100 protein-coding genes and 2 tRNA genes (2 of these 102 only partly in view) are annotated in these 112,276 nt (G+C 66.7%); 58 read left to right on the plus strand and 44 right to left on the minus strand.

Translation table 11 applies throughout. The features are described from left to right. From V3596_RS15865 to clsB, 8 genes are all read left to right on the plus strand, one after another. Nucleotides 1-632, plus strand: the final stretch of a protein-coding gene (locus V3596_RS15865; protein WP_334278760.1) for a high affinity choline transporter 1. Its footprint begins 844 nt before the window's first position; 632 of the gene's 1,476 nt are visible here — the last part of the coding sequence; the start codon falls outside the window, past its left edge; its stop codon occupies nt 630-632. 71 nt (nt 633-703) lie between these two features. Further along, the gene (locus tag V3596_RS15870) at nt 704-1,012 is read left to right on the plus strand and encodes an FmdB family zinc ribbon protein (RefSeq protein WP_334278761.1); all 309 of its coding nucleotides are present in this window, start codon (nt 704-706) and stop codon (nt 1,010-1,012) included. Nucleotides 1,013-1,028: 16 nt separating this feature from the next. After that, on the plus strand, nt 1,029-1,700 hold the full coding sequence (locus tag V3596_RS15875) for a DUF502 domain-containing protein (RefSeq protein WP_334278762.1): 672 nt from the start codon (nt 1,029-1,031) through the stop codon (nt 1,698-1,700). Nucleotides 1,701-1,828: 128 nt separating this feature from the next. Next, nucleotides 1,829-3,622: an aspartate--tRNA ligase gene (gene aspS, locus V3596_RS15880; RefSeq protein ID WP_334278763.1), complete on the plus strand. Its 1,794-nt coding sequence runs from the start codon at nt 1,829-1,831 to the stop codon at nt 3,620-3,622. 127 nt (nt 3,623-3,749) lie between these two features. Then, entirely contained in the window at nt 3,750-4,946 is a 1,197-nt protein-coding gene (locus tag V3596_RS15885; RefSeq protein ID WP_334278764.1) for a hypothetical protein, read from the plus strand. 31 nt (nt 4,947-4,977) lie between these two features. Next, nucleotides 4,978-5,442: a dihydroneopterin triphosphate diphosphatase gene (gene nudB / locus V3596_RS15890; protein ID WP_395386571.1), complete on the plus strand. Its 465-nt coding sequence runs from the start codon at nt 4,978-4,980 to the stop codon at nt 5,440-5,442. Between the two features lie 5 nt (nt 5,443-5,447). Continuing rightward, entirely contained in the window at nt 5,448-6,263 is an 816-nt protein-coding gene (locus V3596_RS15895; protein WP_334278766.1) for an endonuclease/exonuclease/phosphatase family protein, read from the plus strand. Continuing rightward, nucleotides 6,260-7,552 carry a cardiolipin synthase ClsB gene (gene clsB / locus V3596_RS15900; protein ID WP_334278767.1) on the plus strand — a complete coding sequence of 431 codons (1,293 nt, stop codon included), beginning with the start codon at nt 6,260-6,262 and terminating at the stop codon, nt 7,550-7,552. Before V3596_RS15895 ends, clsB begins: the two co-directional genes overlap by 4 nt. Before the next feature lie 35 nt (nt 7,553-7,587). Here the strand turns inward: clsB and V3596_RS15905 are convergent, their stop codons facing one another. The 4 genes from V3596_RS15905 to hutU form a co-directional block, all read right to left on the minus strand. Next, nucleotides 7,588-8,796 (minus strand): alpha/beta hydrolase, encoded by a 1,209-nt coding sequence (locus V3596_RS15905; RefSeq protein ID WP_334278768.1) that lies wholly within the window; start codon nt 8,794-8,796, stop codon nt 7,588-7,590. Nucleotides 8,797-8,859: 63 nt separating this feature from the next. Then, nucleotides 8,860-9,948: an ABC transporter substrate-binding protein gene (locus V3596_RS15910; RefSeq protein ID WP_334278769.1), complete on the minus strand. Its 1,089-nt coding sequence runs from the start codon at nt 9,946-9,948 to the stop codon at nt 8,860-8,862. Between the two features lie 86 nt (nt 9,949-10,034). Next, complete coding sequence (hutH, locus tag V3596_RS15915; protein ID WP_334278770.1) at nt 10,035-11,594, minus strand: histidine ammonia-lyase; 1,560 nt, start codon at nt 11,592-11,594, stop codon at nt 10,035-10,037. Nucleotides 11,595-11,608: 14 nt separating this feature from the next. Then, nucleotides 11,609-13,300 carry a urocanate hydratase gene (hutU, locus tag V3596_RS15920; RefSeq protein WP_334278771.1) on the minus strand — a complete coding sequence of 564 codons (1,692 nt, stop codon included), beginning with the start codon at nt 13,298-13,300 and terminating at the stop codon, nt 11,609-11,611. A gap of 76 nt (nt 13,301-13,376) precedes the next feature. Between hutU and hutC the strand changes: the two genes are divergently transcribed. The 7 genes from hutC (at nt 13,377) to V3596_RS15955 (ending at nt 20,668) form a co-directional block, all read left to right on the plus strand. Further along, complete coding sequence (hutC, locus tag V3596_RS15925) at nt 13,377-14,099, plus strand: histidine utilization repressor (protein ID WP_334278772.1); 723 nt, start codon at nt 13,377-13,379, stop codon at nt 14,097-14,099. 124 nt (nt 14,100-14,223) lie between these two features. Next, nucleotides 14,224-14,769 carry a HutD/Ves family protein gene (locus tag V3596_RS15930; RefSeq protein WP_334278773.1) on the plus strand — a complete coding sequence of 182 codons (546 nt, stop codon included), beginning with the start codon at nt 14,224-14,226 and terminating at the stop codon, nt 14,767-14,769. Then, nucleotides 14,766-15,974, plus strand: coding sequence for an imidazolonepropionase (gene hutI, locus V3596_RS15935; RefSeq protein ID WP_334278774.1), 1,209 nt, complete (start codon nt 14,766-14,768; stop codon nt 15,972-15,974). Before V3596_RS15930 ends, hutI begins: the two co-directional genes overlap by 4 nt. Continuing rightward, a complete protein-coding gene (hutG, locus tag V3596_RS15940; protein WP_334278775.1) occupies nt 15,971-16,777 on the plus strand; it encodes an N-formylglutamate deformylase in 807 nt (268 codons plus the stop codon). The genes hutI and hutG overlap by 4 nt, the downstream gene beginning before the upstream one ends. Continuing rightward, nucleotides 16,774-18,162 carry a formimidoylglutamate deiminase gene (locus V3596_RS15945; protein ID WP_334278776.1) on the plus strand — a complete coding sequence of 463 codons (1,389 nt, stop codon included), beginning with the start codon at nt 16,774-16,776 and terminating at the stop codon, nt 18,160-18,162. Before hutG ends, V3596_RS15945 begins: the two co-directional genes overlap by 4 nt. A gap of 81 nt (nt 18,163-18,243) precedes the next feature. Continuing rightward, entirely contained in the window at nt 18,244-19,800 is a 1,557-nt protein-coding gene (locus V3596_RS15950) for a methyl-accepting chemotaxis protein (protein WP_334278777.1), read from the plus strand. A gap of 37 nt (nt 19,801-19,837) precedes the next feature. Next, the gene (locus V3596_RS15955; RefSeq protein ID WP_334278778.1) at nt 19,838-20,668 is read left to right on the plus strand and encodes a DUF429 domain-containing protein; all 831 of its coding nucleotides are present in this window, start codon (nt 19,838-19,840) and stop codon (nt 20,666-20,668) included. On the opposite strand, the gene V3596_RS15960 is transcribed toward V3596_RS15955, so the two are convergent. The 6 genes from V3596_RS15960 to V3596_RS15985 all read right to left on the minus strand — a co-directional run bounded on the left by V3596_RS15960 (nt 20,669) and on the right by V3596_RS15985 (nt 27,388). Further along, nucleotides 20,669-21,775 carry an EAL domain-containing protein gene (locus tag V3596_RS15960; RefSeq protein ID WP_334278779.1) on the minus strand — a complete coding sequence of 369 codons (1,107 nt, stop codon included), beginning with the start codon at nt 21,773-21,775 and terminating at the stop codon, nt 20,669-20,671. 81 nt (nt 21,776-21,856) lie between these two features. Continuing rightward, entirely contained in the window at nt 21,857-22,777 is a 921-nt protein-coding gene (rocF, locus tag V3596_RS15965) for an arginase (RefSeq protein WP_334278780.1), read from the minus strand. Between the two features lie 10 nt (nt 22,778-22,787). Beyond that, nucleotides 22,788-23,678: an LOG family protein gene (locus V3596_RS15970; protein WP_334278781.1), complete on the minus strand. Its 891-nt coding sequence runs from the start codon at nt 23,676-23,678 to the stop codon at nt 22,788-22,790. Between the two features lie 109 nt (nt 23,679-23,787). Continuing rightward, nucleotides 23,788-24,534: a HesA/MoeB/ThiF family protein gene (locus V3596_RS15975; protein ID WP_334278782.1), complete on the minus strand. Its 747-nt coding sequence runs from the start codon at nt 24,532-24,534 to the stop codon at nt 23,788-23,790. Nucleotides 24,535-24,651: 117 nt separating this feature from the next. Continuing rightward, nucleotides 24,652-26,085: a S41 family peptidase gene (locus tag V3596_RS15980; RefSeq protein WP_334278784.1), complete on the minus strand. Its 1,434-nt coding sequence runs from the start codon at nt 26,083-26,085 to the stop codon at nt 24,652-24,654. 211 nt (nt 26,086-26,296) lie between these two features. Further along, on the minus strand, nt 26,297-27,388 hold the full coding sequence (locus V3596_RS15985) for an ABC transporter ATP-binding protein (RefSeq protein WP_334278785.1): 1,092 nt from the start codon (nt 27,386-27,388) through the stop codon (nt 26,297-26,299). 93 nt (nt 27,389-27,481) lie between these two features. Between V3596_RS15985 and V3596_RS15990 the strand changes: the two genes are divergently transcribed. From V3596_RS15990 to V3596_RS16000, 3 genes are all read left to right on the plus strand, one after another. Further along, nucleotides 27,482-29,125, plus strand: coding sequence for an ABC transporter permease (locus V3596_RS15990; RefSeq protein ID WP_334278786.1), 1,644 nt, complete (start codon nt 27,482-27,484; stop codon nt 29,123-29,125). A 32-nt stretch (nt 29,126-29,157) separates the two neighbouring features. Next, a tRNA-Arg gene (locus V3596_RS15995) sits at nt 29,158-29,232 on the plus strand. 169 nt (nt 29,233-29,401) lie between these two features. Continuing rightward, the gene (locus V3596_RS16000) at nt 29,402-29,575 is read left to right on the plus strand and encodes a hypothetical protein (protein ID WP_334278787.1); all 174 of its coding nucleotides are present in this window, start codon (nt 29,402-29,404) and stop codon (nt 29,573-29,575) included. Nucleotides 29,576-29,892: 317 nt separating this feature from the next. Here the strand turns inward: V3596_RS16000 and V3596_RS16005 are convergent, their stop codons facing one another. The 7 genes from V3596_RS16005 to V3596_RS16035 form a co-directional block, all read right to left on the minus strand. Further along, the gene (locus V3596_RS16005; RefSeq protein ID WP_334278788.1) at nt 29,893-30,036 is read right to left on the minus strand and encodes a lmo0937 family membrane protein; all 144 of its coding nucleotides are present in this window, start codon (nt 30,034-30,036) and stop codon (nt 29,893-29,895) included. A 55-nt stretch (nt 30,037-30,091) separates the two neighbouring features. After that, nucleotides 30,092-30,274 carry a CsbD family protein gene (locus tag V3596_RS16010; protein ID WP_334278789.1) on the minus strand — a complete coding sequence of 61 codons (183 nt, stop codon included), beginning with the start codon at nt 30,272-30,274 and terminating at the stop codon, nt 30,092-30,094. 56 nt (nt 30,275-30,330) lie between these two features. Next, entirely contained in the window at nt 30,331-30,741 is a 411-nt protein-coding gene (locus V3596_RS16015; RefSeq protein ID WP_334278790.1) for a PRC-barrel domain-containing protein, read from the minus strand. Nucleotides 30,742-31,430: 689 nt separating this feature from the next. Continuing rightward, nucleotides 31,431-32,003, minus strand: coding sequence for a PEP-CTERM sorting domain-containing protein (locus V3596_RS16020; protein WP_334278791.1), 573 nt, complete (start codon nt 32,001-32,003; stop codon nt 31,431-31,433). 201 nt (nt 32,004-32,204) lie between these two features. After that, entirely contained in the window at nt 32,205-36,218 is a 4,014-nt protein-coding gene (locus tag V3596_RS16025; protein WP_334278792.1) for a translocation/assembly module TamB domain-containing protein, read from the minus strand. Beyond that, complete coding sequence (locus V3596_RS16030; RefSeq protein ID WP_334278793.1) at nt 36,215-38,026, minus strand: autotransporter assembly complex protein TamA; 1,812 nt, start codon at nt 38,024-38,026, stop codon at nt 36,215-36,217. The genes V3596_RS16025 and V3596_RS16030 overlap by 4 nt, the downstream gene beginning before the upstream one ends. Further along, a complete protein-coding gene (locus tag V3596_RS16035; protein WP_334278794.1) occupies nt 38,023-39,207 on the minus strand; it encodes a vWA domain-containing protein in 1,185 nt (394 codons plus the stop codon). The genes V3596_RS16030 and V3596_RS16035 overlap by 4 nt, the downstream gene beginning before the upstream one ends. 247 nt (nt 39,208-39,454) lie before the next feature. On the opposite strand from V3596_RS16035, the gene V3596_RS16040 reads away from it, so the two are divergent. Then, nucleotides 39,455-41,890: a putative bifunctional diguanylate cyclase/phosphodiesterase gene (locus V3596_RS16040; protein WP_334278795.1), complete on the plus strand. Its 2,436-nt coding sequence runs from the start codon at nt 39,455-39,457 to the stop codon at nt 41,888-41,890. Nucleotides 41,891-41,902: 12 nt separating this feature from the next. Here V3596_RS16040 and V3596_RS16045 read toward each other — a convergent pair whose 3' ends face one another. Genes V3596_RS16045 through V3596_RS16055 form a run of 3 tightly spaced genes read right to left on the minus strand, consistent with a single transcriptional unit; the run spans nt 41,903 to nt 45,401 of the window. Further along, on the minus strand, nt 41,903-43,942 hold the full coding sequence (locus V3596_RS16045) for a S9 family peptidase (RefSeq protein ID WP_334278796.1): 2,040 nt from the start codon (nt 43,940-43,942) through the stop codon (nt 41,903-41,905). Between the two features lie 2 nt (nt 43,943-43,944). Further along, nucleotides 43,945-44,544 carry a GNAT family N-acetyltransferase gene (locus V3596_RS16050; protein WP_334278797.1) on the minus strand — a complete coding sequence of 200 codons (600 nt, stop codon included), beginning with the start codon at nt 44,542-44,544 and terminating at the stop codon, nt 43,945-43,947. Further along, nucleotides 44,544-45,401 (minus strand): AAA family ATPase, encoded by an 858-nt coding sequence (locus tag V3596_RS16055; protein WP_334278798.1) that lies wholly within the window; start codon nt 45,399-45,401, stop codon nt 44,544-44,546. The genes V3596_RS16050 and V3596_RS16055 overlap by 1 nt, the downstream gene beginning before the upstream one ends. Before the next feature lie 89 nt (nt 45,402-45,490). Between V3596_RS16055 and V3596_RS16060 the strand changes: the two genes are divergently transcribed. From V3596_RS16060 to V3596_RS16070, 3 genes are all read left to right on the plus strand, one after another. Further along, a complete protein-coding gene (locus tag V3596_RS16060; RefSeq protein ID WP_334278799.1) occupies nt 45,491-46,138 on the plus strand; it encodes a c-type cytochrome in 648 nt (215 codons plus the stop codon). A gap of 132 nt (nt 46,139-46,270) precedes the next feature. Continuing rightward, nucleotides 46,271-47,503 carry an HD-GYP domain-containing protein gene (locus V3596_RS16065; RefSeq protein WP_334278800.1) on the plus strand — a complete coding sequence of 411 codons (1,233 nt, stop codon included), beginning with the start codon at nt 46,271-46,273 and terminating at the stop codon, nt 47,501-47,503. A gap of 143 nt (nt 47,504-47,646) precedes the next feature. Further along, a complete protein-coding gene (locus V3596_RS16070) occupies nt 47,647-49,572 on the plus strand; it encodes an Ig-like domain-containing protein (protein ID WP_334278801.1) in 1,926 nt (641 codons plus the stop codon). 9 nt (nt 49,573-49,581) lie between these two features. Here the strand turns inward: V3596_RS16070 and V3596_RS16075 are convergent. After that, nucleotides 49,582-49,671 (minus strand) — tRNA-Ser (locus tag V3596_RS16075). A 16-nt stretch (nt 49,672-49,687) separates the two neighbouring features. Further along, nucleotides 49,688-50,518, minus strand: a complete 831-nt coding sequence (locus V3596_RS16080) for a symmetrical bis(5'-nucleosyl)-tetraphosphatase (protein WP_334278802.1) — start codon at nt 50,516-50,518, stop codon at nt 49,688-49,690. 98 nt (nt 50,519-50,616) lie between these two features. On the opposite strand from V3596_RS16080, the gene V3596_RS16085 reads away from it, so the two are divergent. From V3596_RS16085 to V3596_RS16110, 6 genes are all read left to right on the plus strand, one after another. Then, entirely contained in the window at nt 50,617-51,918 is a 1,302-nt protein-coding gene (locus V3596_RS16085; RefSeq protein ID WP_334278804.1) for a hemolysin family protein, read from the plus strand. Beyond that, nucleotides 51,915-52,667, plus strand: a complete 753-nt coding sequence (locus V3596_RS16090; RefSeq protein WP_334278805.1) for a SapC family protein — start codon at nt 51,915-51,917, stop codon at nt 52,665-52,667. The genes V3596_RS16085 and V3596_RS16090 overlap by 4 nt, the downstream gene beginning before the upstream one ends. Before the next feature lie 142 nt (nt 52,668-52,809). After that, nucleotides 52,810-54,183 carry a lyase family protein gene (locus V3596_RS16095; protein ID WP_334278806.1) on the plus strand — a complete coding sequence of 458 codons (1,374 nt, stop codon included), beginning with the start codon at nt 52,810-52,812 and terminating at the stop codon, nt 54,181-54,183. Between the two features lie 6 nt (nt 54,184-54,189). After that, on the plus strand, nt 54,190-55,419 hold the full coding sequence (pcaCD, locus tag V3596_RS16100; protein ID WP_334278807.1) for a bifunctional 4-carboxymuconolactone decarboxylase/3-oxoadipate enol-lactonase PcaCD: 1,230 nt from the start codon (nt 54,190-54,192) through the stop codon (nt 55,417-55,419). Between the two features lie 30 nt (nt 55,420-55,449). Then, nucleotides 55,450-57,000: an amidase gene (locus V3596_RS16105; RefSeq protein WP_334278808.1), complete on the plus strand. Its 1,551-nt coding sequence runs from the start codon at nt 55,450-55,452 to the stop codon at nt 56,998-57,000. Nucleotides 57,001-57,250: 250 nt separating this feature from the next. Next, nucleotides 57,251-57,916, plus strand: coding sequence for an N-acyl amino acid synthase FeeM domain-containing protein (locus V3596_RS16110; protein WP_334278810.1), 666 nt, complete (start codon nt 57,251-57,253; stop codon nt 57,914-57,916). A gap of 93 nt (nt 57,917-58,009) precedes the next feature. Here the strand turns inward: V3596_RS16110 and V3596_RS16115 are convergent, their stop codons facing one another. Continuing rightward, nucleotides 58,010-58,798, minus strand: a complete 789-nt coding sequence (locus V3596_RS16115; protein ID WP_334278811.1) for an IclR family transcriptional regulator — start codon at nt 58,796-58,798, stop codon at nt 58,010-58,012. A 117-nt stretch (nt 58,799-58,915) separates the two neighbouring features. Between V3596_RS16115 and V3596_RS16120 the strand changes: the two genes are divergently transcribed. Genes V3596_RS16120 through fahA form a run of 5 tightly spaced genes read left to right on the plus strand, consistent with a single transcriptional unit; the run spans nt 58,916 to nt 63,668 of the window. Further along, nucleotides 58,916-59,881 carry an MBL fold metallo-hydrolase gene (locus V3596_RS16120; protein ID WP_334278812.1) on the plus strand — a complete coding sequence of 322 codons (966 nt, stop codon included), beginning with the start codon at nt 58,916-58,918 and terminating at the stop codon, nt 59,879-59,881. A gap of 14 nt (nt 59,882-59,895) precedes the next feature. Beyond that, nucleotides 59,896-60,441, plus strand: a complete 546-nt coding sequence (locus V3596_RS16125; protein ID WP_334278936.1) for a VOC family protein — start codon at nt 59,896-59,898, stop codon at nt 60,439-60,441. Nucleotides 60,442-60,453: 12 nt separating this feature from the next. Further along, nucleotides 60,454-62,130, plus strand: coding sequence for an FAD-dependent oxidoreductase (locus V3596_RS16130; RefSeq protein WP_334278813.1), 1,677 nt, complete (start codon nt 60,454-60,456; stop codon nt 62,128-62,130). Between the two features lie 3 nt (nt 62,131-62,133). After that, complete coding sequence (locus V3596_RS16135; protein ID WP_334278814.1) at nt 62,134-62,352, plus strand: DUF2783 domain-containing protein; 219 nt, start codon at nt 62,134-62,136, stop codon at nt 62,350-62,352. Further along, nucleotides 62,349-63,668: a fumarylacetoacetase gene (fahA, locus tag V3596_RS16140; protein WP_334278815.1), complete on the plus strand. Its 1,320-nt coding sequence runs from the start codon at nt 62,349-62,351 to the stop codon at nt 63,666-63,668. The genes V3596_RS16135 and fahA overlap by 4 nt, the downstream gene beginning before the upstream one ends. 442 nt (nt 63,669-64,110) lie before the next feature. On the opposite strand, the gene V3596_RS16145 is transcribed toward fahA, so the two are convergent. Next, nucleotides 64,111-64,995 carry a hypothetical protein gene (locus V3596_RS16145; protein ID WP_334278816.1) on the minus strand — a complete coding sequence of 295 codons (885 nt, stop codon included), beginning with the start codon at nt 64,993-64,995 and terminating at the stop codon, nt 64,111-64,113. 104 nt (nt 64,996-65,099) lie between these two features. Next, entirely contained in the window at nt 65,100-65,993 is an 894-nt protein-coding gene (locus V3596_RS16150) for a hypothetical protein (RefSeq protein ID WP_334278817.1), read from the minus strand. Between the two features lie 206 nt (nt 65,994-66,199). On the opposite strand from V3596_RS16150, the gene V3596_RS16155 reads away from it, so the two are divergent. From V3596_RS16155 to V3596_RS16165, 3 genes are read left to right on the plus strand one after another with little or no spacing between them, the layout of a single operon-like run. Continuing rightward, the gene (locus V3596_RS16155; RefSeq protein WP_334278818.1) at nt 66,200-67,228 is read left to right on the plus strand and encodes a TRAP transporter substrate-binding protein; all 1,029 of its coding nucleotides are present in this window, start codon (nt 66,200-66,202) and stop codon (nt 67,226-67,228) included. Nucleotides 67,229-67,234: 6 nt separating this feature from the next. After that, a complete protein-coding gene (locus tag V3596_RS16160) occupies nt 67,235-67,699 on the plus strand; it encodes a TRAP transporter small permease (RefSeq protein WP_334278819.1) in 465 nt (154 codons plus the stop codon). A gap of 35 nt (nt 67,700-67,734) precedes the next feature. Next, the gene (locus tag V3596_RS16165; RefSeq protein WP_416383989.1) at nt 67,735-69,015 is read left to right on the plus strand and encodes a TRAP transporter large permease; all 1,281 of its coding nucleotides are present in this window, start codon (nt 67,735-67,737) and stop codon (nt 69,013-69,015) included. Here V3596_RS16165 and V3596_RS16170 read toward each other — a convergent pair. Genes V3596_RS16170 through V3596_RS16180 form a run of 3 tightly spaced genes read right to left on the minus strand, consistent with a single transcriptional unit; the run spans nt 69,002 to nt 71,194 of the window. Next, complete coding sequence (locus V3596_RS16170) at nt 69,002-69,349, minus strand: VanZ family protein (protein ID WP_334278821.1); 348 nt, start codon at nt 69,347-69,349, stop codon at nt 69,002-69,004. The two genes, V3596_RS16165 and V3596_RS16170, sit on opposite strands and share 14 nt — an antisense overlap. Further along, nucleotides 69,346-70,008 carry a trimeric intracellular cation channel family protein gene (locus V3596_RS16175; protein WP_334278822.1) on the minus strand — a complete coding sequence of 221 codons (663 nt, stop codon included), beginning with the start codon at nt 70,006-70,008 and terminating at the stop codon, nt 69,346-69,348. The genes V3596_RS16170 and V3596_RS16175 overlap by 4 nt, the downstream gene beginning before the upstream one ends. A gap of 22 nt (nt 70,009-70,030) precedes the next feature. Beyond that, a complete protein-coding gene (locus tag V3596_RS16180; RefSeq protein ID WP_334278823.1) occupies nt 70,031-71,194 on the minus strand; it encodes a GGDEF domain-containing protein in 1,164 nt (387 codons plus the stop codon). 151 nt (nt 71,195-71,345) lie between these two features. On the opposite strand from V3596_RS16180, the gene V3596_RS16185 reads away from it, so the two are divergent. Beyond that, entirely contained in the window at nt 71,346-72,281 is a 936-nt protein-coding gene (locus V3596_RS16185) for a sugar kinase (RefSeq protein WP_334278824.1), read from the plus strand. A gap of 120 nt (nt 72,282-72,401) precedes the next feature. Here V3596_RS16185 and V3596_RS16190 read toward each other — a convergent pair whose 3' ends face one another. The 3 genes from V3596_RS16190 to V3596_RS16200 all read right to left on the minus strand — a co-directional run bounded on the left by V3596_RS16190 (nt 72,402) and on the right by V3596_RS16200 (nt 77,205). Continuing rightward, nucleotides 72,402-73,280, minus strand: a complete 879-nt coding sequence (locus tag V3596_RS16190) for an acyltransferase (RefSeq protein WP_334278825.1) — start codon at nt 73,278-73,280, stop codon at nt 72,402-72,404. A gap of 69 nt (nt 73,281-73,349) precedes the next feature. Then, the gene (locus tag V3596_RS16195; protein WP_334278826.1) at nt 73,350-74,456 is read right to left on the minus strand and encodes a serine hydrolase domain-containing protein; all 1,107 of its coding nucleotides are present in this window, start codon (nt 74,454-74,456) and stop codon (nt 73,350-73,352) included. Further along, entirely contained in the window at nt 74,413-77,205 is a 2,793-nt protein-coding gene (locus V3596_RS16200) for a TonB-dependent receptor (protein ID WP_334278828.1), read from the minus strand. The genes V3596_RS16195 and V3596_RS16200 overlap by 44 nt, the downstream gene beginning before the upstream one ends. Before the next feature lie 331 nt (nt 77,206-77,536). Between V3596_RS16200 and V3596_RS16205 the strand changes: the two genes are divergently transcribed. Genes V3596_RS16205 through V3596_RS16220 form a run of 4 tightly spaced genes read left to right on the plus strand, consistent with a single transcriptional unit; the run spans nt 77,537 to nt 81,718 of the window. Continuing rightward, entirely contained in the window at nt 77,537-78,949 is a 1,413-nt protein-coding gene (locus V3596_RS16205) for a cyanophycinase (protein WP_334278829.1), read from the plus strand. Between the two features lie 18 nt (nt 78,950-78,967). Continuing rightward, a complete protein-coding gene (locus tag V3596_RS16210; protein ID WP_334278830.1) occupies nt 78,968-79,981 on the plus strand; it encodes a GlxA family transcriptional regulator in 1,014 nt (337 codons plus the stop codon). Then, complete coding sequence (locus V3596_RS16215) at nt 79,974-81,038, plus strand: arginine N-succinyltransferase (protein WP_334278831.1); 1,065 nt, start codon at nt 79,974-79,976, stop codon at nt 81,036-81,038. The genes V3596_RS16210 and V3596_RS16215 overlap by 8 nt, the downstream gene beginning before the upstream one ends. Then, a complete protein-coding gene (locus V3596_RS16220; RefSeq protein WP_334278832.1) occupies nt 81,035-81,718 on the plus strand; it encodes an arginine N-succinyltransferase in 684 nt (227 codons plus the stop codon). Before V3596_RS16215 ends, V3596_RS16220 begins: the two co-directional genes overlap by 4 nt. Nucleotides 81,719-81,760: 42 nt before the next feature. Here V3596_RS16220 and V3596_RS16225 read toward each other — a convergent pair whose 3' ends face one another. From V3596_RS16225 to V3596_RS16235, 3 genes are all read right to left on the minus strand, one after another. Then, the gene (locus V3596_RS16225; protein ID WP_334278833.1) at nt 81,761-82,537 is read right to left on the minus strand and encodes a rhamnogalacturonan acetylesterase; all 777 of its coding nucleotides are present in this window, start codon (nt 82,535-82,537) and stop codon (nt 81,761-81,763) included. A 79-nt stretch (nt 82,538-82,616) separates the two neighbouring features. Beyond that, entirely contained in the window at nt 82,617-85,577 is a 2,961-nt protein-coding gene (locus V3596_RS16230) for a TonB-dependent receptor (RefSeq protein WP_334278834.1), read from the minus strand. A 176-nt stretch (nt 85,578-85,753) separates the two neighbouring features. Beyond that, complete coding sequence (locus V3596_RS16235; RefSeq protein WP_334278835.1) at nt 85,754-86,086, minus strand: cupin domain-containing protein; 333 nt, start codon at nt 86,084-86,086, stop codon at nt 85,754-85,756. A gap of 274 nt (nt 86,087-86,360) precedes the next feature. Here V3596_RS16235 and kduD point away from each other — a divergent pair, with 274 nt between their 5' ends. From kduD to V3596_RS16280, 9 genes are all read left to right on the plus strand, one after another. Beyond that, nucleotides 86,361-87,122, plus strand: a complete 762-nt coding sequence (kduD, locus tag V3596_RS16240) for a 2-dehydro-3-deoxy-D-gluconate 5-dehydrogenase KduD (protein ID WP_334278836.1) — start codon at nt 86,361-86,363, stop codon at nt 87,120-87,122. Nucleotides 87,123-87,270: 148 nt separating this feature from the next. Continuing rightward, a complete protein-coding gene (locus V3596_RS16245; RefSeq protein ID WP_334278837.1) occupies nt 87,271-88,155 on the plus strand; it encodes a carbohydrate ABC transporter permease in 885 nt (294 codons plus the stop codon). Continuing rightward, nucleotides 88,155-89,012 (plus strand): carbohydrate ABC transporter permease, encoded by an 858-nt coding sequence (locus tag V3596_RS16250; protein WP_334278838.1) that lies wholly within the window; start codon nt 88,155-88,157, stop codon nt 89,010-89,012. The genes V3596_RS16245 and V3596_RS16250 overlap by 1 nt, the downstream gene beginning before the upstream one ends. A 100-nt stretch (nt 89,013-89,112) precedes the next feature. Next, a complete protein-coding gene (locus tag V3596_RS16255) occupies nt 89,113-90,252 on the plus strand; it encodes an ABC transporter ATP-binding protein (RefSeq protein WP_334278839.1) in 1,140 nt (379 codons plus the stop codon). Between the two features lie 3 nt (nt 90,253-90,255). Continuing rightward, on the plus strand, nt 90,256-91,554 hold the full coding sequence (locus V3596_RS16260) for an ABC transporter substrate-binding protein (RefSeq protein WP_334278840.1): 1,299 nt from the start codon (nt 90,256-90,258) through the stop codon (nt 91,552-91,554). Between the two features lie 8 nt (nt 91,555-91,562). Next, on the plus strand, nt 91,563-92,738 hold the full coding sequence (locus tag V3596_RS16265; RefSeq protein ID WP_334278841.1) for an oligogalacturonate lyase family protein: 1,176 nt from the start codon (nt 91,563-91,565) through the stop codon (nt 92,736-92,738). After that, nucleotides 92,735-95,071, plus strand: a complete 2,337-nt coding sequence (locus tag V3596_RS16270; protein WP_334278842.1) for a pectinesterase family protein — start codon at nt 92,735-92,737, stop codon at nt 95,069-95,071. Before V3596_RS16265 ends, V3596_RS16270 begins: the two co-directional genes overlap by 4 nt. 62 nt (nt 95,072-95,133) lie before the next feature. Continuing rightward, a complete protein-coding gene (gene kdgR, locus V3596_RS16275; protein ID WP_334278843.1) occupies nt 95,134-95,946 on the plus strand; it encodes a DNA-binding transcriptional regulator KdgR in 813 nt (270 codons plus the stop codon). Further along, a complete protein-coding gene (locus tag V3596_RS16280) occupies nt 95,933-96,679 on the plus strand; it encodes a sulfite exporter TauE/SafE family protein (protein WP_334278844.1) in 747 nt (248 codons plus the stop codon). Before kdgR ends, V3596_RS16280 begins: the two co-directional genes overlap by 14 nt. A 7-nt stretch (nt 96,680-96,686) precedes the next feature. Here the strand turns inward: V3596_RS16280 and V3596_RS16285 are convergent, their stop codons facing one another. The 3 genes from V3596_RS16285 to V3596_RS16295 are packed head-to-tail and all read right to left on the minus strand — an operon-like array spanning nt 96,687 to nt 100,095. Next, nucleotides 96,687-97,943, minus strand: coding sequence for a cyclopropane-fatty-acyl-phospholipid synthase family protein (locus V3596_RS16285; protein WP_334278845.1), 1,257 nt, complete (start codon nt 97,941-97,943; stop codon nt 96,687-96,689). Further along, entirely contained in the window at nt 97,940-98,728 is a 789-nt protein-coding gene (locus tag V3596_RS16290) for a DUF1365 domain-containing protein (protein WP_334278846.1), read from the minus strand. The genes V3596_RS16285 and V3596_RS16290 overlap by 4 nt, the downstream gene beginning before the upstream one ends. Further along, nucleotides 98,725-100,095, minus strand: a complete 1,371-nt coding sequence (locus V3596_RS16295) for an NAD(P)/FAD-dependent oxidoreductase (RefSeq protein ID WP_334278847.1) — start codon at nt 100,093-100,095, stop codon at nt 98,725-98,727. Before V3596_RS16295 ends, V3596_RS16290 begins: the two co-directional genes overlap by 4 nt. Before the next feature lie 162 nt (nt 100,096-100,257). Between V3596_RS16295 and V3596_RS16300 the strand changes: the two genes are divergently transcribed. Together V3596_RS16300 and V3596_RS16305 are read left to right on the plus strand one after the other, a co-directional pair. Then, nucleotides 100,258-100,842: a sigma-70 family RNA polymerase sigma factor gene (locus tag V3596_RS16300; RefSeq protein WP_334278937.1), complete on the plus strand. Its 585-nt coding sequence runs from the start codon at nt 100,258-100,260 to the stop codon at nt 100,840-100,842. Next, nucleotides 100,839-101,492 (plus strand): ChrR family anti-sigma-E factor, encoded by a 654-nt coding sequence (locus V3596_RS16305; RefSeq protein WP_334278848.1) that lies wholly within the window; start codon nt 100,839-100,841, stop codon nt 101,490-101,492. The genes V3596_RS16300 and V3596_RS16305 overlap by 4 nt, the downstream gene beginning before the upstream one ends. Here V3596_RS16305 and V3596_RS16310 read toward each other — a convergent pair. From V3596_RS16310 to V3596_RS16325, 4 genes are read right to left on the minus strand one after another with little or no spacing between them, the layout of a single operon-like run. After that, on the minus strand, nt 101,475-101,897 hold the full coding sequence (locus V3596_RS16310) for a DUF2177 family protein (RefSeq protein WP_334278849.1): 423 nt from the start codon (nt 101,895-101,897) through the stop codon (nt 101,475-101,477). The two genes, V3596_RS16305 and V3596_RS16310, sit on opposite strands and share 18 nt — an antisense overlap. A gap of 4 nt (nt 101,898-101,901) precedes the next feature. Then, entirely contained in the window at nt 101,902-102,546 is a 645-nt protein-coding gene (locus V3596_RS16315) for a DUF6134 family protein (RefSeq protein ID WP_334278850.1), read from the minus strand. Further along, nucleotides 102,543-103,313, minus strand: coding sequence for a DUF1295 domain-containing protein (locus V3596_RS16320; protein WP_334278851.1), 771 nt, complete (start codon nt 103,311-103,313; stop codon nt 102,543-102,545). Before V3596_RS16320 ends, V3596_RS16315 begins: the two co-directional genes overlap by 4 nt. Next, nucleotides 103,310-104,353 (minus strand): SAM-dependent methyltransferase, encoded by a 1,044-nt coding sequence (locus V3596_RS16325; protein ID WP_334278852.1) that lies wholly within the window; start codon nt 104,351-104,353, stop codon nt 103,310-103,312. The genes V3596_RS16320 and V3596_RS16325 overlap by 4 nt, the downstream gene beginning before the upstream one ends. Nucleotides 104,354-104,570: 217 nt before the next feature. Here V3596_RS16325 and V3596_RS16330 point away from each other — a divergent pair, with 217 nt between their 5' ends. The 6 genes from V3596_RS16330 (at nt 104,571) to V3596_RS16355 (ending at nt 110,788) form a co-directional block, all read left to right on the plus strand. Continuing rightward, a complete protein-coding gene (locus V3596_RS16330; protein ID WP_334278853.1) occupies nt 104,571-104,996 on the plus strand; it encodes a c-type cytochrome in 426 nt (141 codons plus the stop codon). Nucleotides 104,997-105,001: 5 nt separating this feature from the next. After that, complete coding sequence (locus V3596_RS16335) at nt 105,002-106,423, plus strand: cbb3-type cytochrome c oxidase subunit I (protein WP_334278854.1); 1,422 nt, start codon at nt 105,002-105,004, stop codon at nt 106,421-106,423. An 11-nt stretch (nt 106,424-106,434) separates the two neighbouring features. Then, nucleotides 106,435-107,241, plus strand: coding sequence for a CbbQ/NirQ/NorQ/GpvN family protein (locus tag V3596_RS16340; RefSeq protein WP_334278855.1), 807 nt, complete (start codon nt 106,435-106,437; stop codon nt 107,239-107,241). Nucleotide 107,242: 1 nt separating this feature from the next. Further along, nucleotides 107,243-108,184 (plus strand): 4Fe-4S binding protein, encoded by a 942-nt coding sequence (locus V3596_RS16345; RefSeq protein ID WP_334278856.1) that lies wholly within the window; start codon nt 107,243-107,245, stop codon nt 108,182-108,184. Between the two features lie 3 nt (nt 108,185-108,187). Then, entirely contained in the window at nt 108,188-110,005 is a 1,818-nt protein-coding gene (locus V3596_RS16350) for a nitric oxide reductase activation protein NorD (RefSeq protein ID WP_334278857.1), read from the plus strand. Nucleotides 110,006-110,083: 78 nt separating this feature from the next. Continuing rightward, the gene (locus tag V3596_RS16355) at nt 110,084-110,788 is read left to right on the plus strand and encodes a Crp/Fnr family transcriptional regulator (protein ID WP_334278858.1); all 705 of its coding nucleotides are present in this window, start codon (nt 110,084-110,086) and stop codon (nt 110,786-110,788) included. Nucleotides 110,789-110,792: 4 nt separating this feature from the next. On the opposite strand, the gene V3596_RS16360 is transcribed toward V3596_RS16355, so the two are convergent. The 3 genes in view from V3596_RS16360 to V3596_RS16370 are tightly spaced (at most 16 nt apart) and all read right to left on the minus strand, a layout consistent with a single transcriptional unit that may run on beyond the window. Continuing rightward, nucleotides 110,793-111,419, minus strand: a complete 627-nt coding sequence (locus tag V3596_RS16360) for a hypothetical protein (RefSeq protein ID WP_334278859.1) — start codon at nt 111,417-111,419, stop codon at nt 110,793-110,795. Beyond that, nucleotides 111,416-111,724: a c-type cytochrome gene (locus V3596_RS16365; protein WP_334278860.1), complete on the minus strand. Its 309-nt coding sequence runs from the start codon at nt 111,722-111,724 to the stop codon at nt 111,416-111,418. Before V3596_RS16365 ends, V3596_RS16360 begins: the two co-directional genes overlap by 4 nt. Before the next feature lie 16 nt (nt 111,725-111,740). Next, nucleotides 111,741-112,276, minus strand: the 3' portion of a protein-coding gene (locus V3596_RS16370; RefSeq protein ID WP_334278861.1) for a cytochrome D1 domain-containing protein. It continues 1,192 nt past the right edge of the window; the window shows 536 of its 1,728 coding nt (coding positions 1,193-1,728); the start codon falls outside the window, past its right edge; it ends in the stop codon at nt 111,741-111,743.

Consider the following 112,276-nt stretch of genomic DNA (forward strand, 5'->3'; position numbering starts at 1 on the left):
TCATCGTCGCCAGCGCCGTGGTCGTCATGGGCCAGCAGGCCCTGGACATCGCCAAGGACGACTATCAGAAGCTGCTGCCCACCTTCGTCCTCACGAAGATGCCGCTGGTGATGCAGATCCTGTTCTTCGGTGCGCTGCTCTCGGCCATCAAGAGCACCTCCTCGGCCACGCTGCTGGCGCCCTCGACCAGCTTCGTCGAGAACATCCTGAAGAACCTGCGCCCGGGCATGAAGGACAAGCAGCAGCTGCTGGCCATGCGCCTGACCATCGTCATCTTTGCCGCCCTGGTGCTGGGCTATGCGATCAAGATGCGCGGCACCTCGATCTACGACCTGGTCTCGTCGGCCTACCAGATCACCCTGGTCGGCGCCTTCGTGCCCCTGGTGTTCGGCCTGTACTGGAAGCGCGCGACGACACAGGGCGCGATCTTCTCGCTGGTGGCGGGCATTGGCGTCTGGGGGCTCTTCATGGTCGAGGCCGAGACGCTGGGCCAGGCCTTTCCGGGCCAGTTGGCCGGGCTGCTGGCTGGCATGGTGGCCATGGTCCTGGGTTCGCTGATGCCGCAGTGGCTGAAGAACCGCCACGAGCACAAGGCGCACGTCGAAGGTTTGGCCGACGAAGCCTCCAAGTAGGCCTCTGCGAGGGTGCCAAGGCGCGTCGCCCCTATAATTTCTGGTTTTGTATCAGGCTTCAGAGCAAGATCATGCCTATCTACGCATACCGCTGCAGCGCCTGCGGCCACGCCAAGGACGTGCTGCAGAAGCTGTCCGACGCGCCGCTCGTCACCTGTCCGGCTTGCGGAGCCGAAAGCTTCAGCAAGCAGGTGACCGCCGCCGGCTTCCAGCTCAAGGGCTCGGGCTGGTACGCCACCGACTTCAAGGGTGGCGCCAGCGCGGCTGCCGCCACGGCGCCGGCCGCTGCCGCTGCCGCTCCGGCGGCTGAGGCCAGCGCCCCGGCCCCGGCTGCGGCCTCGCCGTCCACACCCTGTGGCGGCTCCTGCGCCTGCCATTAGTCAAACCGGGAAGCCCGTGCGCAAATACCTGATCACCGGCCTGCTGGCCTGGCTGCCGCTCGCCATCACCGTCTGGGTGCTGCTGTGGGCGCTGAGCATCGTCAATGGCGTGTTCGCCTGGATGCTCAAGGCCTCCAAGGCCGTGCTGCCGGACACGCTGGCGTCGCATGTCGACCAGCTCGGCACCATCCCTGGCGTCGGCCCGCTGATCCTGGTGCTCCTGATGACGCTCACCGGCGTGCTGGTGGCCAACATCTTCGGCCAGTGGCTGCTGGGCCAGTGGGACCGCCTGCTGTCCAACATTCCCATCGTCAAGTCGATCTACAGCTCGGTGAAGCAGGTGTCCGACACCCTGTTCTCGAGCAGCGGCAATGCCTTCCGCGAGGCGGTGCTGGTGCCTTATCCGCACCAGGGTGCCTGGACCATCGGCTTCGTCACCGGCGCACCGTCCAGGGCGGCGGCCGAGCATTTCAATGAAGAGCATGTCAGCCTCTATGTGCCGACCACGCCCAACCCGACCTCGGGCTTCTTCCTGATGATGCCCAAGAGCAGCCTGCGGCCGCTGGGCATGAGCGTGGACGAGGCCTTGAAGCACATCATCTCGATGGGTGTGGTGGCGCCGGCCAGCGAGACGGCCGGCGCGCAAGTGCCGCCTGGCTCGAATTGCGAGCCCAATCCCAAGGGTTGAGCGCCCCGGCCCGCGCTCAATCCTGAAGGCTTTGGAAGCAGCCTGCCAGCGCCTCACAGACACGACCCCACACGAATTTCCGGACCGCGCCACGAGCGAGGTCCTCACCGAATCTGGAGTGAACAATCATGCGTACCTGCTATGCCGGCCAAGTCAGCGAGAAGCTGCTCGACCAAACCGTGACCCTGATGGGCTGGGCCCATCGCCGCCGTGACCATGGCGGCGTGATCTTCATCGACCTGCGCGACCGCGAAGGCATCGTCCAGATCGTGTGCGACCCGGACCGCGCCGCGATGTTCCAGATCGCTTCCGACGTTCGCAACGAGTTCTGCCTGAAGATCGTCGGCAAGGTGCGTGCGCGCCCCTCCGGCACCGAGAACGCCAACCTCGTCAGCGGCAAGGTCGAGGTGCTGTGCCATGAGCTGGAAGTGCTGAACCCCTCGGTGACGCCCCCGTTCCAGCTGGACGACGAAAACCTGTCGGAGACGACGCGCCTGACGCACCGTGTGCTGGACCTGCGCCGCCCCTACATGCAGAACAACATGATGCTGCGCTACCGCGTGGCCATGGAAGTTCGCAAGTTCCTGGACGAGCAGGGCTTTGTCGACATCGAGACCCCGATGCTGACCAAGAGCACGCCGGAGGGCGCGCGCGACTACCTGGTGCCCAGCCGCGTGCATGACGGCATGTTCTTCGCGCTGCCCCAGTCGCCCCAGCTGTTCAAGCAGCTCTTGATGGTGGCCGGCTTTGACCGCTACTACCAGATCACCAAGTGCTTCCGCGACGAAGACCTGCGTGCTGACCGCCAGCCCGAGTTCACCCAGATCGATATCGAGACCTCCTTCCTGACCGAAGAGGAAATCCGCTCGATGTTCGAAGGCATGATCCGCCACGTCTTCCAGAAGGCGTTGAACGTGGACCTGGGCGAGTACCCGGTGATGAAGTACTCGGAAGCCATGCACCGCTTCGGTTCGGACAAGCCCGACCTGCGTGTCAAGCTCGAGTTCACCGAACTGACCGACGTGATGGCGGACGTGGACTTCAAGGTCTTCTCGACACCGGCCACGACGCCTGGCGGCCGCGTGGTCGCGCTTCGCGTGCCTGGCGGCGCCGGCATGAGCCGCGGCGAGATCGATGCCTACACCGAGTTCGTCAAGATCTACGGTGCGAAGGGCCTGGCCTGGATCAAGGTGAACGAGCTGGCCAAGGGCCGCGAAGGCCTGCAGTCGCCCATCGTCAAGAACCTGCATGACGCCGCCGTCAACGAGATCCTGAAGCGCACCGGCGCACAGGACGGCGACCTGCTGTTCTTCGGCGCCGACAAGGCCAAGGTGGTGAATGACGCCATCGGCGGCCTGCGCCTGAAGGTGGGCCACAGCGAGTTCGGCAAGGCCAATGGCCTGTTCAACGACGTCTGGGCACCGCTGTGGGTGGTCGACTTCCCGATGTTCGAGCACGACGAGGAGAACAACCGCTGGGCGGCCGTTCACCATCCGTTCACGGCACCGAAGGACGGCCACGAAGACCTCATGACCAGCGACCCGGGCAAGTGCATCGCCAAGGCCTACGACATGGTCCTGAACGGCTGGGAACTGGGTGGCGGTTCGGTGCGTATCCACAAGGCCGACGTGCAGGCCAAGGTCTTCGAGGCGCTCAACATCAGCCCCGAAGAGCAGCGCATCAAGTTCGGCTTCCTGCTGGACGCGCTGCAGTACGGCGCGCCGCCGCACGGTGGCCTGGCCTTCGGCCTGGACCGTATCGTCACGATGATGACCAAGGCCGATTCGATCCGCGACGTGATCGCCTTCCCGAAGACGCAACGCGCCCAGTGCCTGTTGACCGGCGCGCCGTCGAACGTGGACGAAAAGCAGTTGCGCGAGTTGCACATCCGCCTGCGCAACTCGGCTGCTGCCGCGCAGTAAGCCTGGCAGCTTCCTGACCGAAGGGCGCCCTCGTGGCGCCCTTTTTGCTGGCTGCTTCATGTAGGCGAGCGCCGCTTCGCTATGCTTGCGGCCAACCACTCCCACAGCTGGCAGGACCGAGGGCACGATGAGCAGCAGCAAGACCAAGATGCGCAACCAGGCGGACAAGGCCCGCTGGGAGCGCGTGCTGATGCGCCGCCCAGCCTGGGCGCTGCCGCGCCTGCGTGGCCTGATCCACGCGGCCGACCCGCTGGTGGGCCGCGCCGCAGTGCAGGGGGCCTTCTTCGTGCTTGAGCGCTGGGGCCGGGCCGCCGAGATGCAGGGTGAGTTGCAGCAGGCCCTGAATGACGCCAAGAGCCAGCGCGCCTTGGCCGAGGCGGCCGAGCTGAGCGAGGCCGTGGGCCGCCTGCACTACCAGCGCGGCGACTACGTGCAGGCCTGTCAGGCCTGGGCCCAGACCCTGGAATGGGCGGCCGACGACAGCCGTGCCGCCTGCCTGGCGCGCATCGGCCTGACCCATCTCTGCTATGCGCTGGGCGACTGGGCGCGCGGTGGCCGTGTGCTGGACCAGGCCGAGGCGCACTACCGACGCTTCGCCGCCGACCCCTATCTGCATGCCAAGTTCGCGCTCAATCGCGCGGTATCGCTGCGCGCCACGCAGGGGCCGCAAGCCGCCTTGCCGGCGCTGGACGAAGCGCTGGCCGCTGCGCGTGCCGCGGGTCACCACGACTACGAGGCCGAGGCGATCTGGCATCGGGCCCGCTGTGCCCGCGACAGCGGCGACGTGGCCGAGGCCCTGAATCTGGCGCGCCAAGCGCAGGCCCTGGCGCAGCGCTGCGGCTATCGCTGGTTGCAGGCGCAAGCCTCGCTCCTGCAAGCCGAGCTGCAGGAGGGCGATGTGGCCCTGGCTGCTGCCGGCGCGGCGCTGAGCCTGGCCGAGGTCTTGCAGTCGCGCTCCCTGCAGGCCAGCGCCCATGGTCGGCTGGCCGAGCTGATGCAGGCTCAGGGCGAGTTTGGTCCCAGCTGGTATCACGCCCAGCAGCGCCAGCAACTGGACGCCACGCTGGGCCAGCCCGAGCTGCCGGGCCTCCTGGAAGCACTGATCCGTTTCGATGGCGAGCTGCCTGAAGCGGCCGCGCCGGCCAGTGAGCTGGCGGGGCTCTTGCGGCGAGCCTTGGGCGAACTGTCGGGCCTGTCTCAGCATGTGCGCGGACTGCCGGCCGGCGAGATCGTGCCGGCCACGCAAGCCGAGCTCTTGCGCACCGCCAGCCGGGTCGAACATCTGCTTCAGCAAGGGCTGCGGCAGATGGCCCCCGAGGCCTGATCGGAGGCGGCGGCTGGGCTATGCTGCTCGCATGACAGTGGCTGAGCTTCCCCGATACAAGGTACCGGAGTCGGTGCTGGTGGTGATCCACACGCCCGACCTGCGGGTGCTGATGCTGGAGCGTGCCGACCGGCCTGGATTCTGGCAAAGCGTCACCGGCTCACTCGACACGCCGGACGAGCCCCTGATCGATACCGCAAGGCGCGAGGTCTTCGAGGAGACCGGCATTGCTGGCGGCGAGCTGCTGGACTGGCAGCTTGTCAACATCTACGAGATCTACCCGGTCTGGCGGCACCGGTATGCGCCAGGCGTGACCCAGAACACGGAGCATGTGTTCGGCCTCACCGTGCCCAGCGAAACGGCCGTGACGCTCGCGCCGCGCGAGCATCTTCAGTACCGTTGGCTGCCCTGGCGCGAAGCTGCAGACCTGTGCTTCTCGCCATCGAATGCCGAGGCGGTGCTGCAACTGCCCCGCTTCATCAACAGCAGGACCTAGCAATCATGGTGCGGCCCCACTTCAGACCTTCGCAGCTGGCCGCACCGACCAGCATCCTGACGCCGCACCTGCGCGTGGCCACCTACAACATCCACAAGGGTGTGCGTGGCATCGGTCGGGCCAAGCGGCTGGAAATCCACAACCTGGGCCTGGGCGTCGAGGCGCTGGATGCCGACCTGGTCTTCCTGCAGGAAGTCCGCCACTTCAATCATCACGAGGCCAAGCAGTTCCAGCGCACCTCCTTCGGCTGGCCGGAGCAGAGCCAGGCCGAGTTCCTGGCGCCCGAGGGCTATGAGGTGGCCTACCGCACGAACGCCGTCACCAAGCATGGCGAGCATGGCAATGCGCTGCTGTCGCGCTGGCCCATCGGCGATATCGGCCATCACGATGTGTCGGACCATCGCTTCGAACAGCGCGGCCTGCTGCACGTGCCGTTGATCTGGAACGGCCTGGAGGTGCACACCATCGTCGCGCACCTGGGCCTGATTCATGCGAGCCGCGTCCGCCAGGTCGAACGGCTGGCCGAATACATTGCCACCGCCGTGCCACCGCATGTGCCGCTGGTGGTGGCGGGTGACTTCAATGACTGGGGCAGCAAGCTGGACGGGCCCATGCGCCGTACCGGCCTGCATCGGGCGCTGCCGCCGAACGGCAAGGCGCCGCCGGCCACCTTCCCGTCGCTGGTGCCGGTGTTCTCGCTCGACCGCATCTATATGCGCGGCATGCACTGCGTGGGCATGAAGGTGCCACGTGGCGGTGCCTGGGTGCGCATGTCCGACCACCTGCCGCTGGTCGCCGAGCTGGAACTCGGCGAGCCGTGAGCAACTGGCTTGGCATCGAACCTGACGCCGAGCCGCTGATCCATCGGCACGCCGCCAGCCTGCCCGAGTTCCTCGGCGGCAACGAGGTGCGCCTGCTGCGCGGTGGCGACGAGCTCTTTCCTGCCCAGGCCGCGGCCATTGCGACCGCGCGCCATGAAGTCTGGCTGGCCACCTACATCTTTCATCACGATGCGGCCGGCGCTGTGCTGGTCGAGCAACTGCGCGCCGCTGCCGCGCGCGGTGTGCGCGTGCGCGTGGTGGTGGACGGTTTCGGTTCCAAGGCCAGCCTCGATTGGCTGCGCGAGCAGCTGGAGGGGTCGCAGGTCGCGCTGGCGGTGTTCCGCCCCATCGACCGCTGGTGGCGCTGGCTGCAGCCCGGGCAGTTGCGTCGCCTGCATCAGAAGCTTTGCGTGGTGGATGGCGTGGAGGCCTTTGTCGGCGGCATCAACATCATCGATGACCGCGTCGACCTCAATCACGGGCCCACCGACACGCCGCGGCTGGACTTCGCCGTGGCCCTGCGCGGCCCGGTGGTGCAGCCGGTGGAGCAGTCGGCCCGCGCGGTCTGGACGCGCGCCTGGCTGGGCCGCGACTTTGGCGAGGAGCTGCTCGCCCTGGTGCGCAGCCGCGAGCCGATGTCGCGCTTGCGCGGCCTGCTGCGCCGCGTACGCTTGCCGCGGGGCAAGCGCCGCGACCAGCAGTGGCAAGACCTGCCCCCGGTCTGCGCGGCCTTTGTCCTGCGAGACAACCTGCGCCAGCGCCGCATGATCGAACGCGCCTACATCGATGCGATTCGCACTGCGCGTGAGCGAATCGACCTGATCACGCCGTATTTCTATCCCGGCCATGCCTTCCGGCGCGCACTGCGCGATGCCGCGCGGCGCGGTGTGCGCGTGCGCCTGCTGCTGCAAGGCAAGGTGGACTACCGCATAGCAGCCATGGCCGCCCATGCGCTGTATGCCGAGCTGCTGGGCCATGGTGTGCAGGTGTTCGAGTACCTGCCGGCCTATCTCCATGCCAAGGTCTGCGTGGTTGACGGCGCCTGGGCAACGGTGGGCAGCAGCAATATCGACCCGCTCTCCTTGCTGCTCAACCTCGAGGCAAACGTGATCGTGCGCGACGCTGACTTCGCCCGTTCTCTGGCCGACGAGTTCGAGGCCGCGCTGCTGGTGTCGCAGCCGGCCGGCGTCAGCAGCGAAACCGGCCTGCGCGGCTTTCTCAAGCGGGCGCTGGTGGCCTGGATGGCCTACGTCTATCTGCGGGTGGCGGGGGCGACCGGTCGTTACTGAGCGTCAATGAGCGCCATCGAGCCCGGCGGGCCACCCTATCGGCCATAGAGAAAACGCAGTATCGCCTCCACCCGGGAAGCCCAGGCCGCTTCATCGTGGCCGGCGTCGGGCTGCTCCATATAGCCCAGTGTCCTGTCGGCGAGCCAGCCGCGGGCCAGCAGCGCATCGCGCAACTGGCGCGACACCTGCAGGATGCCGCCGCCTTCCTGGCCGCCCATGTCGAGCCAGACGCGCGGCCGCGCCGGGCCCGCCCAGGCAGTGCTGCGCACATCACGCATCAGGAACATGTCGTCCCACCAGATCGACGGCGACACCACCAGGCCGGCGCCGAAGGTGTCGGCATGGTGCAGCACCAGCCACATCGAGATCAGGCCGCCGAGCGAAGAGCCGCCCACCGACGTGCTGGAGGGCTCCGGCCGGGTGCGGTAGTGCTGATCGATCCAGGGCTTCAGGTCTTCGATCAGGTAGCGCGCATAGCGCGGCCCACCGCCGCCCCGGCGTTCATCGCGGCCCGTGCCGCTGCGTGCGGCGGGTGTCAGCATCTCCGTGGGCGTGTAGTCGGCAAAGCGGTCGGGGCCGTTATCGACGGCCACGATGATCACCGGCTCGATGGCAGCGGCCAGCACCAGGCGCTGGGCGGTTTCGTCGACCTGCCATTCGGCGCCAGCGGCCTCGGCATCGAACACGTTCTGGCCGTCATGCAGGTACAGCACCGGGTAGCGACGCTGAGGTTCCTTCTCGTAGCCCGGCGGCAGCCAGACCTGCAGGCCGCGCGCACTCACATGCGCCGATTTCAGCGGCGGCAGGCGCTCGATATGGCCGGTGCGTTGCGGCGGCAGCGGGACCGCCGGCGCATTGAACAGGCGTGACACCGACTGGAGCTCGCTCGGGAACGCCAGCGGATGGTTGCGGCCCTGTTCCCAGCCGTCGTCGGGTGCGGCGCCAGGGCGATCGATCTTGAATTTGTACTGCAGGGCCTGGCCGCCGAAGGGCACGCGCTCGAAGACCACGCTTACTCGGTAGAGGCCGGGCGCGGCCTGCTTGGCGAGCAGCGTGCGACCCCACGAGAGCGGCAGCGCGCTGCCACGCAGGCCCACCTGGTCTCGCGTCGGGTCGAAGCGTCCGGCGGCCTGCTCGGCACGCAGGTCGATCTCGAAGTCGACACGGTGGGCGGCCCGGGCCAGGCCGGGCAAGGCGAAGAGCAGGGCGGCAATGCAGGGGAAGAGGGCGCGCAGCAGTGTCATGATGCGTGGTGCCCGGGGCCGGGCTCAAGGTGGATGCATCGCAACCATACCCGCTTGCTGAATTTATGGGCGCGCCTTCAGCAGTTCGGCAAGGTCGAATCGGTAGCGCTTCAGCTTTGGATTGAAGGTCTTGCTGTAAGGCCGGAAATCGAGCTCGCCCAGACCTTCGCCGAATCGAGCCAGGAAGCGCTGCGCCTCGGCTCGGTCGAAGAGCATGAACATCGGGCGCTCCAGTGCCAAGCCCTCGGCAGCGAAATCGTGGCCGTGGTGGTAGTCGTAGACCATCACCAGCGACCAGGCGCCGGCCAGGAAGTGGCCACCGGCCAGTGCCTTGAGCCGACCGTCGATGACGGCCTTCATGGCCTCATTCGAGGTGTTGATGCTGGAGATGTGCCAGTCTCGCGCCACCTGCTGGCCCGCCGCTTCAATCGCATCCATGGCGCCGAAGGCCATCAGGTCGCTGCCGGTCCAGAGCCGGCGTGCCTGGCGATGGCGTGCCAGCATGCCTGCCATGGTTTCGGCGGCAAGGTCCCGACGCCAGTCGGCAAAGGACTGCTGCACCAGCTCCACCTGGGGATGCTCGGCCAGTGCGCGGCGCAGGCCCTCGTTGCGCTGGATGGAGACAGGCGTCGAGCGGTCGCCGCCAATGGCCAGCAGCTGTGGCCTGTCGCCATTGGGAGCGTCGGCCAGGGCCTGGCGTATCAGCGCCTTCGCGGTCAGGTAGCCGGCGTCTTCGGCGCGTGGCTCAAGGCTGCCGAGCAGCTGTGGCAGGCCCTTGCGCGGCGCCCAGCGCGCACGCTCCTGCGGCAGCAGGCCGCTGAAAGCGGCGAAGGTCTTGATGCCTGCCGCGCCCAGCACACGGGCGTTCTCGACCAGCGTGCCCTTCTCGTTGACGAGGATCACATAGTCGGGGCGCTGCGCCCGCGCTGCGATCTCGCGGCCGAGCTGCAGGGCCCGCGCCGGGTCGCGTTCGGCGTACTGAATCTCCAGCTTGACGCCGAGGCTGCGGGCGGCCGCCTGCATGGCTTCGCTGACGCCCAGCCAGTAGGGTTCGTTGGCACGGCCGGGATTGATGAACCCCACGGTCTGTGACCAGGCGGGCGGCATCCAGCAAAGCAGGGCAAGGGCAAGTGACAGCAGGCGGAACTTCATCGAGTGCAGGGCAGGGAGTCTGGCGCCCATTGTCGGTGCATCCGCCGACTGGGGCCTCGCCGTGCCTGCGAGGCCATGGGCGCCTTTCAGTCTTCGCCAAACACCCGCATGCCGCCTTCCTCGCGCAGCAGCTGCGCCAGCCGGCCGCTGCCGACCAGGGCGAAGGCATGCTCGATGTCGGGCGCCAGGTAGTGGTCGTCCGGCATCGGAGGGCAGGTCTCGCGCAGCAATGCGTACACGTGCTCCAAGGGTGCCGAGCTCTGCAGCGGGCGCAGGAACTCGAAGCCTTGCGCTGCGGCCAGCAGCTCGATGGCGATGATGTGCCCGGTGTTGTCCAGCATCGCGCCCAGCCGACGGGCCGCGAAGGTGGCCATGCTCACATGGTCTTCCTGGTTGGCGCTGGTGGGCAGGCTGTCGACGCTGGCCGGATGGGCCAGCGATTTGTTCTCGCTGGCCAGGGCCGCGGCCGTGACGTGAGCAATCATGAAGCCCGAGTTCAGGCCGGCATTGGCCGTCAGGAAGGGCGGCAGGCGCGAGACGCCGGTGTCGATCAGCATGGCGATGCGGCGCTCGGCGATGGCGCCCACCTCGGCAATCGCGCAGGCCAGCGCATCAGCGGCCAGGGCCACCGGCTCGGCGTGGAAGTTGCCGCCGCTGACCATGTAGCTCGTGCCATCGTCCTGGGCAAACACGAGCGGGTTGTCGGTCACGGCGTTGGCTTCGCGCAGCAGCACCTCACGCACATACCGGGCCTGGTCCAGGCATGCGCCCATCACCTGGGGCTGGCAGCGAAGGCAGTAGGGGTCCTGCACGCGGTCGTCGCCCGACCGGTGGGACTGGCGGATCGCGCTCCCAGTCAAGAGCTGGCGGTAGGCCGCTGCCGCCTCGATCTGGCCGGGCTGTCCGCGCACGGCGTGGATGCCCGGATCGAAGGGACCGTCGCTGCCGCGTGCAGCATCCAGCGTCAGGGCGCCCGAGACGATGGCCGTTGCGTAGACGACCTCGAAACGGATCAGGCCTTCCAGCGCCAGCGCGGTGGAGGTCTGCGTGCCGTTGATCAGGGCCAGTCCTTCCTTGGCCTGCAGCTGCAAGGGCTTCAGTCCCGCCTTTTCCAGCTCGGCGAGGGCCGGCTTGCGCCGGCCGTTCACCAGCATCTCGCCTTCGCCCATCAGCGCGAGGCTCATGTGCGAGAGCGGCGCCAGGTCGCCCGAGGCGCCCACCGAGCCTTGCGCCGGCACGTAGGGAATCAGGCCGGCGTTGAAGACGTCGAGGATGGCCTGCACCACTTCCTCGCGCACGCCGGAATGGCCGCGAGCCAGCGAGGCCGCCTTGGTGGCCATCATCAGGCGAACGACTTCAGGCGCCAGCGGTGCGCCGACGCCGACACAGTGCGAGCGGATCAGGTTGCGCTGCAGGGCTGCCAGGTCGTCCTTGCTGATGCGCGTGCTGGCCAGCTTGCCGAATCCGGTGTTGACGCCATAGACGGCCGCGTCGCCAGCGGCGGCTGCCTGCACCACGGCGGCACTGCGGCGGATGGTGGCGGCGGCGCTCTCATGCAGTGCGAGCTTCACGCCACCGTGGCGGATGCTGCGGAGCTGGTCCAGCGTCAGCCGTCCGGGGGTGATTTCGAGGGTCGTGATCGTCATTCTTGTTCTCGGCCTTATTCAGTGATCATGGGCAGATTCAGGCCCTTGTCGTGCGCGCACTTCTCGGCGATTTCGTAGCCGGCATCTGCATGGCGCATCACGCCGGTGGCCGGGTCGTTCCAGAGCACGCGCTCGATGCGCTTGGCCGCTGCGTCGGTGCCGTCGCAGACGATCACCACACCGCTGTGCTGCGAGTAGCCCATGCCCACGCCGCCGCCATGGTGCAGCGAGACCCAGGTTGCGCCACCGGCGGTGTTCAAGAGCGCGTTCAGGAGCGGCCAGTCGGAGACGGCGTCGGAACCATCACGCATGCTCTCGGTTTCGCGGTTAGGGCTCGCGACCGAGCCGCTGTCCAGGTGGTCCCGGCCGATCACGATGGGCGCCTTCAGTTCGCCACGCTTGACCATCTCGTTGAACGCAAGGCCGGCGATGTGGCGCTGGCCCAGGCCCAGCCAGCAGATGCGCGCCGGCAGGCCCTGGAAGGCGATGCGCTCGCCCGCCATGTCCAGCCAGCGGTGCACGCGGGCTTCGTCAGGAAACAGCTCCTTGATCTTGGCGTCGGTCTTGCGGATGTCTTCCGGGTCGCCCGAGAGCGCCACCCAGCGGAACGGACCACGGCCCTCGCAGAACTGCGGTCGCACGTAGGCGGGCACGAAGCCGGGGAAGTCGAAGGCGTTCTTGACGCCCTGGTCCAGCGCGACCTGGCGAATGTTGTTGCCATAGTCCACGGTCGGGATGCCCATGGCCTGGAAGTCGAGCATGGCCTGCACATGGACGGCACAGCCGCGTGCGGCGGCGGCCTTCAGGTCGGCATGCTGGCTGGCATCGGCCGCTGCGGCCTTCCATTGCTCCACGGTCCAGCCAGCTGGCAGGTAGCCGTTGATCAGGTCATGGGCCGAGGTCTGGTCTGTCACCAGGTCGGGCTTGATGGCCGAGCCGGCCTTCACGCGCTTCACCAGCTCCGGCAGGATCTCGGCGGCATTGCCCAGCAGGGCGATGGAGATGGCCTTGCCCTCGGCCGTGTACCTGGCGATGCGGGCCAGGGCGTCGTCCAGGTCGGTGGCCTGCTCATCCACATAGCGGGTCTTCAGGCGGAAGTCGATGCGCGACTGCTGGCATTCGATGTTCAGCGAGACTGCACCCGAGAAGGTCGCGGCCAGCGGTTGCGCGCCGCCCATGCCGCCGAGGCCGGCGGTCAGGATCCACTTGCCGACCATGCTGCCGCCGTAGTGCTGGCGGCCAGCTTCGGCGAAGGTTTCATAGGTGCCCTGAACAATGCCCTGCGTGCCGATGTAGATCCAGCTGCCGGCTGTCATCTGGCCATACATCATCAAGCCCTTGCGGTCGAGCTCGTTGAAATGCTCCCAGGTCGACCAGGCAGGCACCAGGTTCGAGTTGGCCAGCAGCACGCGTGGCGCATCGGCATGCGTGCGGAACACGCCGACCGGCTTGCCCGACTGGATCAGGAGGGTCTCGTCGTCGTTCAAGTCCTTGAGCGAGCGCAGGATCTGCTCGAAGCAGTCCCAGTTGCGGGCCGCCTTGCCGATGCCGCCGTACACCACCAGCTCGTCGGGGTTCTCGGCCACCACCGGATCCAGGTTGTTCTGGATCATGCGGAAAGCGGCCTCGGTCAGCCAGCTCTTGCAGCTGAGGGTGGTGCCGGTGGGCGCGCGGACGACGCGGGATTGGGCGGTTGTCTGAGACATGGGGCTCCTCGGCTGGCCAAATTCGATGGTGCGAACTCTAGTTGTCTATACAAGTACAGTCAAGTACGATCTGACCATGGCAAGAAAAGCTCCGGGCGGTCCCGAACCGCAGTACCTGAAGGTCAAGAATCATCTGCGCGAAGGCATTGCCTCCAGCCGCTGGGTGGCCGGCGACCTGCTGCCTTCTGAGGCCGAGCTGGTAGGGCAGTTCGAGGTCAGCCGCATGACGGTGAACCGCGCGCTGCGCGAGCTCCTGCAGGAAGGCATGATCGAACGGGTGCAGGGCGTGGGTACCTTCGTGGCGCAGCTGCACAAGATCTCGTCCACCTTGACGGTGCGCGATGTGCACGACGAGATTGCCGAGCGCGGTCACCGCCACGAGTCACGCGTTCACCTGCTTGAGAAGGTCCGCGCCAGCAGCGAGCAGGCAGCCGAGTTCGGCCTGCGCAGCGGCGCCACGCTGTTCCACAGCGTCATCGTGCACCTGGAGAACGGTGTGGCCATCCAGTGCGAAGACCGACTCGTCAACCCGGCCTGCGCACCTGGCTATCTGGGCCTGGATTTCACCCAGACCACACCCACCCAGCACCTGCTGGAGGTTGCGCCGCTCTCCGAGGCGCGCTACACCATCGAGGCAACCGTGCCGGATGAGATGGAGGCCAAGCTGCTGGGCATCACCCGGCGCGACCCTTGCCTGGTGGTGAAGCGCAGGACCTTCAGCCGGGGCCTGACCGTCACGACCGTGAGGCTGACGCATCCCGGATCCCGGTATCTGCTCGAGGGGAGCTTTCAAGCATGACGACACGGGCCACCCCCGAAGGCGCTTCGCGCCACCCCCTCAAGGGGGCGCGACCGACGGCCCGGCAAAGCCGGATCCGCGCTCGCCGCTTGATCAATGCCGTGTTGCTCGACGGAGGTCACGCATGAGTTGGAGCTCAATATCTGCCAGGGATGTTGCGCCGCAGCGCTGGAAGAACAACGGCGGCTGGACCCGCGAGCTGCTGGCCTGGCCGCACAGCAATGACTGGACGCTGCGCATCAGCGTGGCCGACATCGAGGCCGATGGCCCGTTCTCCGCCTTCGAAGGCGTGCAGCGCTGGTTTGGCGTGCTGTCGGGCGAGGGCGTGCGCCTGGCCGGCATGGATCGCCGTGGCGGCGATGGCCTCCTGAGCTTTGATGGTGCGCAAGCGCCTGACTGCCAACTGATCAATGGCCCGACGCGCGACTTCAATTTGATGCACCGGCGCGGCCGCGGCCGGATGCAGGTGTTCCGAGCCGAACAGGCCTGGCCGGCCCATGGCCAGCTCGTGGCGCTGTTCACTGCGGAAGGTGGAACGCTGACCCATGGCGGGCGGCCCATGCCGCTGGCGCCGCTGAGCCTGGCCTGGTGTGAGTCGCCGGTCGCGCAGGCGTTGCAGTTCGAAGGCGAAGGCGAGGCCTGGTGGATGGTCTGGAGTGAATCGGCATGAGGCGTGTGCTCTGGAAGAACGCCCGCCTGGCAACGCTGGCCGGTCGTGAGCCCTGGGGCTGGGTCGAGCAGGGCGCCTTGCTGACGGAAGGCCTGACCATCGCCTGGGTCGGCCCCCAGGCCGGGCTGCCGGCTGGACTGCAGTTCGATGAAGAACATGATCTCGAGGGCGCTGTCGTCACGCCGGGGCTGATCGATTGCCACACGCACCTGGTCTACGGCGGCCAGCGGGCGCGCGAGTTCGAGCTGCGCCTGCAGGGCGCCAGCTACGAGGAGATCGCGCGCGCCGGTGGAGGTATCCGCTCCTCGGTGGCGGCCACGCGAGAGACCGATGAGGAGCTGCTGTTCCAGCTCGCGGCCGCGCGGCTGCAAAGCCTCAAGGCCGAGGGGCTGACGACCGTCGAGATCAAGTCCGGCTACGGGCTTTCGCTGGAGGCCGAAGCCAAGTCGCTGCGCGTGGCGCGGCGGCTGGGGCGTGAGGCCGGTGTCGATGTGCTGGCCAGCTATCTCGGCGCCCACGCCGTGCCCCCGGAGTTCCAGGGCCGGCAGGACGAATATGTCGAGGCGGTTTGCGCCTGGATGCCGCAGCTGCAGGCGCAAGGCCTCGTCGATGCGGTCGACGCGTTCTGCGAGGGCATCGGCTTCACGCCTGAGCAGACGCGGCGCGTCTTTGAAACAGCGCGCCGCCTCGGCCTGCCGGTCAAGCTGCATGCCGAGCAACTGAGCGACCAGGGCGGCACGCAGCTGGCTTGCGAATTCAAGGCGCTGTCCTGCGACCACCTGGAGCACCTGAGTCCGGCCGGCGTGCTGGCGATGGCGCAGAGCGGCGCGGTGGCGGTGCTGCTGCCCGGCGCCTACTATTTCCTGCGCGATACGCACCTGCCGCCCATCCAGGCGCTGCGTGAAGCCGGCGTGCCCATGGCGGTGAGCACCGACCACAACCCCGGTACCTCGCCTACGCTGTCCATCCTGCTGATGCTGAACATGGCCTGCACGCTGTTCCGCCTGACGCCCGAAGAGGCGCTGCGAGGCCTGACCGTCAACGCGGCCAAGGCCCTGGGCCTGGCTGATCGAGGCCAACTGGCGCTGGGCCAGCGCGCCGATTTCTGCGTCTGGGATGTCTCCCACCCCAACGAGCTGTCCTACTACTTCGGCCGCAATCCGCTGCTTTTGCGCGTGCGCGGCGGCATCGAGTCAAGACCATGAGCCAAACCGCCCAACCCGTCTTCACGCTGCGGCAAGGCCGCAGCCCGCTGCTGATCAGCATGCCGCACATCGGCACCGCCATCCCCGAGGATCAACACCATCGCTATCAGCCGCGTGCGCTGCAGAGCGAGGACACCGACTGGCACCTCGGCCAGCTCTATGGCGAACTGGCCGAGGAGCTCGGCGCCAGCCTGATCCAGCCGCATTGCTCGCGCTTTCTGATCGACCTGAACCGCCCGCCTGAGGACACGCCCATGTACCCGGGCGCCTCGAACACCGAGCTGTGCCCGACGCGCTTCTTCACCGGCGAGCCGCTGTACCTCGAAGGGCAGGCGCCAGACGACGCGGAAAAGCTGCGCCGCCGGCAGACGTATTGGCTGCCGTATCACCGTGCCCTCAACGCTGAGCTGCAACGGCTCAAGACCCTGCACGGCCACGTCGTGCTGTTTGATGCCCACAGTATTCGCTCCGAGCTGCCCTGGCTGTTTGAAGGCCGGCTGCCCGACCTGAATCTCGGCACCGTCGATGGCAAGTCCTGCGACGCCTCCATCACGGCGGCGCTGGGCGACTTGCTGGCCAGTCAGTCGGACTACACGCAGGTGGTGAACGGCCGCTTCAAGGGCGGCTTCATCACCCGCCACTATGGCCAGCCCGCGCAGGGCCAGCATGCGGTGCAGCTGGAGATGTGCCAGTGCTGCTACATGAACGAGCCGGCGCCGTTTGAATACCGGCCCGACCTGGCAGCCCGGGTGCAGCCGCTCTTGAAGCAGATGCTCCTGACCCTGCAGGCCTGGAAGCCATGAGCGGCACCAGGACTTTCTGGGCGGCCGAGGCCTGGATCGAGGGGCGCTGGCAGCGCGATGTGCTGCTGGAAGCCGGCAGCGATGGCCATTGGCTTCGCATCAGTGCCGGTGTTCCCTTGCCTGCAGGCGCAGAGCAACTTCAAGGCCCGGTGATGCCCAGCCTGGTCGATGCCCACAGCCACGCGTTCCAGCGTGCCTTCGTCGGCCTCGCGGAGCGGCGCGACAGCGGGTCGGACGATTTCTGGTCCTGGCGTGACCGCATGTACGGCGTGGCATTGCGCATCACGCCCGAGCAACTCCAGGCGATTGCGGCCCAGCTGTACCTGGAGCTGCTGCGTGGTGGCTATACCCAGGTCTGCGAATTCCACTACCTGCAGCACCGCGAGGATGGCAGCGCCTTTGATGACGAACTGGCGATGAGCTGGGCCCTGGCCGATGCGGCGCAGGCGGTCGGCATCGGCCTCACGATGCTGCCGGTGCTGTATGCCCATGCCGGCTTCCAGCAGGCTGAGCTTCGGCCCGACCAGCGCCGCTTCGCCACCGACGCCGACTGGATCTGGCAGGCCAGCCAACGCATCAATGCGGCAGGGCGTTCGCTGCTCAATGCCGGCGTGGCCCTGCATTCGCTGCGCGCGGCCCATGCAGCGGATATCCGCCGTTTGCAGTCCCTGGTCGGCGATGCGGACCTGCCCATCCACATCCACATCAGCGAGCAGCAGCAGGAGGTGCACGACTGCCTGGCCGCCACCGGCCAGCGGCCCATGCAGTGGCTCGCCCATGAGTTCAAGCCCGATGCGCGCTGGCAGCTCGTGCATGCAACGCACAGCACGCCCGAGGAGATCGAGCAGGTCCGTGCCAGCGGCGCCGGTGTGGTGATCTGCCCTGGCACCGAAGCCAATCTGGGTGACGGTCTCTGCGATCTGCCTGGTTGGCTCGCCGCAGGCGTGCCCCTGAGCCTGGGCTCGGACAGCCACGTGACCCGCGATTGGGTCGAAGAGTTGCGCTGGCTGGAATACGGTCAGCGGCTTGGCATGCAGCGCCGCAATGTGGCGGCTGCGCCGGGCTTGCAAGCTTCTTCCGGCGAGCGACTGTTCGAGGCGATGCTGGCCGGCAGTGCCGCGCCAGCGGGCTTCAAGGCCTGGGGCTTCAAGCCCGGCGCACGGGCGGACTTCCTGGTGCTGGATCCGCAGGCCTCGGGCCTGCTCGGCCTGCCCTCGTCCGCCAGGCTGGATGGGTTGATATTTGGCAGCCAGGGTCAGGTCTTGAGTCAGGTCTATGTGGCCGGCGAGTGCCGTTTGCACCAGGGTGGGCACCCGCAGCGGCCGGCGATTGGTGCAGCCTTCGGGAAAGCCATGCATTCCCTGTGGTCTGCAGCGGACGAATAGGCCTTGCAGGTGCGGCCTGCGCACTGGTAGTCTTCACGGCGGTGAATCGAGTGAATCTGCCTGTCGTTGGGAGCTCCCGCCATGTTGTCACTGAGCAATTTCACGATCCGCGCGCGCTTGTTTGCACTCGCCGCGCTGGCCATCCTCACGATGGTACTCATCGGGGTACAGGGGCTCTACAGCCTCGGCCAGGCCCGCGACAAGTTCATCCACTACAACAGCAACGACGTGCAGTCGCTGACCGAGATGGCCAGCGTGCGCGCCGAGGTGGGCAATCTGCGGCGCTACGAGAAAGACCTCTTGATCAACGCCAATGATCCGAAGGCGGTCGAGAAGTACCGCAAGGAATGGCTTGAGGCCTACCGCAAGTCCACCGAGGGTCTCAAGCGCATCGGCAAGCTGGATGTCGCGCCGGATGTCCAGAAGATGCCCGAGACCATGTTCAAGCAACTGGAGGAATACCGCGGGGGCTTGCTGGCCGTGGCAGACCGGGTCGAGAAGGGTGAGTTCTCCGACACCGCCAGCGCCAACAAGGCGACCGAGCCCATCAAGGGTCCCGTGCGTGCACTGGAAAAGGCCCTGGGCGAAATGACCACGTTGATCGACAAGCACGGCGAGGAAGAGACGGCACGGCTGGGCGAGCATGAGCGATCGGTGCGGCGTTCGCTGATGCTGGTGATTGCCGCTGGCGTGCTCTGCGTCGGCACCTACACCTTCTTCAATATCCGCTCGATCCTGCAGCCGCTCGCGGACGCCGTGGGCAGTGCCGAACGGATCGCTCATCACGACCTCAGCCACGATGTGCAGGCCCGCGGCGTCGACGAGACCTCGGCGGTCATGCGCGGGGTGCAGGCCATGCAGGCCTCCCTGAAAAGCGTGGTCACCGGCGTCAGAAGCGCCACCGACAGCATTGCCACCGCTTCACGCGAGGTGGCTGTGGGCAGCAACGACCTGAGTCAGCGCACCGAGCAGGCCGCATCCAACCTGGAAGAAACCGCCTCGGCCATGGAACAGCTGACCGCCAGCGTGACCCACAACGCCGACTCGGCCCGCCAGGCAAACCAGCTCGCCAAGGAAGCCGCGCAGGTGGCTCATCGTGGCGGCACGGTGGTGGGCGAGGTGGTGGGCACCATGGGCAAGATCAGCGCCTCCAGCAGCAAGATCAGCGACATCATCTCGGTGATCGACGGCATCGCCTTCCAGACCAACATCCTGGCCCTGAATGCGGCTGTGGAGGCCGCGCGCGCCGGCGAGCAAGGGCGCGGCTTCGCGGTCGTGGCCGGCGAGGTGCGCACCCTGGCCCAGCGCAGCGCCGAAGCGGCCAAGGAGATCAAGGCCTTGATCACGGCCAGCACAGAGAGCGTGGAGAGTGGCGCGCTGCTGGTGCAGCGCGCCGGCCAGACCATGCAGGAGATCGTGGCCTCGATCGAGCGCGTGGGCGGCATCGTGGCCGAGATCAGCAATGCAACCGCCGAGCAGAGCTCGGGCATCAACCAGATCGGCCAGGCCATTGCCAACCTCGACCAGATGACGCAACAGAATGCCGCGCTCGTCGAAGAGTCGGCCGCGGCCGCGCATAGCCTGCAGCAGCAGGCCGAGGACCTGGCCAAGTCGGTGGCGGTGTTCAAGCTGGCCTGAAGCAATAGGACGGGCCGGCACCGCTACAGTGCCGGCCATGTCTTCGTTCCCGAACTCGCCCCCGACGCCGCTGCTGGGCATCGACTTCAGCAGCGCGCCCAGCCGCCGCAAGCCCATCTGGATGGCACAGGGCGAGCGCCATGGCGCCGTGCTGCGCCTGCAGAGTCTGCAGTCCTTCGAAACGCTCGAGAGCTTTGGCGCCTGGCTCGCGCAGCCGCAGGCCTGGCTGGGTGTTTTCGACATGCCCTTCGGTCTGCCGCGTGAGCTGGTACAGACGCTCGGCTGGCCGCTGGAATGGCTGCCCTTGATGAAGCACTACGCCAGTTTGACCCGGGCCGAGATCCGCGATCAGTTTGCAGCCTTCTGCAACGCGCGGCCCGTGGGTTCGAAGTTCGCGCACCGTGCTTGCGATGGCCCCGCCGGCTCATCGCCCAGCATGAAATGGGTCAATCCGCCGGTGGCCTACATGCTGCACGCGGGTGTGCCGTTGCTGCTGGAGGCGGGTGCGAGCTTGCCCGGCCTGCATGAAGGCAACCCGCAACGTCTGGCCCTGGAGGGTTACCCCGGCCTCACCGCTCGCGAACTGATAGGCCGGCGCAGCTACAAGAGCGATACGAAGGCCATGCAGACGCCCGAGCGGCTGATCGCCCGCAAGGATGTGGTCGAGGCGCTGGAGCAGGGCCGCAGCCGGCTGGGGCTGCGCCTCAAGGTCAGCCACGCCCAGCGCGATGAGCTGGTGGCGGATGGCTCGGGCGACAAGCTCGATGCGGTGCTGTGCCTGACGCAGGCGGCCTGGGCCGTGCAGCAGCCGCGCTATGGGTGGCCCGTGGACGCCGATGCACTGGAGGGCTGGATCACCAGCGCCTGATCACACCAACTCGAACGGCCGCGGCTTGCCGGTCAGATAGCCCTGGATCAGCTGAAAGCCCAGCTCGCGGCAGGCCTGTGCCTCGGCCTCTTCCTCGACGCCTTCGGCCAGCGTGACCGAGCCGAGGTCAGTCACGAGCTTGACCAGGTCGCGCACCACGCGCAGCTTGCGGTCGCTGGCTTTGTGGATGCCGCGAATCAGGGCCATGTCGAACTTGACGAAGTCGGCCGGCACCTCGCCGATCTCGTTGAGCCGGGCCTGGCCGGCACCGAAGTCGTCATAGGCGAAGCGGGCACCGATGTCCTTGAGCCAGGCGCCAAGCTCGCGCATGCGGTCGGTTTCCATCACTGCGGTTTCATGGATCTCGACGATCAGCTGCAGCTCGGGCCACTGCTTCAGCGTCTGTTCCAGCGCGTTGCGAAAACCCGGCTCGAAGGTTTCGCGCGGGTGTGTGTTGACGAACAGCGCCGCAGGCCCCAGCTTGGGCGCCAGCATGCGAATGCCGTGGGCCCGGAATGCCTCGCTCAACTCGGCTTCCAGGTTGAGCTGGGCGGCCAGGCTGAACAGATGCATCGGCGAAGCCGGCAATTCGGGGTGCTGGCTGCGGCCCAGCAGCTCGAAGGCGAACAGCTGGCTGTCATGGGCCCGCACGATGGGCTGGGCGGCGCCGGAGAGGCCAACGCCCTCCAGCAGCGCGCGGAACTGTGCTTCCTTGGGCGAGAAGTACTCGCTCAGCGTCGCACCGGGCTGGACCAGCACGGTGCGACCGTCGTCGGCGGCCAGGGCGGCGGCGGGGCCGGTGAGGAGGATGGACTTGAGGCGGAATTCGACATGGCCGAAGTGCACGATGTCGTTCTCGGACAGCAGGGCCGAACCACTGATGCGCTCGCGGTTGACGAAGCTGCCATTGGTGCTGTCCAGGTCGGTCAGGCGCAAGCGGCCCGACACATCGGCGGCCAGCTCGGCATGGCGCCGGCTCAGGCTGGTGGAGTTGACGACGAGGTCATTGTCGGCTTCGCGCCCGACCCGAAACGGCAGCGTGCCCACCACATGGGTGAGGCGCGAGCCATCGGCCGAAATGGCCTCGAAGAACCATTGTTTGTGCATGACTTCTCTCGTGCGTCGTCGAGCCAATGGTAAAGGGCAGCTCTGCCGGCTACCACCGGGATAGCCTGCAGTCTGGGGGGCTTACTTGCGCATCAGGGTGGATTTTCCGAAGAGGGATTCGATCAGGTCCACAGCCAGCTCGGCGGTCTTGTTGCGCACGTCCAGCGCCGGATTCAGCTCCATCACGTCCAGCGAGCCCATGCGGCCGGTGTCGGCGATCATTTCCATGCACAACTGGGCTTCGCGGTAGGTCGGGCCGCCGGGCACGGTGGTGCCGACGCCGGGAGCGATGTCGGGGTCCAGGAAGTCGACGTCGAAGCTCACATGCAGGTGCGTGTTGGCGTCCAGCGTGGCCAGGGCCAGTTCCATCGTGTGGCGCATGCCCATCTCATCGATGTAGCGCATGTCGAAGACCTCGAGCTCCTGCTCGTGGACGAAGCGCTTCTCGCCGGCATCGACGCTGCGGATGCCGATCTGGCGCACCCACTTGGGGCTGATCGCGGGCACCTTGCCGCCAATCTCGATCAGTTCCTGTGGCCCGTGGCCGGCCAGGCAGGCCACGGGCATGCCATGGATATTGCCGCTGGGGGTCAGGGTGCTGGTGTTGAAGTCGGCATGGGCGTCCAGCCAGAGGATGCGCAGCTTCTTGCCGGTGTCGCGGCAGTGGCGGGCCACTGCGCTGATCGAGCCTATGCCCAGGCAATGGTCGCCGCCCAGCAAAATGGGCATGCGGCCGTCCTGCAGTTCGGCGTAGACCGCGTCGTGCACGCTCTGGTTCCAGGCCACCACTTCGGGCAGGTGGCGATAGCCCGCCACAGGCGGTTGCCAGGGGTTGGACGGGCCGCTCAGGTTGCCGCGGTCCACCACATCGACGCCGTGGTCTTCCAGGGTGGCGCCCAGGCCAGCCACGCGCATGGCCTCAGGGCCCATGCTGGCGCCGCGTGCGCCTGCGCCGATGTCGGTGGGCGCGCCGATCAGGGAGACTTTTCTCAGGGTGGTCATCGAATTTCCTTCAGGCCGCGTCGGTATCGGCGGGGTTCATGTCGTATTCATTTTCGAGCAGCGCCCAGGCTTCCTCGGCCGTCTCGACGAAGTGGAACAGGTCCACATCGCCGGGGCTGATCATGCCGGTCTCGACCAGCACGTCGAAGTTGATCAGCTTGGTCCAGAACTCGCGACCGAACATCAGGATCGGGCGCGACCGGCACTTGCCGGTCTGGATCAGCGTCATCGCTTCGAAGAGCTCGTCCATGGTGCCGAAGCCGCCAGGGAAGGCCACCAGCGCCACCGAACGCATCAGGAAATGCATCTTGCGCAGCGCAAAGTAGTGGAAGCGGAAGCACAGCTCCGGCGTGATGTAGGGGTTGGGGAACTGCTCATGCGGCAGGACGATGTTCAGCCCGATGCTGCGGCCGCCCACCTCATGCGCGCCGCGGTTGCCGGCTTCCATGATGCCGGGGCCGCCGCCAGTGACAACGTAGATCGGGTTGTTGCGCTCCATCGAGGTGCGCGTGACGATGGCGGCGAAGCGCCGCGCCTCTTCGTAGTAGTGGCTCATCGCCAGCTGCGTCCTGGCGCGGGCCAGTGCGCCCGCCTTGTCCGGGCCTTCAGCGGCCTCGGCTGCAGCCAGTGCTGCCTCGGCGCCTTCACGGGAAGGGATGCGCGCACTGCCGAAGATCACCAGCGTCGACTTGATGCCTTGCTCCTGCTGGATCAGCTCCGGCTTGAGCAGTTCGAGCTGCATGCGCACCGGGCGCAATTCATCGCGCAGCAGGAACTCGTTGTCGGCGAAGGCCAGGCGGTAGGCGCCCAGGTCTTCGAAGGCAGGCATTGGCGGAGGCTTGCTGGCCTCTTCCTTGGCGCTGTGGAAATTGCGGGCGTCGAGCGGGTTGCGCTTTTTCATGATGGTTCCCGCGGCATGCAGGCGTTCAGAGGGCGCTTCTCGCGCCGGGCGGCAGCTTAAGTCACTGCGGGCTGAATATTCTTCCGTATTTCGTTCGAGAACTTTGCAATCATTCGGCGCAACACGGGCAACTCTCGTCGCGTCGCACAGCAATCTCGTTCCATTCCATCGTTCGTGCGTCCAGCATCAGCAAGCGGCCCCGCAGGCCGTCCGCCATGCCGGCAAGCAGCTTCAGCCCCTCGGCCGCCTGCAGGCTGCCGATGATGCCCACCAGTGGCGCGAACACGCCCATGGTGGCGCAGCGCTGTTCCTCGAAGCGGCTGTCGGGAGGAAACAGGCAGGCGTAGCAGGGGCAGTCGGACTGACGGCGGTCGTAGACGCTGATCTGGCCGTCAAAGCCGGTGGCCGCAGCAGCCACCAGCGGCTTGCGATGCTTGACGCAGGCCCTGTTGACTGCATGGCGGGTGGCGAAGTTGTCGCTGCAATCCAGCACCAGGTCGGCACTGGCCACCAGCTCATCGAGCAGGGCGGCATCGGCGCGCTGCTGCACGGCGCGCACCTCGGCACCAGGGTTGATCTCGCGAATGCTCTGCGCGGCCGATTCCACCTTGGCCTGGCCGATGCGATCCTGTCGGTGCGCGATCTGGCGCTGCAGATTGGTCAGGTCGACCGTGTCGTCGTCCACCAGCGTGATGCGGCCCACGCCGGCCGTGCCGAGGTACAGCGCCACCGGCGAACCCAGGCCGCCGGCGCCTATCACCAGGGCATGGCTGTCCAGCAGCCGCTGCTGGCCCTCGATGCCGATGTCGTCCAGCAGGATGTGCCGCGAGTAGCGCAGCAGTTGCTCGTCGTTCATGGGGCAAGCTTAAGGCCACTTCGCGCACTCGCAGACTTGAGCGCAAAAGAGAACGGCCCGCTACGCAGCGGGCCGTTTCAGGTGGCAGCCGGCAGGGCCGCTGGGTCGTGCCGTGCCTTATTCAGTCTTGGCTTCGGCCTTGCGCTCCGCGGCCGTCTTGGATACGGCCACCGGCTGACCCTTGAGCTTGTTGAGGGCCTGGACCAGGGGGAAGTCCTCGCCGCTGCCGAATTCGGGCAGGGGCTTGAGTTCGTTCTTCTTGGCTTCGGCTTCCAGCTTGGCCCGTGCTTCTTCGCGAGCCTTCTCGCGGGCTTCGTCCTTGGCCTCGGGGCCGTTGGCGAGGTGCTTCTCGAGATCGGCTTCGCGCATGCGCAGGGCGGCGAACACATTGCCTTCTGCGGTTTCGTCCAGCATCACGTCGGGCACGATGCCCTTGGCCTGGATCGAGCGGCCGCTCGGCGTGTAGTAGCGGGCGGTCGTGATCTTGAGTGCCGTTTCAGGGCTCAGCTGGCGCACGGTCTGCACCGAGCCCTTGCCGAAGGTCTGCGCACCCATGATGGTGGCGCGGCGGTGGTCTTGCAGCGCACCGGCGACGATCTCGCTGGCCGAGGCCGAGCCTTCGTTCACCAGCACCACCAGCGGCACATTCTTCAGCGCGGCTGGCAGCTTGCGCAGCGGGTCGCTGCTGCCGCGGCGCACGTAGTACTCGGGGCTGGACTTGAAGGTCGCTTTCGACTCGGAGATCTGGCCATTGGTCGAGACCACGTCCACGTCCTTGGGCAGGAAGGCGGCCGACAAGGCAACGGCACCTTCGAGCAGGCCGCCCGGGTCGTTGCGCAGGTCGAGCACCAGGCCCTTCAGATTGGGTTCCTGCTTGTAGATCTCTTCGAGCTTCCTGGCGAAGTCGTCGATCGTGCGGTCCTGGAACTGGCTGACGCGCAGCCAGGCATAGCCGGGCTCAACCACCTTGGCGCGCACGCTTTGCGTCTTGATTTCCTCGCGGATGATGGTGATGGGGAAGCTGCGGCTCTCGCTCTTGCGATAGATGGTCAGCTGCACCTTGGTGGCCGGCTCGCCGCGCATCTTCTTGACGGCTTGATCGATCGTGAGGCCCTTGACCGGCGTTTCGTCGATGCGGCTGATCAGGTCGCCGCTCTTCAGGCCAGCCCGGAAGGCGGGCGAGCCTTCGATCGGGGAGACGATCTTGACCAGGCCGTCTTCCATGCCGATCTCGATGCCGACGCCGATGAACTTGCCGGTCGTGCCTTCACGGAATTCCTTGAAGTTCTTCTTGTCGAAGAACTGCGAATGAGGATCGAGACCCGCCACCATGCCGGCGATCGCGTCGTTGATCAGCTTCTTCTCATCGACCGGCTCTACATAGTCGGACTTGACCATGCCGAAGACGGCGGCGAGTTGCTGCAGCTCTTCGAGGGGCAGGGGCGAGAGACCCGTACCGCTGCGGGCAACCGCCTGCAGCTGCATCGTGGTCAGCGCGCCGGCCATGGCGCCCAAAGCAACCCAGCCTGCGACTTTCAGTTTGGCACCCATGATGCGAGCAATCCCTATCGACGAAATCCAGTGTTGATGCGGCTTGGCGGGGTGTTTGCACACCTGGAGCCTCGCTGGTCCCAAGTATAGGCGCTTGCTTAATTTGCCAGTGCTGGTGTAGGGCCGGGCAAGCCCTCATTTCGGGCATTCCAGTGACAAAGCAGACACAGAATCGGTCTCTTTGCGGGGTGACTTTTGGCCGGATCCGGACCTAGTCTGCAGCCCTGCTCAGGCGCGGAAAAGTGACGACATGGTCCACGCTTGCCCGTATGCCAATCCATTCGCCGAGCTGATGGTCGTGGTGCGAGGGCACATGGGCGAGCAACAGTTCGCCGCTGGCAAGCCTCAGTGTGTAAAGAAACTCGGCGCCCCGGAAAATCTTGCGTTCGATGCGGGCTTTCACGGGCGCATCGTCGTCGTGAACGATGTCGTCAGCCCGCAGCAGCAGCTCGCATTCGCCCTGGGGATAGGCGCTGGGCAGCGGGCATTCGGTGGCGTCGCTGAGCTCGCCCATCGGCGTCTGCACCAGCGGCCCGTTGGCACCTTCGATGATGCGGGCCGAGGTGAAGACGCCATGGCCGATGAAGTCGGCGACAAAGCGCGTGGTCGGGCGGTGGTAGACCGTGTAGGCCTCATCCCATTGCTCGAGCCGTCCCTGGTGCATCACGCCGACGACGTCGCCGACGGCAAAGGCCTCGGCCTGGTCATGCGTGACGAAGAGGGCGGTGGTGCCGCTCTCATGCAGGATGGCGCGCAGCTCCTGCGAGAGCTTCTCGCGCAGGTCCACGTCCAGACTGGAGAAAGGTTCGTCCAGCAGCAGCAGGCGCGGCGAGGGCGCCAGTGCGCGGGCCAGCGCCACGCGCTGCTGCTGGCCGCCTGAGAGCTGGTGCGGCGCACGCTTGGCCGCATGGGCCAGGCCGACCAGGTCGAGCACCTCGGCAATGCGCGCCTGGGCCACATCACGCTTCAGGTGGCGCAGGCCGAAGGCGATGTTGTCCGCCACGCTCAGGTGCGGGAACAGCGCATAGTCCTGGAACACCATGCCAACACGACGCTTCTCGGGCGGCTGGTGCAAACCGGTCTCGGCATCGGCCAGAGTTTCGCCGTCGATGGCGATGCGGCCGGCATGCAGCTTCTCCAGCCCGGCAATGGCGCGCAGGAGCGAGGTCTTGCCGCAGCCCGAAGGCCCGATCAGCACACCGATCTTGCCGGGCGCCAGGCCCAGGCTGACGCCATCCACCGCGGCACGGCTGGCAGCGGTGCCCGGGTAGCGGATGCCTACTTGGTCGAGAGCTAGAAACATGGGGCCATTATCGTCGGCGCCTAGAATGCGGATCGTTCGCATTTGGACCTTCACGGCCATTGGCCAGTTTTTCGGTCCGCCTTCCCCGCCTCGATGCCTCGTCCCTCGCTTCCCGTCTCACCGCTGTCCCTGGTCTCGCTGGTCTGCCTGCTGCTGGCTGTGCCGGTGCTGGGCGTGCTGGGTTCGTGGCTGGCCTGGGATGCCCAGGCGATCAGCATCCTGCAGCACCAGCTCACGACCGTCTTGCCCGAGTACGCGCGCAGCTCGCTGGTCCTGGCAGTGAGCGTGGGTCTGGGCGTGGCCGTGCTGGGCGGCGCAACGGCGGCGGCCGTGAGCCTGTTCGAGTTCCCGCTGCGCCGCTTCTTCGAGTGGGCACTGCTGCTACCGATGGCGATGCCGGCCTATGTGGCGGCCTACGCCTACACAGACTTCCTGCAGTACAGCGGTGCCCTGCAAATGGGGCTGCGCAAGGCATTCAATCTGCAAGGGGCCCTGTGGCCCGATGTGCGCAGCATGCCGGGGGCCATCGTGCTCTTCATCTTCTGCCTGTATCCCTACGTCTATCTGCTGACCCGAACCGCACTGAACGAGCGCGGCGTGGCCCTGATGGAGGCAGCGCGCTCGCTGGGCGCTGGCACCTTGCGGCGGGTGCGCGAGGTGGCCTTGCCTCTGGCCCGGCCGGCGCTGGCCGCTGGCGTGGCGCTGGCCCTGATGGAGACCCTGGCGGACTACGGCGTGGGCGCCTATTTCGGCCTGACGACGCTGACGACCGGTGTCTACAAGGCCTGGCTGGTCATGAACGACCGCCTGGCGGCCGCCCAGCTGGCTTCGGTGCTGCTCGGCGTCGTGCTGCTCCTGCTGTGGCTGGAGCGCCGGGCGCAGGCGCGGATGCGCTTTGCCAGCAGCCGCAGCGGTGCATTGCATGCCAATGAGGCGCGCCGCTTGCGCCTGCAAGGTCTGGCGGCTGCCGGCACATTCGCGCTGTGCGCGCTGCCCATCCTGATCGGCTTTGTGCTGCCGGTCGGCGTGTTGCTGGGCCTGCTGCGCGAAGAAGCCCTGCATGGCGAACTGGGCCTTCCGCTGGAACGCTTCTTCCAGTGGAGCCTGACCAGCCTTGAGCTCTCCGGCCTGGCCGCGCTGCTGACTGTCGGCCTGGCCCTGGTGCTGGCCTATGCCGCGCGCCAGCAGCAGGGTGCGGGCCGCCGCCAGCCCTGGCTGGCCTGGTCGATCCGCATCGTCGGCCTGGGCTATGCCGTGCCTGGCGCCGTGATCGCCGTGGGCATTCTGCTGCCCGTCGGCTGGCTGCAGATCCACTGGCCCGAGCTGGGCCTCACGCCATTGATGACCGGCAGCATTGCCGGCCTGATGTATGCCTACCTGGTGCGGTTCTCGGGCGTGGCCTTGCAGTCGGTCGAGTCCGGTTATGCGCGCATTTCCGGGCATGTGGACGAAAGCGCGCGCATGCTGGGCGCCTCGCGCTGGCGCCTGTTCATCGAGCTGCATGCGCCGCTGCTTGCCCGCTCCACGCTGGCCGCGGCCCTGCTGGTCTTTGTGGATGTGATGAAGGAGCTGCCAGCCACCCTGGTGCTGCGCCCCTTCAACAGTGACACGCTTGCCGTCGTCGCCTACCAGCTGGCCCGCGACGAGCGCCTGGGCGAAGCCGCCTTGCCTTCGCTGGCCATGGTGCTGGTGGGCCTGGCGCCGGTGCTCTTGCTGTCGCGCGCCATGCGCCGGTAGCCCGTCGGAGCTGCCCCTACAATCCGCTCCCTCTCTCCGTAGTTCAATGGATAGAACGGCCGCCTCCTAAGCGGCAGATACAGGTTCGATTCCTGTCGGAGGGACCATTTGCAAATATCATGATGTCGCTGGATGTCGCATAGCCGCCAAGTGAATTAAGCGCTTGGCGGCTTTTTCTTGTTTCATCGTCTCACGATGTCTCATTGCATCGCATGCAGGCAGGGGGAACATCAGGGGGAACAAACCGCAGTTCCTGACACCGAAAAGCAATCGTTCATGGTCGAGAACACCGCTGGCATTGATCCTCAGGTAATCGAGGCACTAATGGCCCGCGTGAAGGCCGGGCCGCTGGGCGATGCATACAACCGTGCCGAATTCATGGAGAAGCGAAAGGCGCTCATGAAATCCTTGTCCGACTACTTGGACAAGATGCGCAGGGGGGGCAGGTGATCGCCCTGAATACCGCCTGAGTCATCAGGCTATAGCGGGCCCGGCAACCGAGGCGACTGCGCGGATGCATGACAGCGTAACTGAGGGCGGCAGCGCAATGCAGACTTCATAGGGGTCGGCCGTCATTTGAGCGGCTGCGACTACTCCGGCAGGTGGAGCGTTGGCAATACGCCTTGACGCGCACCTTGGTGGACTCATAGTCTGCTATGCACATCGTTGCGGCATGGGCGACCGGCAGAACCAGCAGAGCTGCGGTCAGAAGAGCCAAACTGAAGTTTGAGCTCTTGGTCAGGGGCCCTTCAGTGGAAGACTCTGCCTTATGTACGAGAGCCGATGAACCGGACCAGGAAGAGCACGACGGCCACGACCAGCAAGAGATGGATGAATCCGCCCAGCGCCGTTAACTTGACGAGCCCCAGAAGCCAAAGGACAAGGAGGACGACGGCGATGGTCTCAAGCATGTTTCGGCTCCCTTCGGGTCGAAGACCGGCCAGCAGCCGCTGGCCAGTGCGTCGGTCACTTGCGGGTCGCGTCCTTGAGCACTTCCTTCACGTCGCCGACAGCCTTTTGCGTCTGACCTACCGCCTGCTTGCGAATGCCCTTGAGTTGCTGCTCGGTGCTGCCGATCACCTTGCCGGTGGTCTCCTGCACCTTGCCAGCTGCGTCCTTGAGCGTGCCCTTGACTTGGTCCTTGTTCATACATTCACCTTGGGTTGGATTTAGGTAGCTGCGCAGCGAACCGGCTGCGCGACGGTTCACACATTGCGGTAGGGCGTGCCGTAGAACTTGTGCAGGCCGCCCGCCCATGTCTCGTCCGACATCGAAGGCCAGTGATCTTTGTTGAAGCCCGGCGCGTCCTTCAGCGTGTCCTTGGGGACGTTTAGCGTGAAGCGCTTGTTGGTGGTGTCCAGGGCGAGTGCCGCCCAGGGCACTGCGAACAGCTTGTCTCCTAGGCCCAGCACGCCACCGAATGAGAGCACTGCGTAGGCAACCTTGCCCGAAGCCATATCGACCATGAATTCCTTGATGTCGCCCAAGCTCTCGCCGTCCTTGTTGTGGACGTCGTTGCCGAGCAAGGTGTTGGCGCCCATCAGCGCCGGACCGGGTCCGGTCGAGTTGTTGGCATACATGCCGTAGGTGTCGCGTGTGACGTAGCTGGATGTCATGGGATCTCCTGATGTCGGTAGGCGGGACTGATCGGCGACTGGCCAGCACGACGTGCTGCCTACTGGTCTTGGCTCAATCAGCTTCGAACTGGGCCCACACTATTCCCTGCCCTGCCTAAAGTCTGTGCGCCAACGAACGCTGCGCGATGAAGACCTCGGCCACCAATCTCGGCGCTGGCTGAGCAAGGCCGAATCCAAAGTCTGCCGTTCACTCCTGTCATTGAGCTCAGGTACCTTGAAGCGCCCCGCCGCGGGCTCATGCCTCGCCTGCGGCGCTCCGATCTACAACTTCAGTTGAGGAGGTAAGCGTCAGCTCCGCGTCTCGCAACTGGCCAGGGCTGGTGTCGTCGATGGGTCGATAGCGCCTGCTCAATGCTCTGCAGAGCTGCCGTTGACCAGCGCGGGGGTGTTGGGCCCCAAGCGTCGCAGGGACGTGGTGGCCGAGCGTCAGTTTCAAGGTATGCAGCGGTCAGCGCCGCTCAACTGTAGATCCCCTGCCTGCTGGCGGTAGCGCTTGATGGTTAGGGGAACGGATGGGGAATGCAACTTAATTCGGCCGTCGGAAATCCATTTAAATCAACGGAATAGTTGAATCTATCTATCCCTGTCGGAGAGACCAATAAAAAACCGGCCTCAGGGGCCGGTTTGAAGCAGCCAGGCGCGAAGCCTGGCCGACATCTTCTATTTCTTTACTGCTTCTGCTTGCGCTTGCGGCTGCTGGCGCCCAGGCCCAGCAGGGCAGCACCGATCAGGGCGATGCTGGTGGGTTCCGGAACGGCGCTGCCGCGGCCGGTGTCGCTGACGACCACATCATCAAAGCCGATGATGCCGGTGCCCGAGTCGGTCTCGAAGAAGAAGTTGATCGTTGCGGCTGCGCCCGTGGCGGTGAAGAAGGTCTGCGTCTGCGCAGGCGACAGCGTGTTGGCGACGGTGAAGATGCTGCCGCCATCGATCTGGTAACGGATCACGTTGCCGGCAGTCAGCACATTGGTGGCCGACCAGAACGAGAAGTCATAGATCGAGCCGGCGGTCGTTGCGATGGTTTGCGACAGGGTCGCGAAGCCGCTGTTGTCATAGCCGTAGACTGCCGCAGCGCCACTCTTGACGAAGTACGCTCCAGTGGTGCACAGGTCGGCGCCGGTGCAGGTCCAGCCGGTCAGGCCGCCTTCGAAGCCGCCATTGGTGACGAGGGTGGGGCTGGCTACTGCGGGCAGGCTCAGGGACAGTGCGGCAACGAGGCCGAGAATCTTGCTTTTGAACATGGACAACTCCGAAAAAGGATGTCCTCCATTCAGCAATTGCTGTGCCAGCCTCTGCTCAATCCGGACTTTCCTCAATGCCCATCGGAGTTCTCTCGCCACGGTGCTCTTGCCTTGGCTGGCCCGGAGCAGCAGCTTTGTAAGTGGCCTCGACACCCCCACCTGCGGGGTCGCCGTGAAATCCGTCACGAGTGGCGGATGGCCTCAGCGCCAGCGCCACAGCCAGATCAGGTCCACCGCGTTCTCGTCGCCGCTCTGTGCGCGCAAGGTGAAGCGCTGGGCAATGCGATAGACCAGTTGCCAGCTGCCGGTGGTGGCGTTGAGCCCGCGCTCATAGCCCACATACCAGCGGCGCGAGAGCTGCTTGCCCAGGCGCACCACGGTGCCGCGGGCGTCTTCGTCGTTCTGGGCCAGCGAGAGTTCATCAAGGCCGAGGTTTTTCATCAGTCGACCCGAGGGGCTATCGCCTTCGCCGCTCAGCAATGCCAGCGCTGCGCGTTGCAGCACCGCCGTGTCGGCACGGCCCAGGCCTTCGGGTGCGCGGCCGAGCAGCAGCCAGGAGAGCTTGTCGGTGTCGCTCATCTCCGGGTCGGCGTAGAGCTTGATGCGCGGCGACAGCGCGGTGCCGGTCACCGCCACGCCAACCGAGACATCGGTGTTGGGTCGCAGCGCCAGCACATCCAGGCGCGGGTTGTCGTAGGGGCCGACGAAGATCAGCTCGCCCTTGTCGATTTCCAGCTTCTGGCCGTAGGCGGCATAGGTGCCGCCGATGGTGCGCAGGCTGCCGGTGAGGCGCGTGCTTGCGTCTCGCTGAGCGAGCTTCAACTCGCCGGCCAGGCGGCTCTCGAAGCCGCGGCCGCGTATCTGCAGCTTGTCGCCAGCATCCAATGCGAGGTCGACGCGGACCCTGCGCGGCTTGGCCGGCGTGCTGGCGGCTGTTGCGCTGGCGGCTTGCTGAGGCCGGATCACCTGCACATCGGCATCGAGGCTCGGTGCATCGCCGCGCGAGAAATCGAACAACGCGCTGTCGACCTTGATGCGGCCGTCCAGCTCCAGCGATTGCTCGGCCAGGGCAAGCTGTGCTTCACCGGTGATCTGGGCACGACGGTCCACGCGGTTCAGGAGCGTCAGCCCCTCGGCCTTGACCTGCAGCTGCGCTTGCGGCTTCTCGCCCAGGGTGGCGTGGCCGCTGGCACTCATCGAACCTTCGGGGCCGCGGGCGCGCAAATGCACCAGCTCCGCGCGCTCGCCCGCCAGCTTCAGCAGGAACTCGGCATCGCGCACGTCCACACCCAGCAGCGGATTGCGCAGCGAGAGCTTCTGGCCCTCCGCCTGGCCGACGAACTGCGGCGCGCCCAGCGTGCCCGACATGGTCATGCCTGCCGTCAGCGCACCGCCAATGCGCCAGCCCGGCGGCACCCAGCGCCCCCATAGTCCGACGTTGGCCACATTGGCCTGCACCATGCCTTCAAGCCTTGACTGCGGGCCGGGCCACAGTGCCAGCGGATTTGCCTGCAAGTTGACGGAAGCGCCGAGCAGGCCGACGCTGCTGCCGCCGAAGGCCTGGTTCAGTTGCCATTGGCCATCGCGGGCCTGCAGCGCAACGCGCAAGGCGCTGAGGCCGAGCTGCTGAGGGCCGCGCTCATCGGTCACGCTCAGGTCGCCGCGCTCGCGCAAGAGCTCGATGTCGATTTCGACCCGCGGCGTGGTCTTGAGCTTGATCTGGCCACCGACGACCAGGTCGCCGCCCCAGCCGAACTCGGGCTGCCAGCGCTTGAGGAACGGCGCAACCGCCAGCGGCTCGAGATGAATCTCGGCGTTCAAGAGGCTCGGCTCCGTGTTCTGGCGAGCCGCTTGCCATTGACTCTGGCGCCAGCTCAGCGACGCGCCGCCGGCCTCGATGCGGCCAGGCTGAAGGTTCGCCGCGCTCAGGCCAGCGCTCAGGCCGCGATCAAAGGCGAGGTCGAAGCCAAGGGCGCCGCTGCTGGAAATCCAGGCTGGCTGCTCGCTGCGCGCCGGGCGCAAGACCAGCTCGCTGAACGAGCCTCGCCAGCGCAGCGGCTGCTCGCGGCCAATTTGCGGCAGGGCGTCGAAGCCGGCTTGCAGTGAGGTGCGTAATTTCGCTGCTAGCGACCCGTTCTCGCCGAGCAGGGATTGCAGAGTCGTCGTCAGCGCCAGCTGCGCGTCAATTTCCAGCTTGGCCTGATGGCTCGCCCAGCTTCCTTTGATGTCCAGCAGGCCACGGCCCAGCTTGTTGCCGGCGCCTTGGCCTGCGCCTTCCAGCAGCACTTGCAGGCCAAGCGGCGCTTCCAGCGTGTTGCCGGCTTGACCGTTCAAACTGAGCTTGGCGATGTGCCATTCGTCAGCGGAATTCCTGCTGCCAGACCAGACAAGATCGCGCCCCTGCAGCTCGCCGCTCACGGCGGTGGGCTGCAGTGCAGCATCGAGCGGCACCGTGACCTTGCCCTGCAGGCTGCCGCTCAAGCTGGCTTGGGGCCGCCACAGGCTCAGGAGCGGCGCGAAAGCGGCCAGCTTCCGGGCCTGGATGTCGAGTTGCGCTGCGGCGGGCTGGGCCCCCAGATGCAGCCTGTTCTCGCCGCTGGCGACGCTGGCCTGCAAGTGCGGCGCGGTGCCGGCTGTGGCTTGATAGTCGGCCTGGCCCTGCAACGGCTGACCTTGCAGGCGGCTGGGCAGCAACTGAAGCCTGGCGTTCCCAATGGGCCAGCGCTGCCTGGCGGGTGCTGCTTGCAGGTCGACCTGCGCCTCGGCGTTCAGGCCATGCTCGGCCCGTTGCCAGACCGAGCCCGCCTCGCCGGCCCAGAGCAGGCGAGGGTCGAAAGCCTGCAGCCTGGCGCTGCCCTTGGCACGCCAGTTGTCATTGAGCGTGATGTCGCCCTGGGCTTGCAGCTGCGAAGCGCCGGCCTGCAGGAGCAGCTCGGCCAGGTGGACTTGCTGGCGATTGCCTTCGGCCGTCAGGCGCAGCTGCAGCGGTGCCTTGTTGCCGGCCTCGAAGCGGCCTTCCAGATCCGCCTGCAGCTTCAGCGGCGCATCGAGCCCGCGGCCTTGCGCATGCACCGTGCCGGTCCAGCGCAGCGCCGCGAGCCGGCTGTCCAGCTCGGCACTGCGCAGCTCGCGGATGCGCGTTTCGACCTGCCATTTGCCATCGCTCCCATGGCTGCCTTGGGCGCTGATGCGGCCGGCGGCTGTCTGCCCGTTGCCAAGCTCCAGGTCCAGCGACTGCAAGAGCAATTGCTCGGGATGATCGGGAGATGCCTGCAGGCTCGCCTGCAGCGTGCGGATCGGCAATTGCCCGCGATCCCATCGGCCGCTCGATCCATTGGCCAGCTTGAGCTGCAACTGGGCCGGCTGCTTCCAGCCGCTGGACTTGAGTTCCGCCTGGCCGGTCAGCGAGCTGCGCGGCGCCTGACTGTAGAGCGCCTGCAGGTCAAGGCGCTCGACCTGGGCTTGCAGCGACGCGAGCGGCCAGGGCTCGAAGGGCAGCACCCTGGCCTGTGCCTGCAGCGACTGGCGTTCGGCCTGCAAGCTCAGCCGCGCGTCGATGGAGGCCAGCGTGCCGCCCAGTTGCAGCTTGGCATCCCACGGCCGGCCTGCCTTGCCATCGTCCTGCACGACGAGGCTGGCTTGCAGCGGCATGGGCGCGTCGGCGCCAATCTGCAGCTCGCCTTGCGCCTGCAGCCGGTCCCATTGCAGGCGTTCGAGCTTCACTCGGTGTTGACTGCCCAGGCTCAGGGCCATGCTGATCTGGCGCAGCGGCTGCTTCTCCAGGCCGGGCAACACCAGCTCGCCGATTTCCAGCTTGGCGATGTCTGCCTGCAGCGGTAGGCGCAGATCGAGCGGGGCTTGCAGAGGCTTGGCCTGCGGCTTGGGTGCGCCGAGGTAGACCGCGCGATCCGCTGCCAGGCTGGCAATCTGCAGGTGGGGCGCACGCCAGCCGAGGCTCAGGCCTTGCCAGCGCAGGTTCTCCAGCGCCAGGCTGTCGCCGCCGGGCAGCTCGATGCGCAGATGGCGCGCCGAGAAGCCGCCCAGCAAGCTGCCCTGCGCGGCCAGCAACTGCACGCCGGGCACGCGTGCGAGCAACCAGGCGCTTCCGCTTTCGGTGCTGATCAAGCCGTAGCCGCCCAGCAGTACGGCGATCAGCAGCGCGGGTATCGCCAGGCTGATGCCCAGCAGCCAACGCAGGCGGCGGCTCAACTTCATAGCGCAATCCCAACGCTGAAGTGGAGCCGCCAACGGCCGGTGGCCTGGCCGCGCGCGAGATCCAGTCGCAGGGGCCCCACCGGGCTGCGCCAACGCACGCCAGCACCCCAGCCCACAACGGGCTTCAAGTCGCCGAAGCGCTCCGCTGCCTGGCCCGCATCGACAAACACCGCACCCCAGACGCTGGGCAGGTCTTCGCTGACGGGGCGGGCCACTTCGACGCTACCGGTCCAGAGCGAACGCCCGCCCACGGCCAGGCCGTTCTTGATCGGGCCGAGGTCGTGATATGCATAGCCGCGCACCGACTCATCGCCACCGGCCCGGAACAGCAAGGTCTCGGGCAGGCCGACCGAATCGGCGGCGAAGACCTGGCCCAGTTCGGTGCGCGCATTGGCGTACCAATTGCCCAGCGGCTTGTACCAGGCCAGCTTCAGCAGCGAGCGGCCGAAAGGCCCGTTCTGGGCCACGCTGCTGTCGGCACGGCCAATGCCGAGTTCAAGCCGGGCGGTGTGGCCGTCGCTGGGCAGGAGGATGTTGTCGACGCGCCGCCGCGTCCAGTTGCCATTCACCGAGAAGGCGCCGCTGCGAATCTCGCCCAGCGCCGAGGTTTCGCGGGCCCGCGTGGCGTCGATGAAGACCAGGCGCTCGTCATCGGTGGTCTCGCGCAAACGCCCCAGGCGCAGGCTCAGGCTGTTGACGATCCTGTCGCCCGAGCGGTCTTGCGCGGCCCGCATCGCCGCCAGGTTGCGCTGCATATCGGGCTGTGGGTAGGACGAGACCTCCATGTCCGCCGCGCGCAGGTCGCGGCCCAGGTCGAGCTTGGTGCGGGCGCGCACCGGGAGGCCGAAAGGCTGGCGGTGCAGATGCTCCAGCGTGACACGCTGGCCGGTGTTGGCGTGGTAGCCGATGCCGGTCGTGGCCTGCTGACGTGGCGACTCGCGCAGCTTGATCAGCACCGGCGCGGCGGCCGCGAGTTCGGCATCGCGCTGAATGTCCACGGCCACCGCATCGAACAGCTGGGTCTTCTGCAGCCGCTCCTGGAACTCCAGCAGCGCTTTCTCGCTGTAGGCCTGGCCGGGCGCGAAACCGGCCAGCCGTGTCACGGCCTCGGCCGGATAGAACTCCAGGCCCTCGACGCGCAGCTCGCCGAGGTGGAAGAGGGGGCCGCTGTCGAGCTTGAGATCCAGGTCCACCGCCTGTTCGGCGGTGTGGACCTGGGCCTCGGTCGTGGCCCAGCGCGCCAGCGGATAGCCCTGGGCGCGAGCGCGCACCAGGGCTTCACTCTTGGCGGTGGACCAGCGCGTTTGCGTGAAGCGGTACTCGGCCTCGAGCGGCCAGTTCGACTGCAAGGCCTCGCGCAAGGGAGCGCCGGCAGCCGCAGCGATCTCGCCCTGGAAGGACCAGGTCAGGTGGCGCACGCGGCTGGGCGCGCCAGGGGTGACCTTGATGCGTATCAGCGGCTTGCTGCTGTCTCTGGCCTCAAGCAGGGCCTCGACCTGGGCGTCGAAGTAGCCGGCCGTTTCCAGCAGCGACCTGGCCTGGGCCGGCGCCAGCAGGCGCAGTCGGTCCAGCTCAACGCTGCTGGGCCGTTCGGCCTCGGGCGTGCGCTGGAAGCGGGCCAGGTCCAGGTGTTCTTCCAGAAGTTCGCGCAGATTGGCGGCCGGCGCTTCGATCTGCAGCTCGTAGGCCTGGACGAGAGGGGCCGCTTCGGCCTTGGCCGCAGGCCTGGTATCGGCTTCGCTGCGCAAGAGGGCGCAGCCGCCGAGACCGAGAGCCAGTGCGGCGCAGAGCAGGCGCAGTCCCGTCATTTGGACAGCAAACGCATGGCCCCTTCCAGGCCGGTCAGCGTGAGCGGAAACATGCGCTGGTGCATCAGTTGCTGCACGAGGGCGATGCTCTGGCGGTACTGCCACACGCCCTGCGGCTCCGGGTTGATCCAGGCGTACTTGGGGAAGGCATGCGTGAGGCGCTGCAGCCATTCGGCGCCGGCTTCCTCGTTGTTGTATTCCACGCTGCCTCCGGCCTGCAGGATTTCGTAGGGGCTCATGGTCGCATCGCCGACGAAGATCAGCTTGTAGTCACGGTTGTACTTGCGAATGATGTCCCAGGTCGGGAACTTCTCGGCGAAGCGGCGGCGGTTGTTCTTCCAGACGAAGTCGTAGACGCAGTTGTGGAAGTAATAGAACTCCAGGTGCTTGAACTCGCTCTTGACGGCCGAGAACAGCTCCTCGACGCGATGGATGTGCTCGTCCATCGTGCCGCCCACGTCCATCAAGAGCAGCACCTTCACCTTGTTGTGCCGCTCCGGGATCATGCGGATGTCCAGCATGCCGGCATTGGCCGCGGTCTTGTGGATGGTGTCGTCCAGGTCGAGCTCGAGCTCCGAGCCTTCGCGGGCAAAGCGCCGCAGGCGGCGCAAGGCCACCTTGATGTTGCGGGTGCCCAGCTCCAGCTGGTCGTCGTAGTCCTTGTAGCTGCGCTGGTCCCAGACCTTCACGGCGCTCTTGTTGCCACCCTTGCCGCCGATACGGATGCCCTGCGGGTTGTAGCCGCTGTTGCCGAAGGGGCTGGTGCCGCCCGTGCCTATCCAGCGGTTGCCGCCTTCGTGGCGCTCCTGCTGCTCTTCGAGACGCTTTTTAAGCGTCTCCATCAGCTCGTCCCAGCCCATCTTCTCGATGGCGGCCTTCTGCTCGGGCGTGAGGTTCAGCTCCAGGTGCTGCTTCAGCCATTCGGCCGGCAAGTCCTTGGAGAAGTCGGTCAGCAGCTCCACGCCCTTGAAGTAGGCGGAGAAGGCGCGGTCGAAGCGGTCGAAATGCGCCTCGTCCTTGACCAGGCAGGTGCGGGCGAGGAAATAGAAATCATCGACCGAAGGGCAGCCCTCGTCGCCGCCGATCACGCCCTTCTTCAGCGCTTCGATCAGGGTCAGGTATTCCTTGACCGAGACCGGCAGCTTGGCGGCGCGCAGCGTGAAGAAGAAGGGGATCAGCATGAGGCGGTTCTGGCTTGCGACCCACGGGGCCGCGTCGGCGATGTGCCGATTATGCAGAGCCCGGCCATGGCAGTGCCGCAGTTGCCTTTTCTTGCGAAGTGCGCAGGGCATTGACTGATTCATCGCGCCGCCAATGCGCCACCCAGCTCAGGGGTTAGCGGGCCCGTATTTCATTGATATATTTGACCCACTCGCCCCTGGCCGGTGTCTGAGCGCGCCGACGCGCGGCACCTCTGCCCAAGCCCCCATGACCCATCTGCTGACTTTGCTGTTGTCCCGTTTGCGTGCCTGGGTTCTTGCCGAGCCGGAAGATGTCAATGCGGGGGCTGCGATTGGCGCCTCGGGCGCCCGTACACGCTGGCCAGCCAGCCGTACCTGGGAGCGGCCGGATGCGCGGCCCAGCGGCAGTGCGATGACCACGGCGGACATCCAGCTCAGCGCGTTGCGGGTGACGCTGCTGGCCTGCGTGGTGCTCGCCGGGGTGGTGGGCCTGCACACGGCGGCGATGGCCCTGATTCGAGGCAAGCCCTGGGCCGTGGTGATCGTGCTGGTGGTGCTGACGCTGCTGGGCGCTGCGATCAAGCAGGCCAAGCGCCCGGGGCGTGCGGGCGCGTTGCTGTTGCTGGCGGCGGTGTATGCCGCCGCCCTTGCGATCACCATCTCGACCGGCACGCAGCCAGAGTTGTCGCGCCTGGGCTATGTGCTCAGCTACACCAGCCCGCTGGTCGCCGGCTTGCTGGTCAACTGGCGTCTCGGCCTGGGCTTGATGGCCTTCAATTCGCTGTTCTATCTGCTTGCGATATCGGGCTTCAACGCGCCCCAGCTTCCGCAGCAGGAAGTGCGTCTGCCGCAGTCCTTGTTCTATGTGCATACGGCCCTGTTCATGTTCTTCAACCTGTGCATGCCGCTGGCGGTGTTCCGCATGGTCGATGGCATGGGCAAGATCCAGGAGCGTCTGCGCACCTCGCGCCAACTCAGCGAGCAGGTCTTCCAGGCCGGCAGCGCGCCCACGCTGGTCTGCGGCCCCGATGACGAGGTGCTGCGTGCCAACAAGCCCTTCCTGCTGCTGTGCGGGGTCGATGACGAGAACGCGCTGCGGGGGTTGAGCCTGCAAGACCTGCTGAATGCACCGGCCGGCGAGGCACGTGCCTGGCGGCCGGAGGCGGGCCTGCGCTGGTGGCTGGATGCGGGCCACGGGCGATGCGAGGTCGAGTTGCGCTCCGCACACAGCATCGGCCGGCGCTTGCAGGCCTACGGCTTTGACGACGTGACCGAGCTGCGCCGGGTGCAGGCCCACCTGGCCGAATCGGTGCTCCGCGAGGCTCGGGCCACCTGGCACGATGCGCTGACCGGGCTGCCCAATCGAAGCCGTTGCATCCGCCAGCTCGATGCCCTTTGCGCGCAAGGGCCGGCCGGACCCGCGGTGGCGCTCCTGACACTGCGCATCAACAACCTGCGCCAGCTCAACGCGCGCTATGGCGTGAGCGCCTGCGATGATCTCCTGAAGTCCTTTGTGCGTGATTTACTGGCCAGCCTGCCCGCCGGTGCCGAGGTGGCCCGCGTGCGAGGCTCGGTGATCGCGCTGCAGATGCCGGTCTGCGAGGACGCGAGCGAGATGCTCACACAGATGCGCCGCCTTTGCGCCGCCTTGCCTGTCCAGGCGATGGCGGCCATGCAGCCGGTGGTGCTGGACCTGGTCTTCGGCCTGGTCGCCGTGCGGGAGCTGCTGAGCCGTCAGGCCGGGCCGATTGACGGGGCGGAGTTGCTGCGCTGCTGCGAACTCGCGCTCGACATGGGCCAGGACGCTCGCTGGCGCCAGGAGTTCCACGGCTTCGGTGTGTTTGACGCCACCACCGCGCTGGCCGTGCAGCGCGGCATGGCGATCGAAGCCGAACTGCCTCAGGCGCTCAGCGGCGGCCAGTTGCACCTGCTCTACCAGCCCAAGCTGCGGCCCGACGGCAGCCTGCTGGGCTTCGAGGCGCTGCTGCGCTGGACCAGCCCGGCGCTGGGCCCGGTACCGCCGGCCGAGTTCATTCCGGTGGCGGAGGCTTGCGGCCTCATTGGTGGCATCACCGATTGGGTGGCCGAGGCCGCCTGCGCGCAACTGGCCCTTTGGCAAGCGCGGGGCGGCAACGCGGCACGGGCCCATGTGGCCGTCAATCTGTCGGCGCATGACCTCGAGCGGCGCGACTTGTTCGAGATGCTGACCGGTGCACTGGCGCGCCATGGCGTGAAGGCCACGCAGCTGGAACTGGAAGTGACCGAATCGGCGCTGACCCGGCAGCCCGCACAGGCGCTGCAGCAACTGCAGCGTCTGCACGAGGCGGGATTCACGATCGCCATCGACGATTTCGGCACCGGCTATTCCTCGCTGGCCAAGCTGGTCGATCTGCCCATCGACGTGCTGAAGATCGATCGCTCCTTCCTGCATCAGCTGCCTGGCGATCTGCGCCGCGAACGGGTCGTGCGTTCGGTCGTGTCGCTGGCGCACAGCCTGCATCTGCGCGTGGTGGCCGAGGGTGTCGAGTCGGGCTCGCAGATGAGCTTCCTGCAGGCGCTCGGCGTCCATGGTCTGCAGGGCTATCTGTTTGGCCGCCCCGAGCTGCCCGGGCATTGGCAGGCACTGATGCAGCAGGGACGCATGCCCAGCGAGGCGGAGTTGGCACCTCTCGACCCGGCCTGATCTTGCAAACCGCTAGCGTTTGGCGGCGCCTTTGTCATGGCGCGCCAGCCAGGCGAAGAACTCACCGTACCAGAGCTGGCTGTTGCGCGGCTTCAGGATCCAGTGGTTCTCATCCGGGAACCACAGGAGCCGCGCATCGACGCCACGGGCCTTGAGCGTGTTGTAGTAGGCCAGGCCCTGGGCGTCGGGCACGCGGTAGTCCATTGCGCCATGGATCACCAGGGTTGGTGTCTTCATGTGCTGGGCAAAGGCATGCGGGCTTTGCGCCGCGATCTTGGCCGGGTCGTCCCAATACCAGGCACCGAGTTCCTTGGCGTGATAGGTGTAGGCGTCGTCGGCGAACATGGCCTGCCAGTCATAGCAGCCGGCGTGGCAGATGTAGGCCTGGTAGCGGCCCGGTTTCACGTGGCCGTTCATCCATGCCACCATGTAGCCGCCGTAGGAGCCGCCGGTGGCGAACACGCGCCGCTTGTCGGCCCAGGGCTTCTGCAGGAGCAGGTCGGTGGCGGCCTCGATGTCCTGCAGCTCCAACTCGCCCCAGCGGTGGGTGATCGAGTCCAGGAAGGCCTGGCCGAAGCTCGATGAGCCGTGATAGTTCACGCAGGCCACCACATAGCCTTGCGCGGCAAAGGCCTGGTGGTTCCAGCGCCAGTGCCAGCTGTCGCCAAAGGCGGTGTGCGGCCCGCCGTGAATCACGTGCATCAAGGGGTACTTGCGGCGAGCGTTGAAGCCGGGTGGGTAGACGAGCCACATCTGGACCTGATCGCCGTGTTTGCCATCGCTGTTGGCGCCCTTGAACCAGACTTCCTCCTCGCGGCCGAAGTCGATGCCGGCGAGCAGCTTGTCGTTGACAGTCTCGATGCGGCGCCACTGGGCGCCCAGGCCTTCCTCATCGCCCTCGACTTCCAGAACCGAGATGCGCGAAGGATGCTGAACGCCGTCGTGATTGACGACGAGGGTGCCGGCCTCCAGCCCGAAGCTGGCCGCATGGCCACCGCGGAACAGCACGAAGGCGGCGCAGCTCTTCACGTCGAAGCGCCAGAGGTGGCGCCGGCCGCGTTCCTCGGCGCAGAAGAGCAGGCCCAGGTCGTCTTCATCCCACAGGAGCGGTGCGCTGACTTCGTAGTCCCAGTCTTCCGACAGCACGGCCCAGTTGCCATGGGTGTCCAGCACGCCAAGCTGCCTGGGTGCCGTGTGCTTGAGGCCCTGGTGGCTGGCGAGGAAGGCCAGGTGCTGGCCGGCATGGCTGTAGGCGGGTGCGCTGAAGTCCCAGCCGTCTTCCTGCAGCAGCACGCGGGCCTCGCCACTGCGCACGTCCACCTCGGCGAGCGCCTGGCAGTTGTCGATGCGCTTCTCGGCCGCCGGATCGAAAGCGAAGACGATGCGCCTGCCGTCCGGCGAGATGTCGAAGCTCGTGGCATCCGGCTCGGTGCGGCTGAGCTCGAAGTCCGAGCCCTCGAACAGGTCGCGGGTCTTGCCGGTGGCGATGTCCAGCACATGCAGGCGCGCCACGCGGCCCATCGGAATGCTGTGGTCCCAGAAGCGGTACAGCGCCTCCGAGGTCACATAGCCGGTCGCCTTGCGTTCCTTGTGCGCCTGCACGGCCCTGGCCTGCGCCGCTGCACCCTTCAGGCCCGGCCAGACCCAGGAGATGAAGGCGATGCGCTTGCCGTCCGGAAACCATTTGAAGGCCTCGATACCGGTGGCGACCTGGCTGACGCGGCGCGCCTCGCCGCCGTCGGGCGCGATCACGTAGAGCTGCGGCTGCTCGTCCTTGACGCCTTGCTGCTCGCGCTTGGCGACGAAGGCGATCAGGTCGCCCTGGGGGCTCCACAGCGGCGCGCCGTCCTTCTCGCCGCAATGGGTCAGGGTGCGCATCTCGCCACCCAGCGTGGAGAGCAGGACCAGGCTGGACTGTCCCTGGTTCTTCTCCATGTCGTAGCGGCTGAGGCTGGCCACGGCTTGCGCGCCATCGGGTGAAAGGCTGGGCGCGCCGAGGCGTTCGAGCGCCCACAGTGCGTCGACGTCGAAGAGGGCCTTCTTGGCGGTCATTTTCAATCCCGGGGTTTACTCAGTTGCCACTGCAAGTGAGTCTTGATGGTCGGCCATTCGGCCGCCGTGATGCTGTAGACACAGGTGTCGCGCAGATTGCCGTCGGCCGTGCGCATGTGGTTGCGCAGGACGCCGTCCAGCTGCGCGCCCAGTCGCTCGATGGCGCGGCGGCTCTGGGTGTTCAGGCGGTGCGTCCGGAACTCTACGGCGATGCAGGCGAGCGTCTCGAAGGCATGCGTGAGCAGCATCAGCTTGCATTCGGTATTGAGGCCACTGCGCTGCACCCGCCGGGCATACCAGGTCGAGCCGATCTCGACGCGCAGGTGGGTGCTGTCGATATTCATGAAGGAGGTCATGCCGGCGACCTGGCCTTCTGCATCGAGCACGGTGAAAGGCAGCATGGAGCCGGCGGCATGCAGCGCGAGGCGCCGGGCGATCTCGGCTTCCATGCGCTCGGGCGTGGCCACGCTGGTGTACCAGAGCTGATGCAGCTCGCCGTCCGCCGATGCTTCCTTCAGCCCGGCCAGTTGATCCACCGCGAGCGGGACGAGGCTGGCATGGCGGCCGGTCAGCGTGACCGGTTTCAGGATGTCGCTGCCCATCAACGGTTGTTCCGCTGCATGAAGACCAGTTTCTCGAACAGGGTCAGGTCTTGTTCGTTCTTCAGCAGAGCGCCCACCAGGGGCGGGATGGCGACCTTGCCGTCGCCGGTGCCGCTCAGTTGCTCGACCGGGATGTCTTCGGCCAGCAGCAGCTTGAGCCAGTCCAGAAGCTCGGAGGTCGACGGCTTCTTCTTCAGGCCGGGCAGGTTGCGCACCTCATAGAAGTTCTTCAGCGCGGCGGCCAGCAGCTCGCCCTTGATGCCGGGGAAGTGCACATCCACGATGCTCTGCATCGTCGCTGCATCTGGGAACTTGATGTAGTGGAAGAAGCAGCGGCGCAGGAAGGCGTCGGGCAGTTCCTTCTCGTTGTTCGAGGTGATGAAGACCAGGGGGCGGTGCTTGGCCTTGACCATCTGGCGGGTCTCGTAGACATAGAACTCCATGCGGTCGAGTTCGCGCAGCAGGTCGTTGGGGAACTCGATGTCGGCCTTGTCGATCTCGTCGATCAGCAGTGCGACCGGCGTTTCCGACTCGAAGGCCTGCCACAGCGTGCCCTTGACGATGTAGTTGTGGATGTCGCGCACCCGCTCCGAGCCTTCGATGCCGGCCAGCTGGCTGTCGCGCAGCCGGCTCACGGCGTCATATTCATACAGGCCCTGCTGAGCCTTGGTGGTCGACTTGATATGCCACTGCAAGAGTGGCAGGCCCAGGGAGGCGGCCACTTCCTCGGCCAGCATGGTCTTGCCGGTGCCCGGTTCGCCCTTGACCAGCAGCGGCCTTTGCAGGGTGATGGCCGCGTTGACCGCCAGCATCAGGTCGGCGGTGGCGATGTACTGGTCTGAGCCTGCAAATTTCATGGTGTAGATCAAGGGCAACGTGGGCTTCGATCCAGTATACGGGTCACCCTATAATGCCGGCCGGACGTATGCAAGAGACACTCGGGACCATGAAAAAACTGCTGCAGATTTCTTTCGCCGCCTTGGCAATCATTGGCGCCGTCGCACAGGCTCAAGCTCAGGACGTGGCCCTTGGCGAGAAGAAGGTGGCCATGTGCATTGGCTGCCACGGCATTCCTGGCTATCAGGCCAGCTTCCCCGAGATCCACAAGGTGCCGATGATTGCCGGCCAGGGCGCCAAGTACATCAGCGCCGCGCTGACCGCCTACGCCAAGGGCGAGCGCAAGCACCCGACCATGGGTGGCATTGCCAAGACCCTGAGCGAGGCCGACATCGCCGACATCTCGGCCTACTACGAACAGCAAGCCAAGGCCCCGGCCGTGGCAGAGGCCGCGCCGGCTGCTCCTGGTGACGTGGCCAAGCTGCTGGAAAAGGGCGCCTGCATTTCCTGCCACGGCGCCAACTTCAGCAAGCCCATCGATGGCGCCTATCCGAAGCTGGCCGGCCAGCACGCCGACTATCTTTATGTGGCCCTGAAGGCCTACCAGGTCGAAGGCAACCCGCAGGTCGGCCGTGGCAACGCCATCATGGCCGGCCAGGTCAAGCAGTTCAGCCAAGCTGAACTGAAGAGCATGGCCAAGTACATCGCCTCGCTGCCAGGCGAGCTGCGCACGGTCTCTCAGCCCCGCATGCGCTGAAAGAAGCACCTGCTCAAGTGTGAAAAAGCCGCCAACAGGCGGCTTTTTTGCGTTTGATCAATGGGTCGGCACATCAGTGACCGGTAATACTCGCCAACTCGTTGGGGACCTGTTGGCCGATGGCCGCGCGTGATGCTCAAAAGAATTCCAACCAAGCAGGTCAGGCTAGGCATGTTCATCCAGGCGCTCGACGGGCCCTGGCTGTCGCACCCTTTCTGGAAAACCAAGTTCTTGCTGGTCGAGGCCGCGGACCTGGAAGCCCTGCAGCGAAGCCAGGTGGCGGCGGTCTGGATCGACGATGCAAAGGGCCTGGAGGTGGAGGACGCACCTGTCGGCAGCCCGGCGCAGCCCGCCCACGCTGTGCAGGCCGTGGCTGAGCCAGCGCCCGCCATGGCGCCCTCACAGATGGCCAGGCCTGCCCGGGTGGCCGCTGGCGCCGAGATCGACCGCGCTGCCGCCTTGGTCAATCGCTCGCGCCAGCAGGTGATGAACCTCTTTGGTGAGGCGCGACTGGGCAAGGCGGTGGACGCCGAGCAATGCCTGCCCCTGGTCGAGGATGTGGCCAATTCCCTGGCCCGCAACCCCTCGGCCCTGATCAGCCTGGCCCGGCTCAAGACCAAGGACGACTACACCTATCTGCATTCGGTGGCGGTCTGTGCGCTGATGGTGTCGCTGTCGCGCCAGCTTGGTCTGGACGAAGCCCAGACCCGCGAAGCCGGCTTGGCCGGCCTGCTGCACGATGTGGGCAAGATGATGATGCCCACCGAGGTGCTCAACAAGCCGGGGCAGCTGACCGACGCCGAGTTCGCTGTGATGCGCTCGCATCCGATGCGCGGCTATGAGGCGCTGAAGGAGGGCAGCGCGGTGCCTGAAGCGGCGCTCGAGGTCTGCCTGCACCACCACGAAAAAATGGACGGCAGCGGCTATCCGCACCAGCAGTCGGGCGAGCAGATCAGCCTGCTCTCGCGCATGGGCGCCGTCTGCGACGTCTATGACGCCATCACTTCCAACCGGCCCTACAAGAGTGCCTGGGACGCGGCCGGCTCCTTGCAGCGGATGGCGCAGTGGCAGGGGCATTTCGATCCGCGCATCTTCCAGGCCTTCGTCAAATGCGTTGGCATCTATCCCGTGGGCACGCTGGTGAAGCTCCATTCGGGGCGGCTGGGCGTGGTGGTAGACCAGCATGCCGCCAACCTGGTGGCACCCACCGTCAAGGTCTTCTTCTCGACGAAGTCGCAGATGCCCATCCCGGTCGAGCTGCTGGACCTCTCCAGCAGCAACGACCGCATCGTCGGCCGCGAGGTGCCTGCCGACTGGGGATTCAAGAACCTCGATGAGTTCTGGACTCAGCCGGACAAGCGCTGAACAGCACTGAAGGCTCAAGCTGGACCGGCTTTGTCCCTTTCAACAGTGCTTTGGGACTGGACTGGCGGGTCAATACTGGCGGGGACTGAATTTCCGCCCGCCGTTTTGCCCGCCGTTTTGCCCGCCATCGCGCCCGCTTTCCCATGAACTCGCCTTCCCTTGTCCGCCTGGCCGTCCTGCCCCTGCTGCTCGCGCTGTCGGCCTGCGGCGGCGGTGGAGGCGGGGGCGGCGACAGTGGCAATGGCGGTGGCGGCACGACGCCGACCACCCCGATCACATTGAGCGGCATCGCAGCCGTGGGTGCGCCCTTGGGCAATGCGCAGGTCACGGTGCTTGATGCCTCGGGTACTTCCATCGGGACGGCCACCACGCATCCCTCGGAGGGCAGTTACAGCATCACCTTGACGAAGGCACCAACCGCGCCCTTGCTGCTGCAGGCGCGAGGCCTGGACGCGGCCGGCAATCTGCAGCTCCTGCATTCAACGGTCAGCTCATCCGCGACCACCATGGTGGCCCACATCACGCCGCTGAGCGACGCCATCGTTGGCCTTTCACTGGGGGCAGAGCCGCGTGCGCAGTTCACGACGCCCACCGCCGCCAATCTCGCCAACCTGAGCCTGGCGGCCAGCGCGCAGACCTTTCTGAAGACGCTGATCAAGAACCAGCTGACCGACTTGAAGGTCACCGACCCCACCACGCTCAACCTGCTGACCGACAGCAGCTTTGCCGCCAACAAGGGGGCGCACGACCTCCTCATCGAAAGCCTCAAGCTCGGCTATTCGCGCAACAGCAAGGGCGTGGAGCAACTGCTGATCAGCAACAAGCTGCTGCCGACCAACGCCATCGAGGTGCAGGTCGACCTGCCCACGGCCAGGACCGAGCTGGCCAAGACCACGGGCAGCACGCCTGCCACCGCCATCGTCTCGACCTTGAAGGTCGCCAGCAGCGCTGCGACCACGCTGGGCAATATTGGCACGCTGGACGATCTCGGTGCGGCGCTGAACCGGCTGATTGCGCAAGGGCCTTCTGCGGCCACCATTGCTGCAGACCCGCTGCTTTCTCTCTATGTGAGCCATGACAGCCGCGTGGCTGCAGATCTCGCGGCAAAGCTGGCCGGCTATGCCAGCGCTAATCGGCAGCTGGGGCGCTTCCTGATCACCGGCTGTGCCGACGACCAGCTGGCCAGCGGCGATTGCAAGAAGGTGCTTGTGGCTGCGCCGGTCAGCGACACGACGGGCGCCGTGGGCGAGCTCTTCGCCGACGCGGTGAGCTACAAGGCCACGCCCGCCACCGGCATGACCAAGTGGAGCCTGGTGGGCAATGGCCGCAAGCGCGAGCTGGCGCTGTTTCCCTTGCACTGGTTGGCGCTGGAGCCCGACGGCACCGCCAGCACGAGCGTCACGCCCAACCCTTCGGCCGGCGTACAGGTGCTGGTGCAGGGGCAAGACCTGGCATCGCCGCCGGCACAACTGCAAGCCTCGGCCACGGTGCAGACGCCGGGCGGCTACAGCATCCCGCTGGCCTACTGCAGCCGGCCCTATCTCTGCGTGACGAGCACGCCGGGCGCCACCAGCGCCACGGCCACCGGCGGGCTGGCCGACCATGCCTTGCTGGCTTCATCGCTGGGTTGGATCGGTTCGATGGATGCGCTGCGCGGCGCCAAGTACCAGTTCACGATGACCATAGGCACGGCGCCGGAGACCAAGGCGGTCTATCTGCGCGCCGAGGTGCCCCTGGAGGCGCCCGCGCTGGCGCGCTTTCCCAGCCTCTCGGTCGCGAGCAGCAGCAGCGCCTTCCTTGCGTCCACCGCGCTGGCTGGCTTCACCGCCGACTGGACCGCCTGGGCGACTGCGAACCCGGACCTGCGCCTGGTCAGCCTGCGTGCCGTGTTCAACGGCAGCGGTGGCGCGCAGCGAATAGCGGAATATCCCTTGCCGGCCCTGGCCGTCACCAAGCTGACCCTGCCTGCGCCGCCGCTGGGCTTTGCTGCCACGCGGATCGAGTATTGGCTGACTGCGCAGGACAACCAGGGGCGGCGCCTGTTCACGCGCTATCTGCCCAAGTTCTGAGGGATGGCTTGGCGGAAACGGTGAGATTCGAACTCACGGAGGGGATAAACCCTCGGCGGTTTTCAAGACCGCTGCCTTAAACCACTCGGCCACGTTTCCAGGAGAGGGCCGCATTCTAGCCGCCCGGCGCCTGGGCCTGGTGGCAGGCCACCTGGATGATTTCGGGCGCAGTGCCGTCGTCGTGCAAACGGGCCGCGGTCAGCGCGCCACCCCAGACGCAGCCGGTGTCGAGCGCGAGCAGGTCGGGCCGTTGCATCAGGCCCAGCGTGGACCAATGGCCGAAGGCCACGGGCTGCCCGGCCGTGCGGCGACCGGGCACATCGAACCAGGGCAGGAAGCCCTCGGGCGCGCTGCCGGCGCCATCCTTGGTCTCGAAATCCATGCGGCCATCCGCCGTACAGAAGCGCAGGCGCGTCAGCACGTTGACGATGAAACGCAGCCGGGCGATGCCGTTCAGGCCTGCGTCCCATTGCGCTGGTTCGTTGCCATACATCTGCTGCAGGAACTCGGGCAGGTCCGGCCCGCGAAGCAAGGCCTCGACCTCGCCGGCCAGGCCGATCGTCTGGGCCGCGTCCCATTGCGGCACCACGCCGGCGTGCAGCATCAGCCAGCCATGGGCCTGGATGGCCATGCGCTGCTGGCGCAGCCAGCCGAGCAGCGCCTCGCGGTCCGGCGCATCGAGGATCTCGTGCAGCGTGTCCTTGCGATGCGGCTTGCGCACACCCTGGGCGGCGGCCAGCAGATGCAGGTCGTGGTTGCCCAGGAGGCAGTTGGCCGCGTCGCCCAGGCCCTGGAGCCGGCGCAGGGTGGCGAGGGAGGCTGGCCCCCGGTTCACCAGGTCGCCCAGCAGATAGAGCCTGTCGCGCGAGGGCGAGAAGTCGATTCTCTGGAGCAGGCGCTCTAAAGCGTCGCAACAGCCCTGCAGGTCGCCGATCATGTAGTTCATGGCCGGGATTGTGCTGTCGGATTCGCAACACGCATCTGCTACTCTTGCCGGCTCTCAAAACCGACCGCGCCTTACTGGGGTAAACCCTGGCGCCCTCAATGGATACCGCGCTCGTTCTCTTTCTGATCCTGCTCAACGGCTTGTTTGCCATGTCGGAGATGGCCCTGACGGCCGCACGCAAGGCGCGGCTGCAGGTGATGGTGGAAAGCGGCGAGTCCGGTGCGCAGGCCGCCATGGACCTGCACGAGAACCCGACCAAGTTTCTGTCCACCGTGCAGATAGGCATCACCTCCATCGGCGTGCTGAACGGCATCGTCGGTGATGCGGCCTTTTCGGCGCCGCTGGCCGCCTGGCTGACCGGCACCTTCCATCTGCATGAGCAGGCCACGCAGCTGGTCTCAACCGCCCTGGTGGTGGTGATCATCACGGTGCTGACCATCATCTTTGGCGAACTGGTGCCCAAGCGCATCGGCCAGATCTATCCCGAGACTGTGGCCCGCCTGGTGGCGCCACCGATGAACGGCCTCTCGCTGGCCGCCCGTCCGCTGGTCAAGATGCTGAGCTTCTTCACCGAAACCACGCTTGGCCTCTTGGGCTTGCGTGGCAAGGCCTTGCGCAGCGTCACCGAAGAAGAGATTGCCGCCAGCCTGGAAGAGGGGCGAGACGCCGGCGTGATCGAGGAGCATGAGCACCAGATGGTGCGCAACGTGTTCCGCCTGGACGAGCGCCAGATCGGCTCGATGATGATTCCGCGCGCCGAAATCGCCTGGCTCGATGTCGATGCGTCGGCCGAGGACGTGCTGGCCGTGCTGCGCGAGCATGGCTACAGCCGCTATCCGGTTTGCCGCGGCGGGCTCACCGACGTGCTGGGCGTCACTTCGGCACAAGGCCTTTTGCAGCGTTCACTGGGTGGCGAGCCGCTGGCGCTGGGCGAGGGACTGGTGGCGCCGGTATTCGTGCCGGAGACGCTCTCCGGCATGGAACTCCTTGAACATTTCCGCGCATCAGACGCACCCCTGGTCTTTGTCGTCGACGAATACGGCGAAGTGCAGGGCGTGATCTCGGTGCGCGATGTGCTTGAAGCGATTGCTGGCGAATTCAATGCGCCCAGCGATGGCGAAGCCTGGGCGGTGCAACGCGCGGACGGGAGCTGGCTGATCGACGGCCTGATCCCGGTTCCCGAGCTGAAGGACCGCCTGGAGCTGAAGGAACTGCCCGAAGAAGACCGTGGTCGCTACAACACCCTGGCCGGCATGATCATGCTGCTGCTGGGGCGTCTGCCGCGCACGGCCGATGTGGTGGAGTGGAACGCGTGGAGATTCGAGGTCGTGGACCTCGATGGCAAGCGTGTGGACAAGGTGCTGGTCAGCCGACTGGCGAATGATGGAGATAAAGAATGAGCAACCCCCCGATGTACGGCAACCTGGTGCCACTGGACCGTGAAGTCCACAAGAAGCTGCGCCTGAAGACCGAGACCATGACTGTCAAGCGCGTCGAGAAGATGAACTCGCTGTTCGTCGCCGCAGTCGAGTTCGCTGAAGCCTGCAAGGAATACCCGATCGTGTTCGTGCGCGTCGGCGAAGTGCCGACCGACGGCTCCCGTCAGGCCGTGGCCTCGCTGGCCGTGCTGGGCCTGAAGTCCGGCAGCAACTGCTTCGTCAAGGACGGCATGTGGACCGGCAACTACGCACCTGCCTACCTGCGCCGCTATCCGTTCGCGATGGTCCGCATCGAAGAGGGCAGCGACCAGATGGCCATGTGCTTCGACGCGGAATGGGAAGGTTTCTCCGAGACGGAAGGCACCGAGCTGTTCCAGGCCGATGGCCAGCCGACCGAGTTCCTGAGCAATGCCAAGAGCTTTGTCGAGAACTTCGAGCGCGAAACCGAGCGCACCCGCCAGGCCTGCGATGAGCTGGTCGCGATGGACCTGCTGCAGGACATGCGCTTCGAAGCCACGCTGCCCAATGGCGAGAAGCTCGATGTCGAAGGCTTCATGGCCATCGACGAAGAGAAGCTCGGCAAGCTCGGCGATGCCGACATCCTCAAGCTGCACCGCACCGGCCTGATCTCGCTGATCGAGCTGCACCGTGTGTCGATGACCAATATGCCGCGTCTGGCCGGTCTGGAAGGCGTGGCCACCCAGGCCTGAGCCTGACTCGCCGCTCGACGAGCAAGGCCGTCGGCCGTCGGGCCGCCGAGCCGCAGGGCCGTCCCCAGGGGCGGCCTTTGTTTTTTTGCTGCGCGGGTTTGCTTGAGGACCGGCGGGCAGCATGGCTCGCTAGCATCGAGCCATGCTCTTCGAAGGCTTTCTCTCCACCTCGGCCATGGCCGACCTGCTCAGCGACGAGGCCTTGATACAGGCCATGTTCGACTTCGAGGCCGCGCTGGTGCGCGGGCAGGCCGACCTGGGCCTGATTCCTGAATCGAGCGCACAGTCGATTGGCAGCCTGTGCCGCGTCGAGCTCTACGACGTGCGGGCGCTGGTGGCGGCGGGCGGCAGCGCCGGCAGCCTGGCCATACCGCTGCTGAAGCGCTTGCGCGAGAACGTGGCCTTGTTCGACCCGGTGGCCGCCGGCTACGTGCACCGGGGCGCCACCAGCCAGGACGTGATCGATACCGCGCTGGTGTTGCAGACCCGGCGCGCGCTGGCGCTGATCGAGGCCGACCTGCTGGCGCTTTGCCAGTCCTTGCTGGAGCTGGCCGATCAGTACCGGGAACAGCCGATGCTGGCCCGCACGATGATGCAGCCGGCCGTGGTGATGTCATGGCGCTGCAAGGTCCTGCAATGGCTGCAGCCGCTCCTGCGCTCGGCGCAGGAGTTGCGGCGCCAGGCCGATGCCGCGCTGCGCCTTCAGCTGGGCGGTGCCGGCGGCACGCTGGCCACCCTGGGCGTGCATGCCGATGCGGTCTGCCATCAGGTGGCTGCGCAGTTGCGCTTGCCCTTGAATCCGGGGCCCTGGCATGTGCAGCGCGACCGCTGGGTTCGCCTGGGTGCCGAACTTGGCGTGCTGTGCGGCAGCCTGGGCAAGCTGGCTGCCGACCTTGCCTTGCTGTCGCAGGCGGAGCTGGGTGAACTGGGCGAGAACCCGGCCGGCGGGCGAGGGGGCTCCAGCGCGATGCCGCACAAGCGCAACCCGATAGGCGCCATGATCGGCCTGGCTGCCGCGCGCCGCGCGCCGCAGCGGGTGGCCGCCTTGCTGGCCTGCATGGTGCAGGAGCAGGAAAGGGCGCTGGGCAGCTGGCAGGCCGAGCAGGCCGAATGGTCCGGCCTGCTACTGACCTGCCACGGCAGCGTGCACGCGATGGCCGAGGCGCTGGCCGGCCTGCAGCTCAATCCGGCCCGCATGCTCGAGAACATCGACCGCCAGCAGGACCTCGTATTCACCGAAAGCCTGCAGCAACTGCTGACCCAGTCGCTGGGCCAGCCGGTGGCCGAGCAAGGCATGGCCGAGCTGCTGGCCGGTGTGAGGGCAGGGCAGGGCCCTTTGCGGCTGCTCGCGCAGCAATTGCTCAGCCGCCAGCCCGACCTGGCCGCGCGCATCGCTCCTGGCGCAATGGAGGCCTTGTTCGACGTGCATGCCACCGCGCGCGCCGCGGAGGCGCGGGTCAATCCATTGCTGGCCCAGGCTCGTGTCGATTTGCAGGCCCTGCGAGGCGAGGAGTAGCCGGCGATGAGCAAGAAGAGCGGCGCAGACGGGCGCGACGATTTCGAGCGCGGCCTGGACATGCGCCGCGCCACGCTCGGTGAGGACTGGGTGCGTCGCGCCACCGAAGGCGCGACCAGCTTCACGGCCGAGTTCCAGGATTTCATCACCCGCTATGCCTGGCAGGAGGTCTGGACCCGCCCCGGCCTGCCGCACGAAACCCGCCGGCTGCTGGTGCTGGGCATGACCATGGGGCTGGCGCGCTGGGAGGAGTTCGAGCTGCATTGCCGGGCCGCAGTGCGTGGCGGTGTGGCCATCGAGGCGATCAAGGAAACCCTTCTGCAGGGCGCCATCTATTGCGGCGTGCCGGCGGCCAACACCGCCTTCAAGATCACGCAGCAGATCCTTGTCGGCGAGGGTCTGGCGCCCTTGCCCGAGCCCTTGAGCCCCGAACGGCGGGCAAGCCGCCAGCAGACCTTCAGCCGGCCGCAATTGAGCCTGGTGCTCCAGGGGGAGGGCGACAAGACGCCCATCGTCTTCAGCCATGCGCTGGGCCTGGACCTGCATCTCTGGGACGACGCGGCGGCGCATTTCGCCTCGCTGGGCCATCCGACCCTGCGCTATGACCAGCGGGGCCACGGCCGGTCGGCCCGCCCCGCGGGCCCGTACACGCTCGATCAGCTCGTCGCTGATGCCGTGCGCCTCATCGAGGAATGGGACCGTGGCCCGGTGGTCTTCGTCGGCCTGAGCCTGGGTGGCATGGTGGGGCAGGGCCTGGCGCTGGCACGGCCCGATCTGCTGCGCGGCCTGGTGCTGGCGCACACCACCGCGCAGTATCCGAGCGAAGCTCAGCCGGCCTGGGAACAGCGCATCGCCGCGGTCGAGGCGGGTGGCATGCCGGCCGTGGTCGAGCAGATCCTGCAGCGCTACCTTGGTGATGACGCGTCATTGCCTGGCTTGAGAAGCCAACTGCGCGAGACCTTGCTGGCGCAGGACGCAGCCAGCTATGTGGCCGCCGCGCAGGCGGTGCGCTCCGTCAATTGCCTGGGCCGCCTGGCGGCCTTGCGTTGCCCGACGCTGGTGCTTGCCGGCGGCCGCGATCAGGGTGCGACGCCGGCCATGGCCGAGGCGATGGCCGGGCGGATTGCCCGGTCACGACTGGCTTTGTTGCCTGATGTCGCGCATTTGGGCGTCCAGGAAAACCCGCATGAATTTCTTGGGCTGCTGAGTGATTTTCTTGCCGGCCTGGGCGAATAGCATCTTTCGGCCGGCTATGCTGGCAACCCTATGCAACGTCGCCATTTGATGCTTGGTTCGGCTGCCGTCCTGGCCCTCCCCAAATTGAGTTCAGCCGCCTCCAGCACCGAAGCCACCGCAGCGTCGCAGGCCCAGGCCATGGCCTCTGGCCGCCTGACATCCGAGCGGCTTGTGCAGGACTACCTGACCCGCATCGCCAACATCGACAAGGCCGGCCCGAGGATAAACAGCATCATCGAGCTGAATCCCGATGCCCGTGCCATTGCCCGCGAGCTGGACGGCGAGCGCCGTGCCGGCAAGCTGCGCGGCCCGCTGCACGGCATCCCGGTGCTCCTGAAAGACAACATCGCCACCGGCGACAAGATGCACACCACGGCGGGTTCGCTTGCGCTGGCCGATCTGCGGGTGTCGCGCGACGCCCACCTCGTGCAGCGCCTGCGCGCTGCCGGCGCAGTGATTCTCGGCAAGACCAACCTGAGCGAGTGGGCCAACATCCGTTCGACGCGCTCCGTCAGTGGCTGGAGCGCCCGCGGCGGCCTGACCCGCAACCCCTATGCACTGGACCGCAATACCAGCGGCTCCAGCTCCGGCACAGCCGCTGCCATCGCGGCGGATCTGGCCACTCTCGGTGTCGGCACGGAAACCGATGGCTCCATCGTCTCGCCGTCGTCGATCTGCGGACTTGTGGGCCTGAAGCCGACGCTGGGCCGCATCAGCCGCGACGGCATCATTCCGATCGCGCACAGCCAGGACACGGCCGGCCCGATGACGCGCACGGTGGCGGATGCGGCCCTGCTCTACGCGGCCATGTGCGGCCCTGATGCTGTCGATGCCGTGACCCGGGCCGCGCCCGATGCTGCTGGCAAGCTTGATGCCGGCTTGATCAAGGGTGCGCGGCTGGGTGTGGCGCGCAACTACTTCACCGGCTTCGACGAGGCCGATGCGGCCATCGAAGCTGCCATCGCCAAGCTGCGTGAACTGGGCGCCGAGATCGTGGACAACGCCGAGCTGGCGCCACCTTCCTATGGCGATGCCGAGTTTTCGGTGCTGCTGTACGAGCTGAAGGAAAACCTGGCGCAATGGCTGAAGGCCTTTGCGCCGGGCCACAAGATTCGCAATCTGGCCGACGTGATTGCTTTCAATGCCCAGCACCGGGCGCAGGAAATGCCCTGGTTCGGCCAGGAGCTGTTCGAGAAGGCGCAGGCCCTGGGCGACCTGAGCACGCCGGCCTATCGCGAGGCGCTGGCCGCTTGTGCCAAGGGCGCGCGAGAAGAGGGCCTGGACAAGGCCTTCAAGGCCCAGCGTCTTGATGCCCTGATCGCACCCACCGGCGGCCTCGCCTGGCTGACAGATCCGGTGGCCGGCGACCACTACGGTTCAAGCTTCTCCACGCCCGCCGCCGTGGCCGGCTACCCGCACCTGACCGTGCCGGCGGGCCATGTTCGAGGCCTGCCTTTGGGCCTGTCTTTCGTCGGCCCGGCCTGGAGCGAATGGAAGCTGCTTTCGCTGGGCCTGGCGTTCGAGCAAGCGACGCGCCATCGCCGCGCGCCCGCGTTTGTCAAACGCACGGTGCCGCTGTGAGTGCATCTTCTGTTGTCTTGACGCCAAGTTTCAAAGCCAATATGCAAGCCAATGTTTGCGCGGCGAGGGTCATATCGCCAATGCTTGTTACAGCGCCGGCGCGCCGCGCCGATGTACCTGCAATGCAGGGAGCTCGCTGTCACGAAATGCCAGTAAGGAATGTCACAAGGTGTAAGGCTGGGGGCGTTGCAGAGCCGTCACTGACATCCTTTAGACTGATCCGCAGCAAACGAAGTTGGGGTGCCCGCCAATGAATCCAGTCGCCGAAGTCCAGATCGAGCCCGCGCTCGCTCAACAAGCCGCGCCCATCAACAGCACCATCGTCAACAACACCCTAGAACAGCTCCGCAGCCTTGAGCTGGTCCAGCGCCGCTATGCGCAGCGCGGTTACCTGACCCAGGGCATGGTGTCCAAGCCCGATCAGCTGACCACGTTCAGTCTGGGCTTGGCCGACACCATGTCGGGCACGCTCAGCGTCCGCCTGGACGGTCCGCAGGGCTTGAGCGCCGATGAGTGCTTTGGCGCCGAGCTCGATGAGCTGCGCCTGAACGGCAGCCGCATCTGCGAGTTCACGCGGCTGGCCATGGAAGAGCTGGAGGCGCCCTCCAAGGATGCCCTGGCCCGCCTGTTCCAGACTGCCTATGTCTATGCCCATCACCGCTGCCGTGCCGAGCTGCTCGTGATCGAGGTGAACCCGCGTCATGTGGCCTTCTACCGCCGCATGCTGGGTTTCAGCGTCGCTGCGGAGACCCGCTTCAACGAGCGAGTGCGCGCACCGGCGGTGCTGATGATTCTTGAGCTGGAGCACGCTCGCCGTGAGATCGAGCGTTTGGGCGGCAGTGCCGCGCGTGGCGAACCGGCTCGCTCCATCTACTCCTACATGCTGCCGATGGAGCAGGGCCTGCAGCTGGTCTGAATCGCTTCAGATCCGACCCGCTAAAACGGGCCCTTTCGAGGGCCCGTTGCCATTTTGCAAGAGCCGCAGTTGCGGAGTCGGCGCGTGTGTTGATCAGCGCCAGCCCAGCTGGCGAGAAATGTCCCGACCCGCCTCCATGAGACGCCTGGCCACCGGACCATTCGAGTCGAGGTCGACCGCCGCACTCGGGCCGATGGCGGTCAGGCTCAGCACGATGCGGCTCTGATCATCGAACACGGGAGCTGCCAGTGCGCTGACGCCGGGCACCACGCCGTCGCGTGAGCTGGCCAGGCCGATCTCGCGCACCTGGGCCAGCAGCGCCTCGAAAGCCTTGTCCAGTTTGCTGGCCGTGCGGCCTTCCGCACCGGCTTCCATCGCCAGCGCGGCCAAGACACGCTCGCGCGGCAGGTGGGCCGCAAAGAGGCGGCCGGACGCAGTGCCGGCGAGGCTCATCACCGTGCCGTGGCGCATGCTGATATGAACCGGGCTCGGCGCCTCGGCCACCCGCACGATGGTCGGCCCGCGATTGCCCCAGACGGCAATGGCCACCGTGTGGCCCAGCGCCACCGCCAGTTCCTCGATGCGTGGTGTGGCCAGGCGCACCGGGTCGTACTGCTGCAGGCTGATCAGCCCCAGTTGCAAGGACAGGGGCCCCAGGCCATAGCGCCCACCTTCCTGCTCGACCAGGCCCAGCTTGATGAAGCTGACCAGGTACGGATGGGCCTTGGCCGGGGCCATGCCGGCCTCGCGCGCCAGGTCTTTCAATGCCATCGGCCGGCCCTGCGCAGCCAAGGCAATCAGCAGCTGCCCGCCAACTTCCACGCTCTGGATGCCGCGCGGGCTGCGTTCGTTCCCTGGGGCTTGATGCTCTGTATCGCTCATGGGCCGGCAGGCTATCAGACGGCCGCATGGCTTGGTGAAGAAAATTCGCTATAGACGAATTGATTTGCTTTTGGTTAAATCCAGGCCTTGCCGATCCGCCATCAGCCCAAGGCCGCCATGAGCAACCAGAAGACCTTCGCCTCGCAAGCCGACCTGGAAGAGAAAAAGGTCAGCTTCGACAAGCTGTCCGACCACGCCTTTGCCTATACGGCCGAGGGCGACCCGAACACCGGCATCGTCATCGGCGACGACGCGGTGATGGTGGTCGACACGCAGGCCACGCCGGTGATGGCCGAGGACGTGATCCGGCGCATCCGCGAGGTGACCGACAAGCCCATCAAATACGTGCTGCTCAGCCACTATCACGCGGTGCGCGTGCTGGGTGCGTCGGCCTACAAACCCGAGCACATCATCGCCAGCGAAGACACGCTGGACCTGATCAAGGAGCGCGGCGAGCAGGACAAGGCCAGCGAGATCGGCCGCTTCCCACGCCTGTTCCGCAATGTCGAATCGGTGCCGCCGGGCCTGACCTGGCCGACCCTCACGTTCACCGGCAAGATGACGCTGTGGCTGGGCAAGCTCGAAGTGCAGATACTGCAGCTGGGCCGCGGCCACACCAAGGGCGACACCGTGGTCTGGCTGCCGCAGGACAAGGTGCTGTTCTCGGGCGACCTGGTCGAGTTCGATGCCACGCCCTATGCCGGCGACGCCTACTTTCAGGACTGGCCGCAGACGCTCGACAGGCTGGCGGCCTTGAAGCCCGAGAAGCTCGTGCCCGGCCGCGGCCCGGCGCTGCAGAACGCTCAGCAGGTGGCAGACGGCCTGGCTGGCACGCGAGCTTTTGTGAGCGACCTGTACGCGAACGTGAAGGCCGGCGCTGCGGCGGGGCGCGACCTGAACAGCGTCTACCGCGAGACCTACGACAAGCTCAGCGAGCGCTATGGCCACTGGGTGATCTTTGCGCACTGCATGCCTTTTGACGTGACCCGTGCCTACGACGAAGCGCATGGCCACACCGACCCGCGCATCTGGACCGCCGAGCGCGACATCCAGATGTGGAAGGACCTGGAAGGACAACAGTGAGGGAGATGAACGCCATGGAAAAGATCGAGCGCATTCACCACGTGGCCTACCGCTGCCTGGACGCCAAGGCCACGGTGGAGTGGTACGTCAAGCACCTGGGCATGGAGTTCGTGCTGGCCATCGCCGAAGACAAGGTGCCGTCGACCGGCGCCGATGACCCGTACATGCATGTCTTCTTGGACGCGGGCCAGGGCAACGTGCTCGCCTTCTTCGAGCTGCCCAAGTCCGCGACGATGGGCCGCGACGAGAACACGCCGCTGTGGGTGCAGCACATCGCCTTCAAGATCGGCAGCATGGGCGAGCTTGAGTCGGCCAAGGCGCGCCTGCAGGCCGCTGGCATCGACGTGCTGGGCCCGACCGACCACACGATCTTCAAGAGCATCTATTTCTTCGACCCCAACGGCCACCGGCTGGAGCTGGCGGTCGATGTGGGAACCGAGGCGATGTACCGCCAACTCGATGCCTGCAAATGGGAGATGCTGGACGAGTGGGCAGCCACGCGCCGCGCGCCCAAGCATGCGGCCTGGATGCACGACAAGGCGCTGCCGGCGCCGGTCTGAGCGGGCTGTCTGATGCAGGCCACCTACAGCTATCCGGAGTACGCCTACCGGCAGAGCGCCGAGCAGTCGACTGGTGCGCTGCGCCGCCATCCGGTGGTGATCGTCGGCGCCGGTCCGGTGGGCCTGACGCTGGCGCTCGATTGCGCCGCGCGCGGCCTCGCCGTCGTGCTGCTGGACGACAACAACAGCGTGTCGCTGGGCTCACGGGCGGTCTGCTATGCCAAGCGGCCGCTGGAGATCTGGCAGCGCCTGGGTGTGGCTGAAGCGCTGGTCGAGAAGGGCGTGCGCTGGCAGGTCGGCAAGGTCTTCTTCGGCGACACGCTGGCCTACCAGTTCGACTTGCTGCCCGAGGACGGCCACCAGCAGCCGGCCATGATCAATCTGCAGCAGTACCACCTGGAGCAGAAGCTGGTCGAGGCGGCGCTGGAGCAGCCCCTGATCGACCTGCGCTGGAAGCACCGCGTGACGGCGCTGGAGCAGGGCGGCGAGGCGGTGACGCTGACGGTGGAGACACCCGATGGCAGCTTCGCGATGCAGGCCGAATGGCTGCTGGCCTGCGATGGCGCCAACAGCGATGTGCGCGCCATGCTGGGCGCGGAGTTCAAGGGCCAGGCCTTTCAGGACCGCTTCCTGATTGCCGATGTGGTGATGAAGGCGGAATTTCCGACGGATGTGGAGCCCCCGGCCACCGGATACGGCGACCGCCCCCCGAGGGGGCCCGGCGCGGCCTTGGGGCGGCCCGGCGCCCGGCCGGAGCGCTGGTTCTGGTTCGACCCGCCGTTTCATCGTGGCCAGTCGGCGCTGCTTCACAAGCAGAGCGATGGCGTCTGGCGCATCGATTTCCAGCTTGGCTGGCAGGCCGACCCGGTGGAAGAGAAGAAGCCGGAGAAGGTGATTCCGCGCATCCGCGCGATGCTCGGCGAGGAGGCCGAGTTCGAGCTTGAGTGGGTATCGGTCTACCAGTTCGCCTGCCGCCGCATCGGGCAGATGCGCCATGGCCGCGTGATCTTTGCCGGCGATTCGGCGCACCAGGTGTCGCCCTTCGGCGCACGCGGCGCAAACAGCGGTGTGCAGGATGCCGACAACCTTGCCTGGAAGCTGGCTGCCGTGCTGCGCGGCGAAGCGCCTGAAGCCCTGCTGGACAGCTATCACGCCGAGCGCTCCGCTGCGGCTGATGACAACCTCCTGAACTCGACCCGCTCGACCGACTTCATCACCCCCAAGACCCGCGCCTCGCTGCGTCTGCGCAATGCGGTGCTGGAACTGGCGCGCAGCGAGCCCTTTGCCCGGCCCCTGGTCAACAGCGGCAGGCTGTCGACGCCGACGCCCTATCTGGATTCGCCCTTGAACACGGCCGATGCCGAAGCCTTCGAAGGCCGCATGAAGCCAGGCTCGGCTTGCGCTGATGCGCCGGTGCAGGTGAATGGGCGTGCCGCCTGGTTGCTGCCCTTGCTGGCCCAGGGCTTCACCCTGCTGAGCTTTGGCCCGGCAGACGAGGTGCCCGGCGTGCAGCACCTGGAAGTGGGGCGCGACTTGATCGATGAACAAGGCCTGCTCGCGCAACGCTACGACGCAAGACCTGGCACCTGCTACCTGATCCGCCCCGACCAGCATGTGGCCGCGCGCTGGCGCCGCTTCGATGCAGCAGCCGTGAGCGCTGCGCTGGACCGCGCACTTGCGAGGCAATAGGCCATGGCCCTGACGCGAACACCCAACATCCCCGATGTCGACGGCTTCTACGAGCAGCTGATCGCTGCGCAGCGCGACCTGAGCGACGAGCAGGCCGACATGCTGCTGGCCAAGCTGGTGCTGATCCTGGCCAACCAGGTGGGCGACCGCGCCGTGCTTGGCGAGGCCATCGAGCTGGCCCGCAGCAATACCCTGAACTCCACCGATCCACAGCCCCGATGATCAAGACCGACCACACCCACGACCCCGCCGCACAGAGCTGGGTGGTCAGCGCCAACCAGGCGAGCAGCGAATTCCCGATTCAGAACCTGCCCTTCGGCGCTTTCCGGCGCCGCGGCAGCGATGAAGATGCGCGCATCGGCGTGGCCATCGGTGACCAGATCCTGGACCTCAGGCACGCGGCCGAGCTGGGCCGCTGGAGCGCGGACATCCAGGCGCTGCTGGCGCCGCTCGCGCAAGGCGACCTGAACGCCTTCATGGGCCAGCCACCGGCCGCCCGCCTGGCTCTCCGTCATGCGCTCTTCGAGGCCTTGCTGACCGGCTCCAAGCAAGAGGCCGCCTTGCGCACTGCCTTGCTGGCGCAGAGCGAGGCCGAGATGCTGATGCCGTGCCGGGTCGGCGACTACACCGACTTCTACACCGGCATCCACCATGCCACCACGGTGGGCAAGCTGTTCCGCCCCGACAACCCGCTGCTTCCCAACTACAAGTGGGTGCCCATCGGCTATCACGGCCGCAGCTCGTCGATTGGTGTCAGCGGCATGGCGATCCGCCGGCCCTGGGGCCAGCGCAAGGCGCCGGATGCCGAGGCGCCGGTGTTCGCGCCCAGCCAGCGTCTGGACTATGAGCTGGAGCTGGGTGCCTTCGTGGCCGGCGGCAATGCACTGGGCGAGCCCATCGGCATTGAGAAGGCCGAGCAGCATCTGTTCGGCCTGAGCCTCCTGAACGACTGGTCGGCGCGCGACATCCAGCCCTGGGAATACCAGCCGCTGGGGCCCTTCCTGGCGAAGAATTTCGGCACCACGATCTCGCCCTGGATCGTGACCATGGAAGCGTTGGCGCCATTTCGTTGCAGCTTCGAGCGCCCCGCGGAAGACCCGCAGCCCCTGGCCTATCTCGATTCGGCACAGAACCGCGCACAGGGGGCCTTCAATATCGAACTGGAAGTCTGGCTGCAGACCGCTGCGATGCGCGAAGGCGGCCTGCCGGCCCAGCGGCTTTCGCAATCGAACTTCCGCGACGCCTACTGGACGGTCGCGCAGATGCTGACCCACCATGCCAGCGGTGGCTGCAATATGAGCAGTGGCGACCTGTTGGGCAGTGGCACGCAGAGCGGCCCGCTGCCTGAGCAGGGCGGCTCGCTGCTGGAGTTGAGCCAGGGCGGCAAGCAGGCGCTCGTGCTCGCCAACGGCGAGCAGCGGACCTTCCTGCAGGACGGCGACACGCTCAGCCTGCGCGGCCGCGCCACGGCGCCGGGCGCACGCAGCATCGGCTTTGGCGACTGCTGGGCAACGCTGCTGCCGGCGCGGGCGGCCTGAGAAAAGGGGCTCATCGCCGGCTTCCGGGGATGTCTCTTGGCGGCACGTTGCGGACTCTTGCCTTCTTCCTCGAAGGTGCGTCGAAGATCAGGCCGCCAGCGGGTTCCCCTGCGCTCGTGTCCCCCGGCCCTGGCTGCGCCAGATCCTCCTCCTTTACCTCGCTTCGGGAAACCCACTGCCGACCTGATCCGCACCACTGTGGCCTTCGCCTGGTGGCATGCGCAGGTTCGGCCGAGGGCGTCGGGTGAGGGTTTGGGCGAGGTAAAGGAGGAGGATCGGGCGAAGCCCGGTCCGGGGGACAGGAGCACAAGCCCTCACCCGATGGCCTCGGCAGCGCGAAAGAAGGAAACAGCATTTGGCTGCTATGTGCCGGTTGGAGCGTTCGCCGCAGATCGACGAAGGACCAAGAAAAAGGCCGCCCGTGGTGCCGGCCTTGCTGGGCTTACTGTGCCTTGGTCGGCGGTGGCGTGATGGCCTTGGGCGCGCCCACCTCGACCGTGCCGCGCACCGACTTGTAGGCCGACTTCTCGGCCAGGTCGAGCAGCTTGCCGAAGACCTCGGCCGTCGTCAGCTGGCTGCTCACGTCGCGCGCGACCGAGTCGGGATCGTGGTACTTGACGCTGTCCATCTGCGGCTTGCGTGACAGCACCTTCAGTGTCTTCGCATCCAGCGTCACCCGGTCAAAGTAGAAGTAGGGCGCCACATAGGTCGAGTAGTTCGACTTCTCGCCGGTGCGCGGATTGATGGTGTGATAGTCGCCCGCACGCTCTTCGCGCTCCACGACGCCGCCTTCGGTGTCAATGTCGATCGAGTTGCGCGCCAGCGGCTGCACATAGACACCGATGCCGTTGAGCTTGGTGCCCAGACCCTTGACGCCGTGGTAGTTGTAGTGGGGAAGCACGGCCTCGATGCGGTCCCATTGCTTGCGGTCCGGCACAGACTCCAGATGCTTGCGCAGGGCATCGAGCAGTTGCTCGTTGCGGTCCTTGCTGCTGACCTGGTTCAGGGCCTTGGTCAACTCGGCCGGCGGATTCCAGCTGAGCAGCACGCGGCGGGCCGCAGGCTCTTCCAGCTCGATGGCCCGGTCCAGGCCACGCAGCACGGCGTAGTTGAGTTGCTGGCCTTCGAGCTGCAGGGTCTGGCGCGTGAACGGCTCGATGTGGCTGCCGGTGCCCTGGCGCTGGCGCACGAAGCTGAGCTGGTCGCCGACGGCGGCCATCAGGGCCACGGTGCCGGGAGTCTCGGTCTGCACGCGCTGTGCCAACGCGGGGCTCAAGCCGAGCAGGGCCGCAATGGCGACGCTACTCAGCCGACGGTGATGAGTCATCGGAAATCCTCCTTTGCTGGATAGCTGTTGTTTTGTATCTGGCGGCCGGAAAGTTCCCGGCTCCCGGAACCGCCTGCCAGAATTGTCTATGTTATTTTTTCGGCTCAGCGCGGCGCCGATGCAGGCGGCGTGATGGCGCGGGCCGGCCCGACCTCGACCTCGCTCTTGCCGCGCACCGACTGGTAGGCCGAACGCTCGGCCAGTACCAGCAGGCGGCCCAGCATGTCCTTGATCGGGACCTGGTTGCTCACGTCGATGGCGGCCGACGTGGGGTCGTTGTATTTGATGTTGTCGTACTGCGGCTTGCGGGCGAGTACCGCCAACGTCTTCGCATCGAGCGTCACGCGGTCAAAATAGAAGTAGGGCGCGACAAAAGTTGATTCCTTGGCGGTCTCTCCGGTCTTCGGATTGACCGTCTTGTTCGCGCCGTCGTTGGTCGTGCTGTTGCTGACCTCACCGTTCTCGTCGAACTCCACCGAACCCGACTGCAGCGGCTGGACATAGACACCCATGCCGCCCAGCTTGCCCGCCATGCCCTGGCGCTCCAGGTGGGAGTAGCGTGGCAGCACGGCCTCGATGCGGTCCCAGCCTTCGCGCTGGGGCAGCCCGCGCAGATGCTCGCGCAAGGCCTCAAGAAGCAGCTCGTCCCGCTTGGCGCCGTAGCTCTTCTCGATGGCCACTCCCACCTCCGCTGGCGTCGTCCAGCTCAGGAATACGCGCTGCGAGTCGGGCTCGTCCAGCTCGAGGGCCTTGTCCAGGCCGCGCAGCACGGCAAAGTTCAGCGCCTGGCTGTTGATGGCCACGCTGTTGCGTGTGTAGGGTTCGATATGGCTGCCCGTGCCTTGGCGCTGCCGCACAAAGCTCAGCTTGTTGCCCACCGCGGCCACCAGGGCGATGACGGCCGGCTTCTTGGCCGCCGGCGAAGGCGTCTGGGCCTGTGTCTGGGCATTGCAGCCCAGCAGCAGGGCCAGGCCGGCGGCGATCATCGGCATCTTCATTGTTCTGACTCCTGTGACTCCTGGGTGGAGAACCTGCCGCGGGGAAGGATAGCAGTGGCGTGTAAAGATGCCGGAGGGCATGGGCCGACGGCGAGCGCCACGCGTGCTGACTGCGGCCGCCCCTTCGCAAGGGCAAACGCCAGTGCTGGGCGAGCGGCCCGCGCCTACCATCTGCAACCTGGTCGACAAGAGGACGGAGACATGTGATGAACCTCTACAAGAAATCGCTGCTCAGCCTGGCACTGGCGCTGGCTGCGCCACTGGGCATGGCCCAGGAGGTGACGCTCAAGGTCCATCACTTCTGGCCGCCCGGCGCGATGCCTCCGAGCAAGATCCTGCAGCCCTGGTGCGACAAGATCCATGCCGACTCGGGCCACAAGCTGAAGTGCCAGATCTTCCCGGCCATGCAACTGGGCGGATCGCCGGGCCAGTTGATCGACCAGGCCAAGGACGGCGTGGTCGACATCGTCTTCACGCTGCCCGGCTACACGGCCGGGCGTTTCCCGATCATGGAGGTGTTCGAGCTGCCCTTCATGACCAACTCGGCCGAGGCTGCGGCACGCTCGGCCTGGGACTTCTACGTCAAGTACGCCAGCAAGGAGTTCGTCGGCATCAAGCCTCTGATGTTCAGCACCCATGACGAAGGCTATCTGCACAGCCGCGACAAGCCGATCAAGACCATGGCCGACCTGCGGGGCATGAAGGTCCGCGCCCCGACCCGGCAGACCAATAAGCTGCTGGCCTCGCTTGGCGCAACGCCGGTGGCCATGCCCTTGCCGACGGTGGCCGATGCGGTGAGCAAGGGCACGATCGATGGCTTCGCGCTGCCCTGGGAAGTGATCCCTTCGGTCAAGCTGCATGAGATGGTCAAGTACCACACCGAGACCGACCCGAGCCGGCCGGCGCTCTACAGCGCGGTCTTCATCCTGGCGATGAATCAGGCGAAGTACGACAGCTTGCCGGCCGATCTGAAAGCGGTGATCGACCGCAACTCGGGGGCCGGCCTTTCACAGCAGGCCGGCAAGGTCTGGGACGAGAGCCAGGCCGTCGGGCGCAAGCCGGCGGTGGACCGCGGCAATGTCTTCCATACGGTGCCTGCTGCCGAGGTCGACCACTGGATCAAGGCCAGCCATCCGCTCTACGACGACTGGGTGGCCGACATGGACAAGCGCGGCCTGCCCGGCAAGCAGATGCTGCAGGATGCGCAGGCGCTGCTGGCCAAGTACAAGAAATAGGCCTTGATGCGCTGGCTGCATCGATTGGCGCTGTGGAGCGCCCTGGCAGGCTGCCTGGCGGCCTGCGCGGTGGCCTTGCTGACGGTGGCCAGCATCGTCGGCCGGCAAGCTGGCAGGCCGATCCAGGGTGACGTGGAACTGAGCCAGTTCGGCATCGCGCTGTGCATCGCGCTGTGCCTGCCCTGGTGCCAATTGCGGCGCGCCAACATCATCGTGGACTTCTTCACCCAGAAGGCGCCGCCGGCGATGAACCGCGCGCTCGATGCCTTGGGCGCTTTCTTGCTGGCGCTGATGGTGGCCCTGCTCGCCTGGCGCTCGACTGTCGGCGCGCAGGCGGTGCGCGAGGCGGGCGAGACGACGATGATTCTGGGCCTGCCGATGTGGCTCAGCTATGCAGCGCTGGCGCCCGGCCTGGCGCTGACGGCGCTCGTGGCTTTTGCTCAGGCCGTCGGCTGGGAGGGCAAGGAGTGAGCGGCGGCACGACAGCCCTGTGGATCTTTGCCGCCATGCTCTTGATGATGGCCTTGCGCGTGCCCATCGCCGCCGCGATGTTCATTCCCGGCGCGGCTGGCTACTGGCTGATGACCAACGACATGGCGCTCCTGAACCTGCTCAAGGGTTCGGCCGTGGCGCGGCTCTCGGTCTATGAGCTGTCGGTGATTCCGCTGTTCCTCCTGATGGGCCAGTTCTCGACCCAGGGCGGCCTGAGCCGCGCCTTGTTCAAGGCGGCGGCCGCCTTTGTCGGCCACCGGCGCGGTGGCCTGGCCATGGCGGCCATCTTGGCCTCGGCGGCGTTTGGCGCGGTCTGCGGCTCCTCGGTGGCGACCTGCGCCACGATCACGCAAGTGGCCTATGGCGAGATGAAGAAGGGTGGCTATCACGGCCGCCTGTCCACCGCGGTGCTCGCCACCGGCGGCACGCTGGGCATCCTGATTCCGCCTTCGGTGCCGCTGGTGGTCTACGCCATCCTGACCGAACAGAACATCGCCAAGCTGTTTGCAGCGGCCTTCATACCGGGGCTGCTTGCGACGGCCGGCTATCTGATCGTAATCGCCATCTACTGCCGCCTGCGGCCCGAGCTGGCTCAGCCCAGTGCGCGCATCGAGTGGCCCGCGCGCTGGCGCGCACTGCTGGGTGTGTGGCCGCTGGTGGCGATCTTCGTGCTGGTGTTCGGTGGCATCTATGGCGGCCTTTTTTCGCCGACCGAGGGTGCGGCCGTCGGCGCCCTCGGCACCTTCGCTACCGGCGCGCTGGCCGGCGAACTGGGCTGGGCCGGCATCAAGCGCAGCTTCCTGGGCACGGCCGAAACCTCGGCCATGGTGTTCATGATCTTCCTCGGCGCCGACATGATGAATTCGGCCCTGGCGCTCACGCAGATGCCGACGCTGCTCGCCGACTGGGTGGGCCATCTGCAGGTGCCGCCGTTCGCCATCGTCGCCATGATCCTGGCCTTCTACGTGCTGCTGGGCTGCGTGATGGATGAGCTTTCGATGCTGCTCCTGACCATCCCCGTGATCTTCCCGACCGTGATGAGCCTGGACCTCTGGGGCCTGGCCGCCGAGCCCAAGGCGATCTGGTTCGGCATTCTGGTGCTGATGACCGTGGGCATGGGCATGCTGGCGCCGCCTGTGGGGCTGAATGTCTACGTGGTCAACGGCATGGCCAAAGATGTGCCGATGAAGGAGACCTACAAGGGCGTGATGCCCTTCCTGGCCTCGGACGTCTTGCGCATGCTGTTGCTCTTGTGCTTCCCGGTCCTGAGCGTCGGTGTGCTCAAGTGGCTTTGAAGAGGCGCAGCGCCAGTGGCGCGAGCAGATGACCGAGGGCCAGGCCGATGCTGTCGGCCAGCAGGTCGGCCCACTCGCCATCGCGGCCCGGTACCTGCAGCTGCAGCAACTCGACAGTGCCGCCATAGGCGAGCAGGCCAAGAAAAAGGGCGAGCCAGTGCCGCGGCCAGGCCAGGCGGCCGCTCACCATCAGGCTGGCGAAGGCGAGCAGGTGGTTGCTCTTGTCCCAGCCGGTCGTGAGCTCGCGCGGCGGCTGTGGCGTCAGCGCCAGCCAGCCGATGGTCAGCAGCAGCACCAGGAACGCAAGCGCGAAAGGCAGGCGCGAACGCGTCATCGTTCCGGACCGCCCGCTTGCCAGCTGGGCAGCGTGTAGCCTGTCCAGAGCGCGGCGGCGCGCAGCAGCGTGGCGGTGCCGGCCGCCAGCACCAGGCCGATGGAATGACTGAGCTCCAGTTGCTGGGCCGCCACCGTCACCCAGGCGCCGGCGAAGGAGCAGATCGCGTAGGGCCGGTGGTCGCGGAAGGCGCTTGGAATCTCGTTGCAGACGATGTCGCGCAGCACGCCGCCGAACACCGCCGTGATCACGCCCATCAGCACGGCGACGACGGCCGGCTGCTGCATGTCCAATGCGATCTGCGTGCCGCCCGCGGTGAACAGGCCGAGGCCGATGGCATCAGGCCACTGCATCGCTCGCTCGGTGACCGCGAGATGCCGGCTGCGCATGAAGAGCATGGCGCCGATGCACAAGGCCAGCAGGGCCCACAGCCACAGCGCATGCTCGACCCAGAAGAAGGGCCGGCGGTCCAGCAGCACGTCGCGCAAGGTGCCGCCACCAAAGGCGGCAAGACCTGCCACCACGCAGATGCCAACGGCGTCGAGCCGCTTGCGCGCTGCCTCCAGCAGGCCCGACAGCGCAAAGGCGATGGTCGCTACCGCCTCGATCACCACCTGTGCATTGGACAGGGTGAACAGCGTCGTCTTGATGGCACTCATGGGGCCGGATCTTAGGGCCCGTTCAAGCGCTCACCACCCGGTGGCGGCCGGCCCGCTTGGCTTCATACATGGCCGCATCGGCACGCTTGAGCAGTGCTTCGAGTGGCTCCCCCGCGGCGCCCTGGCTGGCCACGCCGACACTGGCACTGACGCGCATGGGGCCGGCGTCGGTCTCGAAAGGCGCCTGCTCCAGCGACTGGCGCAGCCGCTCGGCCATGCCGACGGCGGAATCGTTGCCGACGTCGAACCAGAGCACGACGAACTCCTCGCCACCCAGGCGCACCGCCAGGTCGTTAGGCCTGACGTGATTTCGCAGCCGCCGGCCGAGCTCCACCAGCACCTGGTCGCCCACGGCATGGCCGTGGCGGTCGTTGATCTGCTTGAAATGATCGAGGTCCAGCATCGCGGCTGCCAATTGCAGCGGCCGCTCCGAGGTGGCGGCACGCTGGTGCAAGCCGAGCAGGCGCTGGTCCAGGCCGCGACGGTTCAGCAGGCCGGTCAAGGGGTCGATCTCGACCAGGGCGAGGATCTTCTGCTGCAGCCGTTCGTTGACCAGCAGCAGCAGGGCAAAGCCTTGCGTCAGCAGCAGCGCGATGAAGGCCAGCAGCCACAGGGCGTTGGCCTGCTCGGTCTGGTTCGCGCTATCAACCGCGCCGGGCATCACCATGCAGGCGCGGCCCCAATGGGCCAGCATCGACAGCATCTGGTCCGAAGCCATCAGCGACAGCGGGAAGCTGGGCCCGGCCTTGAGTGCTCGTAACAAGGGCCACAACGTCAGCGCGCGCAGCAGGCCGGCGCCGTAGAGCGACAGGCTCAGCGAGACCCCCAGCGGCTGGCCAGCGCTCACCACCGCCAGAGAAACAAGGGACATCACCGCCATGGCCACGCAGATCGGCACCCAGTACAGGCGCAGGCCCAGGAAGGCGCGCACACCCAGCAGCACCAGGCCCGAGGACAGCACGCCGCCGATATGGCCAATGGTGTGCAAGGGCAGAGGGCTGCCCAGGAACACCAGCAGGTCGCGCGCCGACTGCGCTAGTACGACGGCAGCGAAGGCGCCGGTCCAGAACCACAGGCCATAGCGCCCCTGGGCTTGCCAGGCGCCACCGACAAGCACCAGCAACATCAGAACCGCGGCCATCAGGTAGACCAGCAGCAGGGTATCGATATGCAGGAAGGGCGGCATACGGACGATTTTGCATGCCGCCGGACGCTGCCGGGCGACTGTTGCCGACATTTGCTCAGGCGCTTGAGCGCCGCTCAGGGTGCGCCCGGGTGCTGGTCCCGGGCGGTCTATGGCATTATTTGGAACATTGTTTCAAATTTGAGATTTCCCGATGACGGTCAAGAGAATCGCCCTGGTCGGCGAATGCATGCTGGAGCTGCAAGGCCAGGCCTTCGGCGCCATGCAGCAAGGCTTTGGCGGTGACACGCTGAACACGGCCGTCTATCTGTCCCGTTGTGGTGCGGCCGCCGGCTTGCAGGTGCTCTACGCGACCGGCCTGGGCGAAGACAGCCTGAGCGCCGGCCTGCTGCAGCGCTGGGCGCAGGAGGGAATCGATGTCAGCCTGGTGCGGCGCATCGCCGGGCGGATGCCGGGGCTCTATCTGATCGAGGTCGATGCCCGGGGCGAGCGCAGCTTCAGCTACTGGCGTGACACCAGCGCGGCCAAGGCCTATTTCGAGAGCCTGACCACACCGTTGGAAGCGCGAGCCGAGGAATGGGATGCCTTCTACCTGAGCGGCATCAGCCTCGCGATCCTGCCGCCAGCCGGGCGCGAGCGCCTGTTCGGCCTGATGCGGCGGCTGCGCGAGCGCGGCGCGCTGGTGGTGTTCGACAACAACTACCGCCCGCGGCTGTGGCCCGATCTGCAGGAGGCCCGCCGTGCCTTCATGCAGGCTTTCGAGCTGTCCAGCCTGGCCTTGATCACGGCGGACGATCACCAGGCCTTGCTGGGCCTGGATACGCTCGAATCCGCCGTGGCTGCAGCGCAGGCCCTGCCGGTGCCCGAACTCCTGATCAAGCGGGGCGCCCTGCCGACGCTGGTGCGCGCAGCAGGGGGTGTCTGGCAGGAGGCTGCCACCGAGAGGGTGGCCAAGGTGGTCGACACCACCGCCGCCGGCGACTCATTCGCCGCCGGCTATTTGTCACGCCGCCTGGCCGGCGCCACGGCACTGGACTCGGCGCTGTTCGCCAACCGGCTGGCGGCGCGGGTCATCCGGCATCGTGGTGCCTTGATTCCGCGCGAGGCGATGGCCGACTTGGCTCAGTAGCAGTCATGCGGATGGCAGCCCGTCCTGGGCGGGGCGCATGCATGGCCGCTGCATACCAGCGCTAGGGCCAAGGGCACGGGTACGGGCAAGGGCCGGGCGCTAGGCGTCTGCCGCGCCAGCTCAGTCGCGCCTCACCAGCTGCTCGATCAGTTCGTCCTTCTCGACCCACTGGCCTTCGATCCAGCCAGAGATGCGGCTTCGCTGCACCTTGTCGGTCATCGGATTGCCGCCAACCACTTCGGTCGGAATCTCGCGGCGCTGCACCCGCACCACGACGCGTCCGCAATGGCCGCTGAGCAGTTGCCAGAACGTGGGCGTGCCGTCCGGGTAGGCCAGGGTCACGTCCAGCAGGGCCTCGAACTGCTCGCCCATCGTGGCCAGTGCAATTCCCAGGGCGCCGACCTTGGGTCGCAGCAGATGCTTGTAGGGGCTCTTCTGCTGGGCCTTCTTGGCCTCGGTGAAGCGCGTGCCTTCGACGAAGTTGATCACCGTGGTCGGAATGGTCTTGAACTTCTCGCAGGCCTTGCGTGTGGTCTCCAGGTCGCTGGCGTGCGCGCCGGCGCTGCGGCCGCGCTTCATGAACGGGAAGTCCAGCGCCCACCAGGCCAGGCCGATCACAGGCACCCAGATCAGCTCCTGCTTGAGGAAGAACTTCAGGAAAGGAATGCGGCGATGGAAGACGCGCTGCAGCACCAGGATGTCGACCCAGCTGCGGTGGTTGGGCGAAACCAGGTACCAGCCGCGCAGATTCAAGCATTCCACGCCCTGCACATCCCACTCGGTGGCGCATACGGCGGCGATCCAGGCGTTGTTGCGGCCCACCCAGCTGCCGGCCAGGCCATTCAGCGCGCTGTCGGCAAATGCCCGCGAGCCGGGTATCACCAGCTTGAGCAGGGCGAACGGAATCATCAGGCTGAAAGTCAGCACCGTGTTGACGGCGAGGAAGGTTCCGGTGAGGGCGCCCAGGAGCGGCGCAGGCAGCAGTTTTCTCAGAAGCATGCGGAACTGTAGCCGGCCTGCGAGCCGATTCGACCTTGCGGCAGATCAATACCCCCGTGCAAGCCTGGTTCAGAGGTCGCCGAGCGTGGCCGCCAATCGTCGCCAGAGCTTGCCGCCGCCCAGGCCGTTGCTGAGCATCAGGAGCGCGCTGCCGCGCTGCACCGAGAACTGGCAGTAGCTGCGGTAGCCCGTGCTGTTGCTGCCGCTGTGATAGGCGATGCGGCCCTGTGCTGCTTCGTCCAGCACCCAGCCCAGGCCCCAGTTCACCTCGCGTCCACGAGCCGGCTCGGGCCGGACCAAGGGCTCGCGGTCACCGGCCTTGACTTGCGGTACCAGCATCGCCGAGCCGAAGTCGGGCTTGAGCATGGCGGCGAGGAAGCGGCCGTAGTCATCGAGGCTGCTGTAAAGCGTGTAGGCCGAATTGGCCCGGGCATAGTCTTGCCGCGGCAGGGCGAGGCCGGCATCGTCATGGCCCCAGGCCCGTCGCGCATCCAGGGTCGGACGCCAGACGAAGGTGCTGCTGTCCATGCCCAGCGGCTTGAACAGCTCGCGCTCGGCCAGAGCCTGCAAGGGCAGGCCAGTGACTTTCTCGACGAGCTGCTGCAGCAGGTAGTAGCCCTCGCCGGAATAGATGAAGCGTTCGCCCGGCACGGCCTGCAGCAGCAGCGGCGCATCGTCACCACCGGCGCGCCAGTTGGGCAGGCCGCTCTGGTGCGAGAGCAGCATGCGCGGCGTGATTCTTTCCTGGCCGGCTTGCACCGTCTCAAACGGGCGGGGCAGGATCTCGACGATGGGCCGGTCGAGCTGCAACTGGCCAGACCGCACCAGCTGCATCGCCAGCCAGGCGAACACAGGCTTGCTCATCGAGGCCAGCTCGAACACGGTGCTCGGGCCCACCGGCTTCTTCTCCGCGCCGCCGCCATGGCCCTGGCAGGCGGACCAGGCGGGCTGGCCGTCCTGCAGCAGCAGCAAGGCCAGGCCCGGTACCTTCAGCTCGGTCATCAGTGCCGGCAACTGTTGCTCGAAGGCCCACAAGCGGGCCCGGTGATCCAGCTGCCTGACTGAAGCGCCCGCCGGCAAGGCCAGGCCCAGGCTGCTCAGCAGCAGGGCCCGGCGCTGCAGCGACGAAGACTCAGCGGAAACGGTACTGCGCGCTGACGTAGAAGGCGCGGCCACGCGGGTCCGTGTAGCTGGGGTCATAGCCCGAGATGAAGAAGTAGGCCTGGTTGGAGAAGGGCGGTGAGGTGTCGCCGAGGTTCTTCACGCCGGCCCGCAAGGTGAGCGAATCGCTGGCCTGCCAGGCACCGCTCAGGTCCCACAGCGAATAGGCCTTCACGCGGTTCGCGCCCACCACCGTGCCGGTGTTGGTGTCGATGGCCGAGTTCTGGTCTTCATAGCCGCTCATGTAGTGGTTGGACAGCGCCAGGCTGAACGGGCCGCGTTCCCAGTCCAGCGTCAGGCGATGACGCCAGCGCTGCACCACGCCGCGCGTGACGAACTTGCCCAGGTTGCTGATGTAGGGGTCGCCATAGCCGGTCTGTTCCTTGGACATCAGCGTCAGCGTGCCGGTCAGGCGCACGCCGAAAGTGCCGACGCCGGTCTTGATGCCGCGGATGTCGGCCATCAGATCCAGGCCCGAGGTCTTGAGCCGGCCGCGGTTCTCCTTCTGCAGCTCGATGAAGCAGATCGAGTTGTCGTCCGGGTCATAGTCGCAACCCGCCAGCTGCTCGTCCTCGCTGTAGCGGTGTGTCAGCGGTTCGTACTTGGAGAGGTTGTTGAGGATCACGTCCTCGCCCAGCGTGGAAATCAGGTCGCGCTTGGTCAGGTAGAAGTAGTCGGCGCTCAGCGTCGTGCCCTTGGTCGGTTCGAACACGATGCCGGTCGAGAACTGGCGCGAGCGCTCGGGCTTGAGCTTCGGGTTGCTGTAGGTGCGCGTGGTCCAGTCGAGCGCGCAGATGCCGAGGTCCCAGTCGTTCTCGGCGCAATAGATCGGGTCGGGCAGGATGGCGCTCGAGCCCACGCGCACCGAGCGGTAGAGGTCGTTCAGCGAAGGTGCGCGGAAACCGGTGCTGACCGAGCCTCGCACCAGCAGCGACTTCATGGGCTGGTAGCGCAGGCCCAGCTTCGGATTGGTCGTGCCGCCGATGTTCTGGTAGTGGTCATGCCGCACGGCGGCCTGCAGCTCCAGCTCCTTGGTGACTGGCGCCACCAACTCGCCGTAGGCCGCCCACATGCTGCGCTTGTAGTCGGTGTTCTGTGCGTCGCCAGGCGTCCAGTCGCCGGTGATGTTGTCGGACAGCAGGAGGTCCGAGGCATGGGACTTGGTCTGCTCGCGGCGCGTCTCGGCGCCCCAGGCCATGGAGAGGTCGCCGCCGTCGAGCTTGGCGATGGCCTTGGAGGCCTTGAAGTCGAGCGAGGTCATGGTGCCGCGGGCGCGGCGCACTTCGTCGTTGACCTGGATGCTGTCAAGGTAGGCCTTGCCGGCAGCGCCCGAGGAGGCGAAGGGGTTGAGCTTTCCGCTCAGGAAGCCCTCAAGCACCTTGTCGTAGAGCACATAGCCGCGCACGTCGCGGTCGGAGACGCGGTTGCTGGACAGGTTGAACGCGGTGTCGTAGTCCCAGCCGCCCATGGTGCCCGTGGCGCCGAGCACCACGCGGTTGCCGGTGCTGGTCAGCTCGCTGGTGCGGTTGCCGGCTTCCAGCATGCGGGTGCGCACCACGACGGTGGCATCGGGGTCGCCGCCGCCCAGGCCCGTGGCCGCCAGCACCGGAATGCCCGAGATCAGCACATCGGCGTCAACGCGGTTGCTGGTGCCCACGTACCAGGTCTTGGCGCTGGACAGCGAGACCTCGGCGAAGACCTGGTGGCCGCCGCCGATGTCGGCCACGGCGCGGCCCAGGAAGCTCTTCTTGTCGGACTTGGGGTAGAGCTCCAGGTCGCGCATGAAGTCGTAGGTGCAGGCGTCTTCGCCACCGATGCCGTCGGGCAGGTACAGCGTGTGCGGCGGCTGGCAGTTCGGCGCACTCAGGTTGATCGTGCGGTTGACGATGGACTTGCCGTTGATCTTGAAGTTCTGGTCCTGCAAATAGTTGCGCTGGCTGCTGGTCAGGCGGATGTTGGCCGGGAAGCCGGCCGACGACAGCAGATGGGGCAGCAGCTCGGGAATCTTCAGGTCGGAAATGAACTGGCGCTGCGCCGTGCTGAGGCGGTCGGTCTTCTGCACATCGAGAACGCCGAAGACATTGAAGCCGTCGCGGGCCAGGTCGCCGAAACCGCCAGCGATCGAGCCGCTGCGCCGGCCGGCGCCGCCTTCCTGGGTGCGGCTGGCGTAGGCATCGAGCTGAACGCCCTGGTAGTCCTTGCGGGTGATGAAGTTGACGACGCCGCCAATGGCGTCAGTGCCGTAGATGGCCGAGGCGCCATCGAGCAGAACTTCAACCCGCTGGATCGCCGCGGCCGGGATGTTGTTCAGGTCCACGCCCGAGTCGTCGCCCGGCGAGGCGAAGTTGGCCATGCGCCGGCCATTCAGAAGCACGAGGGTGGACGAGGCGCCGATGCCGCGCAGATTGGCGGAGTTGAAGCCCATCTGGTCCTTGAAGCCGCCGGTGCCGATGCTCACGCCGTCGGTCAGGTTGTTGGCGCCGGCCGTGATGGTGGCCATGATCTCGGCCGCGGTGGTCACGCCGGCCTTTGCGATGTCCTCGCGGGTGATCACCTGCACCGGCAACGCACCTTCGCTCTCCAGCCGCTTGATCGAGGAACCGGTGATTTCGACCCGGCCGAGCTTGGCGTCCGTGGTGGCGGCGGGTGCCGCAGCCGGCGTGGTGCTGGTCTGGGACCAGGCGGGCAGGCCGATCAGCGAAGCCAGCAGGGCCAGGCTGGCCTGGGCGGTGGCGCTCAGCGGCAGGCGCGAGTTCAACGGCATGGGAATACTCCAGGTTGAAAGGATGCAAAAAGGGGGTCAGGTGTTGACCCAGCTTACAGGCTAGTTCCGCGGTCAGTCTAGGGAACTAGGCCCGCGCCGCGTCAGCGGGTGGCCACGCCCGAGGTCGCCTGCTGGCAAGTCGCTGTCGCATCGATGCAAGCTGTGGCGTGGGTGCCGAAACTGCTGCCGAGCCCGCGCGAGCAGCGTGCTTGCAGCGAAGCGACATGGACTTTTGCGAAATGCCTCCGCCACCGTCAGAGGGATGGAGGCGGGCCATGGTGGCTGAGATGATCGCCGCAAGCTTCCACCCTTCATGAGGCAAGATCCCGTCATGACACTCAGCTTCCCAGTTCGTCCGGCCCTGCGCCAGATCCTCTTGCTGGCCTGCACCTGCCTGGTGCTGGCCGGCGCACAGGCTGCCACGCCGACCAAGCCTGCGCCACCCGTCTCGGTGCAACGGCAGCAGGCCGCTGCGCCTGCCGCTGTGCCGGTCCCGGCCACGGTCGACCCGAACGCCATCCGTGGGCACGCCGTACCCATCGGCGGCGCCCTCAAATCAGACAACGACGAGGTCTGGGGGCGCCTGGTCGCCCTGGCCGGTGGCAAGGGTGCGCGCTTCGTGGTCTTCGGTACCGCGTCGGAAGATCCGGAATCCAGCGCCAAGCATGTGGTTGAACTGCTGCAGCGCCGCGGCGCGGTGGCCGAGGCCCTGCCGGTGGCGCCCAAGTTCTCCTGGGTGGACCTGAACAAGGTGGTGCGCGACCCCGCGCTGATAGCCAAGGTGCGCAATGCCAAGGGCGTGTTCTTCACCGGCGGCTCGCAGGAGCGCATCGTCGACGTGTTGTACCCGGGTGGCCAGGTCACGCCAATGCTGGAAGCGATCTGGGACGTCTACCGCCGCGGCGGCGTGGTGTCGGGTACCTCGGCCGGTGCGGCCATCATGAGCACGGTGATGTTCCGGGATGCGCCCAGCGTCATCAGCATCATGAAAGGCCGCTGGACCGAGGGCAAGCAGATCGACCGGGGCCTGGGCTTCGTCGGCCCGGACCTCCTGATCGACCAGCATTTCCTCAAGCGTGGCCGCTTCGGCCGCATGATCCCCTTGATGCTGGCCAAGGGCTACAAGCTGGGTCTCGGTGTGGAAGAGAACTCGGCCGCCGTCATCAAGGGCGATGAGGTCGAAGTGATCGGTGGCAAGGGCGCGCTCCTGGTCGACCTGAGCGACGTCAAGACCGACCTGACCCTGGGCGCGCTGAACCTGACCGGCGCTCGCCTGACCTACCTCGATCATGGTGACCGCTACAACCTCAAGACCCGCATCACCACGCCTTCGGCCGTGAAGCTGCGGGGCCAGAAGCTGGATCCGGTCGCCGCGGGCTACAAGCCTTACTACACCGACCCGCTGTTCTATTCCGACATGCTGGGCGACTCGGCCATCTCCAACGGCATGTCCTACCTGATCGACAGCGTGCTGCCCGAGATCCGCGGCCTGGCCTTCGAGGCCGCGCCCAAGCCCGGCGAATCGCTGAACGATCTCGGCTTTGTATTCCGTCTCTACAAGGGCCCGGGTTCGGTGGGCTGGAGCACCGACGAGCTGGGCCCCGAGGATTACACCGTGGTCAACCTCTACCTGGACATCTTGCCGGTGCGCCTGCCGCAACCGCTCTACCAGCCCTGGGGCGGCGACAAGAAGCCGGCCGAGCCGGCCAACACTGAACGCGACGCGGCCGCCGGCAGCAAGTAGCGAGCGCTGAACTCACTGATGCTGCAACGGCGCTGCGCCTTCCTCCTCTTGCCCGGCTTCGGCCTGGGTTCGCTGGCGGGCGCCACCGAGGCGCTGGCAGCGGTGAATGCCCTGCTGGAGGGCGAGCAGTACGAGAGCTGTCTCCTGGGGCTGGAGCGCAGTGTCACTTCAGCCTGCGGCGTGAGCTTGCAGTGCCAGCTGGCCGGCGAGCTCAGTGAGCAGCGTTTCGATGTGCTCTTTGTCGTGGCTGAGGCCTTGCTGCCCGAGCCCGAGGCGCCGCAGCTGGCCTTGCTGAATTGGCTGCGTGGCTGTGCACGTCAGGGCCTGGTGTTGGGTGGCATTGGCAGCGGCGCGGCCTGGCTGGCCGAGGCCGGTCTCTTGAACGGCTATCGCGCCACCTTGAGCTGGCCGCATATTCCGCTGCTGGCTCAGCGCCATCCCGAGGTGCTGTTCAGCCAGCACCTGTTCGAGCTGGACCGCGAGCGCCTCAGCTGTGCTGCGCACTCGGCAAGCCAGGACTTGCTGATCCATTGGCTGGGCCAGCGCCATGGCGAGCGCCTGGCCCAGGAGCTCGCTGCCAGCCTGGGACTGGAGCGCCTGCGTGGCCGCGACGAGCACCAGCGCCAGCCCCTGGCCGGGCGCCTCGGCCTGAGCGGCAGCGCCGGCACGTCGGCCAAGCTTGCCGAGGCGCTGGCGCTGATGGAAGCCAATCTCGGCGAGCCGCTCAGCACCGAGGAAATCTCGGGCCTGGTGGGTGTCTCGCGCCGGCAGCTGGAGCGGCTCTTCAAGCAGCATCTCGATGCCGTGCCGGCGCGCTGGTACCTGAGCCTGCGGCTGGAGCGGGCACGGCGCATGTTGCGCCAGACCAGCCAGTCGGTGCTGCAGATAGGGCTGTCCTGCGGCTTCGCCTCGGCATCGCATTTCTCAAATGCCTACAAGGCCTGCTTCGGCTGCACACCGCGCGACGAGCGCAGCCGTCACGGCGCGCAATGGCGCGCCGGCCGACCCGACAAGGAGGGCACCCATGACTGATCACAAGATGCTCGATCTGCCCGGCCGCTTCCTCCTGCGCCCGGCGGTGCCGGACGACCTCGCGGCACTGGAGCGGCTGGCGCATGAGCGAGCCATCGGCATCTCCTCGCTGCCGACCGACCGCGCGGCCCTGCTCGACAAGCTGGAGCGCTCGGCCCAGGCCTTCGCCAGCGAGGAGGAGGCCAGCGGCGAGGAGATCTATCTCTTCGTGCTGGAAGACCTGCACGAGGGCAGCCGCATCATCGGCACCAGCGGCATCGAGGCCAGCCCCGGCTTCCAGGACCGCTTCTACAACTATCGCAGCGAGTTCATCGTGCAGGTCAGCGAGGAACTGGGGACGCGCAACCGCATCCACACCCTGCACCTGTGCCACGACCTGACCGGCGTCACACTCTTGACCGGCTTTCACATCGCACCGGCTTATGCGCGGAGCCTGGCGCCGCAGCTGCTGTCGCGGGGGCGTCTGATCTTCATGGCGCAGCAGGCCCAGCGTTTCTCCGACCGGGTGGCCGCCGAGAACCCGGGCCCGGCCGATGAGGATGGCGGCTGCCCGTTCTGGGACGGCGTGGGCCGGCGCTTCTTCGACATGGACTATCCGAGTGCCGAAGCGCTCAACCGCGGCCAGGGCCGGGGCTCGATTGCCGAGCTGCTGCCGCAGTCGCCCATCTATGTGCCGCTGCTCGACGAGGCGGCGCAATGGGCGCTGGGCCAGCTGCATCCGGTGGGCGAGCTGCCCTTCGCTATCCTGATGGACGAGGGCTTTGACACCGACACCTACGTCAACATCTACGACGGCGGGCCGACGGTGGAAGAGCGGCTGCAGTCCTTGAAGACGGTGCGCCGGCTGCATGGCCGGCGCTGCGTGGATGGGCCGATGCAAGCGGCCCACGGGCGGCAACTGGTCAGCAATGGTCGGCGAGCCGACTTCCGAGCCACGCTGGCCTGCCATGACGATGAAAGTCAGGAGTTGGCGCTCGACGCGGCAGCCCGTGCGGCGCTGCGGGTCGAGCCTGGCGATCTGGTGCTGGCGGCAACGCTGGACAGGGAGCTCGCATGAGCAAGGCCACCTGGACATTTCGCGAGTCGGCAACCGGCGAGTCCGGCGATATCGAGCTGTGCCTGGAGCAGGGCGCAGACGCGCTCGCTTCGCTGACCCTCGCCTTTGACATCGGCCTGCGGGAGCCGCGGGCCTGGTATCACGTAGGCTGCGTGGTCCATGCCGCGCGGCCATTGCAGCTGTTCCAGCGCCGCCGCACCTTGCAGTTGGGCAACGACCTGACGGGGGCCAGCGAGCTGGCCTCGATCCGATGGCACCGCGCGGGCCTGGACGAGACTGCCCAGCTCGAAATCCTGAGCCTGTTGCTCGCCGAGGCCGTGCGGCGTGCTCGCACGGCCCGCCCGGACAGCCCCTTGATCGTCGAGCTGCCGGGCGTGCGCGATGCGCAGGGCCTGCCGCCGTTCTGGCAAGGCCTGGGCCAATGCTTCTACGGTGGTGATCTGGCTCTGCAAGGTCCGCGCTGGCGCAGCTGGGTGGCCGCGCTGCTGCCACGTCAGCCGGTGTATGCCTGCTTCCTGCCCGAGTCGGCGCAGGCAGTGATCGGCGTGGCGGGCGAGGGCGCGCAGTTGCTGGCCGAGGCTCTGGAGCTGCAGGGCTTTGCGCCCGATGGCCATGTGGACATCGTCGATGGCGGCCCAGTCTACGCGCTGCCTGCCCAGCGTCTGCAACGGCGCGCCTAGTCGGTCATGCGGCGCCGCCTCGTCGGCCCTCGTTGACCCTCGTCAGCGCCGGCCCGCTTGAGCGGGCGCCAGTTCCGGCCGCAGCTTCAGGAGCTCGCGAGCCACGATGCCGGCAAACAGCGCAGCACCTTTGGGGCCGACATGGGTGCGGTCGAACAGGCTCTTGGGCTGGCCCTGCGGCTCGGTCACGGCGGGGTCTGCTGCTGGCGATGCTGGAGTCGACGATGAGGGCGGCTTCGGCGCCAGTGCCAACGTGTCCGCCTCGTCCTCCCCCATGGCCTGCACCGCGGCCGCGCTGAGCGCATTCAGGTCAAGCACTTGCACGCCCTTGTCCGCCGCGACCTTGCGCGTTGCCTCGGCCCAGGCCAGCAAGTCGTTGTTCAGGCGGCCGTCCTTGAACGAGCGGCGCGTCAGCGGCGTGAGCAGGATCGGCGTGCCGCCGGCGGCGCGAACCTCATCGACATAGGCTGCGAGGTTGACCGGGAACTCGGTGGCGAGATCGGTCGAGCGGCCGGGCTTGCCGGGCTGGTCGTTGTGGCCGAACTGGATCAGCACCAGGTCCTTCTGGCCACCTTCGCGCAGCAGCGCCGTCACGCTGTTCCACAGCCCTTCGGCTCGATAGCTCTTGGTGCTGCGACCGCCGCGCGCCAGGTTCAGGCAGGCCAGCAGCGGGAACTGCTCGCACAGCGCATTGCCATAGCCGCTGCGTGGCGCCATCGTCGAGTCGCCGACCAGGATGAGGCGCAGGCCCAGGGTCTGGGCCGAGGCGCCGGAGATCAGCAGCGCGGCCGCAAGGCCTGCCAGGGTTCGGATGCGCATCATGATTGCCGTGAGGAAACTGAAAAAGGCCATGACTCGCGAGAGCCATGGCCTGTGCTTGCTGGCGCGCTGGCGCAGCTCAGAACTTGTAGCGTGCGCCGAGCATGAACTCGCGGCCCGTCACGTTGTTGACCACCACGCTGTCGCGGGCCCGGCTGATGAACTGGTCGTTGGCCTGGTTGGTCAGGTTGACGCCTTCGAACGAGATGTCGAGGTTCTTGTTGACCTTGTAGGACAGCGACAGGTCGACGTTGCGGGTGCCGTTCTTGCCTTCGACGTCGTTGTTGTTCTGGCCTGGCACGCGGGTCACATAGCCCGAACGGCTGGAGGTCGAGATGCGGGCGCTGAAGGTGCCGTCGTCGTAATACAGCGACGCATTCCAGGCGCGCGGCGACATGTTGACCAGGTCATCCACGATGGGCACCGTGCTGGTGGCCGAGGTGAAGTACGAGATCTTCGAGGTCACGTAGGTGTAGTTCAGCACCGTGCCGAAGTTCTTGCCCCAGGCCGGCAGGAAGGTGAAGGGCTGCTGGAAGTTCAGCTCGACGCCCTTGAGCTTGCCGCCTGGCGTGTTGAAGCTGGAGTTGAGCGCGAACTGCTCCTCGCCAGAGAAGTTGCTCGGCAGCAGGCTCTTCGGAAGGCCGGTGTCGTTGAACTTGACCGTCTGAACCGAGGACTGGATGTAGGTGCCGATGTCCTTGTAGAAGGCGCCGATGCCCAGCAGCGAGTTCTTGGCAAAGTACCACTCGAAGCCGGCGTCCAGCGTGTTGGCGCGGAACGGATTCAGGTTCGGGTTGCCGGTGGTGATGGAGAGGGTGCCGGTGGTGCTGATGCTGCCGCCGGGGTTCATCAACTGCAGGGGCGGACGCGACATGACCTGGGCGGCACCGAAACGGAAGTTCATCTCGGGGTTCAGCTCGGCCGTCAGGTTCAGGGAGGGCAGGATGTCCTCGTACTGCTTGTTGACGGTCACGGCCGTGCCACCGCCGGTGGCGAGGTAGCCGGTGGCGATCACCTCGGTACGGACCACGCGGGCACCGATGTTGCCGCGCACCTTCATGTCGGCCACGCGGGTCATGAAGTCGGCCTGCAGGAAGGCGCCACGGTCGTACTCGGTGACGGCGCGGTTGTTGCCGCGGGCATTGCCGTTGGTGATCGAGGTCAGCCTGAAATCGCCGGGGCCACCTGCCGCGCCGCTCTTCAGGCAGTTGCAGTAGATGTCGTACTGAGAGGCGATGGCGTTCAGGTTCGGGATTGCCCAGGACGTGATCGTGCCGGCCGGCAGGTCCTGGCCCTTGCCGAAGCCGCTCACCATCGTCGTCAGGCCAGACAACGAATCCGGTGCGTACATCGTTTCGACGGCGCGGCGCGACTCATAGGACTCGAAGCTGTACTTCTTGAAGCTGGTGCCGCCCTTGATGGTCAGCTTGTTGGGAATCGCTTCCCAGGCCAGGTTCAGGTTCATCACCTCGTTGCGATTGTTCGTGCCTTGCGGACGAATGCGGATCTCGCTGGCCGTGCCGTTGGTGAGCGCGGTGGCGCCGCCCGTGGGCACGCCGATGATGCCGAAGGAGCTGCCGCCGGTGGTGGCCGGGTCGAAGGGATAGGTGATCGAGGGCAGGCGGTCGCTGCCGCGGAAGTCGATGACGTAGCCGTTCACATTGGCCACGTCCAGGGTGGTCGTGGTCTGGATCGGGTTCTTGAACTTCGAGTCGGCGCGACCGAGCACGCCGGTGAACTTCACGCTGTCGCTGAGATCATGTTCCACCGTCAGCGTGGGCTGGGTGTAGACCGTGGAGAGCTCGTCGAAGCGCGATTCGGCGCGCACATCGACGCCGTTGTACTTGCCGTAGAGCAGGCGGCCGCTGGCGTCGTACTGGGTTTCCAGGACGCTGGTTTGCGGCTTGCCGCCTTGACCCAGGTTGCGGCTGAACGAGATCGCTTCCAGGAAGTCTTCCTGGCGCGTCGCCTTCATCTTGGAAAACAGCATGTCCAGCGTCACGAGTGTGTTCTCGGACGGGCGCACCTGGATCGAGCCGGTCAGGCCCAGGCGGTCCTGCTCATGGGTCAGGCGGCCATAGCGCGGCAGGCGTGGATGGAAGTTGGTGGCGGTGCTGGCCAGCAGGTAGGCGGCCTGGTTCTCAGGCGTATTGGGCAGGCGGGCCACGCCTTGGGCGGCCGAGCCGCAGGTGGTGGCGGTGGAGCCGGAAGGCAGCGTGGTTCCCGGGGCAATGGTGGCGCCTTGCGGCGGGCACCAGCCACCCGAAGAAACGCCGTTGTCCCAGCGCACGGTGCTGAAGCCTTCTTCCAGGATGCTGCGCTTGGAATAGGCGCCCGAGAGCAGCAGGCCGATCTTGCGGTCCGCGAAGGTGTCGGCCACCAGGAAGGCCACGCGCGGCGTGGTCTTGCCCGACAGGTCGTTGTAGCTGCCCTTGAGCGAACCGGCGGCGGTGAAGCCCTTCAGGTCGAAGGGGCGGGTGGTTTGCAGGTCCACCACGGCGCCGAGCGAGCCTTCGTCCACTTCGGCGGCCGAGCTCTTGCGCAGCGTCACCGAATTGAACAGCTCGGAGGCAAAGACGTTGAAGTCCATCGTCCGGGTCTTGTTGCTGCCGCCGGAGCTGTCGGTGCCGCCGCTGGCGGTCTGGCCTTCGATGCCGTTGATGCGGGTGCGGGTGAAGTCACCGCCCAGGCCGCGCACGGTGATCTGGCGGCCTTCGCCGGCGTCACGGTCGATCACCACGCCGGGCATGCGCTGCAGCGACTCGGCAAGGTTGGTGTCGGGGAACTTGCCAATGTCCTCGGCCTTGATCACGTCCACGATGCCGGTCTCGTCGCGCTTCTTGCGCAGGGCGCTTTCCAGGGCGCCGCGCAGGCCGCTGACGACCACGGTTTCGAGCTGCGCGGTCTTGGCCTCTGGGGCGGACGCGGCGGCGGCGGGCGCCGGGGCAGCGGTCTGGGCGCTCGCGATCAGCGAGGTCGTGCCCAGCAGGCAGGCTGCGAGCTTGCTCAGGCGCGGAGCCTGTCGGTTGAACTTCTGCATTTGCTTGTCTCCTGTGATGTCTTCATACGGGCGCCCACTTGTCTGTTGGCGCGAGGCGGCTAGTCCATCCGTGTCCCGGGTCTGTGCCCGGGTGACGGCTGCGGGGCTGGGGCGCACGCAGGGCGCCGCTCGATTTCATGCACGGGCCGGCTGCAGTGCCGCCCAGCGCTCTTGATTCAGAGGTAGTCCTCCCGCGGCGGGGAGAACTGGTCCAGCAGCACGCTGTTCGCTTCGAGGGCAACCACGCCGTGCTGCGTGTGATGGGGGGCGACAAAGGCGTCGCCCACTCGCAAAACTTTCTTCTCGCCACCGACCTCGGCTTCGAAGGAGCCCGAGATCACGAAGGCGATCTGGTCATGCACATCATGTGCGTGGGGTGTGCCGATGGCGCCCTTGTCGAAGTGCACCAGCACCGACATCAGCTGGCTGGTGTGGCCCACGATCTTGCGGCGGATGCCGTCGCCCAGCTCGGTCCAGGGGGTGTCGTTGTTGTCGTAGTAGTGGGTCATCTGAAATCTCCTGCTTTGCACGGTGGTGCAAGTTCCTCCCGGCGGCCCGGACTGCTCAAGAGCTTGAGCGCCCGGCAAAAGGCCTTGGTGGAACATCGATCCGTGGCTACTATAGCTTCGCCGGAAAGATTTGAAACAGCGGTTCACTAAATGGAAACCATTATTCCGGGAAAGCCCGGAGCTGCGTTAGGCTAGCGGCATTCGCGTTTCGAAACGCCTTTTCATTAAACATTCTGCCGCTGGACAAGCAGCGCATACAAGGACGACCACCATCATGATTCTTGACAGCTTCGACCTGAAGGGCCGCGTGGCCATCGTCACCGGCTGCAATACCGGCCTGGGCCAGGGCATGGCCCGCGCGCTGGCGCAAGCCGGCGCCGACATCGTGGGCGTGAACGTGTCCGAGCCGGATGAAACCCGCCAGCAGGTCGAGGCCCTGGGCCGTCGCTTCCTGGACCTGCGCGCCAATCTCTCGGACATCAGCTGCCTGGAAGGCCTCGTGGAGCAGGCCAAGGCCTTTGGCGGCCGGGTCGACATCCTGGTGAACAACGCCGGCATCATCCGCCGCGAGGATGCGATCAAGTTCAGCGAGAAGGACTGGGACGATGTGATCGACCTGAACCTGAAGACGGTGTTCTTCTTCTCGCAAGCCGTGGCTCGGGTGTTCATGGCCCAGGGCTCGGGCGGCAAGATCATCAACGTGGCCTCGATGCTGTCCTACCAGGGCGGCGTGCGCGTGCCCTCCTACACGGCCAGCAAGAGCGGCGTGATGGGCATCACCCGCCTGATGGCCAATGAATGGGCCTCGCACGGCATCAATGTGAACGCCATCGCCCCCGGCTACATGGCCACCAACAACACGGCCGCCCTGCGCGCGGACGAGGGTCGCAACGCCTCCATCCTCGAGCGCATCCCGGCCGGCCGCTGGGGCACGCCGGATGATCTGGCCGGGCCGGTGGTGTTCCTGGCCTCGAAGGCATCCGATTACGTCAACGGCTACACCGTCGCCGTCGACGGCGGCTGGCTCGCTCGCTGAATTTGGACCACCCCCGAGGCGCTGACGCGCTTCCCCCTGAAGGGGGCGCACCCGAGGGCCCGGCAAAGCCGGATCCCTGGGTGCCGCTTGAAGGGCCTGCGGGCTGAAGCCGCAGGACCAATAATTTCACCGACGGAGACACGGTGACATGTACGAGAACAAAAAGCTGGGCTTCCTGTTCGTCCTGCCGTTCGTGCTGGGCGTGCTGCTGTTCAAGCTCTTTCCCTTCGTGGCCAGCCTGGCCCTGAGCTTCACGCAGTACGACCTGATCGACCCGCCGCAGTTCATCGGTCTGGAGAATTACAAGGAGCTGGTCGCCAGCGACCCGCTGTTCCGCAAGTCGCTGGGTGTCACGCTGACCTTCGCCATCCTGGCCGTGCCCTTCCGGGTCGGCTTTGCGCTTTTCATTGCGCATGTGCTGAATTTCAAGCTGCGTGGCATCAACTTCTTCCGCTCGGCTTTCTACCTGCCGTCCATCCTCGGTGGCTCGATCGCCGTGGCGGTGCTGTGGCGTTTCATCTTTTCGAAGAACGGCCTGGTCAACCTGATCCTCACGCAGCTCGGCATGGACCCGATCCCCTGGCTGGCCGACGAGCATTTCTCGATGTGGACCATCGTGCTGCTCTTCACCTGGCAGTTCGGCTCTGCCATGGTGATCTTCCTGGCAGCGCTGCAGAACGTGCCGGTCTCGCTCTATGAAGCGGCCGAATGCGACGGCGCCAGCAAGCGCCAGCAGTTCTTCAAGATTACGGTGCCCCTGATCACGCCGGTGATCTTCTTCAACATGATCATGCAGATGGTCCAGGCCTTCCAGGAGTTCAACGGCCCCTACCTGATCACCGAAGGCGGGCCGCTCAGCTCGACGTACGTGCTGGCGCTCTACATCTACGACCAGAGCTTCCGCTTCTTCAACCTCGGCTACGGCGCGGCCCTCTCCTGGGTGCTGTTCGCCCTGGTGGCAGGTCTTGCCGGCCTCTCCTTCTGGAGCAGCAAGTACTGGGTCTTCTACTCCGGCGAGAAGGGAGGCAAGTGATGAGCGAGCCCCTCACTCTTGGCCGCGACCAGGGCAACAAGTGGCTGCGCTATCTGGCGCTGGGCGCTGTGGCCATCGTGATGCTGTATCCCTTGATCTGGCTGGTCGGCGCCTCGTTCAAGAGCAATACCGAGATCTTCACCGAGGTGGGCTTCTGGCCCAGCAGGTTTGATTTCTCGGCCTTTGCCAAGGGCTGGAAGACCAGCACCGAGTACACGTTCGCGACCTACTTCCTGAACAGCTTCCTGATCACGATTCCGCGCATCATCGTCACGCTTGTTTCCTGCGTGCTGGTGGCCTATGCCTTCGCGCGCTTCGAGTTCTACGGCAAGAAGCTGCTGTTCTCGATCATGGTCGGCACCATGATGCTGCCGCTGATCGTCTTGCGGCTGCCGCAGTACCTGATGTTCCGCGAGCTGGGCTGGCTGGACAGCTACCTGCCGCTGATCGTGCCTTCGGCCTTCGCCACCGACACCTTCTTTGTCTTCATGCTGGTGCAGTTCCTGCGCGGCATTCCGCGCGATATGGAAGAGGCGGCACAGATCGACGGCTGCAACGCGCTGCAGCTGCTCTGGCACATCATCGTGCCGATGCTCAAGCCGGCCATCATCTCGGTGATCGTTTTCCAGTTCATCTGGACGATGAACGACTTCATGGGCCCGCTGATCTACCTGGCCTCGGTCGAGAAATACCCGGTGTCGCTGGCGCTGAAGATGAGCATCGGCGCCACCGAGGAAGTCGAGTGGGCCAATGTGATTGCGATCTCGGTGGTGGCCCTGATCCCGTCGGTGGCGGTGTTCTTCGCCGCTCAGCGCCACTTCATCGAAGGCGCCACGTCCAGTGGGGTGAAGGGATGAAGCGCCTTGGCCGGCCTGATGTGAGCCGCGGGCGCGCAGGCGGCCTGACAACCGCAGCCGGTGCCGGCGCCGTAGGAAAAGAGAATCCAGGAGACAAGACGTGGCCCATCTGAGCCTGAAGAAAATCGAGAAGGTCTACCCCAACGGCTTCAAGGCCGTGCATGGCGTGGACCTGGAAATCAAGGACGGCGAGTTCATGGTCTTCGTGGGCCCGTCGGGCTGCGCCAAGAGCACCTTGCTGCGCATGATTGCCGGCCTGGAGAGCATCTCCGGCGGCGACCTGCAGATCGGCGCGAAGCGCGTGAACGAGCTGGCGCCAAAACAGCGCGGCATCGCCATGGTGTTCCAGAACTATGCGCTGTACCCGCACATGAAGGTCTACGACAACCTGGCGTTCGGCCTGAAGCTCGCGAACACGCCCAAGGCCGAGGTCGATGCCCGCGTGCGCCATGCCGCCAAGCTGCTGGAGATGGAGCATCTGCTGGACCGCTATCCCAAGCAGCTGAGCGGCGGCCAGGCTCAGCGCGTGGCCGTGGGCCGCGCCATCGTCAAGAAGCCCGAGGTCTTCCTGTTCGACGAGCCGCTGTCCAACCTCGACGCCAAGCTGCGCGCCTCGATGCGCGTGCGCCTGACCGAACTGCACCGCACGCTGCGCGACTCGGGCCAGCCGGCCACCAGCATCTACGTGACGCACGACCAGGTCGAGGCCATGACCATGGGCGAGCGCATCTGCGTGCTGAAGGAAGGCCGTATCCAGCAGGTCGATACGCCGACGGCGCTCTATGAGCATCCGGCCAATGCCTTTGTCGGCGGTTTCATCGGCTCGCCCGAGATGAACATCAACGACGCCGAGCTGATCGCGCAGGGCGACGGCCGAGTGGGTGTGCGTATCGGTGGCCAGATACTGCCGCTGCCCGCATCCAGGTCGCTACGCCTGAACGGCCGCCTGGGGCCGGTGAAATTTGGACTTCGACCGGAACACATTGGCGTGCTGCCGCGCCCTCAAGGCGACACCCTGGTCGTGCCGGCCAAGCTGCGCTTCTGCGAGCACATGGGCTCGGAGGTCTATGTCCACTTCGACCTGGGTGAGGTGGCGATGAGCACCCGCGTGCCGGCCGACCAGATTGGCGACATCGACCGCCGCGAGCGCGGTTCGGCGCTGGAGCTGCATCTGCAGATGGAACGCTGCCACCTGTTCGAGGCCGACGAGGGCGGCGCCACCTTGCTGCCCCGAGGCTGAGCGATGCAGCGCAGAAATTTCACCGCCGCGCTGGCCAGCCTGCCGCTGGCGGCCTGCTCACGCTCCGGGCAGGACTCGGCCGAAACCGTGCTTCGCTTTGCCTGGTGGGGTGGGGCAGGGCGGCATGAGGCCACGCTCAAGGCCATCGCCGCTTTCGAGCGCCAGAACCCCGGCCTCAAGATCAAGGCCGAGTACATGGGTTTCAACGGCTATCTGGAGCGCCTGACCACGCAGATTGCCGGCGGCTCCGAGCCGGACATCATGCAGATCAACTGGGCCTGGCTGGCGATGTTCTCCAAGCGCGGCAGCGGCTTTGCGGACCTCGGCCAGTACAGCCGCCACATCGCCTTGAACCAGTTCAGCGCGGAAGACCTCGATTCGGGCCGCGTCGAAGGCAAGCTCAATGCCTTGCCTTCCGCCTTTACGGCGCGCGTGTTCCTGTGGAACGTGGCGGCCTTCCAGCGTGCCGGCCTGGGCTTGCCCAAGACCTGGGACGATCTCTTCAACGCTGGCCGGGTGTTCAAGGAGAAGCTGGGCGACCAGGCCTACCCGCTGGACGGCGAGCTCTACGACATGATTCTGCTGTCGCAGACCTGGGTGCAGCAGAAGTACGGCACGCCCTATGTGGACCCTTCGGCGCCACGCGTTGCAATGAGCCCCGAGGCCGCGCTGGAGTGGGTGCGCTTCTACCGCCGCCTGATCGCCGAGCATGTGGCCACGCCGCTGCCGTTGCGCGCCAGCCTGGGCGGCGCCGAAAAGCCCACCGAGCAGCAGCAGGACTGGGTGGTCGGCAACTGGGCCGGCAACTTCACCTGGGACTCGACCATCCCGCTGCGCGCCGCGACGCTGGACAAGAACCAGAAGATGGTGCTTGGCGACTTCCTGGTCCAGCCTGGCGCCAAGGGCACCGGCATGTTCGGCCGGCCGACCGTGATGCTGGCCATGGGCCGCAACACCCGGCACGGCGAGCTGGCCGCGCGCTTCATCAACTTCCTGCTGACCGATCCGGATGCGATCCGCCTCCTGGGCAAGACCCGCGGCGTGCCGGCCGCGAAGGCGCAGTTCGAGGTGCTGGCGCAAGCCAACAAGCTGCCGCCACTGGAGCTGGCCGCGCATCACCAGATCAAGCAGCAGCGCGACGCGGGCCAGGTGCCGGTGCCGGCCAAGCTCTTCGAGCATGCGCGGCTGCACAAGTTCATGCGCGAGGTCTTCGAGACCGTCGCCTATGGCAAGACCACCGACGAGGAGGCCGCACGGCGCCTGGTCGAAGAAGGCAATGCCTTGTTGAAACGAATCAAGTGAGTGAAGCCATGAAAGCCACCCAACGCCAGCTGAAGTTCGAAACCAGCGTTGACCCGGATACCGGCGCGCGCGTCACGCGCCTGACGCCGCTGGACGTGACCTGCCATCGCAATTACTTCTATCAGAAGTGCTTCACCAACGACGGCAAGAAGCTGATCTTCGGCGGAGAGTTCGGACCAAACATTGGCAACCCCGCCAGCCCGAACTGGAACTACCACTTGCTGGACCTGGAAACGCAGGTTGCCACGCAGCTGACCGACCAGCCTGGTGAGAACACCTTCGGCGGCTTTCTCTCGCCCGACGACAAGCATCTGTACTTCGTGCGTGCCGAGCGGCAATTGATCCGTCTCTCGCTGGACGATCTCGCGGAAGAGGTCGTCTACACCGTGCCGCAAGGTTGGGTGGGCTACGGCACCTGGGTGAGCAACAGCGCCTGCACAAAAATAGTCGGCATCGAAATCCATGCGGACGACTGGTTCCCCCTGAACACCTGGCAGAAGTTCAATGAAATGTTCCACAAGAAGCCGCGCTGCCGGCTCTTCAGTGTGGACATCGCAACGGGTCAGCAGACGGTGATCCTGGAGCAGCGCGGCTGGCTGGGCCATCCGCAATACCGCCCGTTCGACGACAACACCGTGGCCTATTGCCACGAGGGTCCGCACGACCTGATCGATGCGCGCATGTGGTTCATCAACGAAGACGGCACGAACCGCCGCTGCGGCAAGGAACACAAGGACGGCGAAAGCTGCACGCACGAGTTCTGGGTGCCGGACGGCAGCGCGATGATCTATGTGTCCTACAACCACAGCTCGCCCGAGCGCTGGATCTGCAGCCTCGATCCGGTCACGCTTACGAACAAGGTGCTGACCGTCATGCCGCAGTGCTCGCACCTGATGAGCAACTACGACGGCAGCCTGATCGTTGGCGACGGTTGCGGCAAGGTGAGCAACGACAGCTCGGCCAGCAACGAGATGCTGATCGGCGACCCGTACCTGCATCTGTTCGACATCAAGGCCGGCACGACGCGGCCGATCGCGCGGCACGACAGCGGCTGGGACGTCTACAAGCAGAGCCGCCAGGTCACGCATCCGCATCCGAGCTTCACGCCTGACGGCAAGCAAGTGCTGTTCAGCTGCGACAAGGAAGAGGGCGAGCCCGCGCTTTACCTGGTAGACGTGCAATGAAGTCGGGCCTGCTCGCACTGGCGCTGTTGAGCGGCCTCTCGATGGCGCAAGAGCGTCCGCAGATGAGCGATGCCGAAGCCTTGCGTTACCGCGTGGCCGACTACCTCGGCGACTGGCAGCCGGCGCCGCTGGGTGACGCGTCGGCCTGGAAGGCAGACTTCGTTGTCGCGGCTGACGGCAGCGGCACGCACCGCACGCTGCAAGCCGCGCTCGATGCATTGCCGGCCAAGGGCACGAGCGCACGGCGCGTCTACATCCAGCTGAAAGACGGCGTCTACCGCGAGCAGATCTGCGTGAAGGCCAAGGTTCCGTTCACGCTCTACGGCAATGCCGCCGACCCGGCGGCGGCGACCATCGTCCAGGGCCACTACGCCAATGAACCCAAGAAGGTCGGCGAGCCCGCCAACCCCTGCACGCCCGACCTGTCGGCGGCCTTCTATGGCACGGCCGGCAGCGCCAGCGTCGCGATCTTCAGCGATGCGGCGCAACTGGCGCACCTGAGCATTGCCAACGACGCAATGGAAGCCGTGCGCGATGGCCAGGGCTATCCGGCCGGCGTGAGCGAAAGCGGCGGCGCGCAGGCAGTGGCGCTGATGACCGAGGGCGACCAGCTTCAGATGGAGAACGTGCGCCTGACCAGCCACCAGGACACACTCTTCGTGCGAGCGCCGAAGGACAGCCTGGCGCGCGTGCTGGTGAGCCGGAGCCTGATCAGCGGCGATGTGGATTTCATCTTCGGCAATGCACAGCTGGTGATCGACGCATCCACCATCGTCAGCCGCGCCGGTCGTCGCGTGCCGGGCAGCGGAGGCCATGTGCTGGCACCGAGCACAGCGCCGGGCCAGCGGCTGGGACTCTTGATCAACGCCAGTCGCCTGGTCGGTGAAGCCGGCTTGAAGCCGGGCAGCATTTCGCTCGGCCGCGCCTGGGACGCCGGCGTCGCCAAGGGCGCCTGGAAAGCTGGCGAATCGCCCAACGGCCAGGCCCTGATACGCGACAGCCTGCTCGGCGCGCATCTCGGCGGCTGGAGCGCTTCGACCTCGCGCCGCCCCTTCGCTGCCACCGGCGAGGCCGCCAACCGCTTCAGCGAATACCGCAACAAGCCGCTGCCGGCGCTGGATCATGAAACGCTCGCGCCAAATGATGGCTGGGGCGCCGCAGAAGGCGTGACCGGCGGCTCGCAGGCCAAGCCGGAGCGCATCGTCGAGGTCCGCAACCGGCTCGAGCTGGTAAATGCTTTGCGGGCCTTCGGCAGCCATCCCAAGATCATCAAGGTCCGCGGCCGCATCGACCTGAATGTCGATGACCAGAACAAGCCGGTGACGGCCGAGTTCTACCGCGACCCCGCTTTCGATCTGTCTGCCTACCTCAAGGCCTACGACCCTGCCGTGTGGGGCCGCAAGCCGCTGGCAGGCCCGCTCGAAGCCGCGCGCATCCGTTCGGTGAAGAACCAGGCGGCGCGCATCCTCATCCAGCTGCCGTCCAACACCACGCTGATCGGCGTCGGCAGCGATGCCGGCTTAGTCAACGGTGGCCTGTTCCTCGGCAAGGTCGAGAACATCATCATCCGCAACCTGAACTTCTCGGACGCCTACGACTTCTTCACCGCCTGGGACCCCAAGGACGGCGAGTTCGGCGAGTGGAACAGCGAGTACGACAACGTGACCCTGCGTGGCGCGCGCCGCGTCTGGGTGGACCATTGCACTTTCGACGACGGCGGCCGGCCCGACCCGGGCGAGCCGGTGCTGCTGGGTCGACGCGTCCAGCGTCATGACGGGCTGTTGGACATCACGCAGCAATCCGACCTGGTGACAGTGTCCTGGAACCAGTTCCGCAACCACGACAAGACCAACCTGATCGGCAGCAGCGACGGCCAGAAGCTGGACGAAGGCAAGCTGCGCGTGACCTTTCACCACAACCTCTGGGAGCAGGTGAAGGCGCGCACGCCGCGGGTGCGCTGGGGCCAGGTCCACCTCTACAACAACCTCTACGTCGGCCGCCCCGACGGCGACTACGCCTTCGAGTATTCGATCGGCGTGGGCGCGAAGTCGCGCGTGTTCAGCGAGCGCAATGTCTGGGAATTGCCCTCAAGCATCGCCGACCCGCAGCGCCTGGCCAAGCTCTGGAAGGGCGACGCCTTCTTCGACCGCGGCTCGCTGCTGAATGGCCAGCCGGTCGACCTGCTGGCCGCCTTGCGCGCGGCCAACCCGGCTGCCACGGTCAGTGGCGATGTCGGTTGGGCGCCCACTTTGCACCTGCCCTTGGATCCGGCCGAACAGGTCGCGGCCAAGGTCCGGGCCGGCGCGGGCGCGGGGAAACTCCAGCGGGAGTGACCTTGGCAAGGCCTTAGACTAGCCAGATTGTTTGAAACACCAGACCGAAGAAATCAAAACGCATGGACGACGATTCGATTGACGTCAGCAAGCAGCAGCCGGAGTCGGTGGCCGCGGTTCTCAAGGTGTTCGCGATCCTGCAGGCCTTGTCCGAGCAGCGCGACACCGGCATTTCCGAGTTGTCGGTGCGCCTGGCCATGCCCAAGGCCACGGTCTACCGCTTCCTGCAGACCATGATGACCCTGGGCTATGTGCGCCAGGAAGCCGGCAGCGAGCGCTACGGCCTGACCATGCGCGCTTTCGAGCTGGGCGCCAAGGCGCTGCAGTATCCGGAGCTGATCGACCTGGCCAAGCACCACATGCAGATGCTGGCCGACGCCACCGGCGAGACGGTTCACCTGGGCACGCTGATCGACAGCGAAATCATCTATGTGCACAAGGTCGATTCGCGCCACATGCTGGGCATGTACTCGCGCGTCGGACGCCGGGCGCCCATCCACTGCACGGCCATCGGCAAGGTGCTGATGGCCTGGGAGCACCCGGAGCGCCGCGACCGTGTCTTGAAGGGCGCCGAGTTCAAGCGCTTCCGCGACAAGACCATCGTCGAGCCGGCCGCCTTCCTGGCCGAGCTGCAGCGCGTCAAGGCCCAGGGCTTTGGCGAAGACCGCGAGGAATTCGACGACCACATCCGCTGCCTCGGCGTGCCCATCTTCGACCGCCTGGGCCAGCCGATTGCCGGCATGAGCGTCTCCTTCCCGACCTTCCGCTACGACGAGGCGCGCGAGCCCGAGATCGTCAAGATGCTGCAGGACGCCAGCCGCGACGTTTCGACCCGCCTGGGCTGCACGCGCTTCCCGCTGGATGCTGCCGGCTGAAGCAGCGCTGCTCGCCTGCGCTGCCTTTGCGGCCGGCGTGCTCAATGCCATTGCCGGCGGCGGCAGCTTCCTTACCTTCCCGGCCCTGGTCTTCTGCGGCGTGCCGCCGATTTCGGCCAATGCCACCAGTGCGCTGGCCGTCAGCCCGGGCTACTTTGGCAGCACGCTGGGCTTTCGGTCCGAGCTGAACGCAATGCCGCGCCAGCGGCTGTGGCGTGAGGGCTTGATCGCCTCGTTGGGCGGCGTGGCCGGCGCCTTGCTCCTGCTCATCACGCCGGGCAAGCTGTTCTCTGGCCTGGTGCCGTGGCTGCTCCTGTTCGCTACCCTGATGTTCGCTCTGGGGCCCTGGCTCCTGAAGCGGCTGGGGCAGGGGCAAGACCTGGCACGCTGGCGCACGCCGGGCCTCCTGCTGGTGGCCATCTACGGCGGCTACTTCAACGGCGGCCTGGGCATTCTCCTGATGGCGCTGTACCTGCTGACCGGCGAGTCCGATCTGCATCGCGTCAACGCGCTGAAGAACCTCAATTCCCTGGTGCTCTCCTGGCTGTCGGTGGCAGCCTTTGTGCTGGCTGGTGCGATTGCCTGGGAGCCCGGCCTCCTGATGATGGCCGCAGCCACGGCCGGGGGCTTTGCCGGCGCGCGGCTGGCCAAGCGGATGTCCGTCGCCTGGGTGCGCGGCGTCGTCATTGCCACCGGCCTCGTGATGAGCGCCTTGTTCTTCGCGCGCGGCTGAGGCCTTATCACCCGCGCAGCGTCAGAAGGTGGACGTCCACCCGGCCGGTGTTGAAGCCCGCTTCGCAGTAGCAGAGGTAGTAGTGCCACAGGCGCTTGAAGTCGGCGTCGAAGCCCAGCGGTTCGATCTCGCTCCATTGCGCGAAGAAGCGCTCGCGCCATGCCTCCAGCGTGCGCGCATAGCTGGAGCCGAAGGCTTCATTGCTGACCAGGCTCATGTCGACCCGCGCCGCCTGCTCGTGCAGCGCCGCCACGCTGGGCAGCATGCCGCCGGGGAAGATGAAGGTCTGGATGAAGTCCGGCGTCAGCCGGTACTGCTTGAACACCTCGTCGTCAATCGTGATCGCCTGCAGCACAGCATGGCCGCCCGGCTTCAGCCGGTTGCGCAAGGTATCGAAGTAGACCGGCCAGTAGCGCTCGCCCACGGCCTCGATCATCTCGATGGAGACGATGCGGTCGAACTGGCCTTGCACGTCGCGATAGTCCTGCAGGCGCAGCTCGATGCGGTCGCTCAAACCGGCGCGGGCCACACGCTCCTGCGCATGGGCAAGCTGTTCCTTGGACAGCGTGAGCGCCGTCACATGCACATCGCTGCGCTGCGCCATCGCCACCGCCAATGCGCCCCAGCCACAGCCGATTTCCAGCACGCGGGCGCCGGGTGGCAGTGATTGCAGGTCGAGCAGCTCGCAGATCCGCTCGAGCTTGGCGGCCTGGGCTTGTTCCAGTGTCTGTGCCTGCTGCTCGTAGAGCGCACTGGAATACAGCATCGACGGATCCAGCCACTGGGCATAGAAGGCGTTGCCAAGGTCGTAATGCGCGGCGATGTTGCGACGGCTGCCGCGGCGGGTGTTGGCGTTCTTCGCATGCAGGAAGCTCAGGCCCTTGCGCACCAGCGACGTGCCGACCAGCGAATCGCCCCAGCTCGAGTCATTGGCAATGCCCAGTTCGAGCAGGGCGGTGAGGTCGGGGCTCGTCCAGTCGCCGTCGCGGTAGCTGCGGGCCAGGCCCAGGTCGCCCTGCGTGAACAGGCGCAGCAGCGGGCGCCAGCGCGAGAGATGCAGCACCGCGTGAGGGCCGGCTTGCGTGCCATGGGCATCGAGCCGGGTGCCGTCCGGCAGTTCGATGGCGATGGATCCTGCGACCAGCCGCGTCAGCAGCTTGCTCAATGCCTCGCGGGCCCAGCCATGCAGGGGCCGCGCGACCCAGGAGACCGGGCGGCGGCCCGCCACCGGCGCCCGTGCCGAGGTGATCGATGTGTTCATCATGCTTCTTTGCTTTCCACGAGGGTGTAGGCGGCGCCGCTGGCGGCCCGGTGGCGATACAGGGGGGCTTTCTTGAACCAGAGTCGCAGCGCCTCCCAATGGATGGCGGCAACGACCTTGAGGCCGATCAGCGGATGCGTGGCACACAAGCGCAGCAAGGCGCTGTCGGTCAGTGGCCGGGCTTGTGCCGCGTAGTGCGCCACCAGCATCGGGCCGTCGGCGTCGCGGGTATTGATGGAGAGGCTCAGGCGGTCCTCATCCGGCGTTTGCGTACGAAACTCGTACTGCATGTCCATGCCGAGAAAGGGCGAGACATGGAATGCCTTGGCGCAGTGCTGGACGATGGTCTCTCCGGGCTGCACGGCTTCGCGCAGCGGGATCAGGTAGCTGTGGCGCTCGCCAAAGGTGTTGTGCACTTCGTAGACCATGGCCTGGAGTGCACCATCCGTCCGATGGCAGAAGTAGACCGAGATCGGATTGAACTGATGGCCCAGCATGCGCGGCGTGCAAAGCAGGTCGATGCGACCGCCCAGCGGCAATCCGGCCTTGGCGAGCTCCTGTTCGATCTGCTCACGCAGCGGCCGGTCGCTGCCGTCACCATGGTCGCGCACATGGAAGCTGAAGAGATTGAAGCGGCCGAGCGAGAACCAGCGCAGCCGCTTGGCCAGGGCGGGTATCTCTTCCAGGTCCAGCAGCAGCGAGAAGACGCGGTAGCTCAGCCGATGGCGCAGCGGCCGCAGCCGCTGATGGCTCACACGGCCGGCGTAGATCGCGCTGCGCACGGTCATGCCGGCACCCTGGACCGCGCCCGCAGCGGGATGCGGCCCGACTCATTGGCAACCTGCCAGGGCCTGCGCACACCGCCCAACTCTTCCGCCACGGCGAGGCCGGCCTGCAGGCCATCTTCATGAAAGCCCGAGCCGAAGTAGGCGCCGCAGAACCAGGTTCGTTGCTGCCCTTGCAGGCTCCACAGGTCGCGCTGGGCGCGCAGGGCCGCGCTGTCGAACTGCGGATGTTCGTAGACCTCGGTGCGGATCAGGTGCTCGGTACCGGGCTCGCGCGTGGGATTGAGCGTCAGGAACAGCGGGTGGGCCATCGGCAGGTGCTGCAAGGCGTTCATCCAGTAGGTGACGCTGAGCGCATCGGCCTGCGAGCGGCTGGCAGCATAGTTCCAGGCCGACCACACGCGGCGGCGGCGCGGCATCAGGCTGGCATCGCTGTGCAGCACGGCGAGGTTGCGGCTGTAGCGGAAGGCGCCGAGCAGCTGTTGTTCCTCGAACGTGGGCCGGCTCAGCAGCCGCAGCGCCTGGTCGGCGTGGGTGGCGATCACGACATGGTCGAAGCGCCGCGGCTCGGCCGACAGGTCGGTGCCGACCCAGGCACCCTCGCCGTTGCGGTGCACCGAGGTCGCGGCGCAGCCCAGGCGCACGCCGGGGCCGATCGCATCAAGCATGCGGTTCACGTAGTTGCGGCTGCCGCCGACCACGGTGCGCCAGGGTTCGCGCTGACCCAGGGTCAGGAGCTGATGGTTTTCGCAGAAGCGGATGAAGGCTTCGGTCGGATAGTTGCCGATGGCAGCCGGTGAGGCCGACCAGATGGCCGCCGCCATCGGATAGAGATGGTCGTCACGCAGCGCGCGGCTGTAGCCGCGCAGGTCGAGATAGTTGTCCAGCGGCAGGAGGCCGAACTCGGCGGCGTCGCCGGGCGCCTCGCGGTAGAAGCGCACCAGCTCGCGCAGCATGGTCCAGAAGCGCGGGCGCAGGAGATTGGCGGGCTGGGCGAACAGGCCTGACAGGCCCGAGCCGGAGTATTCGAGATCGCCTTCGTCCAGGCTGACCGCGAACGACATGTCGGTCGCCTGTGTCGGCACCTGCAGGTGCTTGAAGAGCGCCGTGAGATTGGGGTAGGCCGCCTCGTTGTAGACGATGAAGCCGGTATCGACCGCGAGGGGTGCGGCGCCGGCCACCGGCACGTCCACGGTATTGCTGTGCCCGCCGGCGCGCGAGTCGGCCTCATAAAGCGTGACTCTATGGCGCTGGGAAAGCAGCCAGGCGGCCGACAGGCCCGAGATGCCACTGCCGATGACCGCCACGTCGAGGCCGCGGCCGGCGGCCGCCTGCATCGCTGGGATCTTGCTCGCCGGAATCTCGCGCATCGGTTTTCTTTCGTTGGATAGGGAGCGTTGCGGCTTCTACGCAAGCAGCCGGTTTTTGGATCGCTCATGATCTAATCCGGCCGTCTTCGCGTATCAGGGCCCATGATCGCCGTGAGACAGTCTCCTCCACCGCAGCCAGGTCGGCCACATCTGACCGTCGTGATGTCGCCTGCCGAGCCTGCCAATTCCTCGCCTGCCGAAAACTTCGATGCGCTGCTGCTGGCGGTGGCGCAAGGCGAGCGCGCGGCCTTCGCAACGCTGTTCACGCATTTCGCGCCCCGTCTCAAGACCTGGCTGATGCGCTCCGGCAGCAGCGACACCCAGGCCGAGGAGCTGGCGCAGGAAGCCCTGGTCAAGGTCTGGCGCAAGGCCGCGCAGTTCGACCCGGCGCAGGCCGGTGCCTCGACCTGGATCTTCACGATTGCCCGCAACCTGCGGGTTGACCTCTTGCGCCGCCAGGGCCTGCCGACGCAGGAACTGGACGAAGCCGCACTGGCCGAATTGCCCGACCTGGCGCCGCCACCCGACGAGGCCCTGCATGCGCAGCGGCGCGAGCGACGGGTGCGCGCGGCGATGGTGCAGCTCACTGCCGAGCAGGCCCAGGTGATACAGCTCTCCTACTTTGATGATCAGCCGCATGCGCGGATCGCTGAAATGCTTGGCATTCCGCTGGGCACGGTGAAGTCCCGCATCCGCCTGGCCCTGAACCATTTGCGCCGCCTGATCGACGGCGCCGAAGCACCATGATCCGCCACCACCCCGATGATTCCCTGTTGATGGCCCAGGCGGCCGGCCGCCTGGACAGCGGCTCGGCCCTGGTGCTGGCCACCCATGCCGAGCACTGCGAGCAATGCCGTGAGCGGCTGCGCAGTTTCGACGTGCTGGGCGGTGTCTTGCTGGAGCAGCTGGAGCCGACCGCGCTGGCCGAAGACGCGCTGAGCCGCGCGCTGAGCGCCATCGACGCGCCCGAAACGCCGCCGCCGCACCGGCCCACGCCGCTGCGCCGCGCGGCCTTGCCGGAAGGGCGGGCCTGGCCTCGCGCGATGGAAGGCTGTGCCATCGGCCCCTGGCGCTGGATGGCGCCCGGCATGCGCTTCAGCCGCGTCACGCTCCCCTGGGACCTGCAGGCCAATGTGATCCTGCTGCGCATTGGTGCCGGCAAGCTGCTGGCCCGCCACACGCACAGCGACAGCGAATTGACCCAGGTGCTGCACGGCAGCTTCCACGACGGCCGCGCGCTGTTCTCGGCCGGTGACTTCGATGCCACCGACGACAGCATCCTGCATCAGCCGGCCGTGGAGCCGGGTGGTGAATGCGTGTGCCTGGCGGCGGTCAGCGGCCGCCTGGTGTTCGAGAGCCGGGTGGCCCGGACCTTCGGTTCACTGATCGGTATCTGAGGCGCGCGCCACGCGCCAGCCGAGCAGCGCCGCGAGTGCCGTGGCGCTGCTGCCCCAGGCCAGGTCGGCCAGCGTCACATGCCAGGCCCAGCCCACAAGCGTGGCCTGGTTGGTCAGGTCGTAAGTGGCGTAGCAGATGAAGCCGAATGCCGCACCGCGCAGCAGCGCCGTGCGGCCGCTTTTTGCGGCGAGTGCGGGCGCGACGGCAAAGCCGACGATGCCGGCCAGGTAGATCACATAGAACAAGGCCGCTGCCAGCCAGTCGATATCGGTGCGCATCAGGCTGCCTAGCGCGGGCCGGTACAGGCGCTCACCCATCAGCGTCAGCCAGCAGGCGTCGAGCAGCAAAAAACCGCCGGCGCAGGTGGCGTAGGCGGTCAGCAATTGGCGGGGTTTGGTGGTCATGATGTCAGCGCAATCGGTATTGAAGCATGCGACCGCCGCGCACCTGGGAGTCCAGGGCCAGCCAGTCGCCGGTGGGTGAATACGAAAGTTCGATCGGAGCGTCGACGCCGCTCAGGCGCCAGCGCTGGGCCGACTGCTCCTTGCCGCGCACCTCGACCGCTGCATCCGGCAGGCGCGCGAGCTGCACGGTTTCGAGGCGGCCGTTCTGCGAGTTGAGCAGGCGCGTCGGCGCCAGGGTGCGCAGGGCGGGGTTCCAGTAGGCGAAACTCATCACGCAGCCACTGAGGGCTGGTGCAGGCGGCTTGCCCTGGACCTCGACGCGCAGGCCCTCGGCCTCGCTGCGAGCCTGCACGCGGCTCGGCTTGCCATCATCCTGCGTGCTGGCATCCATGCGGCTCAGGCAGTCGCCGCGCCAGCGCTCGGTGGCCTCGTGCTGGTAGCGGTAGACAACGAGGCCCAGGAAGCGAACCTCGAAGGCCGCGCGGGTGCTGAGCACCTGCTCCTCACCCTGCTGCTTGAGCGTGAAGCGGTGATTGCCTATGGGCTTGCCATCGAGCCGCACCTCGAAGTCCCAGACCTGCTCCTGCGCCTGTGCGGCGGTGCCGAGCAGGGCAGCCAGCAGGATCAATGCGGGTTTCATGGTGCTCATCGCGGCAGCTTTCTCGGCGGACCCGGGAAGAAGGCATTGGTCGTGGCCAGGTAGCGCGCGTACTCGGGACGGCGCTCGGCAATGTCCTGCTCCAGGAGGGCCACGCCGGAGACGCGCAGGAGCAGAAAGCTCATCAGCAGCGGTGAGACCAGCGTCCACCACGTGGGCGCCAACAGCCACAGGCCCCACCACACGCAGGCTTCGCCGAAGTAGTTGGGATGGCGCGAGTAGCGCCACAGGCCCTGGTCCATCACGCGGCCCCGGTTGCTCGAGTCGGCGCGGAAGCGGGCCAGTTGGGCGTCGGCCAGGGCCTCGCAGGCGATGCCCGCCAAGGCGAGCACAGCGCCGATGCCGTCGAGCCAGGAGAGCGGTCGTGCGTCGTGCAGGCCGGCCAGCAGGGGCAGGGCCACGATGCAGCCCAGCACCGCCTGCAGGCCAAACACCAGGTACAGGCTCTTCAGCGCAAAGCCGGGGTCGTTGCGCTGGCGTATCGCCGCGTAGCGCCTGTCCTCGCCATGGCCCCAGTTGCGCCAGCTGATGAAGAGGCTCAGCCGGGCGGCCCACAGCAGGCCAAGCGCCAGGATGATCAGGCCACGGGCATCGAGCGCGGGTCCACCGAACGCCAGGGCCAGCACCGGCGCCATCACCAGCCAGGACCAGAAGCGGTCCACGAGGCTCGCGTCCCGCTGCCTGACGCTGGCGCCCCAGGCGAGCAGGGCCAGCACGAAGCCGGGCAGCAGGACTTGCAGGGCTTGAGTGATGCTCATGCCTGACTGGACTTGTTCTTCTCGAACAGGTAATGGCTGACCCACCATTGCTGGCCCTGGCGATAGCCGAACAGCTCGGCCACGGCGAGGAAGAATAGGCGCCAGCGGTTCCACCACAGCTTGGCTTCGGCGCCATAGACCTCGTCGAACAGCGGCATCAGCGTGCTGCGCTGCGCGTCCATGCGCTTGAGCCAGGCCTCGGCGGTGCGCTGGTAGTGCGTGCCATCCCAGCGCCAGCGCTGCACGAGGTGCAGGTCATCCTGGCATTGCAGGGCCAGGTCGTCGCTGGGCATCATGCCGCCGGAGAAGAAGTAGCGGCTCATCCAGTCGCTGGCATCCTTCTCGACGAAGGGGTAGGGCGCCTCGCGATGGGCGAACACATGCATGAAGAAGCGCCCCTCGGGCCGCAGCCAGGTCGCGATCTGGGCAAAGGCTCGCGGCCAGTTGCGCAGGTGCTCGAACATCTCGATGGAGACGATGCGGTCGAACTGGGCTTCGGTCGCGAAGGCGTTGAAATCCTGCGTGATCACGCGCACGTTGGTGAGCTTTCGCTCGCGCAGCTGCGCCTCGATGAACTCGCGCTGCGAATGGGAGTTGGACAGGGCGGTGATGCGGCTGTTCGGGTAGCGCTCGGCCATCCACAGCGTCAGCGAACCCCAGCCGCAGCCCAGCTCCAGCACGTCCTGGCCGTCGATCAGGCCGGCCCGCTTGCAGGTTTCGGCCAGGGCGGCGACCTCCGAGGCTTCCAGCGTGTCCACGCCCGAAGGCCACCAGCCGCTGCTGTACTTGCGATGCGGACCCAGCACCGCCGCGAAGAACGCAGCCGGCAGCTCGTAATGCTGTTCATTCGCCTTCTCGGGCAGCAGGGCCAGCGGGCTTTCGCGCATGCGCTGCAGGAAGGCCTGGGTCTGCTCCGCCACGGCGACGGCATCGCCGCTGGCCACCTCGGCCAGCCGCTCTTTCAGCAGTTGCCGGATGCCCAGCCGTGTGATGCCGTCGGGCAGGCGGCCGTTCTCGATCAGGGTGATGGCGGTTTGCATGCAGGTCTCTCCGGGTAGGCCGCCGGCGGGCGGGATGCCGGCGGGCGAAATGTCAGCGGGCGTCGTCCATCTGATACGCAGGCAGCGTGGCCTTGGATCAGGCCAGCCGGACCAGGGCACGCTCTAAATCTGACTTTCTTATCCAGGTTCAAGGAAATCCCGCGGCCGAATTCCTACGCTGCTGCCATCTGAAACAAGTCTGCTCGAAAGGACTGTCATGGCCCGTGGCTTCACCAGCCAGATGGCACGCAACATCTTCTACGGAGGCTCACTGTTCTTCGTGCTGCTGTTCGCGGTGCTGATCCTGGATACCGAGAGAAAGATTCCTGAACGCAGCAAGGCGGCCGAGATCACGCCGGCCGTGGTGCGCGGCAAGCACATCTGGGAAACCCGCAACTGCATCGGCTGCCACACGCTGCTGGGCGAGGGCGCCTACTTTGCGCCCGAGCTGGGCAATGTCTACAAGCGTCGCGGCCCCGACTTCATCAAGGCCTGGATGCAGGCCCAGCCCACCGGTGCGCCGGGTCGGCGCCAGATGCCGCAGTTCCACCTCAATGAGCAGCAGCTCGAAGACCTGGTCCAGTTCCTCAAGTGGACCAATGGCGTCGACACCGAGCAGTGGCCTCCCAACATCGAGGGCTGAACCAGATGAAACCCGCAACACTCAAGTTCAAGTCGCAGTCGGTCGCCCGGCTGTACTTCACCGGCGCGCTGGCGCTCTTCGTGGGCCAGATCGTGTTCGGCGTGCTGCTCGGCCTGCAGTACCTGATCGGCGATCTCGCCTTCCCATTCGTGCCCTTCAACATCGCCCGCATGGTTCACACGAACCTGCTGATCGTCTGGCTGCTGATGGGCTTCATGGGCTCGGCCTACTACCTGGTGCCCGAAGAGGCCGAGACCGAGCTGTGGAGCCCCAAGCTGGCGGTGGCGCTGTTCTGGATCTTCCTCGCAGCCGGTGCCGCCACCATCCTCGGCTATCTGCTGGTGCCCTATGCCACGCTGGCATCGGCCACCGGCAATGACCTGCTGGCGACCATGGGCCGCGAGTTCCTGGAGCAGCCGCTGCCCACCAAGCTCGGCATCGTGGTCGTGGCCCTGGCCTTCCTGTTCAACATCAGCATGACCGTGCTGAAGGGCCGCAAGACCGCCATCACCCTGGTGCTGCTGATGGGCCTGTGGGGGCTGGCGCTGATGTTCCTGTTCAGCTTCGTCAACCCGAGCAACCTGGTGCGCGACAAGATGTACTGGTGGTTCGTGGTCCACCTCTGGGTGGAAGGCACCTGGGAGCTGATCCTCGGCGGCCTGCTGGCCTTCGTGCTGATCAAGACCACCGGCGTGGACCGCGAGGTGATCGACAAGTGGCTGTACCTGATCATCACCATGGCCCTCGTGACCGGCATTCTCGGCACCGGCCACCACTTCTTCTTCATCGGCCTGCCGGGCTACTGGCAGTGGGTGGGCAGCGTGTTCAGCGCGCTGGAGCCCGTGCCCTTCTTCATGATGACGCTGTTCGCGTTCAACATGGTGCAGCGGCGCAAGCGCGAGCATCCCAACCAGGCGGCCGTGCTGTGGGCCGTGGGTTGCGCGGTGATGGGCTTCCTGGGTGCCGGCCTGTGGGGCTTCATCCACACGCTGAGCCCGGTCAACTACTACACGCACGGCACGCAGGTCACGGCGGCCCACGGCCACCTGGCGTTCTACGGTGCCTATGTGCTGGTGGTGATCGCGATGATCAGCTATGCCATGCCCATCCTGCGCGGCCGCGAGGCCAACTCGCGCCGGGCCCAGGGCTTCGAGATGTGGAGCTTCTGGATCATGACCATCGGCATGGGCGTGATGGTGCTGGCCCTGACCGGCGCCGGCATCCTCCAGGTCTGGCTGCAGCGCATGCCCAGCGAGGGGGCGATGAGCTTCATGGCCACCCAGGACCAGCTGCGCTTCTTCTACTGGGTGCGCATCGCCGGTGGCGTGATGTTCCTGGCCGGCCTGCTGACCTACCTGGCCAGCTTCTTCATCGGCGCGGGCGCCGATGAAGACGAACTGCCGGCCGGCAGCCTGCAGGCGGCCTGAGGAGCGCAGCGATGGAAATGCAGAGCGCCCGCAGCCTGGCCGCCACGCCCTTCTATGCCGAGCAGGCGGACGAATGCGCGCTGTTTGCCCAGGCCCACGCGGCCCGGCTGCCGCTGCTGATCAAGGGCCCGACCGGTTGCGGCAAGACGCGCCTGGTGGAGCACATGGCGGCCCGCCTCGGCCGGCCGCTGATCACGGTCAGCTGTCATGACGACCTGAGCGCCGCCGACCTGGTGGGCCGCCACCTGATCAGCGGCGGCGACACCCGCTGGTGCGACGGCCCGCTGACCCGCGCGGTGCGCGAAGGCGCGATCTGCTACCTCGACGAGGTGGTCGAGGCGCGCAAGGACACGACCGTGGTTCTGCATCCGCTCGCCGACGACCGGCGCATGCTGCCGCTGGAGCGCACCGGCGAGCTGATCCCGGCCGCACCGGGCTTCATGCTGGTGATCAGCTACAACCCGGGCTACCAGAACCTGCTCAAGGGCCTGAAGCCGAGCACGCGCCAGCGCTTCGTGGCGCTCGGCCTCGCGTACCCGGCGCCCGAGGTCGAGCGCGGCATCGTTGCCGCCGAAAGCGGCTGCACGGCCGAGACCGCGGCGCGCCTGGTGCACCTGGCCGAGGCGCTGCGCCGGCTCACCGAACAGGACCTGGAGGAAAGCGCCAGCACCCGGTTGCTGGTGATGGCCGCGCGCCTGGCCGTGGCCGGCATGCCGCTGCAGCGGGCCGCCGAGGCGGCCATCGTCGACGCCCTGACCGACGACCCGGAGACCGTGGCGGCCCTGCACGAGGTGCTGGCCGCCGTGCTGGGCCCTTGAGATGACCCCGCTCCCGATGGCGCGGCTGCAGCAACTGCGCCGCGCCACCCAACTCGGCTTTTTCGCGCTGTTCCTGCTGGCGCCGGCGCTGAACCTGTTCCGCTTCGATCTCAGCGAAACCCAGCTGTGGGTGCTGGGCATGCGCTGGAGCCTGGGCATCACCGCGCTGCAGCAGCACCAGGTCAGCCCCACCGAGGCGGCGCTTTCGCTGGTCCTGCGCGGCATCCTGCCTGCGCTCCTGTTCGTGGCCGCCTTCCTGGCCGTGGCCTGGCGCTATGGCCGCATCTATTGCGGCTGGCTGTGCCCGCATTTCTCTCTGGTCGAAGGCCTGAACGGAATGCTGCACCGGGCCAGTGGCCGCTTCAGCCTGTGGGACCGCCAGACCAGCCTGCGTGCCGGCCAGGCCCCGCAGCGCCGCTGGTGGCCGCTGTTCCTGCTGAGCTGCCTGTTCTTCGGCTTTCTCTGGTCCATCACGCTGCTGACCTACCTGCTGCCGCCGGCGCGCGTGTGGTCGCACCTGCTGAGCGCCAACCTGAGCGCGGGCGAGGCCCGCTTCATCTTCATTGCCGGCGGCGCCTTCACGCTGGAACTGCTGCTGGCTCGGCACCTGTTCTGCCGCTTCGGCTGCGCGGTGGGCCTGTTCCAGAGCCTGGCCTGGATGGCCAACCCGCGGGCCCTGGTCGTGGCCTTCGACCGGCGCCGTGCGCGCGAGTGCCGCGACTGCAGCACCGCGCAGGCGCCCGGAGGCAGCGCCTGCGACACGGCCTGCCCGATGCGCCTGCATCCGCGCAACATCAAGCGGATGATGTTTTCCTGCGTGCAATGCGGCCAGTGCCTGACCGAATGCGAGAGCACGCACGCCGGCAATACCCCCAATCTGCAATGGACCGTGGGCCTGGACGCGGTCCGCGAGACGCTGCGCCAGAAGGCGCACAAGGACTGACACATGGAAGAGTGGGTGGGCGAGCGCTGGCACCGATTCATCACCCGCGTGGCCGACCGCAGCCATGCAGCCGAAGCGGTAGAGCTGGCCGAGGTCGAGCGGGCCGCCGGCCTGCTGTTCCGCGCGGCCGGCGGGCCGCCCGGCGTGCGCCTGGTGCCGGCCTCGGCCTCGCGCAGCGGCGGGCCGCGCGACTGGCTGCAGCGCCTGGCCGGCGCAGGGCAGCGCGTGCAGCGCGCGCAGCTGGACCCCGAGACCCTGGCCCTGCCGCCGCGCATCGCCGTGTTCGACGAGCGCGCGCTGAACCGCGACCTCTATCTCTGGCTGGCTGCGCTGGCGGCCGTGTTCGAGCCGGCGCAGGGCTGGCTGGCTGACAACCAGGCGGCCACGCAGCGCCTGCTGGCGCAATGCCCGGGCCTGCTGCCACGCTGGCAGCGCCTGCTGGCGGCGCAGCTGGCCCTGCGGCCGCGCGGCCTGCACGGCGCCGCAGCGCTCGACGAGGCGACCGTGCAGGCGGCCCTGAGGGGCGAGCCGCCCGGCAGCGGCGCACCGCGCTGCGATGCGGTTGCTCCGGTGTGGGTCTGGCTGGAATCGCTGCCGGCGCGCGCGCCCGGCGCGTCGCGTGCCAAAGGCGAGCGAGCCGCGGGCGGCACCCGTGCCCCTGCAAGCGCCGCCCGGCGCCGCACCCGCGACGCGCAAAAGAGCGGTCAGGAGCGCGCGCCGCTGCTGCTGGCCAGCAAGGTCGAGTCCATCCTGAGCTGGAGCGAGCATGTCTCGCTGGACCGGGGCGAGGATGACGAGGACGACGGCAATGCCCTGGCCGCCGCTGACGACATGGAGGCGCTGACCCTCAGCCGCGATGGCCGCGCCAGCGCCTCGCGCATCAAGTTCGACCTCGACCTGCCCAGCGCCAGCGTCGACGACCAGCCGCTTGGCGCCGCCTTCGGCCTGCCCGAGTGGGACTGGAAGCGCCGCTGCCTGCTGCCGGACCATTGCGCGGTGCAGACCCTGGTGGCAAGACCTGGCACCGCAGCGTATCGCCCGGGTGCGGCCCTGCGCGCCACGGCGCGCCGCACGCGCCGCCAGCTCGAACTGCTGCGTGCCGCGCCACGCTGGCAGCGCGGCTGCGCCGATGGCGAGAGCATCGACCTCGATGCCTGGGTGCGCCATGCGACGGCGGCCCACAGCGAGACCGCGGGCGACCCGCCGGTGTTCGCGCGCCGCCAGCGCGGTGAACGCAGCCTGGCCACCTTGCTGCTGGCCGACCTCTCGCTCTCCACCGACGCGCATGTCAACAACGATGCCCGCGTGATCGATGTGATCCGCGAGGCGCTCTACGTGTTCGGCGAGGCGCTGGACGGCTGCGGCGATGCCTTCGAGATGCTGGGCTTCTCCTCGGTGCGGCGCAAGAACGTGCGCCTGCAGCACCTGAAGGGCTTCGACGAGGCCTGGGATGCACGCAGCCAGGCCCGGGTCGGCGCGGTCAAGCCGGGCTACTACACGCGCATGGGCGCGGCCATCCGCGCTGCCACGCTGCGCCTGGCCGAGCGGCCCGAGCGGCAGCGCCTGCTCTTGATACTGACCGACGGCAAGCCCAACGATCTCGACGTGTACGAGGGCCGCTGGGGCATCGAAGACACGCGGCGCGCCGTGCAGGAGGCGCGCGAGGCGGGCCTGCTGCCGTTCTGCCTCAGCATCGACGAGCAGGCCCACGACTACCTGCCACACCTGTTCGGGCGCCAGGGCTACGGCCAGGTGCAGCGCCCGACCGAACTGCCGCAGCGTCTGGCCGCGGTCTATGCGCAGCTGACACGGGCGGCTTGATCCATATCCATTGACCCGCATCAAGTGCGGCGGACGGCGGGCTCACCACAATGCGGGGTCTTTGCCGAGGAGCACCCCATGGACATGCGAGCGTTCGACGTGCCGCGCTACCTGTCGGTCCTGCCGCTGTTCAGCGACCTGAGCCCCGCCGAGCGGGAGCGTCTGGCGCAGGGTTGCAGCATGCGCCGGCTGAGTCGGGGCGACCTGGTGTTTCGCGTGGGCGAGCCTTGCGAGGAGTTCCACGTCACGGTGCTCGGCCAGATCAAGCTGTTCGCGATCTCGCCCGCCGGGCAGGAGAAAGTGATCGAGCTGGTCGGCCCCGGCCACAGCTTCGCCGAGGCGCTGATGTTCACCGACAAGCCTTACATCATCAATGCGCAGGCGCTCACCGACAGCCTGGTGCTGAGCGTGGGCAAGGCCGCCGTGGTGGCCGAGATCGAGCAAGACCCGCGTTTTGCCATGCGCATGCTGGCCGGCATTTCGCGCCGCCTGCATGGCCTGGTGCACGACGTCCAGGCCTATGCACTGCACAGCGGCATGCAGCGGGTGATCGGCTACCTGCTGCGCGACCAGCAGCCGCAGGACTGCGTCAGCGGTGACATGCTGACGGTCTCGCTGCCGGTCAGCAAGGCCACGGTGGCATCGCGCCTGAGCCTCACGCCGGAGTACTTCTCGCGTGTGCTGCATGAGCTCGAAGCGGCGGGCCTGATCGAGGTCGACCGGCGCGACATCCGCATCCTCGACGTGCGGCGCCTGGAGCGCTACCCCTCGACGCCGGCCTGAGCATTCACGGCAAGGGCTGCCAGCGGCGGATGTCCATGAGGCGCGGCGGCTCGGCGCTGTCGAGCGCCAGCACCAGGCGGCCTCCGCGCTCGATCAGCCGCGCCTGCGCGATATCGACCGCGGGCAGTACGGCAATCGGCCTTCGCACGTTCAGGTGCACGACCACGGCGTCGGGGCCTTGCTGGCCGAGCAGCCAGTCTTCGCGGCCCAGCTGGCGCAACTGGCTCAATGGTCTTGCCAACGGCGTGCGGCGCAGGCCCAGGTAGCCCGGTTCGGCCAGGCCTTCGCCCATGCGGTAGTCATGCACCAGGCCGCGGTAGAGCGGCTCGGCGGCCGGGTCCAGCGAGATTTCCCAGAGCTCGGCCAGACCTTCGAGCAGCACGGCCACGCTGCGACGCGAGGGCAGCGACAGCAGGGCCCGCACCGAGCCTGTGCGGCCCTGAGCGTCCGCCACCGGCCAGCGCTTGAGCAGGCGGCCTTCGCTGTCGCTGAGGCTCAACTGCCCTGGCTGCGCAAGCAAAAGAAAACCGGCCACGCCGAGGCTCGGCGGGCCGGTCGTGGGCTGCGCCTGCAAGGGCAGGGCAGCACAGGCCAGCAGCTGGCAGAGCCGCCGCCGGCCGAGGCTTGTCACTGCTTGAGTATCCAGATGAGCGAGTCCTTCAGGTCGCCATCGGCGATCTTGTCGGCACCGTTGGGCGGCATCGGAATCGGACCGAACACGCCCTTGCCGCCGGAGCGCACCTTCTGGCTCAGCGCGGCCACCGGGTCCTGGCCCTTGTACTTGGCAGCGATGTCCTTGAAGGACGGCCCGACCAGCTTCTTGTCCTTGGCATGGCAGGCCATGCAGCCCCCCTTGGTCAGGGCCTCCTCTGGCGTGGCCGCAGCGGCAGGCATGGCCAGGCCGAGGGCGGTCACCAGCAACAGCATTGCTTTCATCGATGTCTCCTTCCGATCAATACACGTCGTGTTGGGTGTTGTAGACATTGAACTTGCCGGTCGGCGTGATCAGGCGCGGGTCCTTGATCACGGTCTTGAGCTTCAAGGTCTTGTCGTCCACCACCACGATCGCGCTCTGCTTGTCCTTGGCCGACCAGACCGAGAACCAGACTTCGTCGCCCGCCTTGTTGTATTCGGGCTGGACCACGCGCTTGGCGCCGTCGTCCTTCAGGCCCGCCCACTCGGCGATAGGCAGCACCTTGTAGCCCTTGTCGAGCGCGTTGATGTCGAACACGGCCACCGACTGCGAGATCGCTGCATCGGGGTTCAGCGGCGTGTCCGAGTACAGGTGCTTGGACTTCGGGTGCGTCTTGATGAACAGCGCGCCGCCGCCCTGGCCCTTGATCTGCGCCACTTCCTTGAACGCGTACTGCTTGTGCTTGACCGGGTCGGTGGCGACCAGCGAGATGGCTTCGTCACCCAGGTGGCCCGTGCTCCAGACCGGCCCGAACTTCGGGTGGATGAAGTTGGCGCCGCGGCCCGGGTGCGGGA

The sequence above is a fragment of the Roseateles microcysteis genome (assembly GCF_036880965.1).
In the GTDB taxonomy this organism is placed as follows: Bacteria; Pseudomonadota; Gammaproteobacteria; order Burkholderiales; family Burkholderiaceae_C; genus JAUASW01.

What these genes read in the sequence shown, in the direction of transcription:
- V3596_RS15870 (WP_334278761.1), top strand. Translation starts at nt 704, where the DNA reads ATGCCTATCTACGCATACCGCTGCAGCGCCTGCGGCCACGCCAAGGAC.
- aspS (WP_334278763.1), top strand. Translation starts at nt 1,829, where the DNA reads ATGCGTACCTGCTATGCCGGCCAAGTCAGCGAGAAGCTGCTCGACCAA.
- V3596_RS15885 (WP_334278764.1), top strand. Translation starts at nt 3,750, where the DNA reads ATGAGCAGCAGCAAGACCAAGATGCGCAACCAGGCGGACAAGGCCCGC.
- nudB (WP_395386571.1), top strand. Translation starts at nt 4,978, where the DNA reads ATGACAGTGGCTGAGCTTCCCCGATACAAGGTACCGGAGTCGGTGCTG.
- V3596_RS15895 (WP_334278766.1), top strand. Translation starts at nt 5,448, where the DNA reads ATGGTGCGGCCCCACTTCAGACCTTCGCAGCTGGCCGCACCGACCAGC.
- V3596_RS15905 (WP_334278768.1), bottom strand. Translation starts at nt 8,796, where the DNA reads ATGACACTGCTGCGCGCCCTCTTCCCCTGCATTGCCGCCCTGCTCTTC.
- V3596_RS15910 (WP_334278769.1), bottom strand. Translation starts at nt 9,948, where the DNA reads ATGAAGTTCCGCCTGCTGTCACTTGCCCTTGCCCTGCTTTGCTGGATG.
- hutH (WP_334278770.1), bottom strand. Translation starts at nt 11,594, where the DNA reads ATGACGATCACGACCCTCGAAATCACCCCCGGACGGCTGACGCTGGAC.
- hutU (WP_334278771.1), bottom strand. Translation starts at nt 13,300, where the DNA reads ATGTCTCAGACAACCGCCCAATCCCGCGTCGTCCGCGCGCCCACCGGC.
- hutC (WP_334278772.1), top strand. Translation starts at nt 13,377, where the DNA reads ATGGCAAGAAAAGCTCCGGGCGGTCCCGAACCGCAGTACCTGAAGGTC.
- V3596_RS15930 (WP_334278773.1), top strand. Translation starts at nt 14,224, where the DNA reads ATGAGTTGGAGCTCAATATCTGCCAGGGATGTTGCGCCGCAGCGCTGG.
- hutI (WP_334278774.1), top strand. Translation starts at nt 14,766, where the DNA reads ATGAGGCGTGTGCTCTGGAAGAACGCCCGCCTGGCAACGCTGGCCGGT.
- hutG (WP_334278775.1), top strand. Translation starts at nt 15,971, where the DNA reads ATGAGCCAAACCGCCCAACCCGTCTTCACGCTGCGGCAAGGCCGCAGC.
- V3596_RS15945 (WP_334278776.1), top strand. Translation starts at nt 16,774, where the DNA reads ATGAGCGGCACCAGGACTTTCTGGGCGGCCGAGGCCTGGATCGAGGGG.
- V3596_RS15950 (WP_334278777.1), top strand. Translation starts at nt 18,244, where the DNA reads ATGTTGTCACTGAGCAATTTCACGATCCGCGCGCGCTTGTTTGCACTC.
- V3596_RS15955 (WP_334278778.1), top strand. Translation starts at nt 19,838, where the DNA reads ATGTCTTCGTTCCCGAACTCGCCCCCGACGCCGCTGCTGGGCATCGAC.
- V3596_RS15960 (WP_334278779.1), bottom strand. Translation starts at nt 21,775, where the DNA reads ATGCACAAACAATGGTTCTTCGAGGCCATTTCGGCCGATGGCTCGCGC.
- rocF (WP_334278780.1), bottom strand. Translation starts at nt 22,777, where the DNA reads ATGACCACCCTGAGAAAAGTCTCCCTGATCGGCGCGCCCACCGACATC.
- V3596_RS15970 (WP_334278781.1), bottom strand. Translation starts at nt 23,678, where the DNA reads ATGAAAAAGCGCAACCCGCTCGACGCCCGCAATTTCCACAGCGCCAAG.
- V3596_RS15975 (WP_334278782.1), bottom strand. Translation starts at nt 24,534, where the DNA reads ATGAACGACGAGCAACTGCTGCGCTACTCGCGGCACATCCTGCTGGAC.
- V3596_RS15980 (WP_334278784.1), bottom strand. Translation starts at nt 26,085, where the DNA reads ATGGGTGCCAAACTGAAAGTCGCAGGCTGGGTTGCTTTGGGCGCCATG.
- V3596_RS15985 (WP_334278785.1), bottom strand. Translation starts at nt 27,388, where the DNA reads ATGTTTCTAGCTCTCGACCAAGTAGGCATCCGCTACCCGGGCACCGCT.
- V3596_RS15990 (WP_334278786.1), top strand. Translation starts at nt 27,482, where the DNA reads ATGCCTCGTCCCTCGCTTCCCGTCTCACCGCTGTCCCTGGTCTCGCTG.
- V3596_RS16000 (WP_334278787.1), top strand. Translation starts at nt 29,402, where the DNA reads ATGGTCGAGAACACCGCTGGCATTGATCCTCAGGTAATCGAGGCACTA.
- V3596_RS16005 (WP_334278788.1), bottom strand. Translation starts at nt 30,036, where the DNA reads ATGCTTGAGACCATCGCCGTCGTCCTCCTTGTCCTTTGGCTTCTGGGG.
- V3596_RS16010 (WP_334278789.1), bottom strand. Translation starts at nt 30,274, where the DNA reads ATGAACAAGGACCAAGTCAAGGGCACGCTCAAGGACGCAGCTGGCAAG.
- V3596_RS16015 (WP_334278790.1), bottom strand. Translation starts at nt 30,741, where the DNA reads ATGACATCCAGCTACGTCACACGCGACACCTACGGCATGTATGCCAAC.
- V3596_RS16020 (WP_334278791.1), bottom strand. Translation starts at nt 32,003, where the DNA reads ATGTTCAAAAGCAAGATTCTCGGCCTCGTTGCCGCACTGTCCCTGAGC.
- V3596_RS16025 (WP_334278792.1), bottom strand. Translation starts at nt 36,218, where the DNA reads ATGAAGTTGAGCCGCCGCCTGCGTTGGCTGCTGGGCATCAGCCTGGCG.
- V3596_RS16030 (WP_334278793.1), bottom strand. Translation starts at nt 38,026, where the DNA reads ATGACGGGACTGCGCCTGCTCTGCGCCGCACTGGCTCTCGGTCTCGGC.
- V3596_RS16035 (WP_334278794.1), bottom strand. Translation starts at nt 39,207, where the DNA reads ATGCTGATCCCCTTCTTCTTCACGCTGCGCGCCGCCAAGCTGCCGGTC.
- V3596_RS16040 (WP_334278795.1), top strand. Translation starts at nt 39,455, where the DNA reads ATGACCCATCTGCTGACTTTGCTGTTGTCCCGTTTGCGTGCCTGGGTT.
- V3596_RS16045 (WP_334278796.1), bottom strand. Translation starts at nt 43,942, where the DNA reads ATGACCGCCAAGAAGGCCCTCTTCGACGTCGACGCACTGTGGGCGCTC.
- V3596_RS16050 (WP_334278797.1), bottom strand. Translation starts at nt 44,544, where the DNA reads ATGGGCAGCGACATCCTGAAACCGGTCACGCTGACCGGCCGCCATGCC.
- V3596_RS16055 (WP_334278798.1), bottom strand. Translation starts at nt 45,401, where the DNA reads ATGAAATTTGCAGGCTCAGACCAGTACATCGCCACCGCCGACCTGATG.
- V3596_RS16060 (WP_334278799.1), top strand. Translation starts at nt 45,491, where the DNA reads ATGAAAAAACTGCTGCAGATTTCTTTCGCCGCCTTGGCAATCATTGGC.
- V3596_RS16065 (WP_334278800.1), top strand. Translation starts at nt 46,271, where the DNA reads ATGCTCAAAAGAATTCCAACCAAGCAGGTCAGGCTAGGCATGTTCATC.
- V3596_RS16070 (WP_334278801.1), top strand. Translation starts at nt 47,647, where the DNA reads ATGAACTCGCCTTCCCTTGTCCGCCTGGCCGTCCTGCCCCTGCTGCTC.
- V3596_RS16080 (WP_334278802.1), bottom strand. Translation starts at nt 50,518, where the DNA reads ATGAACTACATGATCGGCGACCTGCAGGGCTGTTGCGACGCTTTAGAG.
- V3596_RS16085 (WP_334278804.1), top strand. Translation starts at nt 50,617, where the DNA reads ATGGATACCGCGCTCGTTCTCTTTCTGATCCTGCTCAACGGCTTGTTT.
- V3596_RS16090 (WP_334278805.1), top strand. Translation starts at nt 51,915, where the DNA reads ATGAGCAACCCCCCGATGTACGGCAACCTGGTGCCACTGGACCGTGAA.
- V3596_RS16095 (WP_334278806.1), top strand. Translation starts at nt 52,810, where the DNA reads ATGCTCTTCGAAGGCTTTCTCTCCACCTCGGCCATGGCCGACCTGCTC.
- pcaCD (WP_334278807.1), top strand. Translation starts at nt 54,190, where the DNA reads ATGAGCAAGAAGAGCGGCGCAGACGGGCGCGACGATTTCGAGCGCGGC.
- V3596_RS16105 (WP_334278808.1), top strand. Translation starts at nt 55,450, where the DNA reads ATGCAACGTCGCCATTTGATGCTTGGTTCGGCTGCCGTCCTGGCCCTC.
- V3596_RS16110 (WP_334278810.1), top strand. Translation starts at nt 57,251, where the DNA reads ATGAATCCAGTCGCCGAAGTCCAGATCGAGCCCGCGCTCGCTCAACAA.
- V3596_RS16115 (WP_334278811.1), bottom strand. Translation starts at nt 58,798, where the DNA reads ATGAGCGATACAGAGCATCAAGCCCCAGGGAACGAACGCAGCCCGCGC.
- V3596_RS16120 (WP_334278812.1), top strand. Translation starts at nt 58,916, where the DNA reads ATGAGCAACCAGAAGACCTTCGCCTCGCAAGCCGACCTGGAAGAGAAA.
- V3596_RS16125 (WP_334278936.1), top strand. Translation starts at nt 59,896, where the DNA reads ATGGAAAAGATCGAGCGCATTCACCACGTGGCCTACCGCTGCCTGGAC.
- V3596_RS16130 (WP_334278813.1), top strand. Translation starts at nt 60,454, where the DNA reads ATGCAGGCCACCTACAGCTATCCGGAGTACGCCTACCGGCAGAGCGCC.
- V3596_RS16135 (WP_334278814.1), top strand. Translation starts at nt 62,134, where the DNA reads ATGGCCCTGACGCGAACACCCAACATCCCCGATGTCGACGGCTTCTAC.
- fahA (WP_334278815.1), top strand. Translation starts at nt 62,349, where the DNA reads ATGATCAAGACCGACCACACCCACGACCCCGCCGCACAGAGCTGGGTG.
- V3596_RS16145 (WP_334278816.1), bottom strand. Translation starts at nt 64,995, where the DNA reads ATGACTCATCACCGTCGGCTGAGTAGCGTCGCCATTGCGGCCCTGCTC.
- V3596_RS16150 (WP_334278817.1), bottom strand. Translation starts at nt 65,993, where the DNA reads ATGAAGATGCCGATGATCGCCGCCGGCCTGGCCCTGCTGCTGGGCTGC.
- V3596_RS16155 (WP_334278818.1), top strand. Translation starts at nt 66,200, where the DNA reads ATGAACCTCTACAAGAAATCGCTGCTCAGCCTGGCACTGGCGCTGGCT.
- V3596_RS16160 (WP_334278819.1), top strand. Translation starts at nt 67,235, where the DNA reads ATGCGCTGGCTGCATCGATTGGCGCTGTGGAGCGCCCTGGCAGGCTGC.
- V3596_RS16165 (WP_416383989.1), top strand. Translation starts at nt 67,735, where the DNA reads ATGCTCTTGATGATGGCCTTGCGCGTGCCCATCGCCGCCGCGATGTTC.
- V3596_RS16170 (WP_334278821.1), bottom strand. Translation starts at nt 69,349, where the DNA reads ATGACGCGTTCGCGCCTGCCTTTCGCGCTTGCGTTCCTGGTGCTGCTG.
- V3596_RS16175 (WP_334278822.1), bottom strand. Translation starts at nt 70,008, where the DNA reads ATGAGTGCCATCAAGACGACGCTGTTCACCCTGTCCAATGCACAGGTG.
- V3596_RS16180 (WP_334278823.1), bottom strand. Translation starts at nt 71,194, where the DNA reads ATGCCGCCCTTCCTGCATATCGATACCCTGCTGCTGGTCTACCTGATG.
- V3596_RS16185 (WP_334278824.1), top strand. Translation starts at nt 71,346, where the DNA reads ATGACGGTCAAGAGAATCGCCCTGGTCGGCGAATGCATGCTGGAGCTG.
- V3596_RS16190 (WP_334278825.1), bottom strand. Translation starts at nt 73,280, where the DNA reads ATGCTTCTGAGAAAACTGCTGCCTGCGCCGCTCCTGGGCGCCCTCACC.
- V3596_RS16200 (WP_334278828.1), bottom strand. Translation starts at nt 77,205, where the DNA reads ATGCCGTTGAACTCGCGCCTGCCGCTGAGCGCCACCGCCCAGGCCAGC.
- V3596_RS16205 (WP_334278829.1), top strand. Translation starts at nt 77,537, where the DNA reads ATGACACTCAGCTTCCCAGTTCGTCCGGCCCTGCGCCAGATCCTCTTG.
- V3596_RS16210 (WP_334278830.1), top strand. Translation starts at nt 78,968, where the DNA reads ATGCTGCAACGGCGCTGCGCCTTCCTCCTCTTGCCCGGCTTCGGCCTG.
- V3596_RS16215 (WP_334278831.1), top strand. Translation starts at nt 79,974, where the DNA reads ATGACTGATCACAAGATGCTCGATCTGCCCGGCCGCTTCCTCCTGCGC.
- V3596_RS16220 (WP_334278832.1), top strand. Translation starts at nt 81,035, where the DNA reads ATGAGCAAGGCCACCTGGACATTTCGCGAGTCGGCAACCGGCGAGTCC.
- V3596_RS16225 (WP_334278833.1), bottom strand. Translation starts at nt 82,537, where the DNA reads ATGCGCATCCGAACCCTGGCAGGCCTTGCGGCCGCGCTGCTGATCTCC.
- V3596_RS16230 (WP_334278834.1), bottom strand. Translation starts at nt 85,577, where the DNA reads ATGCAGAAGTTCAACCGACAGGCTCCGCGCCTGAGCAAGCTCGCAGCC.
- V3596_RS16235 (WP_334278835.1), bottom strand. Translation starts at nt 86,086, where the DNA reads ATGACCCACTACTACGACAACAACGACACCCCCTGGACCGAGCTGGGC.
- kduD (WP_334278836.1), top strand. Translation starts at nt 86,361, where the DNA reads ATGATTCTTGACAGCTTCGACCTGAAGGGCCGCGTGGCCATCGTCACC.
- V3596_RS16245 (WP_334278837.1), top strand. Translation starts at nt 87,271, where the DNA reads ATGTACGAGAACAAAAAGCTGGGCTTCCTGTTCGTCCTGCCGTTCGTG.
- V3596_RS16250 (WP_334278838.1), top strand. Translation starts at nt 88,155, where the DNA reads ATGAGCGAGCCCCTCACTCTTGGCCGCGACCAGGGCAACAAGTGGCTG.
- V3596_RS16260 (WP_334278840.1), top strand. Translation starts at nt 90,256, where the DNA reads ATGCAGCGCAGAAATTTCACCGCCGCGCTGGCCAGCCTGCCGCTGGCG.
- V3596_RS16265 (WP_334278841.1), top strand. Translation starts at nt 91,563, where the DNA reads ATGAAAGCCACCCAACGCCAGCTGAAGTTCGAAACCAGCGTTGACCCG.
- V3596_RS16270 (WP_334278842.1), top strand. Translation starts at nt 92,735, where the DNA reads ATGAAGTCGGGCCTGCTCGCACTGGCGCTGTTGAGCGGCCTCTCGATG.
- kdgR (WP_334278843.1), top strand. Translation starts at nt 95,134, where the DNA reads ATGGACGACGATTCGATTGACGTCAGCAAGCAGCAGCCGGAGTCGGTG.
- V3596_RS16280 (WP_334278844.1), top strand. Translation starts at nt 95,933, where the DNA reads ATGCTGCCGGCTGAAGCAGCGCTGCTCGCCTGCGCTGCCTTTGCGGCC.
- V3596_RS16285 (WP_334278845.1), bottom strand. Translation starts at nt 97,943, where the DNA reads ATGATGAACACATCGATCACCTCGGCACGGGCGCCGGTGGCGGGCCGC.
- V3596_RS16290 (WP_334278846.1), bottom strand. Translation starts at nt 98,728, where the DNA reads ATGACCGTGCGCAGCGCGATCTACGCCGGCCGTGTGAGCCATCAGCGG.
- V3596_RS16295 (WP_334278847.1), bottom strand. Translation starts at nt 100,095, where the DNA reads ATGCGCGAGATTCCGGCGAGCAAGATCCCAGCGATGCAGGCGGCCGCC.
- V3596_RS16300 (WP_334278937.1), top strand. Translation starts at nt 100,258, where the DNA reads ATGTCGCCTGCCGAGCCTGCCAATTCCTCGCCTGCCGAAAACTTCGAT.
- V3596_RS16305 (WP_334278848.1), top strand. Translation starts at nt 100,839, where the DNA reads ATGATCCGCCACCACCCCGATGATTCCCTGTTGATGGCCCAGGCGGCC.
- V3596_RS16310 (WP_334278849.1), bottom strand. Translation starts at nt 101,897, where the DNA reads ATGACCACCAAACCCCGCCAATTGCTGACCGCCTACGCCACCTGCGCC.
- V3596_RS16315 (WP_334278850.1), bottom strand. Translation starts at nt 102,546, where the DNA reads ATGAGCACCATGAAACCCGCATTGATCCTGCTGGCTGCCCTGCTCGGC.
- V3596_RS16320 (WP_334278851.1), bottom strand. Translation starts at nt 103,313, where the DNA reads ATGAGCATCACTCAAGCCCTGCAAGTCCTGCTGCCCGGCTTCGTGCTG.
- V3596_RS16325 (WP_334278852.1), bottom strand. Translation starts at nt 104,353, where the DNA reads ATGCAAACCGCCATCACCCTGATCGAGAACGGCCGCCTGCCCGACGGC.
- V3596_RS16330 (WP_334278853.1), top strand. Translation starts at nt 104,571, where the DNA reads ATGGCCCGTGGCTTCACCAGCCAGATGGCACGCAACATCTTCTACGGA.
- V3596_RS16335 (WP_334278854.1), top strand. Translation starts at nt 105,002, where the DNA reads ATGAAACCCGCAACACTCAAGTTCAAGTCGCAGTCGGTCGCCCGGCTG.
- V3596_RS16340 (WP_334278855.1), top strand. Translation starts at nt 106,435, where the DNA reads ATGGAAATGCAGAGCGCCCGCAGCCTGGCCGCCACGCCCTTCTATGCC.
- V3596_RS16345 (WP_334278856.1), top strand. Translation starts at nt 107,243, where the DNA reads ATGACCCCGCTCCCGATGGCGCGGCTGCAGCAACTGCGCCGCGCCACC.
- V3596_RS16350 (WP_334278857.1), top strand. Translation starts at nt 108,188, where the DNA reads ATGGAAGAGTGGGTGGGCGAGCGCTGGCACCGATTCATCACCCGCGTG.
- V3596_RS16355 (WP_334278858.1), top strand. Translation starts at nt 110,084, where the DNA reads ATGGACATGCGAGCGTTCGACGTGCCGCGCTACCTGTCGGTCCTGCCG.
- V3596_RS16365 (WP_334278860.1), bottom strand. Translation starts at nt 111,724, where the DNA reads ATGAAAGCAATGCTGTTGCTGGTGACCGCCCTCGGCCTGGCCATGCCT.